This window comes from Mesorhizobium waitakense, from assembly GCF_056431085.1.
In genome coordinates this window covers 57,672-140,080 of the sequence record NZ_JBWKME010000053.1, presented here as the reverse complement: position 1 = coordinate 140,080, position 82,409 = coordinate 57,672, and the positions used below count along the sequence as shown (strand labels likewise).

Below are 82,409 nucleotides of genomic sequence, written 5' to 3'. Positions count from 1 at the left end.
GCTCATCCGACCGAGCTTCGCTCGGCCACCTTCTCCCACAAGGGGAGAAGGCAAGAGGCCCCCTCAATGCCCCTCGAATCCGATCAGCGTCCTCACCGGCACGCCGAGCGCTTCGAGCTTGGCGCGGCCGCCGAGATCCGGCAGGTCGATGACGAAGCAGGCGGCAAGAATGTCGGCGCCGATCTGCCGCAGCAGCTTGACCGCCGCTTCCGCGGTGCCGCCGGTGGCGATCAGATCGTCGACCAGGATCACCTTCTCGCCCGGAGAAACGCCGTCCTTGTGCATCTCCATCTCGTCGAGCCCGTATTCAAGGCTGTAGGCAACGCGCACGGTCTCGAAAGGCAGCTTGCCCTTCTTGCGGATCGGCACGAAACCGGCCGAGAGCTGATGGGCGACTGCGCCGCCAAGGATGAAACCCCGCGCCTCGATGCCGGCGATCTTGTCGATCTTCTGGCCGGCATAGGGATGCACCAGCTCGTCAATGGCGCGGCGAAAGGCGCGCGCATTGCCAAGCAGCGTGGTGATGTCGCGAAACAGGATGCCGGGCTTGGGATAATCCGGAATGGTACGGATCGCGGCAAGCAGTGAGTCTTCGAGGGAGGATTTCATGGGTCGAGATTACCTGAAACGGAGATTCTTGCGCGACAATTGTTCGATCGAACTGCAGCCCATCAGCTTCATGCCGCGCTCGATCTCGACCCGCATCTGTTCGAGCGCCCGTTCGACGCCCGGCTGGCCGGCCGCCGCGAGCGGGAACAGATAGTAGCGGCCGACGCCGACCGCCTTGGCGCCGAGCGCCAGCGCCTTCAGCACATGCGTGCCGCGCTGCACGCCGCCATCCATGATGACGTCGATCTTGTCGCCAACCGCATCGACGATCTCGGCAAGCTGGTCGAACGCCGCCCGCGAACCATCCAGTTGCCGGCCGCCATGGTTCGACAGCACGATGCCGCTGCAGCCGGACTCGACGGCGCGTTTGGCGTCCTCCACCGACATGATGCCCTTGAGGCAGAACGGACCCGACCACAGCCTGACCATCTCGGCGACATCGTCCCACGTCATCGACGGGTCGAGCATTTCAGTGAAGTAGCGGCTGATCGACATGGTGCCGCCGCCCATGTCGACATGCTCGTCCAGCTGCGGCAGCTTGAACCCCTCATGGGTGAAATAATTGATTGCCCAGGCCGGCTTGATCGCGAACTGCAGCATCCCGGCCAGGCTGAGCTTGAAGGGGATGGCAAAGCCGGTGCGTTTGTCGCGCTCGCGGTTTCCCCCGGTGATGCTGTCGACGGTCAGCATCATCACTTCGACGCCAACCTCCTTTGCCCGCTGCATCATCGCCCGGTTGAGGCCGCGATCCCGGTGGAAATAGAACTGGTAGACCTGCGGGCCGCTGCTGATCCCGCGCGCCTCCTCGAGGCTGACGGTGCCAAGCGAGGAGACGCCGAACATCGTGCCGTATTTGGCGGCGGCCTTGGCGACCGCACGCTCGCCCTGATGGTGGAACAACCGCTGCAAGGCGGTCGGCGAGCAATAGACCGGCATCGCCAGCTTCTGGCCCATCACGGTCACCGACATGTCGATCTCGCTGACGCCACGCAGGACGTTGGGAACCAGGTCGCAGGTCTCGAAGCTTTCGGTGTTGCGGCGATAGGTGACCTCGTCGTCCGCCGCGCCGTCGATGTAGTCGAATATCGGCCCCGGCAGCCGCCGTTGCGCCATGCGGCGGAAATCGGAAAAATTGTGACAGTCGCTGAGCCGCATTGTTGATTTCCAGACGTCATATCGGGGCAATCGCTTCGCCACCGTTTGGTGCGTCGAATATCAACCTGTTGTCTCCGTGCCAACGGCCTAATTGCCCAGCGGTCCCACGAGCTACAACCGCGCGCACAAAAAGGGGCGCCCGAAGCGCCCCCTTTCGTCGAAAACCGGCTGCTGACGAAAGATTACATGCCGAGATCGGAACGAAGCTCGGCCTTGGCTACGTCGTATTCGGCCTTGAAGTCGTCCCGGTTGAGCAGGACGGCGGCGATGACGCTGCCGGAAATCTTGCCCATTTCAACATCGGACGCGTAGTGGATACCGCCGACCTCGCGATTGTGTGCGTACTCAGCCGCACGCGCCATGATCTCGGCGCGCTTTTCCGGAACCATGTCGGACAGGATGATGCCCATCATGGTGCCGACGGTGGCGTGGCCGGAAGGCCACGAACCGGAGCTGGACAGCTTGACGGCGGGCTTGACGAGGTCGCTGAGCTGGTGCGGACGCGGGCGCTTCCAGATATCCTTGGCCGGATCGACAACGGCGCCTTCGGTGGCCACCACGCGATCGAAGAAAGCACTGAATTTCGGCAGCGTTTCCTTGTTGAACTTCGGCCCCATTACATTAGCGAAGCGCCAGACATTCTCCTCGGCGTCGGCAACAGCGCTGGCCACCATTTCGGGCGTGCGCGTCACCTGCAGCGTCAGCACCTCGCCAAGTTCGGCCTTGGTCTGCGCCGAATCGTTCTCGGGCGGTGGCGGCAGGATCATCGTCAGGTCGACATCCTTGTTGGTGATGAAGGGCTGGGCGTCTTCCGCTTGCGCGGCCGAGCCGACGATGAACAGCAAGAGGCCTGCCGCGAGCGATGCGTATCTTTTCATGGGTGCGATCCTTCGATGAGAGCGGCACAGGATGGCCAGATGCGGTGACGGCCATGTGACACCACATGCCTCCCCAAATAAAAAAGGGCGCCTTTCGGCGCCCTTTTTTGATCGTATGGCTGTGCGCGGTTTAGTGCGCCACGCCTTCCCACACCTTACGCTTGGTGAGATAGACCAGCGCGCCGAACAAAAGCAGGAACACCAGCACGCGGAAGCCGGTCTTCTTGCGGTCTTCCATATGCGGCTCGGCCGCCCACATCAGGAAGGCAGAGACGTCACGGGAATACTGGTCGATGGTCTGCGGCGCGCCGTCGTCATAGGTCACCTGGCCGTCGGACAGCGGCTTGGGCATCTTCAGTGACACGCCTGACATGAAGTACGGATTGTAGTGGGTGCCCTCCGGGATGACCATTCCGGCCGGCGGCGTCTGGTCGTAGCCCGTCAGCAGCGAATGGATGTAGTCGGGGCCGCCCTGGGCATACTGCGTGAAGATATCGAAGACGAAGCGCGGGAAGCCACGCTCGACGCCGCGCGCCTTGGCCAGCAGCGACATGTCGGGCGGGGCAGCGCCACCATTCGAGGCGGCGGCGGCTTCCTCATTGGCGAATGGCGCCGGGAAGTGGTCGGACGGCTTGCCGGGGCGGTCGAACATATCGCCGGCGTCGTTGGGGCCGTCATGGATGGTGTACTCCGCCGCCAGCGTCTTGATCTGCGCGTCCGAATAGCCGAGGTCCGACAGCGTGCGGAACGCCACCAAATTCATCGAATGGCAGGCCGAACAGACTTCCTTGTAGACCTTCAGGCCGCGCTGCAACTGAGCCTTGTCGTAGGTACCGAACGGACCGGCGAAGCTCCAGTCCATCTCCTTCGGCTCGTTGATCGGAAAATGCGTCGGTGCGGCCGCGTTGTGTGCCTCCTCGGCGGCGATCGCCCCGGTGCCAACAACCACGAGGCCAAGCAACGCCAGCGAGGTGAGAATCTTCTTCATGCCAAATCCCCTTAGATTCTCTACCCGCTCAGCCCTTGGTTTCCGGCGCGGCCGTAGCCCCCGCAGGATGATGACCGCCACCCTTGTTCTTCTCGAGCACCGCCTCGGTAATCGAATTCGGCAGCCGCCGCGGCGTCTCGATCAGGCCGAGCACCGGCAGCGCGACCAGGAAGAAGGCGAAGTAGAACAGTGTCGCCATCTGCGCCATGAACACATAGCTGCCTTCCGCCGGCTGCGAGCCCAGCCAGCCGAGCAGGATGGCATCGGCCACGAACAGCCAGAAGAACAGCTTGTACCAGGGCCGGTACACCGCCGACCGCACCTTCGAGGTGTCAAGCCACGGCACCAGGAACAGCATGACGATGGCGCCGAACATGCAGATCACGCCGCCGAGCTTGGAATTGATCGGCCCGATGTTGAAAGTAATGGCGCGCAGGATCGCGTAGAACGGCAGGAAGTACCATTCAGGCACGATATGCGCCGGTGTCTTCAGCGGATTGGCCACGATGTAATTGTCGGGCGCCATAAGGAAATTCGGAATGTAGAAGACGAAATAGGCGAAGAAGAACAGGAACACGATCATGCCGAACGCGTCCTTGATTGTCGCGTAAGGGGTGAAGGCGACGGTGTCGGTCTTCGACTTGACCTCGATGCCGGTCGGATTCGACTGGCCGACGACATGCAGCGCCCAGACATGCAGCACGACGACGCCGGCGATCATGAACGGCAAGAGGTAGTGCAGCGCAAAGAAGCGGTTCAGTGTCGGGTTGTCGACGGCGAAGCCGCCGAGCAGCAGTTGCTGGATCCATTCGCCGACCAGCGGGATTGCGCTGAAGAAGCCGGTGATGACGGTGGCGCCCCAGAAGCTCATCTGGCCCCACGGCAGCACATAGCCCATGAAGGCCGTCGCCATCATCAAGAGGTAGATGATACAGCCGAGGATCCACAGCAGCTCGCGCGGCGCCTTGTAGGAGCCGTAATAGAGGCCACGGAAGATGTGGACATAGACGGCGACGAAGAAGAACGAGGCGCCTGTGGCATGGAGATAGCGCAACAGCCAGCCCGAATTCACGTCGCGCATGATCTTCTCGACCGAATCGAAGGCGAGACTGGTGTCGGCCGCAAAGTGCATGGCCAGCACGATGCCGGTCAGGATCTGCGACACCAGCATGATCGCCAGGATACCGCCGAAGGTCCACGCATAGTTCAGGTTGCGCGGCACCGGATAGGCGATGAAACTGTCATAGACCATCCGCGGCAGCGGCATGCGGGCGTCGAACCAGCGTTCGATACCGGTCTTGGGCGTATAGGTCGAGTGTCCCTCGCTCATCGAAATATCCCCTGCCTCAACCGATAAGGATCTTGGTATCGGAAATGAACTTGAATACCGGCACTGCCATGTTCTCGGGCGCCGGGCCTTTGCGAATGCGGCCGGCAGTATCGTATTGCGAACCGTGGCACGGGCAGAACCAGCCGCCGAAATCGCCTTCCTGGCCGAGCGGAATGCAGCCCAGATGCGTGCAGACCTGGACCATCACCATCCAGGCTTCCTTGCCGGGCGTGGTGCGGTTGGCGTCAGTCGCCGGCGCGTCGGCCGGAAGGTTCGCGTTGCGAGCGATCGGATCCTTGAGGTCTGTCAGCTTGACCGCCTCGCCGTCCTTCATCTCCTGCTCGGTGCGGTTGCGCACCACGACAGGCTTGCCACGCCATTTGACGATCAGCGACATGCCCGGGGTCAGTGAAGCAACGTCGACCTCGACGGAAGCCAACGCCAGTGTCGAGGCGTCAGGGCGCATCTGGTCGATGAACGGCCATGCGAGGGCACCCGCACCGACCACCGCGGCCATGCCGGTGGCGACGTAGAGAAAATCACGACGGTTGGGATCCTGGGTGTCGGTTGCGCTCACGGGTGCCTGATCCTTTCGCCTATTCCGCGCCGGTGGCTGAGCCTTGTTCCCCGCTCAATTGCGCCAACCCGACAGCGCATGGCGAACAGGCTTGCGAATTCCTCCGGCATTTGGACTTCGGTTTATGCGTGAAGCCCGTTTTTGTCCAGACGGGTGAAGGCACAAGGGCAGATTGTCGCGGGGACAAAATCCGTCCCCGCTCAGCGCGACGCCGGATGGCCGCCGAAGATCGCTAAACAACAGGGAAACAACCGCAATTCCGGGGTTCGCCCCTACCTCGACACCGGACACTGGCCCGGTCTATCCTCGCCGCCATGGCACACGTCATAGACCGCGACACATGGGCTGTTCGCTCCGACGGCTGGAAGGGCGAGCTGCAATGCGGCGCCTACGGCTCCAAGTCCTGCCTGATCTTCAACTATCTGCCTGATGTCGGCGGCGGCCCCCGGCTCCACACGCATCCCTACGCAGAGATCTTCATCATCCGCCAGGGCACCTGCCTGTTCACCGTGGGCGACCAGGAGATCGAGGCCTTTGCCGGCCAGATCGTGATCGTTCCGCCCAACACGCCGCACAAATTCACCAATCTCGGCCCAGGCCCTCTGGAAACCACCGACATCCACGAGAACGGCACCTTCATCACCGAATGGCTGGAATGACCATGATCCCAAAAGCGGGAACCGGTTTTCGCTGGAGATCATGGTCGAACAAAAGAGCTACTTCGCGCCGAGCCTGACCAGAACCGCCTTCGGGATGTTGTATTCGCGGATGACGGCGTCATGCTTTCGCAATCCGCACAGTTCGCGCTGGATGAAATAGCCGTGCACTGCCTCGGCGGCCTCCTTGAGGAGCCGGGTACGCAGGTGCTCATCGCCGTTGTCGCGCAACCTCGCCAGCGTTTCCTCGACCCTCTGGCCGGCGCGGCCGAGCGCTGCCGCCTTCTCGGCGAGGATTTCATGCCCGAGCGCGTCGAAGGCGGCTTCGGCAGCAGACGCGCCGGCGAGATGAGATGGCGGACGCAGCGACATTTCAGCCTCCTTTCCCAAAAAACATGCGGTGTGTGACGAATTCTTCGCCAATCACCGGCTGGAAGCCAAGCCGCTCATAGAAAGCGAAGGCTTCTTGCGGCGCGCGGGTGTTCAGCGCGGCAAAATGCTGACGCGCCCTTTCGATGACGGTCTCGACCATCATGCGGCCAAGGCCGGTGCGGCGATGACGCGCGCTGACGAACAGGTGCCGGACCCGGCCCTGGTCCCTGCCCTCGAAATAAGGATCGATGTTCAGCCCGCACACGCCGGCGAGTTCCCGGCCATGCCATGTTCCATAGAGCGCCTCGCCCCGCTTCAGGAACTTGTTGCGGCCGCTTGCCCAGCCATCCGCCAGGCGCACCAGCATCCAGTAGCCCTCCAACCGGCTCGCCTCCTTCAGCGCGTCGAAGGCCGGCGTGGTTGGCCGGAGCCGCTTGAGCAGATAGCCGACCTCCCCCGATCCACCCATGCCTCACTCCGCCGCCCCCTTATTCCGCCGGTCGTGTCTCTTCGAGCACGCTTTCCTCGTGATAGAGGAAGCCGCCGGACTGCCGCGTCCACAGCCGCGCATAGAGCCCGTCGAGCGCCACCAGTTCGTCATGCGTGCCTTGTTCGACGATGCGGCCGCCGTCGAGCACCACCAGCCGGTCGAGCGCGGCGATGGTCGACAGCCGGTGGGCGATGGCGATGACCGTCTTGTCCTCCATCAGCAGCGCCAGATTCTCCTGGATCGCCGCCTCGATGTCCGAGTCCAGCGCCGACGTCGCCTCGTCGAGGATCAGGATCGGCGCGTCCTTGAGGAAGACGCGGGCTATTGCCACGCGCTGGCGCTGGCCGCCCGACAGTTTGACGCCGCGCTCGCCGACAAAGGCCTCGTAGCCGGCACGGTCCCGGTTGTCGCGAAGGCCCACGATGAATTCGTGCGCCTCGGCCTTCCTTGCCGCCGCGATCACTTCGGCATCGGTCGCGTCAGGCATGCCGAGCTTGATGTTGTCGCGCAGCGAACGGTGGAACAGTGCCGTGTCCTGGCTGACGACACCGATATTGGCGCGTAGCGAATTCTGCGTCACACCAGCGACGTCCTGGCCATCGATGGTGATGGACCCGCTTTCCAGATCGTAGAGCCGCAGGATCAGATTGGCGAGCGTCGTCTTACCGGCGCCGGACGGCCCGACCAGCCCGACCTTCTCACCCGGCCGCACGACTAGGTCGATGCCGTTGAGCACGCCGAACCCCTTGCCGTAGTGGAACTCGACATTCTTCACCTCGATGCGCCCACCGGCCACCACGAGTTCTTTTGCGCGGGGCGCATCGGTGAGGCCGAGCGGCTGCGAGACCAGCGCCTTGGAGTTTTCCAGCACACCGAGATTCCGCAATATGCCGTTGAGCTGCATCATCACCCGGCCGAGCAGCATGTTGAGCCGCAGCACCAGCGACAGCGTGAAGGCGACCGCACCGACGGTGATCGAGCCTTCGACCCAGAGATAGACGGCAAAGCAGCCGATCGTCGTGATCATGATGCCCGACAGTGTCGCCAGCGCCATGCGCACGCCGGTCAGCCGGCGGGTGAACGGGCGCAGCGCGTCGAGATAGATGTCGAAGCCGTTCTTGATGTAGCGGTCGTCGCCATCGGCCGAGAACAGTTTCAGCGTCTGCACGTTGGAATAGGAATCGACGATGCGGCCGGTGATCATCGAGCCGGCTTCGGCGGTTTCCTCGGCGTGCTTGCGGATTGCCGGCAGATAGAGCTTGGCCAGCCAGCCGAAGGCGGAAATCCAGATCACCACCAGCACCGCCAGCCTGAGGTCCAGCCCGGCGACCAGCGCCAGCGTCGTCACCGTATAGACGATCATGAACCAGATGACCTCGATGAAGCTTTCCATCAGGTCGCCGGTGGCTTGGCCCGCCTGCCAGACCTTGGTGGCGATGCGGCCGGCGAAATCGTTCTGGAAGAAGGCGTAGGACTGGCGCGACACGTACCGGTGCGCCTGCCAGCGCACCAGATTGTAAAAGCCGGGCGTGATTGTCTGTTCGTCGACCAGTGCCGACAGGCCTACGACGATGGTGCGGATGACCAGCACCACCGCGATCATGAACACCAGTTCGGGGCCGGCGGCATTCCACAGCGCGTGCCAGCTGCGCTCGCCGGGAAGCTGGTCGAGAATGTCGACCAGCCGCCCGACGAAGTAGAACAGGCCGGCTTCGACCAACGGTGCGATGCCGCCGATGAGCAGCATGGCGAAAAAGGCGAACTTCGCCTGGCCGACATAGTGCCAGAGAAAACCGCCGACGCTGGTCGGTGGCCGAAGATTCGCCGGCTCCCTGAACGGATAGACCCAGTTCTCGAACCAGCGATAGACGGCTGTCATCATGCGGCGGCCATCATTCTGCGGCTTGCCCCTTTGCAAGTGCGTCATTGGCGGCATCGGCCGGGCCGTCCTCGAGCAGGAACCCGCCCGACTGACGCTGCCAGAGCTGCGCGTAGAGCCCGCCCTGGGCGACGAGTTCCTCGTGCGAACCTTCTTCGATGACGTGGCCCTCGTCCATCACCACCAGCCTGTCCATCGCCGCGATGGTCGACAGCCGGTGCGCGATGGCGATGACGGTCTTGCCTTGCATGAGCTTGTAGAGATTCTCCTGGATGGCCGCTTCAGCCTCGGAATCGAGCGCGGATGTCGCCTCGTCAAGGATAAGTATAGGTGCGTCCTTCAACATAACGCGAGCAATGGCGATGCGTTGCCGCTGGCCGCCGGACAATTTGACGCCACGGTCGCCGACATGGGCGTCGAATCCCTTGCGGTCCTTGGCATCCGAAAGCCCGGAGATGAAGTCCAGCGCCTCGGCGCGCCGCGCCGCCTCGACGAGCAGCTCGTCGCTGGCGTCAGGCCGGCCGTAGAGGATGTTTTCACGCACCGAACGATGCAGCAGCGAGGTGTCCTGCGTGACCATGCCGATTTGGGCGCGCAGTGAATCCTGCGTCACGCCAGCGATTTCCTGGCCGTCGATCAGAATTCGGCCAGCTTCCAGGTCGTAGAAGCGCAGCAGGAGGTTGACCAGCGTCGACTTGCCGGCGCCCGAGCGGCCGACAATGCCGACCTTCTCCCCCGGCTTCACCGTCAGCGACAGGCCCTCGATGACACCTTTCTGCTTGCCATAGTGGAAACGGATGTCGTCGAAGCGGATCTCGCCCCTGGTGACGGCGATGTCCTTTGCCCCCGGCCGGTCCTCGACCAGGCGCGGCAACGAGATCGAGGCGATGCCGTCCTGCACCGTGCCGATGTTCTCGAACAGGCCAGACATCTCCCACATGATCCACTGCGACATGCCCCACATCCGGAGCACCAGCCCGATGACCACGGCGACCGCGCCGATCGTCACCGCCTGCCCCAGCCACAGCCATAGCGACAGCGCGGTGACGGAGAACAGCAGCAGCGCGTTCAGGATATAGAGGACGCCATACAGCACCGTCACCAGCCGCATCGACCGGTAGACCGTCTCGAGGAAGCCGGCCATGCCCTCCTTGGCGAAGGATGCTTCGCGGCGTGCATGGCTGAACAGCTTGACGGTCTGGATGTTGCTGTAGCTGTCGACGACGCGGCCGGTCATGGTCGATCGGGCATTGGCCTGTTCTTCGCCGACCTTGCCCAGCCGCGGAATGAAATAGCGCAGCAGCAGGACATAGCCGACGAGCCAGACGACAAGCGGCGTTGCCAGCCGCCAGTCGGCCGAGCCGACGATGAACAGCATGCCAAGGAAATAGACGATGACGTAGTTCAGCACATCGATCAGCTTGATGACGCATTCGCGCACGGCGAGCGCTGTCTGCATGAGCTTGGTGGCGATGCGGCCGGCGAACTCGTCCTGGTAGAAGCTCATCGATTGCTTGAGCAGGTAGCGGTGCACCTGCCAGCGGATGCGCATGGGGTAGTTACCCATCAGCGTCTGCTGGTTGAGCAGCGAATGGAGCCACACCGTGCCCGGCAGCGCGAACAGCACGATGAACGCCATGCCGGCGAGCTTCCAGGCTTCCGTCTGCAGGAAGGTTTCGCGATTCTGCCCCGACAGCCAGTCGACGATCCGGCCGAGGAAGCCGAACATCCACACTTCGGCGATGGCGATGGCCGTCACCAGCACCGCGTCAAGAAGGATGTAGGGCCAGGCGCCGCGTGTGTAGTGCACGCAGAAGGCGACCAGCGTCTTGGGCGGCTCGACCGGTTCCGCTGCCGGGAACGGATCGAGCCTTTTTTCAAACCAGCCGAACAACATAAGTCATGCTCACAAATCAGTTTTCCGCTCACGCGGCGTGGGAACCTACGAAGTCGCCAGACCGCTTGGCGTCAAGGACCGATGGCTCGGAATCGTCCGAGCCATCGGTCCTGCTTCGCGCTATATAGGGGCTAGCAGGCTTTTCGCCGACAGCCGTGCTTGTCGATCCTGACGGTGAGGTGTCGACAACCCGCAGCTTCGGCCCCGGCCGGATCAGCCGGATGATGCGGCGCACCAGCGACGGCCGGCTCGGGTCGGGAACCGCGTGCGAGAAATCGACATCCGGCAGCATGCCGCGATGCGGCCGGCGGCGGACTTCGGCATGAACGGCTGACGAATAGGTGTCGCCGATCAACAGCGCCCAGGTCGGCATCCGGTGGATATGCAGGCTCCTTGAGCCAGGTATTCTGTAGGGATCGAACATCGGTCCGTCCTCCGTGTGAAAATAGAGATAAAAAGGCGAATCCATATCGTCCGCCGGCATTCGGCCGCAGCCACGGATGGCGTCGGTCTGGACATGACGCCGAGCGTCAGTCTGGACACGACAAGCGTCGGTCTGGACACGTTCAGGCGGGGCGTTCAGCCCCTTTGACAGTTTGAAAAACATCGCAGGATTCCTTCGAGAGCCGAAAAAGTGTTTCGGCGGGAATCGGTGCGATCAAGTCTTAGAGAGTCAGGAGAATCGTCGCACCGAAACCGCCGTGGGGCGTGCAAGCCCACAAGAGGGGCGCTGGATGTGCATGGTCATCATGAATTACCCCTCCATCGGTTCGGGTTGACAATGGGCCAGACATACCCGACTTCGCAGAAAATGGCCATCCGCAGATCTAGGAATTTCCAAAACCGCGACCCCGCTGTGGCCGATCTGCCACTTATTAGAAGGATGCGGAAATGAACGACCGTCTCCGCATCGCGCTCTACCAGCCTGATATCGCCGGCAACACCGGCACAATCCTGCGCTTTGCCGCTTGCCTCGGACTTGGCGTCGATATCATCGAACCGGCCGGCTTTCCGCTCTCCGACCGGGCGCTGAAGCGAGCCGGCATGGATTACCTCGAAATGGCTGATCTGACCCGGCATGTCGATTGGCACGCCTTCGAGGACTGGCGCAGGGCCGGCGCCCGCCGGCTGGTGCTTCTGTCGACCAAGGCCGCGATTCCCTACACGAGCTTTGCCTTCGCCAGTGGCGACATCCTTTTGTTCGGCCGCGAATCCGCAGGCGTGCCGGATGCTGTCCATCAAGCGGCGGATGCGCGGCTGACCATCCCCATGCAGGGTGCCGCGCGCAGCATCAACGTTGCACTTTCCGTCGCCATGGTGGCCGGCGAAGCCGTCCGGCAACTCGGATGCGTCAAGACAAAGAGCTAGAGCGGTCCTCTGTTTCCGTGGAACAGTGAACCAGTCCAGCGGCTCGCCGCCGCCCGTCAATTTGACCCAGGCGCACATCGCCCTCTCCCCTCACTTGCACATCCTGGGTTTCTTGCTACAAGCTCAACTTAACTTGAGGTCAAGCGATAAAATCGAGGCGGGAGAGTAAGGATGGCACCGGTAACGGAATTGACGGTCGGCCAGGTGGCGATGCGCAGCGGGGTGGCGGTGTCAGCGCTGCATTTCTATGAGGCGCGCGGCCTGATCCGCAGCCACCGCACGTCGGGCAACCAGCGCCGCTACGGCCGCGACGTGCTGCGCCGCGTGGCAATCATCAAGGTCGCGCAGGAGGTCGGCATTTCACTGGCCGAAATCGGTGCCGCACTGGCATCGCTGCCCGAGGGCCGCACGCCGACCCGCGACGACTGGAACCTTTTGTCGACCGCCTGGCGCGACGGGCTCGATCACAAGATCGCCCAATTGAAGAAACTGCGCGACGGACTGACCGACTGTATCGGCTGCGGCTGCATGTCGATCGACAAATGCCCGTTGCGGAACAAGGGAGACCGCCTGGCGAAGGAAGGCACGGGGGCGAGAAGGTTGGTGGCTCCCCCTTCTCCCCGTTCACTGGGGTGAGAAGCGGTTCGCGTAACGAACGAAAAGCCAACTGCTTGGCTTTTCGAGCTTCGAACGCCCAGAGCCTGCGAAGGGCTGGGCATCCAGCGGCCCTCGCATTTACGCGAACCGACCGCTCACCCTCCGTGAACGGGGCGAGGAAATCCTAATCCGCCGCCGGCAGCCGCCTGATGGTGAACTCGATCAAATCTCCCGGTCGCTCGAACCAGCTTTCGATCTCGGTCCAGTAGGCCTGCTTGGGAAAGCGCTCGAACCATTCCTTGGCCTTGAGGCGCGCATCGGAGCGCGGCAGCACGAAGGTCTCGCGCAAGAAACCGTCGCGCGGCATGCGCGTGCGCCCAGCCCGGCTTTGGTCGAGCCTTTTCTTCAGGCCATCCAGCGGTGGTCTTGCCGGGGTGCGCACGAAACAACTCCTTGCACCTTAATGACGCTTGGACACTTGACCCTTGCCCCTAAGAGATTAGGGATCGCGCCGGCAAAAGACGAGTCATTTGTAGGGACTCGCCCCTCGCAACCGGAGACGGCACTTGGAACGACCTGAAATACCGGCAGGCCTGCCCGCCGACATCGAACAGAAGAAGATGAAGGCGCGCCTTTGGTTCGAGGCGTTGCGCGAACGCATCTGCGGCGCCTTCGAGCAGATCGAGCAGGATCTTGGCGGCCCGCTGGCCTCGTGGTCGCCAGGCCGTTTCGAAAAGACGCCATGGGAGCGCGACGAGGGCCGCGGCGGCGGCGGCACCATGTCGATGATGCACGGCCGCGTCTTCGAGAAGGTCGGCGTCCACACCTCGACGGTCTATGGCGAGTTCTCACCCGAATTCAGGAAGCAGATGCCCGGCGCCGAGGAAGACCCGCGCTTCTGGGCCAGCGGCATTTCGCTGATCGCGCACCCCTGGAACCCCAACGTTCCGGCCGTGCACATGAACACCCGCATGGTCGTCACGTCTAGCCAATGGTTCGGCGGCGGCGCCGATTTGACGCCGGTGCTCGACCGCCGGCGCACCCAGGACGATCCCGACACCATCGCCTTCCACCGGGCCATGCAGTTCGCTTGCGAGAAGAGCCCCGAGGTCGCCGATTATCCGAAATTCAAGGCCTGGTGCGACGAGTATTTCTATCTGCCGCATCGCAACGAGCCGCGCGGCACCGGCGGCATCTTCTTCGACTGGCTGCATTCGGGCGAGGACAAAGGCGGCTGGAATGCCGATTTCAACTTCGTCCAGGATGTCGGACGATCCTTTCTCGTCGTCTACAGCCACCTCGTGCGCGCCAACTTCAACGAGAACTGGACTGATGGCGACCGCGACGAACAGCTCATCCGCCGTGGCCGCTATGTCGAATTCAACCTGCTTCACGATCGCGGCACCATCTTCGGACTGAAGACCGGCGGCAATGTCGCCTCCATCCTCTCCAGCCTGCCGCCCGAGGTCCGCTGGCCGTAACAAAATGGTGAGCGCGATGTGAGCCGCATTGATGTCCCATTTGCTCGAAATGGGCATGGAATGTGGCACGCGCCGTCTTGAAAAATTTCTTTTTCGTCTAATAGGCGATTGAAAAGACTGGCCTATTTGTTGCGCCGGGTCGGGAAGCGCCGGCGATTCGCCTGAGCGCAATTCCAGGAAGACTGTGAAACGGTTTTCCGTCCGGAATTGCGTCGACAAAGCGAGCCGCGACCCGACGCGACCGGACGGCCCAGACGATGCGGGACATCTTCGTCAAAAGGATACCCGCCTTTCTCCAGGAGTACTTCGCAATGCGCAAGATCATTGTTTCGGCTGCCGCCGCTGCCCTTCTCGCTTCCGGTTCGGTGGCATTCGCCGCCGTTAAGCACACCACCGGAACGATCACGAGCTTCGACGCAACGGCCATGAGCCTGGTCCTCGACGACGGATCGTCTTTTACGCTTCCCAAGACCTTCAAGGATCCTGGCCTGACGGTCGGTGAAAAGGTCCGCGTTTCATGGGACATGAAGGGCAAGAACAAGATCGCCGAGGCCGTCAAGGTCGCAAAGTGACGGCTTGGCTGCCACAGCAGGACGAGACGATGTCCGGTCCTGTTTCGGGGTAGCGTAAGAGGGCGGAGCAGCGCTGCTCCGCCTTTTCGCCGTTGACTGCAACCAATGCCGCCCCATCTGTGTTATGCTGTTCCCCCGCTCGCGACCCCAAGTTCCCATCCTGGATTTGGACCATGAGCCAGAAAACTATCGGAGCCTCAGGCTCCGCGGAGGAAAAGGAGAAATCCCATGAAACAATTTCACTGCGGGTCGCTCGTGCCCGGCTGTGACTGGCACACGCGTGCCGACGAGGAGGCCGAGGTCATGCGCCGTGCCGTCGAGCACATGCGCGAGACCCATGGCGAAGCGGTCATCCGCGAGACGATGATCGAGGCGATCCGCTCGCGCATCGAGAAGACCCGCGACGCGGCCTGATGCCAGCAATTCCGGGAAAAGTGTTCAGCGGTTTTCCGTCCGGAATTGCGTAACAAAAGCTTGCGCAATGCCAGGAAAAGGTCCGTCCGGATTGCGCTGACAAATTCCTACCCGGCTTTCAAGGCTTCCGCGGCGCGTTCAAGCAGCGCGCCGCGCTCGGGCGAAAAACCCGCTTCGACCCATTCCGTCTCAAGGTTCTTGAGGATTTCGCCGAGCTTCGGTCCTGGAGTTGCGCCGAGCCGCGTCAGATCGGCACCCTTTAGCGGAAACAGCGGCTTTTCCCATTTCAGGGCGAAGGCAAGGAGGCGCGAAAAGCCGCCGGCTTCGAGCAACGCGTCATTGTCCTCGACTGCGCGCATCCGCGCGCCCGCAAGCGACAGCCGCAGGCGGTCGACGAACCCTTGCTGGTCGCCACGATAGAGCCGCTTTGCCAACTCGCCCTCCGTCGTTTTCGGCTCGGCGGCGGTGGCCAACGCCCAGTGGCGCAGGCGATCCGCTTCAGCGGTCGAAAATTTGAGCCGCTCGGCGAGCGTCTTCATACGCGCGGCATCTGGCGGCACGATCGCTTCCAGCCTGAGCAGCGGGTCAGGTGCCCAGTCCAGATCCTTCTCGGCCTTGGTCAGCGCATGGATCGCGTCGATGCCCCATTTCTCGCTTTCCGGCAGCGCGGCGGTCAACACGCTAGCCTGCCGCATCCAGAGTAACGCCCGCGAAGGATCGGGCGCTGACAGAAGCTTCTTCAGTTCCGACCAGATGCGCTCGGCCGAAAGCTGGGCAAGCCCTTCCTTCAGCCGGGCACAGGCTTTCAGCCCCTCGGCATCCGGCCGGCCATCGCCATACCAGGCGAAGAAGCGGAAGAAGCGCAGGATACGCAGATAATCTTCGCGGATGCGCGCTTCCGGATCGCCGATGAAGCGCAACCGGCGCGCCTCGATGTCGGCGATGCCGCCGACCAGATCGATGACTGTGCCATCGGCCTTGGCATAGAGCGCGTTGATGGTGAAGTCGCGGCGCTCGGCGTCAAGCTTCCAGTCGCTCCCGAACGACACCTTGGCGCGACGGCCATCGGTCTCGACATCGGCGCGCAAGGTGGTGATCTCATAGGGCTTGCCGCCGGCGACCACCGTGATCGTCCCATGCTCGATGCCGGTCGGCACCGCCTTGAAGCCTTCCGCCTCGGCGCGGCGGATGGTTTCCTGCGGCAGACACGTGGTGGCGATATCGATGTCGGCGACCGGCTGGCCCATCAGCGTGTTGCGTACCGCGCCACCGGCAACACGCGCCTCTTCACCGCCTTGCGCCAATGCGGCAAGCAGGCGCTGCAGATGCTTGTCGCCGAGCCACTCGGCCCGGCCCGCAATAGAGACATTCACGCATAGAGCCTTTCGTAAAGCGTACGGATGATGCCGGCGGTCACGCCCCAGATGCGCCGGTCGCCATAGGGCATGTCGTAGAAGAACCATTCGAGATCGTTCCACATACGGGTGTCGCGCTTGTGGTTGGCCGGGTCCATCAGGAAACGCAGCGGCACTTCGAAGGCGGCATCGACCTCGTCGGCATTCAAGCTGAGCCGGAAACCGGACCGCACGATGCCCAGCACCGGCGCGATGCGGTAGCCGCTGCCGGCGACATAATCGGGCATGCGGCCGATGATCTCGATGCGATCCTGGGCAAGGCCGATTTCCTCGAAGGTCTCGCGCACAGCCGCCGCTTCCGGACTGGCATCGGTCGGATCGATGGTGCCGCCGGGAAAGGCCACCTGCCCCGAATGGTTGCGCAGCCTTTCGGCCCGTTTGGTCAACAGAACCGTGGCTTCGCCCTCATGATCGACCACCGGGATCAGCACCGCGGCATTGCGCAGCGCCTTGCGATGGTTGAGGCGTGGATGGCCCGGATTGAAGCGATGGTCACCATAGTCGTCGCCGGCATGCGCATCCGGCTGTGCCGCAAAGCGCGCGCGAAAGTCAGCTGCGGAAAACGGCGCCGTTGACATCTGGTCCATCACGCGCTCAGCCGCTTCAACTGGTCCGCCGGCATGATCGCAAACACCGCGCCCTTGGAGCGCACGGCGAACATGGTCTTGCCGCCGATCTCGATCTCCTCGCCATGTCCGACCAGCTCATACATCACCGGCCGCGCCACCAGCGCTTCCAGCCGGCCGCGCACCAGCACATAGGGTTTCAGGCCACCGGTCTCGCTCTCGTCGACAAAGCGCAGCGGCCGTTCCGGTCCGGCTTCGACGACATCGCCGACATTGGTGCGGAAGGTGATGATCTGCGCGTCGCCGGTGCCCGAAACATCCATCTCGACGGCGATGAACGGCGCGTCGGCGACGCGGATGCCAACCCGTTCCACCGGTGTCACCAGATAGGTCCTGCCGTCCGCGTCCTTGCGCAGCACCGAGGAGAACAGCTGCACCAGCGGCATGCGTCCGATCGGCGTGCCGAGATAGAACCAGGTGCCGTCAGCCTTGATTTCCATGTCGAGATCGCCGCAGAAGTCGGGATTCCAGCGCTCGACCGGCGCCGCGCCCTTGCCGGCGCGGGCCGCGCGCGAGATCAGCGCCTCGAGACCGCGCGCCTCGGTGGCGGTCGTAAGGCTTTGCTGGCGATGTTCGGAGTGTTCCGTCATGGTCACGAAATAGTCACTGTTGTTCCGCTTGTCAGCCTAAGTCTGTGATTTAAGTTTTGACATAGGCGCCACGCGAAGCCGAATCGCGGCAACCTATGCTATGGTGCGTGCCGGTATTTCCAACCATGGTATCTCCAACCAAAGGGATCGAAGCTGCATGAGCGTGATGGTCAAGGAAAGCCCTATGAGCGAAACGGACATGATCGCCGAGGCCGAGAAGGCGCTTGCCGACATCTCCAGGATCCGCGACGGGGTCGGCCGGGTCATCTTCGGCCAGGAAAGCGTCGTCGAGCGCACGCTGGTGGCGCTGCTGGCCGGCGGCCATGCGCTGCTGGTCGGCGTGCCGGGCCTCGCCAAGACCAAGCTGGTCGAGACGCTGGGCGTCGTGCTCGGCCTCGATTCACGCCGCATCCAGTTCACGCCCGACCTGATGCCGTCCGATATCCTCGGCTCCGAGGTGATGGAGCAGGACGAGTTCGGCAAGCGTTCCTTCCGTTTCATCTCCGGGCCGATCTTCGCCCAGCTTTTGATGGCCGATGAGATCAACCGTGCCTCGCCGCGCACACAGTCGGCGCTGCTGCAAGCGATGCAGGAGTACCACGTCACCATTGCCGGCGCCCGCCACGACCTGCCGGCGCCCTTCCATGTGCTGGCAACACAGAACCCGCTGGAGCAGGAAGGCACCTATCCCTTGCCCGAGGCCCAGCTCGACCGCTTCCTGATGCAGGTCGACATCCTCTATCCCGAAATCGAGGCCGAGCGCCGCATCCTCTTGGAAACCACCGGCATCGAGGACGCCAGGGCGCAGAACGTGCTGCAGCCGGTGCGGCTGAAGGAGATCCAGACGCTGATCCGCCGCATGCCGGTGCCGGAAAGCGTCGTCGAGGCGATCCTGACGCTGGTCCGATCAGCGCGCCCCGGCCAGGGCAATGCCGAAACCGACAAGCATGTCGCCTGGGGCCCCGGCCCGCGCGCCAGCCAGGCGCTGATGCTGTGCACAAGGGCGCGCGCGCTCTACGATGGGCGGCTGGCGCCCTCCATCGATGATGTCCGTGCGCTGGCCGAGCCGGTGCTGCAGCATCGCATGGCGCTGACCTTCGCCGCCCGCGCCGAAGGCACCAGCGTGCGCGACGTGGTGGCGAAGCTGGTGAAAGGGATTTGATGGCGCGCATCGGCGAGGTCCAGGCTCCGGCAGCCACGCGCGACGCGCTCGCCCGTGGCCGGTTGCGGGCCTCGCTTGTGCCCGACCTGCTGGTCGAAGCGCGCCGCATCGTCAACACCGTGATCGCCGGCTGGCATGGCCGCCGCAAGCGCGGCATCGGCGAGAATTTCTGGCAGTTCCGGCCCTATGTCGAAGGCGATGCCTCGCGTATCGACTGGCGCCGCTCGGCCCGCGACGACCACACCTATGTGCGCGACCGCGAATGGGAAGCCGCCCATACGGTATGGCTTTGGGCCGACCCGTCGCCGTCGATGCTTTACAAGTCGACCGGCGCCAGCGTGTCCAAGCAATCGCGCGCGCTGGTGCTGGCGCTGGCCATGGCCGAGCTGCTGTCGCGCAGCGGCGAACGCATCGCCTGGCCCGGCCTCACCGATCCGTTCACCGCCCGCAACGGCGCCGAGCGCATTGCCGCCCAACTCGTGCACGCCGGCGAGTTGCCTGCAAAACCTGACCTCTCCGACATCCGCCGCTTCTGCGACATCGTCATCGCCGGCGACTTCCTCGATCCGGTCGAAGAGACGATGGCCTGGCTCGACGTGCTCGCCCGTCATGGCGTGCGCGCGCACCTGATCGAGGTCGCCGACCCGGCCGAGGAAACCTTCCCCTATGCCGGCCGCACCGAATTCACCGATCCCGAGACCGGCGACAAGCTGACCGCCGGCCGCGCCGAAATGCTCGGCGATGAATACCGCCTGCTCTACACCGCCCGCCGCCACGAACTGGCCGCCTGGTGCAGGCGGCTCGGCTGGAGCTTTACTGTCAACCACACCGATCGGCTGGCTTCCGACGCGCTGGTGCGCCTGCACATGGCGATGACCGCCGACGGCGGTTATGCCGGGCTGGCCGGTGGCGGTCGCGCCGGGCCGACCGCTGGTGGCGGTCGTGCCGGGAAGGCCGTCGCATGAGCTGGCTGCCGCTCTCCTTTGGCGCCCCCATGGTGCTATGGGGCCTGTTGGCGCTGCCGGTGATCTGGTGGCTGTTGCGGCTGACGCCGCCCAAGCCGCAGAGCGAGATCTTCCCGCCGCTGAAGATCCTGGCGCGTGTGTTGAAGCGCGAGGAAACGCCGCAGCAGAGCCCGTGGTGGCTGACGCTGCTCAGGCTGTTGATGGCGGCGCTCATCGTCGCCGCCCTTGCTGAGCCGGTGTTCAACCCGCGCGAAAAACTGCCGGCCGAGGGCGCGGCCCTGGCGCTGGTCATCGACAATGACTGGGCAAGTGCCGCCGACTGGAACAAGCGCGTCGCCACCGCCGAGCGGCTGATCAAAGACGCCGGCTCGAACGGCGTGCCGGTCATCGTCGCCTTCACCGCCGAAAAGCCCAATTCGGAAATCGGCCCGTTCGATGCCGCCGCTGCACTCGACCGGCTGCGTGCCGCCAAGCCACGGCCGATCCCGACCGACCGGCCCGCCGTCTATGCCCGCGTCGCCGGGGTGCTGGACACCTTGCCCGGCGCCAGCGTCGCCGTGCTTGCCGATGGCCTGGCGGCAAAGGGCGACGAGGCCGCCTTCAACACGCTGTTGTCGAAAAATGCCGCCCGTGTCGTGTGGGCCAGTTCAGACCGGCTGTCGCTGACCGGCCTGACCACCGCCGACAACCAGGTCGACGGCTTTGCGCTGACCGCCATCCGCGCGCCGGGCGACCCGGCACCGGCACAAGTCACCGCCGGCGCTTTCGACGACAAGGGCCGCCGCATCGCCGATGCGACGCTGACCTTTTCCCCTGGCGAAACCACCGCCACCGGCACCATGGCGGTGCCGTTCGAGCTGCGCAACGACTTCGCCTCGATCGCGCTCGACGGCGAGCGCCAGGCCGGTGCTGTGCGCGTCCTTGACGAAAGCTCCAAGCGCCGCCGCGTCGGGCTGCTGTGGCAGGCCGAGGCCGACCAGGCGCAGCCGCTTTTGTCGCCGCTCTACTACATCAGGCGCGCGCTGCAGCCCTTCGCCGATCTCGTCGAACCCTCCAGCGCCGACCTCGCCGACGCCATCCCGCAGATCCTCGACCAGAAGCCGGCGATGATCGTCATGGCCGACATCGGCACCATTCCCGCACAGGTTCGGCAAAGGCTGGTCGACTGGGTCGACAATGGCGGCACGCTGGTGCGTTTCGCCGGCTCGCGGCTGGCCGCCGCCGGCAATGACGACGACCTGCTGCCAGTCCGCCTGCGCACCGGCGAGCGTTCGCTCGGCGGCGCCCTGTCATGGACGTCACCGCAACCGGTCACCGAATTCCCCAAGGCCGGTCCGTTCGCCGATCTTGCGCCCCCGACCGAAGTCACCGTCACCAGGCAGGTGCTGGCCGAGCCGACCCCCGACATCGTCGAGCGCACCTGGGCCGCCCTCGCCGACGGCACGCCGCTGGTCACCGGACTGAAGAAAGGCAAGGGCACGCTGGTGCTGTTCCACGTCACGCCCGAGGCGACCTGGTCGAACCTGCCGATCTCCGGCAGCTTCGTCGAGATGCTGCGCCGCATCGTGCAGTTGTCGCGCAACCAGGGCGCGGCGATCGCCAATGCCGAAGCCGCGGCCACCTCGCTGGCGCCCTACCGCATGATATCAGCCGACGGCTCGCTGGTGCCGCCGACGCCGGATGCACGGCCGCTGGTGCCGGGTCCCGCGCTGGCGGTGACCTTCGAGAACCCGCCCGGCCTCTACGGCTCCGAGACCGGCGTCTTCGCCCACAACCTGCTCGATGCCGCAAGCAAGCTGGCGCCCCTGGCGCGCCCGCAAATCACCGTGCCGGTCACATCGATCCAGTATGCCTTTGACGAATCGCGCAACTTGAAGGGCGCGCTGGTCGCCGCCGCTCTGGTGCTGATGCTGCTCGACACGCTGGCGGTGTTCTGGATGGGCGGCCTGTTTGCCCGCCGGCCGCGCCGTGCCCGTGGCGTGGCCACCACCGCCGCGATCCTGATTGCGCTCGGCGCGCTGTTTGGCCATGCCGATCCTGCCCGCGCCGACGACGCCAAACCTGGCGACGAGGTCGCCATCGAGGCCATATCGAAGACCCGCATCGCCTATGTGCTGACCGGCGTGCCGGGCGACGATTCGATCAGCCGCGCCGGGCTCGAAGGCCTGACCCGCTTCCTGGTCGAAAAGACGGCGCTGGAACCCGGCGCGCCGGCCGGCGTCGACATCGCGAAGGACGAACTGTCGTTCTATCCCTTGATCTACTGGCCGATCGATCCGGCCGCACCGATGCCGAGCCAGGCCGCGATCGCCCGCATCGACGCCTATATGCAGCAAGGCGGCACGGTGCTGTTCGACACCCGCGACCAGTTCGCCAACGGCATCGGCGCCGATTCGACCAGCCCGGCGACGGAGCGGCTGCGCGACATCCTCGGCAACCTCAACGTGCCGCCGCTGGAGCCGGTGCCGTCCGACCACGTGCTGACCAAATCCTTCTTCATCCTGCCCGAATTTCCCGGCCGCTTCAGTGGCAGCCCGCTCTGGGTCGAGGCCTCGCTCGACGCCAGCAATGCCGAGAACCGGCCGGTGCGCACCGGCGACGGCGTCTCGCCGATCATGGTCACCGCCAATGATTTCGCCGGCGCCTGGGCGGTCGACGAGAATGGCGATCCGCTGCTGCCGACCGTGCCGGCGGACCCGATGCAGCGCATCTACGCGCTGCGCGCCGGCGTCAACATCATGATGTACATGCTGACCGGCAACTACAAATCCGACCAGGTGCATGTGCCCATACTGCTCGAACGGCTGGGGCAGTAGGATGACGTGCTTTGTTGCGTTCCCAACGCGGAATTGCCCTCCCCACAAGGGGGAGGCTAATTCATGAACTGGTCGATCTCCCTCGAGCCGCTGATCTCCTGGCCCCTGCTGGCTCTGGTGCTGGTGCCGCTGGCGCTGCTGGCGCTCATAGGCCTGTGGTTTCGCCAGCGCGGTGCCGTTTTCCGCTTCGTCGCCCTGCTGGCGCTCGCCGCCGCCCTGTTCAATCCGGTGTTCCTCAACGAGGAACGCGAGCCGCTGAAAAGCGTCGTCGCCCTCGTCGTCGACCGCAGCCAGAGCCAGGATATCGGCGACCGCACCAAGCAGACCGACGAGGCACTGGCCGGGCTGCAGCAGCGTCTTGGCCGCTTCAAGCAGTTCGACGTGCGCGTCGTCGAAGCCGGCAAATCGCAAGCCGCCGAGGAGCGCACCGAGACACGGCTGTTCGGCGCGCTCGAAGGCGCTTTCCGCGACGTGCCGCCGTCGCGCATTGGCGGCGCCATCATGATCACCGATGGCGAGGTGCATGACGCGCCCGCGGGCAGCCCCGATTTCAACGCGCCGCTGCATGCCCTGATCACCGGCAACGATCACGAGAAGGATCGCCGCATCCGCTTCGAGAACGCACCGCGCTTCGGCCTTGTTGGCAAGCCGCTCGACATGACCTACCGCGTCATCTCGACGGAAAACGAGACCGGCCCGGTCGAAGTGCGCGTCTCGGTCAATGGCGAGCAGGTCGCGGTCGAACATGCCACCGTCGGCCAGGCCATGCCGCTGCAGGTGACCATTCCGGGTGCTGGCCGCAACATCGTCGAACTCGCCATCGACCGCGAGCCGGGCGAACTGACAGACACCAACAACCGCGCCATCGCGCTCATCGATGGCATTCGCGAAAACCTGCGTGTGCTGCTCGTCTCCGGCGAGCCGCATGCCGGCGAGCGCACCTGGCGCAATCTCTTGAAATCCGACGCCTCGGTCGATCTCGTCCATTTCACCATTTTGCGGCCGCCGGAAAAGCAGGACGGCACGCCGATCAACGAATTGTCACTGATTGCCTTCCCGACCCGCGAATTGTTCGTCGAGAAGATCAAGGATTTCGATCTCATCATCTTCGACCGCTACCAGCACCGCGACGTGCTGCCGATCCTCTACTACGACTACATCTCCGAATATGTCGAAAAGGGTGGCGCGCTGCTGATCGCGGCCGGCCCCGAATATGCCGGCGAAAGCTCGATCGCGCGCACGCCGCTGATGTCGGCCTTGCCGGCGATGCCGACCGGCGAGGTGGTCGACAAGGCCTTCTATCCGCGCCTCACCGACCTCGGCCAGCGCCACCCGGTGACGCGCGGGCTCGACGGTTCGGCCACCGAGCCGCCGCACTGGAGCCGCTGGTTCCGCACCATCGGCGTGCAGAATCCCGAAGGCGAAGTGGTGATGAAGGGCGCCGACAACCGGCCCCTGCTCTTGCTCGACCGCAAGGGAGAGGGCCGCGTCGGCATGCTTCTGTCCGATCAGGGCTGGCTGTGGGCGCGCGGCTTCGAGGGTGGCGGCCCGCATGTCCAGCTCTACCGGCGCATCGCTCATTGGCTGATGAAGGAGCCTGATCTCGAGGAGGAACGGCTGACCGCCGACGGTCGCGGCATGGTGCTGGAAATCCGCCGCCAGACGATGGCCGATGATCCCGGCCCGGCGCAGATCATCACCCCTTCCGGCAAGACCTTGACCGTCAAGCTCGAGAAATCCGAACCCGGCGTCTTCCTCGGCAGTGTCGAGACCAGCGAGATCGGCCTCTACCAGATCGCCAATGGCGACCTCACCGCGCTCGCCCATGTCGGCCCGGTCAACGCACCGGAATTCGCCGATGTCATTTCCACCGAAAACCGGCTGAGGACGCCGGCGGAAGCCACCGGCGGCAGCGTGCGGCGACTGGCGTCATCCACGGCCCTTGGCAGTGACATTACGCTGCCGTCGATCGTGCCCGTCCGCTCGGCCGGCGATGCCAGCGGCAGCGACTGGATCGGCCTGCGCACGACGGACGACAGCGTGCTCAAGGCGGTCTCGCGCGTGCCGCTGTTCGGCGGCTTCCTCGGCCTCGGCCTGCTGCTTCTGGCGATGGGTTCGATGTGGTACCGCGAGGGGCGGTAGGGCTACTCTTCCGGCTCGGTCGTGAACAGCAGCGGATAGCCCTTGGCCTTGCCGGCATCGGTCGCCCGTGTCGCCTTGGTCTCGGCGACATCCTTGGTGAAGACGGCAACGACGCAGACGCCGCGCCGGTGCGCGGTGATCATGATCCTGTGCGCCTGGTCTTCGCTGAGCTTGAACTCGCCCTTCAGCACCGTCACCACGAATTCGCGCGGCGTGAAATCGTCATTGATGAGGATGACCTTGTAGAGCTTTGGCCGCTCGGTCTGCGGCTTGACCTGGGTACGCGGTTTTGTGGTGATTTCAGGCATCGGAACCGACAATTTTGCGCAAGCGACCTGGCCCGCATTCTGACACCAGCGAATTCAGCCGTCCATTTTGATTGACGCGCAAAGCCGGAGGGCGCCGCCATTCACGACTATGTGGGAGAGTCTCGGTTGCCGTTCAACGGTCCTGGCGGCCAAAGATGCGGCGGCCGGGAATCTGCCGCGCGGCTGTGACGGACGGCATATCGGACCGAAGGCGGTTTCCAACCGCATCCGCCCGGCGTTCCAGCCATGCCGCAATCGGCCACGCGACGACGCAGATCAGCGTTGTGCCGGTGAGCACGATCAGCACCCAGGTCTGTGCCGGCGTGATGTAGTCCCAGTTGGTGGAAATCTCCGGTGCGAACAGCGAAGGCTCGGTGCGTCCGCTGGCCGGATCGGGCACCGGGCTGGCGGTGAGCAGGATCAGCACCCTGGCGGCGCCAGTGGCGACCAGACCGCCAAGCACCAACGAACGCAGAGTGGACGAAAGCCGCTTCTTCATGCGGATTGTCCTACATGGCCGGCATTGCAAACGGGTTAAAGTCGGTCGGGGCGGAAGCTGCCGGCGCGAGGCTTCGGCCAAACATCGGTAGGCTAACCGTCCGCTTCATCGCCGATATAGACGCTTTTCAACGGGCTCGGACAGGAAGAAGGCCGCTCCAGCCGAAACCAACTGGAGCGGCCTTGTCACAAGGCAGGCATCGAATGCCGGACCTGGATCAAGCCTTCGGGGCGACCTTCTTGTCGGCCTTCATCGGAGCCTTCTTGTGCTTCTTGGTCTTCTTGACGACCTTCTTCGGAGCAGTCTTCATCGGAGCGGCGGTAGCCGGAGCGGTAGTCGTCGTCGAAGCAGCCGGAGCAGCGGTCGTGGTGGCAGCGGCGTTGCCGAGAGCCGGCATCGCGAAAGCGAGAGCGACGGCGAGACCGGTTGCGGAGAGGATGGACTTTTTCATGGCTTCATTTCCTTTTTTAGCGGGTCGAGTTTTCGAGCGTCACTGAACCGGGTCGTTCGGTGTCACTCCAAGCAGCTTCAAAGCGTTGGCGAGCATCCGGATACCCTGCGCCTGTTTCTTGGCGGCGCAGTACCGGTTACCCTTTCTCTGAAGTGCCTTTGCCGCGGTGACCTGCGTTGCCGCGGCATGGGTTTCGAGGGCTTCATCGAATTGGTGGCTGAGATTGGCGCACCGTTCACTCCGGGTGGTGGGCGTCACCTTTGCGTCCGATTGTTCGACAGCGGCAGTAACCAGGCAAATGCCCAGCAACGCACCCAACAAACTGATCGACAACCTTGGCATCGGTTTATCCGTGAACCCCGAGACTAGCGTCGCAGCCGATGACCTGACCGCCACGGGACCAGTTATGCCTTTGTATTTTTTCAGGAGTTTTTCTGAACTGTAGAATTTTGTTTCTGGATTGTGTCTGAGAAAGCCGGTGTGGGCGCATCATCACCACTGGCCAACATATGGCCTGAATTCTATCGTGTGGGTTGCGACAGAAGGGCTAGGCAATCAAACAATGACAGGGCTGCTGTGAAATCCGACGCACACATACTGATCGTCGACGACGACAAGGGCATCCGCGACCTGCTGCAGGAATTCTTCCAGAAGCGGGGCCTGCACACCTCGGTTGCCGCAGACGGCACCGAGATGGAGGCCATCCTGCGCCGCGCGCAGGTGGACCTTATCGTCCTCGACGTGATGCTGCCCGGCAAGAGCGGGCTGGAACTGTGCCGCGACCTTCGCGCCCAGTACTCGACACCGATCATCATGCTGACCGCCGTCACCGAGACCACCGACCGCGTGGTCGGCCTGGAGATGGGCGCCGATGACTATGTGCCCAAACCATTCGACCCGCGCGAGCTTCTGGCGCGCATCCGCGCCGTGCTGCGGCGCAACGGCGCCGCCGAGCCAAAGCGCGCCACCACCAAGCAGATCTACCGCTTCGCCGGCTGGACGATGGACTGTTCGCGACGCCGGCTGATCGCCCCCGACGATGTCAGGGTCGAGCTGACCATGGCGGAATTCAACCTGCTGCAGACCTTCGTCAAGAGCGCGCAGCGCGTGCTGACGCGCGACCAACTCATCGAACTGTCCGGCGGCGACAGCGACTATTCCTTCGACCGCAGCATCGACATCCTGGTCAGCCGGCTGCGGCGCAAGATGGAAGACGACCCGAAGACGCCCAAGCTGATCCTGACCGTGCGCAGCGGCGGCTACCAGTTCCTGCCCGAGACGACCTCCGAATGAGACGTTTCCTGCCGCAGACCCTGCCTGTGTGGGTGCTGCTGATCGTCATCGCCGGCTTGCTGATCAGCCAGGTCGCGACCCTCTACATCGTGTCGCGCGACCGCGCCGCTGCCAATAGTGTCGTCGACCTTTATCGCCTCAACGATCGCGCCTTCTCGCTGGTGCAGCTCATGCATGACGCCAGTCCGGAGCAACGCAAGGCGACGGCGACCGGCCTGTTCAATTCCACCTACGCGCTTACCGTCACCGACACGCCCGCGGTCAACTCGTCGATTGCCGGCGACGACGAACTGGCGGAGCTCGAAGACATCCTCGTCGGCCGGCTGTCGAAATTCGGCATCACCGATGCGCGGGTGCGGCGCGACCCGGCAACGCGCGAGGCCGACGATGCCACCGGCATGGCACCGGGACCGGATGTTGGCCAGGTCGAGCGCGACCTGCTGGTGCTGGCCGCCGACTTCGCCCAGAGCGACAAGTTGACGGCGTCGCTGCGCTTCGCCGACGGCCAGTGGCTGAACTTCACCGAGCCGATCACGCCCGTCGGCCCGATCCTGAGCTTCGACAGCCTGCCGCTCTATTCGCTGATCGCAGGCCTGGTGGTGATCATGTCGATCTGGTCGCTGCGCCGGCTGACGGCACCCTACCGGATGATGGAAACCGCCGTGAACCGGATCGGCAAGGATCTGAAGAGCCCGCCGATCGCCGAAAGCGGCAGCCGCGAGGTCCGCGCCGCCGCCAAGGCGATCAACGCCATGCAGGCCCGGTTGCGCGAATATGTCGAGGACCGCGAACACCTGGCGGCAGCGTTGGCGCATGATCTGCGCACGCCGATGACCAGGATGCGCCTGCGCCTGGAACTGCTGCGCAAATCGGCGGTTCGCGAGGCGTTGGCGCACGATCTCGCCGATGTCGAAAGCATCGCCAGTTCGGTGATCGACTTCGCCACCTTCGAGGTGACCGAGGAAAAGAACGAACGCATCGACTTCTGGTCGCTCGTGGAATCGATCGCCGACAGCTATGACGACGTCTCATTCGACGACGATACCCGATCGCGCGGCCTGATCTGCATGGCGCGGCCGGTCGCGCTCAGGCGTTGCGTCACCAATCTGATGCAGAACGCGATCACCTACGGCAAGAAGGCGCATCTTTCCCTGCGCCGCTCGGAAAACATGATCCTGCTCACTATCCGCGACGAAGGGCCGGGCATACCACAGGCGCAGATCGACGCCGTGTTCGGCTCTTTCGTGCGCCTCGAACAATCCCGCAACCGACAGACAGGCGGCCTCGGTCTCGGCCTGACCATTGCCCGCAATATCGCACGGGCCGCCGGTGGCGAGATCAGCCTGTCCAACAACCCGGGTGGTGGCCTGCTGACGCAACTGCGCCTGCCGCTGGCGGCTTGACGGAGCAATTCCAGGAAAAGTGTGAAGCGGTTTTCCGTCCGGAATTGCGTCAAACAAGAGACCGAGCGGTTCGGCGTTTCCGTGAAACAATGAACCGCTCGAGGTCAGCTGATGGCGATGATTTTCCAAGTCAGCAGGGAGATGACGACCGCCGTCGCCAACAGCGTTGCCCAGCGATGCAGTCCGAACGCATGCAAGGCGAGAACGACCAGCGCGGCGACGGATGCGGCAAGCGAGCCTTCGATGTAGAAGATTTGCTCCTTCGCCGGTGGCGCGGCCGACGCCCCGCCGATGCGAAAGAATTCCAGATTCGACCGGATCGCAATCACGATCAGCACGCCGAGCGCCGCTTGCGCGGCGTGCGGTGACGACAGCCAGTTCCAGATCCGTTTCAAGGCGCCTCTCGATGCGACCCGGACCGTTGCCGGCCTACCGCCGCAGCACCGCGCTCAACACATCGCGAACACCAATGGCGCCGACAAAGCGCGACTGGTCATCGAACAGCGCCACGGGTGCGGTCTGCGAACGGTGCATGGCCAGCATCACGGTTTTCAGCGAGGTGCCGGGATTGGCCCAGAACACTTGCGCCGCTTCCTCCGACTGGCCATCGATATCGGCGCAGGACACCCAGACCGCCGGCTTGCCGTCGCGTTCGGCCGCCGCCACCAGCCCGTGCTCGTCGATCTTGAAGCGCGTCGTCTTGCGCCGGTCGAGCCACACCCAGCCATTGTCGCCGTGCTCCAGGTCGCGACGGTCACGCATCACGTTCCAGGCGGTCAGCACCGACAGCGGGTTCACATTGGCGATGAAGTCGCGGACATAGTCGTTGGCCGGCCGCAGCACGATGTCTTCCGGCGCGCCGGTCTGCACGATGCGGCCGCCCTCCATGATGGTGATGTGGCTGCCGATCTTGAGTGCCTCCTCGAGGTCGTGGCTGACGAAGATGATGGTCTTCTTCAACTCGGCCTGCAGCTGCAGCAATTCATCCTGCAGCTTGGTGCGGATCAGCGGGTCGAGCGCCGAGAACGGCTCGTCCATCAACAGGATCGGTGCCTCGGTGGCGAAGGCGCGGGCAAGGCCGACGCGCTGCTGCATGCCGCCCGACAGCTCATGGGCGTATTTCTTCGACCATTGGTCGAGATGGACCAGTTGCAGCTGTTTCTGGACCCGTGCCTTGCGCTCGGCCTCCGGCACGCCGGCAAGCTCGAGGCCGAGGCCGACATTCTCCTCCACCGTGCGCCACGGCAACAGGCCGAACTGCTGGAACACCATCGCCACCTGCTTCTGGCGCAGACGCCGCAAGGTCGCTTGGTCACAAGTGACGACGTCGACGGTCTTGTCGCCGTCCTTGACCAGCACCTGGCCACGCGACACCACGTTCAGCCGGTTGACGGCGCGCAGCAACGTCGACTTGCCCGAGCCCGACAGGCCCATCAGAACGGAGATCTCGCCCTCGTTCACGGTCAGACTGGCGCCGGCGCAGCCCAGCACATTGCCGGTCTTTTCGAGGATCTCGGCGCGGGTGGCACCGGCATCGATCATTGCCAGCGATCCGACCTGGTCGGCGCCGAAGACGATATCGACGTTTCTGAAATCGACGGCGACGGTCATTTCTTGCCTCCAACGGCAATTCGGGTCATTCGGTCGAGCACGATGGCGAGCACGACGATAGCCAGGCCAGCCTCAAGCCCGAGGTCGATGCGGCGCGAGCCGAGCGCCCGGTTGATCTCGGTGCCGAGGCCGCCGGCGCCGATCAGCGCCGCGAACACCACCATCGACAGCGACAGCATGATCGACTGCGTCAGGCCGGCCATGATGGTGGGCAGCGCCGAGGGCAGCTCCACCTTCCACAAAAGTTGGCTCTTGGTGGCGCCGAACGCCTCGCCGGCCTCGATGATCGACTTCGGCACCGAGACGACGCCGAGATGGGTGAGCCTGACCGCGGTCGGGATGACGAAAATGATGGTGACGATGAGGCCGGGCGCGTTGCCGAGACCGAACAGCGTCAGCACCGGGATCAGGTAGACGAAGGTCGGCAGCGTCTGCATCAGGTCGAGCACCGGCAGCATGATGCGGTAGACCTTCGGCTTGTGCGCGGCCCAGATGCCGAGCGGCACGCCGACCGCCATCGCCATGGCGGCGGCCGCCACCACCAGCACCAGCGTCTGCACCGTCTGCTTCCACAGGTTCTGATTGATGATGAAGATCAGGCCGAGAAAGACGCCAATGGCGAGCGGCCGCGAGCGCTGCAGCAGCCAGGCGATGGCGGCGATGACCAGTGCCAGCAGCACCGGCGGCACCAGCAGCAGGATGTCGACCAGCCCGTCGAGCAGGAAGTTGAGGCCATTCGAAAATGCCCTGAACACAGTGTCGAAATTGTCGGTGAGGAAACCGAAGAACGCCTTTCCCCAGGCGCCGATCGGAATCTTGTGATCGACCATGAATTTCGAAATCGGATCCATATCGCCCCTCTCATGCAGGAGACCGCCCTGCCCTCGGCCTCTGATGTCGCAACGTCATCTTGTCACAGGATATGAAAAAGGGCAGCCTTTTCCAGAATGCTGCCCCTTATTTCGGTCATGCCGAAATCACAGTCGGCTCAGCTTCCGAGCGCGGTCTTGATCGCCGCCGCCGCGTCGCCGCCATCGAAGGTGGTGACGCCGGCGATCCAGGGCGCAACCGCGCCAGGATTCTTCTTCAGCCAGTCGCTCGCCACCGTGTTTGCATCGCCGCCCTTGAGGATCGCGTCCATCATCTGGCCTTCCATGTCCAGATTGAACTTCAGATTGGCGATGAACTTGCCTGCATTCGGGCACTCCGTGGTGTAGCCCTTGCGCACATTGGTGAACACGGTGGCAGCACCGAAGCCGCTGTCGCCCATGCCGTCGAGATAGGTGATCTTCATGGCGCCCATCACCGGATGCGGCGTCCAGCCGAGAAAGGCGATCCACTCATTGTTTTTCATCGACTGCTCGGCCTGGGTCAGCATGCCGGCTTCCGAGGATTCGACCAGCTCGAAGCCTTCGAGATTGTCCTTCGGGTTCTTGATCATGTCGAGGATGATGCGGTTACCGTCGTTGCCGGCCTCGATGCCGTAGATCTTGCCGTTGAACTTGTCCTTGAACTTGCCGATATCGGTCAGCGACTTGACGCCGGCATCCGCGACATAGGTCGGCACCACGATGCCGTAGCCGGCGCCGGTCAGGTTCGTGCTGATGGTCTCGACCGAACCGTCGGCGGTGTAATCCTTGATGTCGTTGGTCATCGACGGCATCCAGTTGCCGAGGAAGACGTCAAGATCCTTGTTCTTCAGCGACGCCATGGTCACCGGCACCGACAGCTGGATCGTCTGCGGCTCGTAGCCGAGCGCGGTCAGCAGAACGGAAGCGACACCGGTCGTCGCCTGGATATCGGTCCAGCCGACATCGGAAAGACGCACCGCCTTGCAGCTTGCCGGATCGCCGGCGAAGGCAGCGCTCGTAGACAACAGACCCGCCAGGCCAAGGCCGGCGACGAAGGAATTCATGCGCGACATAGATATTCTCCCATTGCGATTCTTAGGCGAAGCGAAGTTACGGTTTCTCTGCCCGCCTTGTTTCGTCAGCCAAACACCATTCTGGTGTGGTTTCAAGCATTAAGGCAATCACGATCAACGGCGCAGGCTGGCCAATCAGCGACACGCTTCCTGCTTTTGCACTGCGCGGCTGTCGTTTTTTGGGGGCGGGGGTCGTTTTTTGGGGGAATGCGGCGACGCCCCCTCCCCGCGCCGGGACAAGTCGGCTTAAAAGGGCGGCATGGCCAAGCTCTACTTCCACTATGCGACGATGAACGCCGGCAAGACGACGATGCTGTTGCAGGCGTCGTACAATTATCGCGAGCGCGGCATGCGTACGATGCTGTTCGTCGCCGGCCACTACCGAAAGGGCGACAGCGGCCTGATCTCGTCGCGCATCGGCCTGGAGACGGAAGCCGAGATGTTCCGTGACGGCGACGATCTGTTCGCCCGCGTCGCCGATCACCATGAGCATACGACCGTGCATTGCGTCTTCGTCGACGAGGCGCAGTTCCTCGAGGAGGAGCAGGTCTGGCAGCTCGCCCGCATCGCCGACCGGCTGAACATCCCGGTCATGTGCTACGGCCTGCGCACCGATTTCCAGGGCAAGCTGTTTTCCGGTTCGCGGGCGCTGCTGGCGATTGCCGACGATTTGCGCGAGGTGCGCACCATCTGCCGCTGCGGCCGCAAGGCGACGATGGTGGTGCGCCTCGGCCCCGACGGCAAGGTGGCACGCCAGGGCGAGCAGGTGGCGATCGGCAAGGACGTCTATGTCTCGCTCTGCCGCCGCCACTGGGAGGAAGAGATGGGCCGCGCCGCGCCCGACGATTTCATTGGCTTCACCCAGGCCTGAAAGGCCAGCGGCTCTATCGCTCAAAGTGCACAGCGGTTTTGGGATAACGACTCGCATAAAAACAAAGGCCTCGGCCCAGCGCGGCCGGATCCGGCATCCCCCCAATCTCGCGACGATGCAGCGTTTGTTAAGGCCCTCGGCCCTATAAGACCGCCAGCCAGAGCTCTCCGGGGTCAGCCATGTTTCGAGCCGCTTCGTCTGCCAGCATTCTTCTGCTTGCCACCGCTCTTGCCGCTCATGCCGGCGGCGACCCGGCACTGGGCAAGCATGTCTTCAACCGGTGCATCTCCTGCCACGAAGCGGCCACCGACCGCGACAAGGTCGGCCCGCATCTGCTGGGCGTCGTCGGCCGCACCGCCGGCAGCGCCGAGAGCTTCCTTGGTCACTACTCCGAGGCGATGAAGAGCGCCGGTGCCGGCGGCCTGGTCTGGGATGAAGCCAACCTCGCCGAATATCTCAAGGCGCCTCGGCTCAAGGTACCCGGCAACAAGATGATGTTCGCGGGCCTGAACAATGACGACGATATCGCCAATGTCATTGCCTATCTGAAGGCCGATCCCAAGCCCTGAGCAACCGCCGGCTGCGTCGCATGACGACGCCCGGGCCTCGCCGGATATGTTACGCCTGCAACTGGAATTCCCGAGCGTCTGTGCCGGCGGAGATTGACTGCTTTGCCGGCACGGAAGTTCAATGACAGTTGAACTACGCTTGACTGTAAGCTAATCACGCCATGACCACGCCTTCACTACCTTTCAAGACCGTGGCGAATTCTTTTGTTTTCGGCGCGGGTCTTGTCTTGCGTCTTTCAATCCCCGGATGCCCCACATATATTCGCCGCTGTTCGCGACCAGCGACGTGATGCCGAAGCGGGAGGCCCCAATGGCGACATTGCAGAATTTCGATGCCGAAATTGCCAAGACCAAGCAGGTCGTGCAGGACATGCGCACCAAGATCGAGCAGTCCGGCACCGTGCTTGATACGCTGGCCACCGCCGACAAGAAGATCGGCGACGCCAATTTCGACATCGAGAACGCCCGCATCGAGGACGTGCTGAAACAGCAGAAGGTGATGGAAGGCAACATCGCCGACCTGATCATCGGTCTGGAGGACGCCACCAACGTTTTCGGCGCCGAATTCGAAAGCATGAAGAACTACACCGGCTGGGAAAACTTCGTCGGCATGTTCTCCAGCCAGAGCAAGCAGCGCATGCGCACCGATCGCGTCCGCAACATGTCGCTGGCCGGCAACCTGCAGGAACTGTTGGCCAAGTCCGACACCATTGTCGGCATCCTGAAGGCGCAGAAGGAAGTGCTCGACCAGCGCTACAAGACCTCCGAGGCCAGCCTGTCGCAGGTCATCGAGCGCCGCAAGACCACCATGTCCAACCTCGAAGCCGTGCAGAAGCGCATCGAGGAGCTCAACCCGATGCTGCTCGACATCGAAAACAAGATCGCCGCGTCCACCAGCCAGAAGGACCGCACGCAGCTCGAGGGTGAACGCTCCAAACTGGCGACGGAATACAATGAAAAGCAGGCCAAGGAGCAGGAGTTGCTGGCTGAGAGCCAGACGTTGGAACGCTACACCTCGATGTTCCAGACCTTCGTCGATTCGCTCAACAACCAGATCGCCGCGCAGTCGACGCTGATCAACAAGCTGACCATCGATACCGAACAGCGTATCGTGCTCTACAAGGCGCTGGAGGATTCGCTGAAGACCGCCGCCCAGCAGGACGTCGCCCACAAGATCAACACTCTTGGCAGCCAGGTCGACAACACAGCCGAAGAAACCATGGCCGGCATCGGTGCCGCCTCGCAGAAACACATCGGCGACCTGCTTGAAATGCACGAGAAGAACATGGTCGCCAGCTCCGACATCCAGCGCCGCAAGAAGCTGGCCGACGATGCCTTTGCCCGCCGCTTCGACGAGGTGCTGAAGAAGCACAACGCGTCAAACTACGTGCAGTCCTAGGGGTGACTGGACTGCCCGCGAGCGCACAGGCATGACCCCCGAAAACGAAGCGGCCGCACGGTATTTCTCGGCCATTACGGCCGCACTGAGCGGCCTTGAAGTGTTCATGCGCGACGATCGCTCGCCGCTCTACCGGCATGGCATCGTCGCCAAGATCGTCGCCGAATACATCGCCCGACTCGACAAGTCCTTTGCCTGCTGGCGCAACCGGCTGGGCTTCATGGACACGTTCCGCATTTCGCGTGCCGAAAGCGGTTTTCCGGTCTTCCAGAACCTGCTCGAACTCGAAAACGACCGTCGCCAGGCCGACGCGCGGCTTGCCAACATTCCGCTGGCCGGAGAGTTGCGCGAGGAAATGGCCGACTTCATCCTGCGCCACAAGGAATTCCCCGAGGCGCTGCAGAAGTCGATGGCCGAACGGCTCTATCTCGAGGACGTGAAAAGCGAAAACACGTTCGGCCCGTTCACCTTGGCGCAGACGGCCAAGGTCTCGGTCAATCCAAAGACAGCGCGGCCGTATTACCTCGTCCACTGGGCAACGTTCGACGGCAGCGCCAACCTGCCGCTGGTCTACATGGTGACGGTGGAGGATTCTTCCGACGCGATGGTGCGTCAGCTCGTCGACAGCAACGGCAAGCTCAATGACAAGGTCGACATTCCGCTGCCGGTCGATGGCCTGCTCAACCCCGAGCTAGCCCACCGTTTCGACGATTTCACCGAGAAGAATTCCGCCTACACGCTGTCGCCAGCGACCATCGCGGTCAACCTCGACAAGGATTTCGAACCGCTGCACCCCAAGCAGTTGCGCCGCGTCGTGCTCGGCCCGTTCTATTCGGCGGGGATCACCGACAACAATTCGACGGTGACCGAGGTGCTGGCCAAGGTGCGCAAGCCGGAAAATGCCTGGCTGCTGACCTGGACCATCCAGGAGGTCTATTCCAAGAGCGAGAAACCTGGCCGCAAGGGGCTGTTCTCGAGCGAGAAGACGACGCAGGAATTCTTCATCAACACCGATGATCTGGAAGCCGCGCGCCAGGGCGTGTCCAGCTACGAAAACCATGCGCTGATCCCGCACGAGGCCTACCAGGCACTCTACGCCGCCGGCGAGGCGCAGAAGATCTTTGCCGGCTACAAGGTCCACATCCTGTCCAACGGACAGGTCATCTCAGACGTCTGACCGTCACACCACGGAGCACTCTTCATGGATACCGGCCTGACCACCATTCCGGAAGCTTCGATCGAAAAGCACCGCGCCATCGCGCAGAGCTTCATCACCCGCATCGTCGTGCTGGAGGACCCTTCACGCGAGTCCGGCACCGCGCTGGCCGGCACCAACCGCCGCTTCGTCTCGACCGTTTCGGTCGGCTCGGTGCGGCGCACGCGCGAGGTCGAGCTGTCGAAGACCGTCGGCGCCGTCCATCCCGACGACCAGCTGCTGACCATCCCGCAGCACACATTGTTGTTTCGCGCCCGGCGCGGTACGGCCATCGCGCTTGCCATATCGGACGTCTTTGCCGAAGGCTCGGACCTCGAAAGCCTGCAGGCCAGGAACACCCGCGCCCCGCTCGAAGGCGACGAGGCGTCCACCTTCAAGAAGCTTCTGTCGGCCTCGGCCTACATCTCCGCCTTCAGCCTCGCTTCCTATCTGTTCCAGCTGATCGACAGCGATGGCGAAGCGCCCAACGACATCCCCGAGCCAGACTTCCTGTTCGACACGCCGCAGGATGCGGTGAAGTCGATCCTGGCCGGCCTCGACAAGGCGATATCGGGCTCGTCCGACGATGCCGACCTGAAGACCAGGGCACGCGCCTTCGCCCGCGTCGCCATCGACGGGCTGTTGGCGCGCAAGGGTCGCTTCGACGGCATCGGCCCGTTCGAGAACGCGCATATCCGCATCGATGCCGACGACTTCACCCTCGACGGTTTCGACGTCGCGCCGGGCAAGCGCTCGAAGCCGCTGGTGATGACCTTCAAGACGCCCGAAGAGGTGGTCGGCAACCACATCGCCAAATACCAATCGGTCAAGCTCGCCAAGATGCTGATGGCCTACGACTTCGAGCGTGAGCTCAACCCCTTCGTCGAACTCGGCGGCTTCCTGTTCACCTTCATCGGCGACGGCGCGCCCGGCACCGGCAAGACGACGCTGATCCAGATGATCGCCGGCCTCGTCAACGGCTACTGCCAGGTCGCCGGCTATCCCTTCGCCTATGAGAATTTCGGCGTCGACCAGATTTCGTCCTACCAGGGCAAGTCGGGCCAGAACTGCCGCCAGTTCATCAACAATGTGCTCAATCCGCGCGTCATCGGCTTCGGCACCATCGACGACATCGACCAGGTGGCGGCGCGCCGCTCCGACGACCGCGCCTCGGCTGGCCAGCAGGAGATCACCGGCGTGCTGATGGATGCCTTCGCCGGTGCCGGCACAGTGGTGCGCGGCAACTGCTCGTTCGGCATGTTCTCCAACTATCCCGAAAATGTCGACGATGCGCTGCGCCAGCGCGCCGGCGCCCGCTGGCTGGTCGACGGTCCGCAGACGCGCGATGACTACATCGACATCTTCGTGCTGCTTGCCGGCAGGAACCACAAGATCCCGCTCGGCGACCACGATCTCTACGCCGCGCAGGAGATCCAGCGAGCCGTGACCGAGGCCTACGAGGAGCATGAGAAGCCGCAGGAGGACGGGCTCATGAAAGTCTACGAGCGCTACATGAAGGAGAACGGCGCGCCGAAATCGATGGCCGACATTGGCACCTATCTGCACCTGATCAAGGATGCCGAGCCGCGCTTCACCGGCCGCGCCATCAAGAACGTCACCGACGCCATCAAGATGCGCGCCATGGATATCGAGCTTCCCGACGACTGGTTCGAGAAGCCGGAAGCCTTCATGCACAAGGGCTACGACGAGAAGAAAGCGATGATCGAGGAACTGCGCGGGCCCTTCTCGATGGACATGGTCATGCAGGAGATCAACCGCTACGCCGACAGCGAGTTCCGCTATTCAGACAAGTCCGACGACGCCGCCGTCGAAAAACTGCTACGCGACGCACGCCTGCGCGAACGGGCCGCACGCGAGATGGAGGAAATGAAGAAAAAGGGTCTGTGGAATGCGTGAAGGTACGCAATGACCGCCAAGAAACCCGACCTGCTGCGCGACAATGAGCTGATCTATGGCCGGCTGCTGACGGTCGACGAGCCGCATTTGATCCAGCGCTACAACAAGGCGCTGTCGGCGTTCGGTCTGAAGCCGACGAAGTTGAAGAGCTTCCAGATCGACCGCACCGGATTCTCGCCCGAAGTGGCCGAGGAATGCGGCGACTATGATTATCTCGACCCCAACGAGGTCAATCGCCGCTTCATCATCCTGACGCCGTCGCAGATCGACCTGCCGGTGGTGCACACCGCCTTCTCCAACACCTCGCAGCTGATGTTCGAGTTCATGTCCAAGAACCAGCGCGCCATCGACGCGCTGACCATCAAGGACGTCATCTACGGCGAGATCGAGGATTCCGTTCCCAAGGTCAACGACATCGAGGACCTGCTGTCGATAAGCCAGGTCGAGTTCAAGGTGCTGTCGGCCGAGGACGTGCTGGGCAAGGCTGCCGAGCTCGGCAAGCTCGTCGACCGGCTGAAGCAGGAGCCCGACGCCTGGCGCGACAACGCCATGCTGACCCGCATGGTGGAATTGGCCAAGATCTGCGGCGACATCCGCGAGAACGCGCTGGTGCCGGACCAGTTGATCTTCCGCCACAATGCCTACTGGACCAGCCATTTCGGCGGTCTCTACGTGTTCGTCGACCCCGACATGACGACGGTGATCGGCGATCCGGCCGCACCTGGCTTCCGCCGCTCGCGGCCGTGGCAGGTCAGTTATCTCTCGATCAACGACGCCGACAAGGTGTTCAAGTTCCTCGCCACCACTGGCCGCATCGAGTTGCCTCGCGCCTCCTGGATCGAAGCCTCGGGCTATCTCGAGCATCGCGCCGAGATGGTGGTACGCGCGCTGATCCGCGACGCAGAGCCGGACCGCAACCTGACCGACGTCGACAAGGTCTGGCTGCAGACCTGGATCCAGAGCCATGCCGACGTGATTGCCAGGGACGGCAATTTTCCCTTCCTCAACGCCGCCAAGCGCGAGATCGCCCAACTCGGCTACCTCAAGATCGAGGATGTGTTCCCGCAGCAGCGCTTCCTGGTGATCCGCGCCAAACCGGACCATCCCGACGCCTGGCTGACCAACCGGCTGATCTCGGATTTCGTCCCGTCGGACTTCGTCTCGCGCTACATCTTCAACAAGCAGGGCCTCTACAGGGACTATGACGGCTTCAGCGACGCCTGGCGATCGCATGTTGTGGACGTTCTCAAAACCACATATTTGAAGGACAAGGTGGCGTTTCGCACACGCCTCTACGGCCTGACTGACTAGAACGAAATGAACCGTCATTTCGTTCTAACTTATTGTTTTGGCGCATGATGTTATCCAAAAGTCCGCAACTTTTTGGCATCATGCTTTGAGGGGGTGACATCGCCATGCTCGATCCGATCGTGAACTTCTTCACCTGGATTTTCCAGTGGATCGGCCGTGGCATCGGCCTCCTGATCGGCGTCATCCTGTGGCCGTTCATGTGGGCCGGGCGCTGGTACACGCAGCGCGGCTGGATCCTCAAGGCGGTGGTCGGCGTCGCCTTGCTGGTGCTGATCGGCCTCTATGCCAACTTCTTCTACGCCACCCAGTGGTGGAACAATTTCAACCCGAATTACCCCGACACCTACACTTTCGAGAAGCGCAACGTGTCCGCGGGCGAACAGGTTGCCGCCGGCTCCGGCACGGATACCGCCAAGACCTGCGGCAACTCCGGTATTGCCCAGATCGCCGCCGACCTGACCGACTTCAACGTCAACCAGAATGCCTGGATCTCGTCGATGATCCTCTACAAGCTCGGCCTGTTCGGCATCGACTGGGACCACACGCCGTGGATGGATAACAAGGCCTCGTTCCAGCGCGGCATCAACCAGGCGGTGCGGCGCACGGCGACCGAACTCGCCGACAATCTCGGCCGTGTCCGCACCACGTCGCAGATCGATGCCGATCTGCAGGACGCGCGCGGCAATCTGCAGTTCGACGAATACACTTGGTATTTCGGCGTGAGCCCGTTCGGCCCGAAGACGCCGACGCCGAGCTATTACCGCGACGCGGTGCGCAAGCTGCGCTCCTTCAACGCCCGGCTCGCCACCTGCCAGGCGACCTTCGATGCCCGCGCCGACAATCTGAAACAATATATTGATCGCATCGCTTCGGACATCGGTTCGACCTCGGCCATCCTCAAGGAACGTGCCGAAAACCACAACAATGGCTGGTTCGATTTCCGCGCCGACGACCGCTACTGGTTCGCCTATGGCCAACTCTACGCCTATTACGGCCTGATGAAGGGTGCCCAGGCCGACTTCGACGACGTCATCAAGGAAAAGCACCTGCAGAGCCTGTGGGACACGATGGACGCGCAGTTCGTCTCGGCGCTGCGCATCCAGCCCTTCATCATCGCCAATGGCCGCGAAGACGGCTGGCTGTTGCCGACGCATCTGACGACGATGGGCTTCTACGTGCTCAGGGTGCGCTCCAACATGGTCGAAATCAGCAACGTGCTGACGCAGTAAGGCTTGCCGGCCGCAGCCGAAGCGATGGCGAATTTGCGCCGTCGCTTCTGTCGCATTCGGTGCATTGTGCGGCTGTTTTGAGACGGCGGAACGACGCGTCCTCTGGCTTCTATACGGCGCGGCAACGGAGCCGGGAAGAACCGATGACAGGTCGGCCGGTCCGCAGATGAATTTTCTTCATAGGAAACATAGTTGCATGCAAGTTGACGCCGCGGCAGCGACAGGGTTAAAACATGCCCGCGCCCCGGTTCCGGCCTGCATGCGAGTGAGATCAAACCCCGTCCCCTCCACCGACCAATCCAGAGGAAAGCCGTCATGGCCGAAGTGAAGTCCGACATCGAGATCGCGCGCGGCGCCAAGAAGAAGCAGATCCAGGAGATCGGCGCCAAGATCGGCATTCCGACCGAACACCTTTTGCCCTATGGCCACGACAAGGCCAAGATTTCTGCCGAGTTCATTAAGTCGGTGAAGGGCAACAAGGACGGCAGGCTGATCCTCGTCACCGCCATCAACCCGACGCCGGCTGGCGAAGGCAAGACGACGACCACCGTCGGCCTCGGCGACGGCCTCAATCGCATCGGCAAGAAGGCGATCGTCTGCATCCGCGAGGCTTCGCTCGGCCCGAACTTCGGCGTCAAGGGCGGTGCGGCCGGCGGCGGCTATGCACAGGTCGTGCCGATGGAGGACATGAACCTCCATTTCACCGGCGACTTCCACGCCATCACCACGGCACACAACCTTTTGTCGGCGCTGATCGACAACCACATCTACTGGGGCAATGAACTCGGCATCGACACCCGCCGTGTCGTCTGGCGCCGCGTCATGGACATGAACGACCGCGCGCTGCGGGAGATGATCTGTTCGCTCGGCGGCGTCGCCAACGGCTTTCCGCGCGAGGGCGGCTTCGACATCACCGTCGCCTCGGAGGTCATGGCCATCCTGTGCCTGTCGACCGACCTCAAGGACCTTGAGAAGCGCCTCGGCGACATCATCGTCGCCTATCGCCGCGACAAGTCGCCGGTCTATGCCCGCGACCTCAAGGCCGACGGCGCCATGGCCGTGCTCTTGAAGGACGCCATGCAGCCGAACCTGGTGCAGACGCTGGAGAACAACCCGGCCTTCGTGCATGGCGGCCCGTTCGCCAACATCGCGCATGGCTGCAACTCGGTCGTCGCCACCACGACGGCGCTCAAGCTTGCCGACTATGTCGTCACCGAAGCCGGCTTCGGCGCCGATCTCGGCGCGGAAAAGTTCTTCGACATCAAGTGCCGCAAGGCTGGCCTGAAGCCGGCCGCTGCCGTCATCGTCGCCACCGTGCGCGCCATGAAGATGAATGGCGGCGTCAAGAAGGAAGACCTCGGCAAGGAAAACATCGAGGCGGTGAAGAAGGGCTGCGCCAACCTTGGCCGCCACATCGAGAACATCCGCCAGTTCGGCGTGCCGGCGGTGGTCGCCATCAACCACTTCTATTCCGACACCGACGCCGAAATCCAGGCGATGAAGGACTATGTCGCCTCGATGGGCGAAGAGGCGATCCTGTGCAAGCACTGGGCCAAGGGTTCGGCCGGCATCGAGGAACTCGCCAACAAGGTGGTGGCGCTGGCCGAATCCGGTGCCTCGCAGTTCGCGCCGCTCTACCCCGATGCCATGCCGCTGTTCGAGAAGATCAACACCATCGTCCAGCGCATCTATCGCGGCTCGGAAGCGATCGCCGACAAGTCGGTGCGCGACCAGCTGCACGCCTGGGAGCAGGCCGGCTACGGCCACCTGCCGGTCTGCATGGCCAAGACGCAGTATTCCTTCTCGACCGATCCAAACCTGCGCGGCGCGCCGACCGGCCACACCGTGCCGGTGCGCGAGGTCAGGCTGTCGGCCGGTGCCGGTTTCGTCGTCATCATCTGCGGTGAGGTCATGACCATGCCCGGCCTGCCCAAGGCGCCATCCTCGGAGAAGATCTTCCTCAACGAGGCAGGCCAGATCGAAGGCCTGTTCTAAGATATTGCTGTCTCAACAGCGAAAAGGGCGCCGCAGCGATGCGGCGCCCTTTTCTTTTGCGGTTACTGCTATGCGGCGTTGCGCGCCAGCGCCCGTTGGTTGGAGGCATAGATCGTATCGCGCTCGGGCAGCACGCCCGTGTTCAGGCATTCGATCCATTCGGTGGTCTTGAGCACCGCCGCGAAGCGCGACTGCAGGATGATCGTCACCACGCGGTGGATCTCTTCGGCCGAGGCATAACCGGCGCTGTTGGCGTAGGGCAGCGAGCCCGTCGCGTCGGACAGGAACTCGACGGCGAAGCCCATATGCACGGCATGGATGATGGTCGACAGATCGCAATTGTGCGTCATGTAGCCGACGACAGTAATCGTATCGATGGCGTTGGCGCGCAGCCAGTCTTCGAGATCGGTGCCTGTGAAGGCGGAGGGCAGGTTCTTTTCGACATAATGGTCGCGGCTGCGCTTGGCGACCTCGGGATGCAGTTCGGCGCCATGGCTACCCTTGGCGAAAACTGGCGATGTCTCGGGAGCCAGTTGCTTGATTACCACCACCTTGACGCCGGCCGCGGCGGCCGCGTCCATGGCGCGTGCCACATTGACGACGCTGTCGCGGAACGGAGGATGCTGGATGGCGAGATTGCCGCCATCATAATCGTTCTGGACGTCGACGACGACAAGCGCGCGACGTGGCGTGGCGTTGGCTGGGTCAGACATGGTGTTTTCCTTTCCGGCTTGAATGCGATGGATCGAAAATAGGCGACATGCCAAGCGATCGAAAGTGTCCCGATTGACATCATTCGAAAGAATTGGGACAATCCGCATCCACTCGCGGAAGCCCCATGACCGACCCCATCATCGCCGTCCTTGCCTTCGACGGCATCAGCCCGTTCCATCTCTCCGTGCCATGCCTGGTGTTTGGCGAGGACAGGACATCTCTTGGCCTGCCGCGCTTCGAGTTCCGCATTTGCGCGGTCAAGGCCGGCCCGATCCACACCGAAGCCGGACTGACGGTTGCAGCACCGCATGGGCTGGAAGGGCTCGACGGCGCCGACATCGTCATCATCCCAAGCTGGCATCATCTCGGCGAGGCGCCAGCGCCAGTGTTGATGGAGGCGCTACGCAGAGCACACGAGCATGGCGCATTGATTGTCGGCCTGTGTCTGGGGACCTTCGCCATCGCCGCGGCCGGACTGCTTTCAGGCCGCCGTGCCGCGACGCACTGGGCCTATTCCGAGCGGCTGCAAAAACTCCATCCCGACATCGCGGTCGATGCCACGGTGCTCTATGTCGACAATGGCGATGTCGTGACCTCGGCCGGCGTCGCGGCTGGCCTCGACTGCTGTCTCCACATCGTGCGCGCCCGCTATGGCGCGGAAGCCGCACTCCGGCTCGCCCGCCAGATTGTCCTTTCGCCGCATCGGCAAGGCGGGCAGGCACAATTCATCGAGCATCCGGTGGCAAAAAGCGCTGATGCCGACCGGTTCACCCAGACGCTTGACGCGGTTCGCTCCACGCTTGGCGAGACGCACAACCTCGACCGAGTCGCCGAAGCCGCCGGCCTGACCCGGCGCACCTTCACCCGCCGCTTTCAGAAATCGATCGGCACCAGTTTCGGCGAATGGCTGACCAGCCAGCGGATCGAACTGGCGCAACGGTTGCTGGAGGCAACGGAGAAATCGATGGACATGGTGGCCTTCGAGGTCGGCTTCGGCAGCGCCACGTCGCTGCGCCAGCATTTTTCGGCACGGCTCAAGACGTCACCGGCGCAATACCGGCGCGAGTTCTCGAGGCGGGCCGATCAGGACGAACCAATGGCACACGCCTGACTTTCCTGAAAAAGAGCGGCCAAAGGCGCCGCATCGCCGCGGCGCCTTTGGTATTCCCTGATCCAGGCAGTCAGGCGACGTCTCCCGGCGATGGCGCGCGTTTGCGGCCGGTGAGCATGGCGCGAACCAGGTTCTCACGATGGCGCAGGCTGGCCAGCAGCACGCCGCCGACATGAAGCCCGACGAGCACGAGAATTCCATTGCCCAGGATCTTGTGCGTGTCCTCCACCCAGGCCACGCCCCACCAGGCATCGGTGGTCTGCATCCAGCCGGTAAGCGCAATTCCCGCCACGCAGGTCAGAAGCGCCAGCACCATGGCGCCGCCGGCAGGGTTGTGGCCGAGATGACGCTTTTCGCGACCCTGCGCCACGTCGGCTATGTACAAGCTCACAGTGCGCGGCCCACGCACGAACTGACGGAAGCGTGTGTGACCCGATCCCGCCAGCCCTGCGATCAGCCGTGAAGCTATCAAGACCCCCGCACTGTAACCGGCCAGTTCATGCAGCTTCATGATTTCTCCCGAGGAAAGCCAGGCCACCGCAACGCACAGGACCAGCGACCAATGAAAGAGGCGGACGTAGGAGCTCCAGACCCTAATCGAGCTTTCTCGTGTCGACTCGACCGAGGTTTCTTGTGTCGACTCGACCGAGGTGTCTCGTGTCGAAACGGTGGCGTTCATGGCGATCAACCGTCGTCGGAATCGGCGCCGACCGACTCGAGCGTCTTGGGATTGAACACGGCTTCCAGCTTTTTGCCGTTGGCATCGAGTGCCTTGGCTTCGTAGCAGCCGTTCTCGGTCTTGATGCTGCGAACCTTCCAGCCTTCGCTTTCAAGCTTCTTTTGCAGCGCCTCGCGTGGTTGCCACTGGTCGGTCGGCACATCGCATTTGTCGGCAGCGAAAGCCGGTCCGGCAACAGCCATCACCAGCGCGGTTAGGATCAAGGTCTTCATCTTGTTTTCTCCATCGGCCAATTCCGATGTCGCGGACCCTGACCGTGAAACCTGACAGCAGCCTGAACGCGTATCGTATCGCTCAAAAGCCGCAGTTGGCTTTCGTTCAGGTTCCTGTCAGCCTTGTCCCGCATGGAGGTGGCGTGTGCTGAACACGGAGGCAAGGTGCGCGTTCTGCTGATCGAAGACGACCCCGTGCTGGGCGAGGCGGTGCGCGATCATATAGCCGCCGACGGTCATGCCGTGGACTGGAGCACGACGCTTGGCGATGCCGGCGATCACCTTCATGTCGTCTCCTATGAACTCGTCCTGCTCGATCTCCATCTGCCGGACGGCAGGGGGCTCGAATTCCTGAAGACGCTGCGCCGTGAAGGCACCGATACGCCGGTCATCATCCTGACCGCGCGCGACCAGCTCTCCGACCGGATAGAGGGGCTGAATTCCGGAGCAGACGACTATCTGGTCAAGCCCTTCGATCTCGGCGAGTTGTCCGCGCGCCTCGCCGCGGTCGCGCGGCGCTATGCGGGAAACCCGAATCCTCTGGTTCGGCTCGGGCCGGTCGAAATCGACCAGGCCGCCCGCCGCGTTGTCGTGGACGGCAGGGAGGCCATGCTGACGTCCCGCGAATGGGCGGTGCTGGAGCAGTTTTTGCGCCGGCCCGGCATGACCGTCGGCAAGAACCAGATCGAGGATGCGCTCTATGCCTTCGGGGCGGAGATCGAAAGCAACACGGTCGAAGTCTATGTTAGCCGCCTGCGCAAGAAGATCGGGCGCGAGGCCCTCACGACCGTAAGAGGGCTAGGCTACCGCCTGGCATTCCCATGAGGTTCTTCGACAGCCTTGCCGGTCGTCTCGTTGCCTCGCTGATCCTGGTCACGGTCGCCTTCGGCCTGGTCGCAGCGGGCACGGGAAGCATCACCCTGCATCGTGAAATCAACGAAGCCATGGACAATTCGATGCAGGAAGCGGCCCGCCGGCTGCTGCCGCTGGTCATCGACGATCTTTTCGGGCGCGAGGTTTCGCAATCGCCCCGCAGGCTGGCAGAGGCCGTCTCGGACGATATAGGCGGTCGCCTCATCTTCCAGGTGCGGGACGGCAGTGGCCGTGTTCTCCTGCACTCCTACAATGCTCCCGCGGAACCGCTCACGGCTGAACTCGCGCAGGGCTTTTCGGAGGCCGCCGGATGGCGCATCTACACTGAGCCCGCGGTTGGCGGCACGATCTTCATCCAGGTCGCCGAGCTCGATGCACGGCGCAATGAGGAAACCTTCGAAGCCGCCACCGGCTTCCTGATACCGATGGTCATCCTGATCCCGTTGAGCGCACTTGTCGCGTGGCTGACCCTGGCGCGTTTCCTGAGGCCGATTGCAACATTGCGCGGCGAGATCAGCGCCCGTCACGGCGACAACCTCGCTGCGATCCGCACCACCGAGCTGCCTTCCGAACTCGCCGCCATTGCCAAGTCGGTTAACAGCCTGATGCGGCGCCTGCACATGGCGCTTGAGGCGGAAAAAGAATTCACCGCGAATGCCGCGCATGAATTGCGCACGCCGATTGCCGGCGCACTGGCACAGACGGAGCGGCTGATCGCGGAAGCTCCGGACGACGCGGCAAGAAAACGTCCGCGCCAGATCAAGGCAGCGCTGTCCAATCTCGCCGGCCTGTCCGAAAAATTGATGCAGCTGGCGCGCGCCGACGCCGGAGTGGCCGCCGCCGGCAAGCCTGCCGACCTTGCCGCGGTCGCGGCATTGGTGGTCGAAGACTTCGAGCAGCACAGCGAAAACAAGGGCCGCCTTCGCCTCGAAACGCTGGTGAAAGGCAAGGCGCTGGCCGCGATCGACACGGATGCGCTGGCCATCGTCCTGCGCAACCTTATCGAGAATGCCTTGCGGCATGGCCCCGAAGGCGGAGAGGTTGTCGTGCGCATCGACGAAGACGCCCGACTTAGCGTGATCAACCAAGGTCCGGTGGTTCCAGCCCCAGGCAGCCTGATCAGACGGTTCGAGCGCGGCGCTACGCGCGCCGAGGGATCGGGCCTCGGATTGGCGATCGTCAGCCGGATCCTGCAACAGATCGATGCGACGCTGGTTCTGAACTCACCGGCATCCGGGCGGCAAGACGGGTTCGAAGCGACGATCCGGTTTCCCGCCGCCTAGAAGCCGAACTCGAAGAGATAGAGCATGATGTCGTCCGAAAACCGCTTCACACGTTTCGGCATCATGCCCTATCGTCAGCCGCCCTTGACCGCCCGCGCCGGATTGCCGACCACCGTGGTGTTCGCGGCGACGTCGCGGGTCACCACCGCGCCGGCGCCGACGATGGCGCCCTCGCCGATGCTGACTCCGCCAAGGATGATCGCGCTGCCGCCGATCCATGCATTGGCGCCGATCTCGACAAGCCTCGCGATTTCCAGCCCCGCTTGCCGCCCGGCGGCCTCCTTGTGGTGCTCGGCGCAATAGATCTGCACATTGGGGCCTAGCAGCGTTCCCTTGCCGATGCGCACGCTCGCCGTGTCGAGAATGGTGCAGCCGGCATTGAGAAAGACGCCGTCGCCTAGAAAGATGTTGAAGCCGTATGCGCAGTGGAACGGCGCCTCGATGCGGGCGCCCTCGCCCGCCCTGCCGAGCAATGCCTTCAAGCCCGGCCCGAGGTTTCCGCGCTGCCGGGGCGGCAGGCAATTGTGCTCGAACACCGCGTCGCGCGCCGTGACGCGCAGTGCCTCCAGTTCGTCATCGAGGCACGTGTACCATTCGCCGGCCGCCATCCTTGCGCGCTCGCTTCCAGCCATGACGGTGTCTCCATGTGACATCCTTGCAAAAGCACAATTGCCGTGAACGGAAAAGAGCCAGCGAACACTGGCGCAAAATCCATTCCGATTTTTCGAAGTCATGTGCTGGTCAAAGGTCCGGCCTATGCTAGCCTGCTCTTGCTAGGCTGTTCTGGCCCGGCGATGAGGGGATCGACCATGCTGTATATTCTCGCACTTCTGATCGGCGTCATTGCCGGCCTTCGCGCGATGACCGCGCCGGCCGCCGTCGCCTGGGGGGCTTACCTCGGCTGGCTGCCGGTCGCCGCCACCTGGGCCAGCTTCATGAGCCACTGGGCGGCTGTCGGCATCTTCACCATCCTGGCCATCGTCGAACTGGTGACTGACCAGTTGCCTTCGACGCCGAGCCGTAAAGTGCCGCAGCAATTCGGCGCCCGCATCATCATGGGCGCGTTTACCGGCGCTGTCATCGGCGCCACCGGCGGTTCCACCATCGGCGGCCTGATCGCCGGCGCCATCGGCGCTGTCATCGGCACGCTGGGCGGTGCCGAAGCGCGTGGCCGGCTGGCAGCCGCCTTCGGCAAGGACCCGCCCGCCGCCTTCATCGAGGACGCAGTGGCGATCATCGGCGGCCTGCTGATCGTGGCGGCGGTGGCATGACGGCAAAGACCTTCGACGCCATCATCATCGGCGCCGGACAGGCCGGCCCGTCGCTGGCCAGCCGGCTGAATGCCGCCGGCATGAGCGTGGCGCTGATCGAGCGCAAGCTGGTCGGCGGCACCTGCGTCAATACCGGCTGCATGCCGACCAAGACCATGGTCGCCAGCGCCTATGCCGCGCATCTGGCGCGGCGGGCCGCCGACTATGGCGTCACGCTCGGCGGCCCCGTCGGCGTCGATTACAAGGCGATCAAAGCGCGCAAGGACAAGGTGTCGAACGACGCCCGCATCGGGCTCGAAACCTGGATCGCCGGCATGGACAAATGCACGCTCTATCGCGGCCATGCGCGTTTCGAATCCGCCAACACCGTGCGCGTCGGCGACGACCTTTTGACCGCCGAAAAAATCTTCCTCAACACCGGCGGCCGCGCCTCGGTGCCCGACCTGCCCGGCATCCACGATATCGACTATCTGACCAACTCCTCGATGATGGATCTCGGCGTGCTGCCGCGCCATCTCGTCGTCGTCGGCGGCAGCTACATCTCGCTCGAATTCGCGCAGATGTTCCGCCGCTTCGGCAGCGACGTCACGGTGATCGAAAAGAGCCCGCGCCTGACCGGCCGCGAGGACGAGGACGTCTCGGCCGCCATCCTTTCCATCCTCGAAAACGAAGGCATTACGGTCCATCTCGGTGCCGACGACATCGCCTTCGCCAAACAAGGCAACGACACTGCCGTGACCTTCTCCGCCGGCAAACCTCCGACGGTCGGCTCGCATGTGCTGCTGGCTCTGGGACGCGTGCCCAACACCGACGATCTCGGCCTCGACAGAGGCGGCGTCGAGGTCGACAAGCGCGGCTTCGTCACCGTCGACGACCAGCTGCGCACCAGCGTGCCCGGCATCTGGGCGATGGGCGATTGCAACGGCAAGGGCGCCTTCACTCACACGTCCTACAACGACTACGAGATCGTCGCCGCCAACCTACTCGACAATGATCCGCGCAAAGTCAGCGACCGCATAGAGGCCTATGCGCTCTACATCGACCCGCCGCTCGGCCGCTGCGGCATGACCGAGGCCGCGGTGAAGAAATCCGGTCGCCGGGCGCTGATCGGCCAGCGGCCGATGACCCGCGTCGGACGCGCCGTCGAAAAGGGCGAGACGCAGGGCTTCATGAAGATTCTCGTCGATGCCGACACCAGGGAGATCCTCGGCTGTTCGGTGCTTGGTCCCGGCGGCGACGAGGCGGTGCATTGCGTGCTCGACCTGATGTACGCCAAGGCGCCCGTCGACACGCTGGCGCGCGCGGTGCACATCCACCCGAATGTCTCGGAACTGCTGCCCACCATCGCCCAGGAGCTGAAGCCGCTGGTGTGAGACACTCACGCTCACGCTCAGCTCTGGACTTTATGCATTGCTGCGTTGCAGCAATGCATATTGCGCGGAGCAAGGCTACGCGTTCAATCTGAATTTGAACCGATTCAGTCTGGACGCCCCATGCCCTTGCCGATCCTTGCGCTTGCCATTGCGTCCTTCTGCATCGGCACCACCGAATTCGTCATCATGGGCCTGCTGCCGGAGGTCGCCGCCGACCTCGGCGTGTCCATCCCTTCGGCTGGCCTGCTGGTCACCGGCTATGCGCTGGGCGTCGTCTTCGGCGCGCCAATCGTGGCGATGGCCACCGCGCATTTGCCGCGCAAGCCGGTGCTGGTGGGCCTCGCCGCGCTGTTCGTCGTCGGCAATCTGTTCTGCGCCATCGCGCCCAACTACTGGATGCTGATGGCCGCGCGCGTCTTCACCGCCTTCGGCCACGGCGCCTTCTTCGGCATCGGTTCGGTCGTTGCTGCGAGCCTTGTGCCGCGCAATAAGCGCGCCAGCGCCATAGCGCTGATGTTCGCCGGGCTGACGCTGGCCAACATCCTTGGCGTTCCCGCCGGCACCGCCCTGGGCGAAGCCTTCGGCTGGCGCGCCACCTTCCTCGCCGTGGTCGGCATCGGCCTGATCTCGGTCGCTTGCATCGCCTGGCTGGTGCCATCCGACGTCGCTGAACCGAGCGGTGGCGGCCTGCGCGGCGAATTGCGCGTGCTGGGCAAGCTACAGGTCTGGCTGGCGATGCTGATCGCCGCCCTGGCCTCGGCCAGCCTGTTTGCCGTCTTCACCTACATAAAACCCTATCTGACCGACGTGTCCGGCCTGTCCACCCCCGCGGTCACCTGGGTACTGCTGCTGTTCGGCGCCGGCATGACCATCGGCAACATCATCGGCGGCAGGCTCGCCGACTGGAAATTGATGCCGACGGTCATCGGCACGCTGCTGTTGCTGGCGCTGCTGTTTGTCGGCTTCATGCAGTTCGGCGCCATAGCCGGCATTGCCATCGGCATCGTTTTCCTGTGGGGCCTGCTCATCTTCGTCGTCGTGCCGCCGCTGCAGATCCGCGTCGTCGAGGCGGCCTCCGAAGGGCCGAACCTTGCCGCCACGCTGAACCAGGGCGCCTTCAATGTCGGCAATGCCAGCGGCGCCTGGATCGGCGGCGTGGCCCTTTCCGCAGGTGTTTCCTATGCCAACCTGCCGCTGGTCGGCGCGGCATTGGCGCTGCTGGCGGTCATCGTCGCGGTGCTGTCGCAGACACTGGATAGGCGTGCGCCTGCCGTCCCGCTTCAGGCTGCCGCGGAATAACCGCTTGCGCCCATAGCGCGGCAGGCTGGACCAATCGACATCGGCGCCTCCAAATGGGCATGTCTTGTCGCTCTTGATGGAGGAAAGTCATGCAGAAATCGATCGAGCGCATCGCCGGCGAAAGCGAAGGTGTTTCCTACGAATTTCCGCTGTTCCGGTTTGCTGGAACCGGCACGGCCGCTCCGTCAGCCTATCTGCAGGCGGCACTCCATGCCGGCGAGTTGCCGGGCGTCGTCGCCATCGACGCGCTGATGCCGATGCTGGCCAAGGCCGAGGCCGAAGGCCGCATCAAGGGCAACATCACTGTCGTGCCCTGGGCAAACCCGATCGGCCGCGCCCAATATCATTTCGGCGAGCATCAGGGCCGCTTCCATCTCGGCACCCGCACCAACTTCAATCGCGGCTTTCCGCTGCTTGCCGCGCCCGACGCAGCACTCTTGCCCGACACCAGCCTTGGCCCTGTCGACCAGCGGCTGAAGACCCGGCTGGTGCAGCTTTCCCTCGGCCACGACATCGTGCTCGACTTGCATTGCGACGACGAGGGCCTCGCCTATCTCTATGTCCATACCAGCCTGTGGCCGGCGATGGCCGACTGTGCCGCTGCCATGGGCGTCGATGCTGTGATGCTGTGGAGCGAAGACACCGACGGTACGTTCGAGGGCGCCTCGATCATGCCCTACCAGAACGTTCCCGATGACGTGGCCAAGCTAGACCGTCGCGTCGCCACCACGGTCGAATATCGCGGCATCCTCGACGTCGACGGCGCCTTGGCCGCCGCCGACGCCGAAGGTCTCTACCGGCTGCTGGTCGCACGCGGCGTGATATCAGACACCGCCCTGCCCGCACCCGGTCCTTTCACCGGTGTCGTCGCACCATTGGAAAACATCGAGATGATGCCGGCGCCCCGGGCGGGTGCCGTGCTTTACGACGTGAAGCCCGGCGACCGCGTCGCCAAGGGCGCTCGCCTCGCCACCGTCGTCCACGCACCGGGTGAAACCGATGGCCGCACCGAAGTCTTGGCACCGCAGGACGGCATCATCCTGACCCGCCGCTCGCGCCGCATCATCCGCGCCGGCGAGGATCTTTTGAAACTCGTCGGCGACAGCAAGAGCGCCGACGCCAGGTCGGGGACACTCGAGGACTGAATTAGCCGGAAATAGCCAGGCGCGCCTTCTCCTCCAGCCATTCGGCCATCTGCCGGTATGGCACCGGGCCGTGACTGATGCGGGCGACGCCGAGTTCCGCCAGCCGCTGGCGCGGCGGCACATGCGCCAGTGCGATGATGTTAACCGGCAACGCGATTGCCTTGCAAAGCGCCTCGATCAGGCGCTCATCGCCAAGGCCCGGCGCAAAGAAGCCGTTCGCTCCGGCCCTTTCAAAAGCGTGCGCTCGTTCGATCGCCTGGTCGAGCAGCGCCTTGTCATGCGTATCCGGTTTGGCCTTGAGGAAGATGTCGGTTCGGGCGTTGAGGAATGCCGGGATACCCGAGGCCTTGACCGCAGCGGCGGCGGCTTCGATCCGCTTCACCTGTAGCGCGATGTCGTGCAGTCCGGTGCCGCCGACGATCTGGTCCTCGAAATTGAAGCCGATGGCCCCGGCCTGCACGGCACGCGTCACGGTGCGGGCGACGGTTTCCGGTTCAATGCCGTAGCCGCCCTCGAGATCCATGGTCACCGGCAGGTCGACCGCCCCTACGATGCGCTTGATATTGTCGAGCGCCAGCTCCAGCGGGATCTTCTCGCCATCGGCGTATCCGAAGGCGGCCGCCACCGGCCAGCTTCCCGTGGCGATCGCCTTGGCCCCTGCTTTCTCGACAATCTTGGCCGAGCCCGGGTCCCAGGCATTGTAGAGAACGATCGGGTTTCCCCTGGCGTGGAGGGAATGGAACGTCCGTGCGCGGTCGATCTGCTCGGTCATTGGTGTTTTCCCATATTTCTGCCGTTGGACATCCAGCCTAAGCAAGACCACCGGCTCTGGCGATGTGCCATGAGCCGCAGAAGCGGCGGCCACCGAGCAGAATTTTCAAACCTGTTGCGCATCCGGTTTTTCGCAGCTATGGATTTCGCCATGAACATGCGTTCGACCAAGACCATTTGGTGGTGGGCCTGCTGACAGCGGCCTGTTCGAACGCGTGCGCGTGAAAATAGAGGGTGGCCGCAACGGAATGTCCGGGCGGCCATTTGTTTTTTCAAGCCATTCCCGGGTCCGTTGCCCCAAGAAGCTGATGGAGACGGCAATGACGATGAAGGTTCTGGAAAACGGGGCGGAAAGTTTCGTGACCGCGGGTGGCATCACCATCACCCGCGAGCGCCACGACCAGCCCTATGCGGGCGCCATCGACGCTTACGTCGATGGGCTGAATGCGCGCCGCGGCGCGGTGTTTTCCTCGAATTACGAATATCCCGGCCGCTACACGCGCTGGGACACCGCCATCATCGATCCCCCGCTTGTCATTTCGGCGCGCGGCCGCACTGTCCGCATCGAGGCGCTGAACGGTCGTGGCGAGGTGCTGTTGCCGGTCATCGGCAAGACGCTGGGCAGCCTGGCCGATGTCACCATCGCCGAGAACTCGAAGAAACTGATCCGCCTCGACGTCGCCAAACCCGGCCGTGTCTTCACCGAGGAGGAGCGCTGCCGCGTCCCCTCGGTGTTCACCGTACTGCGCGCCATCACCGCTCTGTTCAAGACCGAGGAAGACGCCAATCTCGGCCTCTACGGCGCCTTCGGCTACGACCTCGCCTTCCAGTTCGACCCGGTCGACTACAAGCTCGAGCGCAAGCAGAGCCAGCGCGACCTCGTCCTGTTCCTGCCCGACGAGATCCTGGTCGTCGACCATTACTCGGCCAAGGCCTGGACCGACCGCTACGACTATTCGGGCGACGGGTTTTCGACGGAAGGCCTGCCGCGCGATGAAATCGCCGAGCCGTTCAAGACCGCCGACCGCATCCCGCCACGCGGCGACCATGAGCCTGGCGAATACGCCAATCTGGTTCGCAAGGCCATGGATTCGTTCAAGCGCGGCGATCTGTTCGAGGTCGTGCCCGGCCAGATGTTCTATGAGCGCTGCGAGACGCAGCCGTCCGAGATTTCGCGCAAGCTAAAGTCGATCAACCCCTCGCCCTATTCCTTCTTCATCAATCTGGGCGAAGGCGAATATCTGATCGGCGCCTCGCCGGAAATGTTCGTGCGCGTCAACGGCCGCCGGGTCGAGACCTGCCCGATTTCCGGCACCATCAAGCGCGGCGACGACGCCATTTCGGACTCTGAGCAGATCCTGAAGCTGCTCAACTCCAAGAAGGACGAATCCGAGCTCACAATGTGCTCGGACGTCGACCGCAACGACAAGTCGCGGGTCTGCGAGCCGGGTTCGGTGCGCGTCATCGGCCGCCGCCAGATCGAGATGTATTCGCGCCTGATCCACACCGTGGATCACATCGAGGGGCGGCTGCGCGAAGGCATGGATGCCTTCGACGCCTTCCTGTCGCATGCCTGGGCGGTCACCGTCACCGGCGCGCCGAAACTGTGGGCCATGCGCTTCATCGAGCAGAACGAGAAGAGCCCGCGCGCCTGGTATGGCGGCGCGATCGGCATGGTCAATTTCAACGGCGACATGAACACCGGCCTCACCCTTCGCACCATCCGCATCAAGGACGGCATTGCCGAGGTCCGCGCCGGCGCCACTTTGCTCTTCGATAGCATTCCCGAAGAAGAAGAAGCCGAAACCGAACTGAAGGCATCCGCCATGCTCTCCGCCATCCGCGACGCCAAGACAGGCAATTCCGCCAGCACCGAACGCACCACCGCCCGCGTCGGCGACGGCGTCAACATCCTGCTCGTCGACCACGAGGACAGCTTCGTCCACACGCTGGCCAATTATTTCCGCCAGACCGGGGCCAACGTCTCGACCGTACGCACGCCGGTGCCGGAGGAAGTCTTCGACCGGCTGAAGCCCGACCTCGTCGTGCTGTCGCCCGGCCCCGGCACGCCGAAGGATTTTGATTGTGCCGCCACCATCAAGAAAGCTCGCGCCCGTGAGTTGCCGATTTTCGGCGTCTGCCTTGGCCTGCAGGCACTGGCGGAGGCCTATGGTGGCGAGCTCAGGCAACTGCATGTGCCGATGCACGGCAAGCCGTCGCGCATCCGTGTCTCGAAACCGGGCATCATCTTCTCCGGCCTGCCCAAGGAAGTCACCGTCGGCCGCTATCACTCGATCTTCGCCGATCCGGTGCGCCTGCCCGATGATTTCATCGTCACGGCCGAGACCGAGGACGGCGTCATCATGGCCTTCGAACATCGCAAGGAACCGATCGCCGCGGTGCAGTTCCACCCGGAATCGATCATGACACTCGGCCACAATGCCGGCATGCGGATCATCGAGAACATCGTTGCCCACCTGCCGCGCAAGGCCAAGGAAAAGGCCGCCTGACGACCATGGCCGAAACCGAGAACACGATGGCGATCGCGGCCAAGGCCGCGGCGAAGCGCAAGGTCGCCAACCTTGCGTTCTGGTCGATCATCATTGCCGCAATCGTGCTCGGCCTGAAGCTCGTCGCCTGGTACATCACCGGCTCGGTGGCGCTCTATTCGGACGCGCTGGAATCGATCGTCAACGTCATCGCCTCGATGGCCGCCTTCTGGGCGATCCAGGTCAGCTACAAGCCTGCCGACCAGGACCATCCCTTCGGCCACCACAAGGCCGAGTATTTCTCGGCTGTGCTCGAAGGCGTGCTGATCGTTCTCGCCGCGCTTTTGATCCTCAACGAGGTCTGGCGCGCCTGGCAGGCGCCGGCGCCCATGGAAAAGCCCTGGAACGGCCTAGCGGTCAATGGCATCGCGACGGTGATCAATGCCTTCTGGGCCTGGACGCTGATCCGCGCCGGCAGGGCCGAAAAATCGCCTGCGCTGGTTGCCGACGGCAATCACATCATGACCGATGTGGTGACCTCGATCGGCGTCTTCGGCGGCCTGGTCGGGGCGATCCTCACCGGCTGGCATATCCTCGACCCGGCACTGGCCGTCATCGTGGCGCTGAACATCCTGTGGCAGGGCTGGCACGTCATCGGCTCGTCGATGAACGGCCTGATGGACCGTGCCGTCGACACGCAGGCGCACATGCGCATCCGCGACGTCATCTCGGCCAACTGCAAGGGCGCGCTGGAGGTGCATGACCTCAAGACGCGCATCGCCGGCCGCGCCACCTTCATCGAGTTCCATCTCGTCGTCGACGCCGACATGTCGGTCGGCGCAAGCCATGTCATCTGCGACCGTATCGAGGACGCGCTGAAGGCCGAAATCCCCTCGGTGCGCGTTACCATCCATGTCGAGCCCGACGACGAAGCCAAGCTGCCGAAGGGCACGACTGCCGTGCCGTTCGCCTGAGGTCAGCTCACGGCGCGCAGGCGGATTGCGGCATCGGCTGCAGCCGGTAGACCTTGTCATCGGATTTCGTTTTGCCGTCGGCGGCCTTCGAACACAGATCGACGATCGCCAGGCTGCTGTTGGGATTGGCCAGCATCATCGTGCCGTTGGCGCCGCGCTTGAGGAAAATCTCCTTCTGCGCGATGTCGCAGGAAAAATCGCTCATCTTCGAACTTGCCGCGCACCGCCACTGGTCGGCCTCGCCCTGGCAGGAATAGGTCTGCGTTGCCTTGGCCGATTTCTGCCGCGTGGTGACGGTGACGGCAATGTCGGCGCCATCGGGCCAGTTGGCTGCGTCGCCTCCCGAAGCAAAAGACGCCAGCTCCACCGAGCTACGGAAAACCCGGATCGACTGCGTCAACTGATCGGGGTGCGAGGCCAGGTGCGACGCGTCATAGTCGCGCCCATAGCAGAAGGCCTGGTCCGGCTTCAGCCGTTCGCGCAGCGGCGGCCCGAGCGCCGGGTCGATCGGATCGATGCGCGCGAACTCCGCCTTGCAGGTCGCGGCCGGCATCGGGTCGAGGCGGAAATTGTCATCCTCCTTGCCCAGCGCCTGCCTGTCGTATTCCGCTGCACCCAATTCCTCTTCCGACCCGGCATCGAGATAGATATCGGACTGCACGTCGGTGAGGATCAGGCTTCCTTTGTCATCGACTTTCAGCGAGGCCAGGGTGCGGTCGCAATCCATGCCGCAATGGATCGGGCCTGATTTGCCGTCCTCGGACTCGTGATTGCACCAGCCGCCGGCCCATTCCGGCGCCTTGGCGCCGCGAACTGTGGTGGTGACGAAGGCGTTGTAGGACGAATCGGAATTCGCGGCCGGCTCCTCGTTCGGCCGGCTGACCGGATCATGGCCGTAGTAGAAGAAGATCCGCGCCACCTTCTGCTTCGGATGCGCCTTGAGGTGTGCTGCGTCATAGACGCGGCCGAAACAGGCGTCGGCACCGTTGGGGCTGAGTTCGGTGAGCTTGAGTGCGTCATCGGCCAATGCAGAGCCGGCAAGCGCGGCAAGCAGCGCGGCGCCAAACCCGGCGCCGGCAATTGTCTTCCATTCCCCAAACGCCCATTTCCAAGATGCCATGTGACCTCTCCTCGCATCGACAGGACGTAACGTCAATTTATGCTAGTATTGCGGCCGCAGCCATGCATTTTGCGGTGAGCCGTCAAGCGGAGGAGAATGCGATGCGCCGGCGCGATATGTTCCGCGCGGTTCTTGCCGGAACCGGGACGTTTCTTGGCCTGCGGGTGGTGCGGGCAGCCGCCACGGAGCCCGCCAGGCAGAAGGTCGTCTATCATCTCAGCGATCTCGACAAGGTCAGTTTCGTTCTGGGCAACATCAAGAACCACTATGACGGCACCGGCGGCAATGTCGACATCGTGCTGGTCGTGCATGGTCCAGCCGTTGCCGCCTTCAAGTCCAAAGGAATATCGGCCGCGATTTCCGGCCGCTTCGCCAGCCTGGTGCAGCAGGGGCTCAATCCGCATGCCTGCGCCAACACCATGCAAGGCATGGATATTTCTTTGACCGACCTGCTCGACGGTTTCCACGCCGCCGACAAGGGTGGCGTCGTCAAACTCGCGGAACTGCAGGGCCAGGGGTACGCCTATCTGCGCCCGTGAGGCTTGAACATCCGGGCACCAAAGGCCTACGAAGGACCGGCAGAAATCCCGGAGGACACGCGTGCCAGCCACCACCACACTCAGCATTCCCGATCTCGCCGGCAAGACGGTACTGGTCACCGGTGCATCGACCGGCATAGGCGCAGCCCTGGCGTCGGCCTACGCCGCGCAGAAATGCCGCGTAGCGCTGCATTACAATTCGAGCCGCGACGCCGCCGAGGCTCTGGCCAAGACCATTGCCGACAGGGGCGGCGAGGTGGTCCTCGTCCAGGGCGATTTCTCGGTTCCCGCCGATGTCGAGCGCGTCGTCGAGGACAGCGCGCAGCATTTCGGCCGCCTCGACGGGCTGGTCAACAATGCCGGCGGCATGCTCGGCCGCGTGCCCTATGCCGAGCAGACCGAGGCGCACTACGACGCGGTGATGGACCTCAATGCGCGTTCCGTGCTGACCGCCTCGCGCAAGGCGATCCCGTGGCTGAAGAAACAGGGCGGCTTCATCGTCAACACCTCGTCGATCGCCGCGCGCAACGGCGCCGGCGGCGGCGCCGGCCTCTACGGTTCGGCCAAGGCCTTCGTCTCCAACGTGACGCGCGGCATGGCCAAGGAACTGATCGGCTTCGGCGTCCGCGTCAACGCGGTGGCGCCCGGCACAATTCTCACGCCGTTCCACGAGCGCTATTCGACCGACGAGCAGATAAAGGGCATGGTCGCCACCATTCCACAGGGGCGTGCCGGCACCGCGCAAGACTGCGTCGGCGCCTACCTGTTCCTCTCTTCCGACCTTCTGAGCGGCTACATCACCGGCCAGGTGATCGAGGTGAATGGCGGCCAGTTGATGCCTTGACCGGCTATCTGCATACTGACGATCTGCATATCTTGTCGAAAACCTCGAAGGGAGACAAAGGAATGTATGGACTGATCGGCAAGATGCGGGCATCGCGCGGCCAGCGTGACGCGGTCATGGAGGTCCTGCGCGCCAGCACCAGCACCGGCGCCCTGCCGGGTTGCCTGAGCTACATCATTGCCCGCGACCCCGCGGATGCCGATGCGATCTGGGTCACCGAAGTGTGGACCGACGCCGAAAGCCACAAAGCCTCGCTGCAGCTTCCCGAAGTCCAGGCGGCGATCGCCAAGGCGCGGCCGTTCATCGCCGGCTTTGAATTCCAGGTCGAAACCCACCCTGTCGGCGGCTTCGGCCTGGGCGACGGCAAAAAAGCCTAAGCTCACGCGAGGCATCCTTTTTCGGCGTAGCGGGGTTCGCATCGCCCCGCTTCGAGTCTAAGACCAAGACATGGATTCCCCAGACCAGCCCGTTGTCGAGCGCATGGCGCGAATGCGCAAGGCTTGGCAATGGCTGGCGATCCTGACCGTCTCCGCCCTGTTTGCCGGCGCGCTGGAGCTCGCCGCCCTGCCGGCCGCCCTGCTGATCGGACCGATGCTGGCGGCCATTGTCGCCGGCACCAATGGCGCCACGGTGCGCGTGCCGCGTCTTATGTTCGGCGCCGCCCAGGCGATTGTCGGCTGCCTCGTCGCCAGCTCTATCTCGGCCGACATCTTTCCGGTCTTCTATCAGGAATGGCCGCTGTTTCTCGGCGTCGTGGTGGCTACCGTCACGGCCTCCAGCCTGCTCGGCTGGCTGATCAGCCGCTGGCGCATCCTGCCCGGCACCACCGCCGTCTGGGGCTCCTCGCCGGGCGCCGCCACCGCCATGGTGCTGATGGCCGGTGCCTTCGGCGCCGACCAGCGGCTCGTCGCGTTCATGCAATATCTGCGCGTCATCTTCGTCTCGATGACGGCGGCCCTCGTTGCAAAGATGTGGGTCGACACGTCGGGGGTCGAAATCCCGCCCATCATCTGGTTTCCGCCGATCGATCCGCAAGCCTTCGCTGCCACCATCGGCATCGCGCTTGTCGGCGGCCTGGCGGGAAAGCTTTGCCGGCTGCCTTCGCCCTTCTTTCTCGGCACCTTCATCTTTGGCACCGTGATCCATCTCGGCCTTGGCGTGGAGATGCAATTGCCGCAATGGCTGCTGGCGGTCAGCTATGCGATGGTCGGCTGGTCGATCGGCCTGAACTTCACCCGGCCGATCCTGCGCCATGCGACGCGTGCCTTGCCGCAGATCATCGCCTCGATCATGGCGTTGATCGCCTTTTGCGGCGGCCTTGCCTTCATGATCAGCCATCTCTTGGGCATCGACCCTTTGACCGCCTACCTGGCGACCAGCCCCGGCGGCATGGACAGTATCGCCATCATTGCCGCCGCCGCACAGAACGTCGACATCTCCTTCGTCATGGCGCTGCAATCGGCGCGCTTCCTGATCGTGCTGCTGGTCGGCCCGAGCGTGGCGCGGCTGGTGGCGAGAAGCGTCAGGTAATAGCGCAATTCCAGGAAAGCGTGAAACGGTTTTCGCAGGGAAAGCGCCTAGCGCTTTGCCTTGAGGAATTACGTTAAAACAAAGAGATAGAGCGGTTCTATATTCCCGTGAAGCGATGATCCGCTCCAGGCAAAGCGGCCTCTCCTGAATTGACAAGATGGTCGCGCGCCGGAAGCGCAGAAGACGATCGTTTCCAGGCCGGCATCACCTGAATCTCCATGCACCTTAATCGAGCCTGTGCATCAGGTCCTCGTCCAGCCAGCGGCCGAAGAAATAGACCAGTTGCTTGTGCCACCACGGCCAGTCATGGCTGACGTCGCCGCCCCAATAGTCGACCCAGGCGGGAATGGACCTGTCGCGCAGGATCTGTTCCAGCTTGCGCGTCTCGACCAACATCCGTTCCTCCCAGGCGCCCTGTCCGCAGCAGAAGATCAGCCTGAGCGCCTTCAGGCGGGCAAGCAGTTTGGGATCGACAATGCCGGGCAGAAAGTCGAGCGGCGAGTTGTAGAAGATGTCGCCTTCAAGCGCCTTGCCGAAGAAGTCGCGGGCCGAATAGACGCCCGAGAGCGAGATGACGCCGCTGGCGAGTTCGGGAAAGCGGAACACGAAGTTTGACGAGTGGTAGCCGCCCATCGAACAGCCTGTGAACAGCGGCTTCAGCTTGCGCCCGCCATTGGCCTGCGCGGCCGTGGACAGGAATTCCGGCAGCGCCTCCTCGCGCACATAGCGGAAATAGGCCTCGTGCCGGCCGATGCGATGTGCGGCGTCGGCATGCTTGTCGAAGAAGGATTCCGAATCGATGCCGTCGACCGTGAACAGCTGGATGCGGCCGGTGTCGATAAACTCGGCCAGTGCCCCCACCCCGCCGGAATCCTCGAACTGGTAGAACCGCCCTTGCGAGGTCGGGAACACCACCACCGGCCGGCCGGCATGGCCGTAGCGCTTGTATTCCATGTCGCGGCCGAGATTGCGGGCGAAAGTCTTGTGATAGGAAACGTCCATCGCCTCACGCCTTTTCCGCGTGGATGTAGGCGACCGCTTCGCGCAGCGCCGCTTCGTCCTTCGAGCGCATCTGGTAGGCGTAATTTCCCATGGCGCGGCTGAAAACCTCTTCGATGGCCTGATGGTGGACGATCTTGTCGCGATGGGCGGCTAGCACGTCCTCATGGCTGTGCAAATAGCTGAGGCGCCGCTTGCGGCTGGCATAGGCGGTGAAATACTTGCCCTCATAGGGGCCGCCGGCGGCATCTTTGACCACCATGTCGGCCCAGGCAGCATAGACATCGATGTCGAACGTGTAGTTGATCGCATCGGTCATCCAGGCGCCAGGGGGACGCATGTTGACCTCCAGCGCGATGACGCGGTCATCCTTGGTCTCGAACAGCTCGATGTGGAAGAAGCGCTCGCGCACGTCGAACGCCTTCAGGATCATGCGGCCGGCCTCCTCGACCGCAGAGCTGATCCGGGGAAAACAGGTGTAGCTCATGTGGCGATCCTTGTTGACCACTTCCATGACGCTCTGGTCGTAGCGGTGGCTGGCGGCCAGCACCACCTCGCCATCGCGGTTGACCAGCCCGTCGAAAGTCACCACCAGCCCCTCGATGAACTGCTCCATGACGAAGGTCACATCCTCGGGCTTGTCCCTGAAGAACTGGTCGAGCTCGCCAGTGTTGGAAATCTTGAAGGTGTTCGAGGCGCCAGAGCCGCTGTCGGGCTTGACCACCACCGGATAGCCGACGCGGCGGATGAAGGTCATGGCGCCGGCCCGGTCGGAGCATTTGCGTTGCGCGATGGTGTCGACGCCGCTCTTGCGGAAGAAGGCGCGCATGCGGCTCTTGCGCTTCAAATTCTTCACGAAATCGAGCTTGGTGCCGTAGATGTTGAAGTCGGTGCGGATGTTGGCTTCCAGCTCCAGCCAGTGTTCGTTGAGTGATTCAAAACGGTCGATACGGCCCCATTTGTGGATGAAATGCCCCATAGCCCGGAACACCGGATCGTAATCCTCCATGTCGGCAACACGGTAATATTCGCTGAGCGCCGCCTTCAGCTTGCCGTCGAGTGCCTCATAAGATGCGTCGCCGATACCCAGCACCCTGGCCCCGGCCTTCTTCAACCGGTCGCAGAAATCCGCGCCATTGACGGGAAAATGCGGCGAGAAAAACACGAAATTCATAAATGACCCCCTGCCGAAAAGTAGCCCCGGCAAGGCCAAGTCTGGCGCATTTGCGGCGCCTGGGGAAGAGCACTCATGTTGGGATGGTATCCACCAGAACCCGCACACCCTGCGGCCCCACTTGCCTCCCACAAGCCGCTCCTGTATGAGAACCGCCATGAACACGCGCGCCACCAACGCTTCCCGTCCGACCGGTTTTTCCGGCGAGACCGTGCGCGCGCTGGCTTCGACCCTGCTTCTTCTCGGCCTTATCGGCGATCGCCGGGTTCGCTGAAGGAGCGCCCGGCGGTCGAACCGCCGCGCAAGCGCACGCTCCTTGGCCAGTCACAAAATTGGCACGTCATATCAAGCGAACGAAATTCTGGTAAAGGCGCCGCTCGCCATCCATCTGAGGGTGGATCCGTGAGCCGCCGGGAGAAACGACGATGAACGCACGAGAAGAAATCCGCCCCGATGCCGCGGTAGCCGGCAAGGATGCGGCAAAGGGCACGCCCGAGGCAGCCCGGGGCATGCCGGACGCGGCGCGCAAATATCAACCCTACCCCACAGTAGGCCTCACCGACCGCACCTGGCCCTCGAAAGTCATCGACAAGGCGCCGATCTGGTGCTCGGTCGACCTGCGCGACGGCAACCAGGCGCTGATCGATCCGATGGGCCATGAGCGCAAGGCGCGCATGTTCGGCCTGCTCCTTGACATGGGCTTCAAGGAGATCGAGATCGGCTTCCCGTCGGCCTCGCAGACCGATTTCGACTTCGCCCGCTGGTGCATCGAGGAAGGCAACGTACCCGCCGATGTCTCGCTGCAGGTGCTGGTGCAGTGCCGGCCCGAACTGATCACCCGCACCTTCGAGGCGCTCAAGGGCGCCACCAACCCGATCGTCCATTTCTACAACTCGACCAGCGAGTTGCAGCGCCGCGTCGTCTTCGAAAAGGACGTCGGCGGCATCAAGCGCATCGCCACCGACGCCGCCAAGATGATCACCGACATGGCGGCCAAGGCCGGCGGCGGCTACCGCTTCGAATATTCGCCGGAGAGCTTTACCGGCACCGAACTCGAAGTGGCGCTGGAGATCTGCAACGCCGTCACCGAGATCGTCAGGCCGACACCCGACAACAAGCTGATCATCAACCTGCCGTCGACGGTCGAAATGTCGACTCCCAACATCTACGCCGACCGCATCGAATGGATGTGCCGCAACCTCGACAACCGCGAGAACCTGCTGGTCTCGCTGCATCCGCACAATGACCGCGGCACCGGCATCGCCACCACCGAGCTCGGCCTGATGGCCGGCGCCGACCGCGTCGAAGGCACGCTGTTCGGCAATGGCGAGCGCACCGGCAATGTCGACATCGTCACGCTGGCGCTCAACATGTACACGCAAGGTGTCGATCCGGGGATCGACTGCTCCGACATCAACCGGATGAAGGATGTCTATGAGTATTCGAACCAGTTGAAGATTCCCGAGCGCCATCCCTATGTCGGCGAGCTCGTCTACACTGCCTTTTCCGGCTCGCACCAGGATGCCATCAACAAGGGCATGAAGGCGCTGAAGAAGGCCAACACGAGCCTGTGGGAAGTGCCCTATCTGCCGATCGATCCGGCCGATGTCGGCCGCAGCTACGAAGCAATCATCCGCATCAACTCGCAGTCGGGCAAAGGCGGCATCGCCTATGTGCTGCAGGCCGACTACGGCCTCAACCTGCCGCGCAATCTGCAAATCGAGTTCAGCCAGGAAATCCAGGCGATCACCGATGCCGAGGGCAAGGAAGTGCCGGTCACGCGCATCTACGAGCGCTTTCTCGAGACCTATGTCGACCAGCCGGGCGCGCGCCTGAAATTCCTCGACCACCACACCTATCCCAGCACCGAGACCAAGGGCCGTCGCGTCGTCGAGGCGGTCATCGTCGACAACGGCAAGGAGGTGACGATTACTGGCACCGGAACCGGTCCAATCGACGGCTTCGTCGATGCACTGTCGCGTCATCTCGGCATCGAGATGTCGGTGCTCGATTATTCCGAGCACTCGATGCAACGCGGCTCGAACGCCTCAGCCATCTCCTATGTCGAGATGGAACATCCTGATGGCAAGCTGTTCGGCGCCGGCATCAACACCAACATCGTCGCCGCGTCGCTGGAAGCGGTGATGTCGGCGGCGAACCGCATCGTCGTCAAAAAGGCCGGTTGACGCGCGACCAGAACGAAGGTCGGAACCCTCCCCATTCGGTGATCGGTTCCGACCCTTCGCATCATTAACCACCCAAGAATTATCCGGTGAGGTACGTGATCGCATAATGGGTGCATACTTGTGTGGCGGTGCGGGAACTATATGATCGCGCCTCAACCTGTGCCGACTTCGAGAGGATCGACACTTGCAGCATGCCACGCCTGCCGCCCCCGCAGTGCGCGAAACACTGGAGCGACTTCTTGCCAGCCAGACGTTCGGGCGATCTGAACGCGCGCGCAAGTTGCTCCGTTACCTTGTCGAACGCGAACAAGCCGGCGAAGCCGACAGGCTCAAGGGCTTCTCCATCGCCATGGATGTTTTCGGCAAGGACGGCGATTTCGATCCGTCCACCGACGCCGTGGTGCGGGTTCAGGCGGGCAGGCTGCGCGAGCTTCTGCAGCATTATTTTGCCAATGAGGGCGTTGCCGAGCCGGTCCGCATCGCCATTCCGCGAGGCGGCTATGTCCCTGCCTATGAACTGAATGCGATCCGGCTGCCGGCTGTGGCTGTCCCCGAACTCAGGCTGGATAGCGCCACGTCCGCCGATCGGGCCAACGACGCCAGCACGGGTATGCCGGATGCGGTGTCGCCGGCTTTCGCGAAGCCCACCCCCTCGGTGGTGCGCCAACTCCGCTTCTTCTGGATGGCGATCGCCCTGGTCATCGCCATGCTGGGCCTGCTGATCCTTCGTCAGGGCAGCAGCGCCTTGCTGACCGGTGGCGGTGACATGTCGGCGACCCTCGAGACCGCCGGCGCAACCAGCAGCATCGCGCCGTCGGCAACGACCGACGCCCTGCCGCTGGTCTATATCGACCTCAAGGCCGAAGGCGCCGATGCCAGCCGCGTCGCCGCCTCGCTGCGCGCCGGTCTGAGCGGCTTCGATACGATCGATTTCATCGGCCGCGACACAGCCTCCGATCCGGCCGACGATGCCACCAGCTTCATATTCGACATCCTGCCTGGACCGAACGCAGGCGATATCACGATCGAACTGCAAAGCGTGGCGTCCGGACGGGTGCTTCTTTCGCGCAATCTGACCCCTGCCGACAGCGCACCGACCGTGGTCGAAGACCGTATCGCCGACATGCTGAGTTCGGCGCTTCCCGCCTCGGGCACGATCTACAACTATATCGAGCAGACCGGCGCACCAAACGGCCTGACGCAATGCCTGCTGCTCAACGACAAATATTATCTCGACCAGAACGCCAGAACCCATGAAGCTGCCTATCGCTGCCTCGAAAAATTGGCCAATGGCGGAACAAAGTCCTCGCTGGTCTATTCGGAACTGGCGTCTCTGCAACTCGAGGCGGTCTCCGATCACTACGCCTATCCGCCCAATGCAACGATTGAAAAGGCCGTGGAGTTTGCCCATCGCGGCGTCCAGATGGGGCCGACCAGCCCTTATGCGCATCGCTCCTACGGCTATGTCAGTTCGCGTCTCGGCAATACGGACGAAGCGATCCGCTGGATGCGCAAGGCCTATGAACTCAATCCCTACGATCTCGGCATGGCTGCTGCCTACGGCTACGGGCTGATCTTCGCCGGTCGATACGCGGAGGGAACGCCGATCCTGGCCCATGCGGCGGAGACCTTCAGCGGCCACTCGACATGGTGGGACTACGGGCTGTTCGTCGGCGAATTCATGCTCGGCAACACGAACAAGGCGGTCGCGGCCAGCATGGCACTGAGAACGACGGCAACGAAATCGCACTATCTTGCGGCGCGGTTGATCGGTGCGAAGGCTGCCGGACAGGACCATCTGGTCAGCACGCTGCTGGGCGAACTGAACACCCAGTTCCCTAAATTTGCCGCCGATCCGCGCGCGACCTTCGTCGAGCGGAAATATCCGGCCGACCTGACCGACCGGCTGGTCCAGGCTCTGCGCGCCGCAGGGCTCGGTAACGCAAGCTGACACAATCGACATCCACAGATTAGGCGCGCCGGGACTGTCCGCAACCGGGCAAATCGCGAAGATTTTACTGGTCATCACGCTAGACTGGGAGCAATTCAGCCACAGTTGGTGTCGCGCATCCTGCAATAACAAAAAAAATCAGCTTTCATGACCGCATCGCTTTTTGTCGCCCAACAGGGTGTTGGCTCGAAGGCCATCGTCCTGCTGCATGGTTTCGGCGGCTGCCACGATGTCTGGCGCGAGGTGATTTCTTCCCTGGCGTCTGCCACGCGCACGCTGGCCTATGATCTGCCGGGGCATGGGCTGTCGCTCGATTTTCCCGGAGCCGGTCCGGCCAAGGTCGCGGCTAGGGCCGTGCTCGCCGATCTCTCGGAACGCAGGCTGAAGCGTGTTCATCTCGTGGGCCACTCGATGGGCGGTGCGGTGGCAATACTGATGGCGCTGGCCGAGCCTGGAAAAGTCGCCTCGCTGACGCTTCTGGCGCCGGGCGGCCTTGGCCCCGAGATCAATGGACCGTTGTTGCGCCGCTATGGCGGCGCTGCGGACCGGTCCGAGATCCGCGCCTGCCTTGCCGCCATGTCCGGCCCCCACAGCCCGCCCCAGAAGCGTATCATGGACTTGCTTTGCCGAATGCGCGGACGTCCAGGCCAAGTGCCGAAGCTGGTCGAGATCGCCACCGCCATGACCATGGACGATCGGCAGGGCGTCATCCCGCACGATCGTCTCGACGGATTGAACATGCCGGTGATGGTGGCGTGGGGAACCGACGACGCAGTGTTGCCCTTTACCCAGGCGGATGATCTGCCTGCGCATTTTCATGTCCACCATGTGCTGGAGGTCGGCCATATGCTGGCCGAGGAAGCACCCGACCTCGTCGCCGAGATCATTCGCCGCAACACCAACCGGCGCGCTAGGCCGCAGCGCCAGAGATTCGCCGCTGCTGCCAGTTGACCTTTTTTCGCGCACAGCCACCTGATGAACGCGCCTCGATCCCGTTGCTCTCGCCAGTGCATTTTACCGGCGGCTGTGTTAACCCCGTGTTAACCAAACCCGCGAGGCGAACGCCGATGAAGGACGCAGGCGAGAAGACCATCGATCAGTCAAGGAAACTCTCGGATGCCGTCCGTGATGTGAAGAATGCCTTCGCCGACCGCGACGACGTCGTCGTCGACATGCGAGAAGCCCATCGCATGCGCCTCGATCTGCTTGCTGCCGAACTGGCGCCGGTTTTTGCCGATGTTCCCGCCGACATGGACAATTTCGACTTTGTCGTCTCGTCCGGCTTGCAGCCACGCCTGTGGATCGATGCCGTCAGCCATGTCGCCATGGGGCGCGATCGCCGCACCTATCGCTTTCTCAGGGACACCCGCATCGGCCGGGTGGTGCTTGCCGAATCGACCGACATGAAGCCCGTTGCTGATCAGGTGACGCGCTATGTTGCCGAGCGGATCGTCGAGCGCCAGAAGATGATGGAAGGCGGGGTCGAGCCGGCCTTCGCCGGCTTGACACGCGCCGATGTGTCGGAAGCCGAACCGCCACTGCGCTCGAAGACGCGCAGCAAGGCCTGGTCGGCGTTTCTGTCCGGCCTTGGCCTGGTCGCCGCCGGCGCTCTGGTCGGACTTGTGGTGTCGGTCATCCTGTTGTGGGACCGCATCGTGGCCATGGTTCTCAACGTGCGGCCATAGCCGCACCGGCCTCCGCGCCAAGCTCCAGCGTCTGCAGATCGGATGGCGGTATGGACGGCCCGGTCAGGCCGCGCCGTGTCAGCCGAATCCGCCAATTGCCCTTTTCGCCATCAATGTCGAACAGGTTGTACTGCGCCGCCGGGTGCTTGCCGCCCGGCGCCTGGCCGGCGGCGGCGACGCCGACCACCGGAACCTTGGCGCCCCGGTTGCCGATGAAGAACAGCGACGGCAGATGCGAATGGCCGTGCAGGACAAGTTCGGCGCCATGGCGGCGAATGATCTTGTGGAAGCGGGCAATGCCGAACAGCCGCTTGTGCTGCGAGACGGCGCCGCGCACCGGCGGATGATGGATCATGATCGCACGAAACAGCCCTTGCCCGGCCGTGGCGTCGAGCAGCTTGCCAAGCCGTTTCGCCTGACCCTCCATGAAGAAGCCATTGGCCATGAACGGCGCCGTGGCACGCGCTGTCGAGATGCCGATCAGCGCGACATCGCCGCGCACGCGCAGATAGGGGAATGCGTTGCGGTCGACCGGCGTGTTGACACCGTCGCCACTCATCCAGGTCGCCCAGGACCGGCAGACCTTGTCGAAGGCGCCGGGCACATAGGCATCGTGGTTTCCAGGAACGACCGAGACATCCTGCGGCAATCCCAGCGTCTCCAGCCAGTGCCTGGCCATCTCGATCTCGCCGTCGAGCGCCAGATTGACCAGGTCACCGGTGACGGCGAGGTGGTCAGGCGTGTTCGCCTTGATGTCGGCGACGATCGCGTCGATGACGGCATCATGCATATGGCGGCGGCGGTTGCGCTGCCAGTTGACGTAGCCGAGCACGCGCTTGGAGGCGAGATCGCGATAGGATACATCGGGGAGCGGCCCCAGATGGACATCGGAAATATGCGCGAGCCTGAACATACTTCCTTCATATGCGACGCGCCCCCCGCTTTCCACCACGGTTTCGCACCTGATGGAGACTGATCCGGAGAAGACCTTCCGTCAGACCGGTTGGGCGGGCCTCCGGGCCCGCTTGTTCCATCTCTATTTCGTGTTGCGGCGGCCGATGACGCTCGGCGTGCGCGGTCTGGTCCACGACACGGCATCCAATTCCGTCTTCCTCATTCGCCACACCTATGTGCCGGGCTGGCAGCTTCCTGGCGGCGGCGTCGAAGTTGGCGAGACGCTTGGTGAGGCACTGGCGCGCGAACTGGCCGAGGAAGGCAACATCACACTGACGTCATCGCCGGCGCTGAGGTCGATGCATTTCAACCGTCGCGCCAGCCGGCGCGATCATGTCGGTTTCTATCTGATCGAGCATTTCAGCCAGACGGCGCCGAAGCTGCCGGACCACGAGATCGCCGAGTCCGGCTTCTTTCCCCTGGACCGTTTGCCGGAAGGCACGACACCAGCCACGCTACGGCGGATCGCCGAGGTTTTTGGCGGCGAGCAACCATCGCCCTACTGGTAGATCACGCCGCCTTCTTAAACCGTCCCCGGTCATGCCGCGCGTCATAGTCCAGTTCCGGCCCTACCGGCACGATCCGCGTCGGGTTGATCGTCTCGTGGCTGCCGTAATAATGCGCCTTGATGTGATTGAGGTTCACGGTCCCGGCGACGCCCGTCACCTGATAGAGGTCGCGCAGATAGTTGGACAGGTTCGGGTAGTCGGCGATGCGGCGCAGATTGCATTTGAAATGGCCGACATAGACCGGGTCGAAGCGCACCAGCGTGGTGAACAGCCGCCAGTCGGCTTCGGTGATGCGATCGCCCACCAGATAACGTTGCCTTGAGAGGCGGTCTTCCAACGTGTCGAGTGCCGCGAACAGCTCGCCGAACGCTTCCTCATAGGCGCCTTGCGTGGTGGCGAAGCCGGCGCGATAGACGCCGTTGTTGACGGCCGGATAGACCAGCGCGTTGATCGCATCGATCTCGCCGCGCAGCGCCTTGGGGTAGAAATCGAGGCTGGCATCGCCCCATTCGTCAAACGCCGAATTCAGCATCCGGATGATCTCGGAGGATTCGTTGGAGACAATGGTCTGCTCCTTCTTGTCCCATAGCACCGGCACCGTCACGCGGCCGGAATAGGCAGGATCGGCCTTGGTGTAGATCTGGTGCAGGAAATCGAGGCCGTAGAGCGTGTCGCCGGTCGCACCATCCTGCTCCACGAACGTCCAGCCATCGGCGCCCATGAAATGATGCACCACAGACACCGAAATGATGCCTTCCAGCTTCTTCAGCGCGCGAAAGATCAGCGTCCGGTGCGCCCATGGGCAAGCGAGCGAGACATGGAGATGATAGCGGCCGGGCTCCGCCTTGAAACCGCGGCTGCGGCCCGCAGGCGGCGTCCCATCGCGAGTGATCCAGTCGCGCCACTGCGATTGCGTCCGCACGAACTTGCCTCCGCTGTCCTTGGTGTCATACCAGCGGTCCTGCCATTTGCCTTCGACCAGCAATCCCATCGCATGTCCTTTCCTGCTTGCTTCCCATGTAGGGCACGAAGCCACGCCGTGGAATCACCTGGTGCTGAACAGACCGTCAAGCGGTCGGGTGGACCATCAAGCCGCCGATTGCAGCGGCAGGGAATTGATGCTAGCGGACAATCCGCATGTTCGACTTTGCTTTGATCCGGTTTGACCGACGACGAAAGGGCGCCCGCGCTTGATGAAGCGCTGACTGGCGAATGCTGCCGTTTGCAGCAAACCTTTCCTCCCTATCGGAACGCAAAGACCATGAGCCTTGCCGACGTGAAATACCTGCTGGAAACCCCGGCGCATGACCTCCAGATCGAAGCCATCAACGACGAAGCCTTCGGACCCGGCCGCTTCGTGCTGGCCGCCTACAAGATCCGCGAGGCTGGCGGGCACGAACGCTCGCTGTCGTTCGTCGCCGTCGACGGCGACCTCGTCGTCGCCTCGGTGCGCATGACCCGCATCGCCGCCGGTGCCGGCCGCGCATTGATGCTTGGGCCGCTTGCGGTGCGGCCAGCCTTCAAGAACCTCGGCATCGGCCGTCGGCTGGTTGCGATCGCGCTGGAGGCGGCCGCCAAGGCCGGCGCGCCCGCCGTGATGCTGGTTGGTGACGAGCCCTACTACGGACCGCTCGGTTTCAAGCGCATTCCGCGCGGCCAGATATCGATGCCGCGCCCCGTCGATCTTGACCGGCTGCTGTCGCATGAGATCGCGCCGGGCGCGGTCGCCAGGCTTTCGGGCGAGGTCTGCCACGCCGATCAGGCCAGGGTTGGCGACCATATAGCAGCGATGGCTTGACCTTCCCCGCCGATCTGGCGCCTGATCCGTCCCACTGTCCCTGAGATTAAAAGGATGTCGGCATGAACCCGAATGGCCAGATCGCGATCATTACCGGCGGCGGCTCCGGTCTTGGCGAGGCAACGGCGCGCGCGTTGGCCGCCAAGGGCGCGCGCGTCGCCATCTTCGATGTCGGTATCGATCGCGCGGCGAAGGTCGCGGCCGAGATCGGCGGTATTGCCGTCCAGTGCGACGTCAGCAACGCCGATAGTGGGACTGCCGCTCTTGCCGAGGTCGCGGCCAAGCTTGGCGAGCCGCGTATCCTGGTCAATTGCGCCGGCATCGCCATCGGCGTGAAGACGATCGGCAAGGATGGCCCGCATCCGCTCGATCAATACCGCAAGGTGATCGAGGTCAATCTGATCGGCACGTTCAACATGATCCGCCTCGTCGCCGACCGTGCCGCGAAGCTCGATCCGCTGCAAGGCGGCGAGCGTGGCGTCATCGTCAACACCGCCTCGGTCGCCGCCTATGACGGCCAGATCGGCCAGGCCGCCTATGCAGCCTCCAAGGGCGGCGTCGTCGGCATGACATTGCCGGTGGCGCGCGATCTCGCCCGTTCCGGCATCCGCGTCTGCACCATCGCGCCCGGCATCTTCAAGACGCCGATGATGGCCGGCATGCCGCAGGACGTGCAGGATTCGCTGGGCGCCGCCGTGCCCTTCCCGTCCCGTTTGGGCGAGCCATCCGAATATGCGGCGCTTGCCCTGCACATCATCGAGAACCAGATGTTGAATGGCGAGACCATTCGTCTCGACGGCGCCATTCGCATGGCGCCGAAATAGCCGGTCATGAGCGCCGGTCTGTCAGCCGGGAAGACCGGTCCGCTCGCCGGACTGAAGGTGATCGAGATGGCCGGGCTTGGTCCCGTGCCGCTGGCCGGCCTGATGCTGTCGGAGATGGGCGCCGAAGTTCTGCGCGTCGAACGGGCGGGGGCGAGCCGGCCTCTCCCGTCGATGTCGGATGAATACAACATCGACCGTCACGGCCGCGCCATCCTGCGCCTCGACCTGAAACGCCGGGAAGGCACCGATCTGATGCTGCGCCTTGCCGAAAAGGTGGACATGTTGCTCGAAGGGTTTCGCCCCGGTGTCATGGAGCGGCTGGCGCTCGGCCCGGAAGCGGTGCTGGCGCGCAATCCGGCGCTGATCTACGGCCGCATGAGCGGCTTCGGCCAGGACGGGCCGCTCGCAGGCCGCGCCGGCCACGACATCACCTACCTTGCCTATTCGGGCCTGCTGCACGCAGTTGGCCACGCCGGCGGCCGTCCCGTCCCGCCGCTGAACCTGATCGCCGACTATGCTGGCGGCGCCATGATGCTGGTCGCCGGCGTGCTGGCCGCCCTTTTCCAACGTTCGCGCACGGGCAAGGGCGAGGTCATCGACGCCGCGATGGTCGAAGGCGCCTCGATGCTGGCGGTACCCCTGCATGCGCTCATGGCGGCCGGCTTGTGGAGCGACAGGCGCGGCGCGAACCTGCTCGATTCCGGCGCCCCTTTCTACGACACCTATGAGACATCAGACGGACGCCATGTCGCCATCGGCTGCCTTGAGCCGCAATTCTTCGCCGAATTCGCCAGTCTGCTGCCGCTCGACGAGCGCTTTGTACGCGGCCAGTACGACAAGGCACTGTGGCCGCCGATGCGCGCGGCCATTGCCGAGCGGGTCCGGCAGAAATCGCGTGACGACTGGGACCGGCTGTTTGCCGAAACCGATGCCTGCGTTGCCCCCGTCCTGTCGCTGCAGGAGGCGAAGCATCACCCACACAATCGGGCGCGCAATGCCTTTGTAGCGGCGGGTGGATTTGAGCGCCCGGCCCCGGCGCCGCGTTTCTCCGGCTCGCGGCCGACAGTTGCGACCAAGCCCGCCGACAACGATCTCGTCCCGTCGACGGCGCTTGCACGTTTCGGATTCTCGAAAAACGAGATTGACGACCTTGTCAAATCCGGTTTTTTTGACAGATAAGCGGAGAAGGAAGATCAACTTATTGTGGTGATGCCTTTGGACGAACCGAAGAAGGACGTGATCCGCGAGACGGATGCCGAGGCGATCCGAATGGCCAAGACACTTCTGCGCAGCGCCCGCTTTGGTGCGCTGGCGGTCATCGAACCTGAGACAGGTTCGCCCCTGGCCAGCAGGGTCGGCGTGGCCACCGACATCGACGGCGCGCCGCTGATCCTGGTCTCGATGCTCTCGGCGCACACCGGCGCGTTGCTTGCCGATGCGCGCTGTTCCCTGTTGCTTGGCGAACCCGGCAAGGGCGACCCGCTGGCGCACCCGCGCCTGTCACTGGTCTGCCAGGCGAAACGGCTTGAGCGCGGATCGAGCGAGCACGCCCGTTGCGAGCGCCGTTATCTCAACCGCAATCCCAAGGCGAAACTCTACGCCGGTCTCGGCGACTTTTCGATCTTCCGCCTCGAGCCGCAACGCGCCAGCCTCAACGGCGGCTTCGGCAAGGCCTATCAGCTCGGTCGACCGGATCTGCTCACCAGTGGACCGATCGTCGAGGAGCTTACGGCGACCGAACAATCCGCCATCGGCCATATGAACGCCGACCATCTCGACGCGATTGCGGTTTATGCACAGCATTTCGCGAAAGTGTCCGGCAACGGCTGGATTATTGCCGGATTCGATGCCGATGGCATGGATCTGGTGTCGGGTGACGATGTTTGCCGTGTTTTCTTCCCGCAAACTTTGCAGGCGGCACGCGAATTGCGGCCTGTTCTGGTCGAAATGGCCAGAAACGGACGGACCGCGACCGACGCGGAGACTGGGCTTAATTACATTAGATAAAAAGCAACACTTGAGATTTGAAGGAAATGCTCTACCTTTTGTCAGTGACGCTGAATCGCAGCGGCCATACGCAACTGAGTTTATGGAATCAGATGCCATTGCCCCCATGGCGTCAGGATGAACAAAAAGCATGGGGGATCGATGGTCTCGTCTAAGCTAATCGCAAATGCCGGATCGGCAGCCGAATTTCTCATGCTGATGGGCAATGAGAAACGGCTGTTGATCATGAGCCATCTGATCGACGGTGAAATGTCGGTCGGCTCCATCGCCGAGAAGGTGATGCTCAGTCAATCCGCCCTGTCGCAGCATCTGGCCAAGTTGCGGGCGCTGGACCTCGTCGACACCCGTCGCGACCGGCAGATGATCTACTATTCCTGCAAATCCGATGCCGTGCGCGAACTGCTCGGCATGTTGGACGGCATTTTCGGCAGCGGCAAGGAGGACCTCTCCCAGATGGCGCACCGTTTGCGCCGCGCCGGAACCTGACCGTCCTGTAGCCTCTTACCTCGCAACGCTTTCAGGCATTGTGCGTCCATGCGGGCGCACAGAGGTGGTAGCTGATCGTCCTGAATTGTCGCATCGTGGTTCCCAGCCAACGGTGAGCGCCGGCAATCCGTGCGGATTTTCGGGCTGCTGCGGTGACCACGAGGAACGCATGGATCCCATTCGCATCGACGACCCGCAAGACCCGCGCGTTGCCGCCTACCTCGATATCCGCGAGCGTGACCTCGCTGGCCGGCAAGGCCGCTTCGTCGCCGAAGGCAAGGTGGTGCTCGACCTGCTGCTCTCGTCTGGGCGTTTTGGCCCCGAATCGGTGCTGGTCCTGGAAAACCGGCTGGCCGGCCTCGAAGGCATCCTGAGCAAGGCGCCGGCGGACCTGCCGGTCTATGTCGCCACCGGTGCGGTGATGGATGCAATCGCCGGGTTTCATATGCATCGCGGCATCCTGGCCATCGGTCGCAAAGGAACGCCGCAGTCCGCCGAGGCCTTGCTCGATGCCTTGCCGGCCCAAGCGCTGGTCGTGGTGCTTGTCGGCATCGCCAACCACGACAATATGGGTTCGATCCTTCGCAACGCCGCCGCCTTTGGCGCCGATGCGGTACTCATGGATGCGACATGCTGCGATCCGCTCTACCGCAAGGCGATCCGGGTTTCCGTCGGTGCGGCGCTCAAAATTCCCTTCGCGTCGTTCACCGACGCCGCCGGCTTCACGGCAACGCTTGACCGCCGCGGCTATGGCCAGTTTGCGCTGTCGCCGAGCGGGCACACCGACATTCGCGATGCGCCGCGGAGCGAGCGCCTTGCGCTCTATCTCGGCACCGAGGGTGAAGGCCTCCCCGCAAGCCTGATCGCGCGCTTGCAGACGGTACGGATCACCATGTCGGAGGGCTTCGACAGCCTGAACGTCGCCGCGGCGTCAGCCATCGCGCTGCATCATTTCTCGGCAAACAGGAACTGATTTCAGCTTGCTGCGTCCGTCTCCTGCAGCGCCCGCACGCGATCTGCAAGGCTGCGCTCACCGTTGCCGGAGCGTGCATCCGACGGTACCGCCAATGCCTTGGCGATCGGCGAATCAGGTCCCTCGAGCTTGGCCGTCAGATGGACGACCTCCGCTGCCAGTTCGTTCATCTGCTCGCGCAAGGCGGAGCTGCCATCCGCGGGATTGGACACGACCAGCGCGGTCAAATCCGCCTTCAGCTGCTTGTTCTCGCGCGCCAGCACCGTCAGCCTCGCCTCGAGCCGCTCACGGTCGCTGTCGAGCTTGGCGATAGCCTTGTCGACGTCATCGCTCTTGGCGACATCGCCGCCCCTGCCGACCAGGCGCAGAGCCGGCGTGCTATCCTCGGCTTTCGACTTTTCTCGCAGCCGCGCCAGTTCCTTTTCGCGGCGGTCTAGCTTGTCCTCGCGATCGGCAAGAGTGGCCAGCAGCCGTTCGACCTTCTTGTCGAGGTCGGCGGTCTTTTTCTTCTCGGCTTTCACGGCATCGCGTGCAGCCTTGCTTTCGGCCGCGATCTCCTGGCCGCGCCTGTCCGCCTCCTTGCGCTGGCCGCGCAGCAACGCAATGTCGCTCGCAAGTTTCTGCATCTCGGATTCGCGCGCCACGAGTTCGATCTGTCGGCTGCTGGAGGAGAAGCTGGCGTCGTCATACATGCTCTCCAGCTTTTCAAGCTCGAGCGCGCGCTTCTCCAGCTTGCGTTCAGTTTCCTTGAGCCGGTCCGACAGACGGTGCAACTCGTCCTCGCGCTGCCGCAGCATTTCGCTCGTGGCCCCCAGTTCGCTCAGTACCTGGTTCTTCTCCATGCGCTCGATCGCCACGCCCTTCATCGCCTCGTGGCCGCGACTGATCTCGACGAGCTGTTCGGCCACCTTCTCGCGCAACGCCTTGACGCTGATTTCGAGGCGGCGCGTCGACATGGCGTACTCGGCGCGAACGCGATCCTTGTCGGCTAGGATCTCGGTTTGCGTCAGAGGTATCGAGGCTTCGATGCGCTTGCGCGTCAGGGCGACGGCGCGGCGCCATATGGCCGGAGCAATCATAAGCGCCAGGAAGCCGGCGCAGAGAAAGCCGAGGACGAAGAACAGGACCGATTGGACCAAGTGACTACCCGTTGTGGACGGCAACCGCTAATGCTGGACTGTGCCACGTTGACATGGCGGAAATCCAGCGTTGCGGCAAGGCTTTGCCGCAACGGAACGGGATTAGCTCAGAACGGATTCCACGTGGCGCGTTCGGTGAGCTTCAGATAGCCGAGATTGACGCCGAGCCGGGCACCGACGCCGGTGCGGATCGGCACCAAAAGCACATTGTTGTTCTTCAGCACGTTGAAGCCAACGCCGGCCACCACATAGGCCGAACCGGCGACGCCGCCATAGCGGTTGTAGAGGTTGCTCACATCGTCGAGATTGTAGACCAGCATCATCACCCGCGACCCCTCGCCGCCGAAATCCCAGCCGAGCGACGGGCCTTGCCAGAACACTTTGTGATCGCCGGCATTCTTGGTGTAGAGCGTGCCTTCGCCATAGGTCAGGCCGCCGATCAGCGCGCCCGAGCCCTCTTCGCCCAGCAGATAGCCGTTGGGCAGTCCGTAGGAAGCAAAAATCTTCTCGATAACCGTGGCCAGCCCGCCCGATGTCGCGCCGAAGAACTTGTGCCCGGAATCGACAATCTCCTGAGCGGTGTATTCCTGGGCCCGCAGGGCCGAAGTCGAGAAGACGAGAACGCCCATGAGCGCTATCGCCATTGAGATGACACGGAGAAAGCTCCGGTCTTGGACGACACGGACAAAAGTCCGGTCCGGGATGACACGGAAAAAAGTCCGGTCGCAGAATCGGGAAAACATGCTTCCAATCTCCGTCAGGGAGCACTTTCGCCGACGCCTCACACCCCGTACGGCTCTTTTAGCCGGCCGTTAAGGGTAACTGTTACGGGCAAACTATGCCGTAATCCTTTTTCAACCATTAAGCTCCCACATGAACATGGCGGTTCAAAGGCTGTTTGGGACGCTCAGGTGGGTCGGCAGCCTGTGTGAACACGCCATTTGCCACCACAATTTCGGATTTGTTGCCGCACGCACGGGCGCTGTGTATTCAGGATGCCCGAGGAGAGTGCGTGATTCGTGTGGGCAGGCGACGAATCGATCGCTCGGCCATAAGTTATGAAATTTTGCAGGGATTTTCGCCGATGGCCGATCTGTTTGCCCTTTCCGCACCCGATCTGGCGGCACTTTTGTGCAGCCGGGTGTGCCACGACATCATCTCGCCGGTCGGCGCGATCAACAACGGGCTCGAACTGCTCGACGAAGGCGGCGCCGACGAGGACGCCATGAAGCTGATCCGCCAGAGCGCCCGCAACGCTTCTGCCCGCCTGCAGTTCGCCCGCATCGCTTTCGGCGCCGCCGGGTCGGCCGGCATGCTGATCGATACCGGCGATGCCGAAGCCGTCGCCATCGCCTTCCTCAAGAACGAGAAGCCGGAACTGAGCTGGAACGGGACCCGCGCGCTGCTGCCCAAGAACAAGGTCAAGCTGCTGCTCAACTTGCTCCTCGTCGCCAACGCCGCCATTCCGCGCGGCGGCAAGCTTTCCGTGACGCTGGAAAACCTCGAAACCGAGCCGCGTTTCGCGCTTGCGGCGAGCGGCCCGATGCTGCGCGTGCCGCCGAAATTCCTCGAGCTGCATTCCGGCCACAAGCCGGAGGAACCGATCGACGCGCATTCCGTGCAGCCCTATTACACGCTGCTCCTGGCGCGCGAAGCCAACATGACGATCTCGATCCACGCGACGCCGGAAGAAATCGTGCTTTCAGCCGCCTGAATCCACGTCATTTCCCTAGAGAAGCGAAGTATTCCGATCCGCAATACCTGCGGTGGCGCTTCGATCGAAGTGAGATGAGCTTCACCTGGCTGGTCGGGCCGAAGCATTGCGAAGAACAGCCCGCAAACGGCATCTTTGCAAAAATTTTACCTAAACGCTTTTCGGCTTCTTTACCAGATTGGCCTATGGTGCCTTTCGGATGCCCCGACACTACCGGATTGCCAACAGGCAAAAGGACCCGGAAATGAAACGCTGCATGTTCGTCGACGATTCAAGTGTCATCAGGAAAGTTGCAAAACGCATCCTTGGCGGCTCCGACATGGTTGTCATCGAGGCAGCCAGCGGACTTGACGCGCTGGAGATGTGCGCTGCCGACATGCCCGACATCATCGTCGTCGACGGCGCCTTGCCGGACGTGGCGGCGGTCGATCTCATCCGCCGCGTGCGCGCCATGGAGAGCCCTGTACGGCCGCAGATCCTGATTTCACTGGTCGAGCTCGATATCGCTTCGATCATGCGGGCCAAGCGCGCCGGCGCCCAGGGCTATCTCCTGAAGCCGTTCAACCGTCCGCAATTGCTCGAGCGTTTTCGCACCCTGAAGATCGCCGCCTGATTCGGGCGGCCTGGCGCAATCTTCCAGGAAAAATGTGTGACGGTTTTCCGTCCAAAATTGCGTCAAAACAAATAGTTATCAGCCCATCACGAAAAAACCCGGCCGGAGCCGGGTTTTTTTGTCGAAGAAAAGTTCGGACGCTGCTCGCCGCTCAGGCGCTGACGCGGATGTCTTCCGGTTCGCGCAGCACATAGCCACGACCCCAGACCGTCTCGATGTAGTTCTGACCGCCGGATGCCGCGTCGAGCTTCTTGCGCAGCTTGCAGATGAAGACGTCAATGATCTTCAGCTCGGGCTCGTCCATGCCGCCATAGAGATGGTTGAGGAACATTTCCTTGGTCAGTGTGGTGCCCTTGCGCAGCGAGAGCAGCTCCAGCATCTGATATTCCTTGCCGGTGAGGTGCACGCGCTGGCCGCCGACTTCAACGGTCTTGGCGTCGAGGTTGACCACCAGGTCGCCCGTGGTGATGACCGACTGGGCATGGCCCTTGGAGCGCCGCACGATGGCATGAATGCGGGCGACCAGCTCATCCTTGTGGAACGGCTTGGTCATGTAGTCGTCGGCGCCGAAGCCGAGGCCGCGTACCTTGTCCTCGATGCCGGCCATGCCGGAGAGGATGAGGATCGGCGTTTTCACCTTGGACAGGCGAAGCGTTCTCAAGACTTCATAGCCAGACATGTCAGGCAGGTTGAGATCGAGAAGGATGATGTCGTAGTCGTAGAGCTTGCCTAGATCGACACCCTCTTCACCGAGATCGGTCGTGTAGACATTGAAACTTTCCGATTTCAGCATCAGTTCGATGCTTTGTGCGGTTGCACTGTCATCTTCTATCAGCAGAACACGCATTTCATTCCCCTTTTCTGCTGCCGGACCATTTCACGACCCGTCCGGACCCGGAGCAGTGGTTGCCTTGTGCAGAGGCTGCCATTAAATGGTTAACAAAACCTAATTTCCCGTCCACTACGGTACCAGATTTTTTAACCTCTTTCTACACCCTCTTGAATCTAATAACGAATCCCAGAACCCAATTCCTAATGCAACACATTAACAACCTGGACTAAGCGACTCCAGAGACTCATTGACGCGGCTCCCGCATCGGCGGCCGGAATTTTTACCCGGCCTTAAGTCCTGAGCCGTATGATTAACAATGCCCGTAAACGAATGGTTACCGCCGGCAAAAAACTTTAGGGTTTTGTTTCCTATAGTTCGGGGAAAGCCGGTGGACACGGGCAAGGCCTGGGCCTTTCCAGGCGGTTTGGACGATATGTGCAGGTGTGCGTTTCCGGGAGTACCGAATCATGAAGTCACGTGAAAACCTCGTTCGGCTGAAACAGTTTCAGGTGAATGAGAAGCGGCGGCAGCTGCTGCAGCTCGACATGATGATCGCCGAGTTCGAACGCATGGCCGTCGAACTGGAGCTTCAGATCACCGCCGAAGAAAAGAAAGCCGGCATCACCGACATCAACCATTTTGCCTATCCGACCTTTGCCAAGGCGGCGCGTTTGCGTCGCGACAACCTTAGAAATTCGCAAAGCGACCTCGCCCACCAGCGAAGCACTGCCGAATCATTACTCGGCGAAGCTGAAGCGGAGCTTTCCAAGGCTGAGATGCTCGAATCACGCGACAACAAGATTCGCGAGGCCGAGGTCGGCGGCCGCAGCGCCATGATCGGCTAAAGTCCGGCCTGTCCGCGTCGGCGCTTGCCGGCGAGCACAAAATTCCGCTTCCGGCCTTTGCCGGACGGCTACGAAAGGCTCGATTGAAGCTGGGCGGCCCAGTCGCCCTCATTTTCAGCAGTCGCCCGCGCCCTGGCCTCCTTGATGTCCGGCGCATGCTGTTCCGACCAGGACCTGATCTGGTTGAGCAGTCCCGCCAGGTTCTGGCCAAGCTCGGTCAATTCATATTCGACGCGCGGCGGAATGACCGGGAAGATCTCGCGCCGTACCAGACCGTCGCGCTCGAGCACGCGCAATGTCTGCGTCAGCATCTTCGGCGTGATGCCTTCGAGCTTGCGGGCAAGCTCGCCATTGCGCAACCGGCCTTTGCGCAGCGCGCAAACCACCAGATAGACCCATTTGCTGGCCAGCATCTCGAGCACGGTGTGCGAAGCACACGTCCGCCGGTATGCATCATAGCCTAAAGGAGACTTGTCATC

84 protein-coding genes (1 of these 84 only partly in view) are annotated in these 82,409 nt (G+C 63.2%); 47 read left to right on the top strand and 37 right to left on the bottom strand.

Annotation, left to right across the window (positions count from 1 at the left end):
- Positions 1-63 precede the first annotated feature (63 nt).
- The 6 genes from AC07FD_RS13675 to petA form a co-directional block, all read right to left on the bottom strand.
- Positions 64-609 carry an adenine phosphoribosyltransferase gene (locus AC07FD_RS13675; protein ID WP_095090850.1) on the bottom strand — a complete coding sequence of 182 codons (546 nt, stop codon included), beginning with the start codon at positions 607-609 and terminating at the stop codon, positions 64-66.
- 9 nt (positions 610-618) lie between these two features.
- A complete protein-coding gene (locus AC07FD_RS13670) occupies positions 619-1,764 on the bottom strand; it encodes an alpha-hydroxy acid oxidase (RefSeq protein WP_478350304.1) in 1,146 nt (381 codons plus the stop codon).
- A gap of 182 nt (positions 1,765-1,946) precedes the next feature.
- On the bottom strand, positions 1,947-2,642 hold the full coding sequence (locus AC07FD_RS13665) for an acid phosphatase (protein WP_478350303.1): 696 nt from the start codon (positions 2,640-2,642) through the stop codon (positions 1,947-1,949).
- Between the two features lie 130 nt (positions 2,643-2,772).
- Entirely contained in the window at positions 2,773-3,630 is an 858-nt protein-coding gene (locus AC07FD_RS13660) for a cytochrome c1 (RefSeq protein ID WP_478350302.1), read from the bottom strand.
- Positions 3,631-3,658: 28 nt separating this feature from the next.
- Positions 3,659-4,960 carry a cytochrome b gene (locus tag AC07FD_RS13655; RefSeq protein WP_478350301.1) on the bottom strand — a complete coding sequence of 434 codons (1,302 nt, stop codon included), beginning with the start codon at positions 4,958-4,960 and terminating at the stop codon, positions 3,659-3,661.
- A gap of 16 nt (positions 4,961-4,976) precedes the next feature.
- Positions 4,977-5,537, bottom strand: a complete 561-nt coding sequence (gene petA / locus AC07FD_RS13650) for a ubiquinol-cytochrome c reductase iron-sulfur subunit (protein ID WP_478350300.1) — start codon at positions 5,535-5,537, stop codon at positions 4,977-4,979.
- 314 nt (positions 5,538-5,851) lie between these two features.
- Between petA and AC07FD_RS13645 the strand changes: the two genes are divergently transcribed.
- Positions 5,852-6,196, top strand: coding sequence for a cupin domain-containing protein (locus AC07FD_RS13645; RefSeq protein ID WP_477396789.1), 345 nt, complete (start codon positions 5,852-5,854; stop codon positions 6,194-6,196).
- 57 nt (positions 6,197-6,253) lie between these two features.
- On the opposite strand, the gene AC07FD_RS13640 is transcribed toward AC07FD_RS13645, so the two are convergent.
- Genes AC07FD_RS13640 through AC07FD_RS13620 form a run of 5 tightly spaced genes read right to left on the bottom strand, consistent with a single transcriptional unit; the run spans position 6,254 to position 11,300 of the window.
- Positions 6,254-6,565, bottom strand: a complete 312-nt coding sequence (locus AC07FD_RS13640) for a DUF6665 family protein (protein WP_478350299.1) — start codon at positions 6,563-6,565, stop codon at positions 6,254-6,256.
- A 1-nt stretch (position 6,566) separates the two neighbouring features.
- The gene (locus AC07FD_RS13635) at positions 6,567-7,034 is read right to left on the bottom strand and encodes a GNAT family N-acetyltransferase (protein ID WP_478350298.1); all 468 of its coding nucleotides are present in this window, start codon (positions 7,032-7,034) and stop codon (positions 6,567-6,569) included.
- A gap of 19 nt (positions 7,035-7,053) precedes the next feature.
- On the bottom strand, positions 7,054-8,937 hold the full coding sequence (locus AC07FD_RS13630; RefSeq protein ID WP_478350307.1) for an ABC transporter ATP-binding protein: 1,884 nt from the start codon (positions 8,935-8,937) through the stop codon (positions 7,054-7,056).
- Positions 8,938-8,947: 10 nt separating this feature from the next.
- Positions 8,948-10,831, bottom strand: coding sequence for an ABC transporter ATP-binding protein (locus AC07FD_RS13625; RefSeq protein WP_478350297.1), 1,884 nt, complete (start codon positions 10,829-10,831; stop codon positions 8,948-8,950).
- Between the two features lie 28 nt (positions 10,832-10,859).
- A complete protein-coding gene (locus tag AC07FD_RS13620) occupies positions 10,860-11,300 on the bottom strand; it encodes a hypothetical protein (protein ID WP_478350296.1) in 441 nt (146 codons plus the stop codon).
- 422 nt (positions 11,301-11,722) lie between these two features.
- On the opposite strand from AC07FD_RS13620, the gene AC07FD_RS13615 reads away from it, so the two are divergent.
- On the top strand, positions 11,723-12,199 hold the full coding sequence (locus AC07FD_RS13615) for a tRNA (cytidine(34)-2'-O)-methyltransferase (RefSeq protein ID WP_478350295.1): 477 nt from the start codon (positions 11,723-11,725) through the stop codon (positions 12,197-12,199).
- A 171-nt stretch (positions 12,200-12,370) separates the two neighbouring features.
- Positions 12,371-12,835, top strand: coding sequence for a redox-sensitive transcriptional activator SoxR (gene soxR, locus AC07FD_RS13610; RefSeq protein WP_478350294.1), 465 nt, complete (start codon positions 12,371-12,373; stop codon positions 12,833-12,835).
- A gap of 145 nt (positions 12,836-12,980) precedes the next feature.
- Here the strand turns inward: soxR and AC07FD_RS13605 are convergent, their stop codons facing one another.
- Positions 12,981-13,238: a hypothetical protein gene (locus AC07FD_RS13605; RefSeq protein ID WP_478350293.1), complete on the bottom strand. Its 258-nt coding sequence runs from the start codon at positions 13,236-13,238 to the stop codon at positions 12,981-12,983.
- A 124-nt stretch (positions 13,239-13,362) separates the two neighbouring features.
- On the opposite strand from AC07FD_RS13605, the gene hemF reads away from it, so the two are divergent.
- From hemF to AC07FD_RS13590, 3 genes are all read left to right on the top strand, one after another.
- Positions 13,363-14,277: an oxygen-dependent coproporphyrinogen oxidase gene (gene hemF / locus AC07FD_RS13600; protein WP_478350292.1), complete on the top strand. Its 915-nt coding sequence runs from the start codon at positions 13,363-13,365 to the stop codon at positions 14,275-14,277.
- A gap of 311 nt (positions 14,278-14,588) precedes the next feature.
- Positions 14,589-14,849, top strand: coding sequence for a DUF1344 domain-containing protein (locus tag AC07FD_RS13595; protein WP_478350291.1), 261 nt, complete (start codon positions 14,589-14,591; stop codon positions 14,847-14,849).
- A gap of 228 nt (positions 14,850-15,077) precedes the next feature.
- Positions 15,078-15,263 (top strand): DUF1059 domain-containing protein, encoded by a 186-nt coding sequence (locus tag AC07FD_RS13590; RefSeq protein ID WP_095090837.1) that lies wholly within the window; start codon positions 15,078-15,080, stop codon positions 15,261-15,263.
- A 107-nt stretch (positions 15,264-15,370) separates the two neighbouring features.
- Here AC07FD_RS13590 and AC07FD_RS13585 read toward each other — a convergent pair whose 3' ends face one another.
- Genes AC07FD_RS13585 through AC07FD_RS13575 form a run of 3 tightly spaced genes read right to left on the bottom strand, consistent with a single transcriptional unit; the run spans position 15,371 to position 17,894 of the window.
- On the bottom strand, positions 15,371-16,636 hold the full coding sequence (locus AC07FD_RS13585) for a CCA tRNA nucleotidyltransferase (protein WP_478350290.1): 1,266 nt from the start codon (positions 16,634-16,636) through the stop codon (positions 15,371-15,373).
- Complete coding sequence (locus AC07FD_RS13580; protein WP_478350289.1) at positions 16,633-17,265, bottom strand: CoA pyrophosphatase; 633 nt, start codon at positions 17,263-17,265, stop codon at positions 16,633-16,635. The genes AC07FD_RS13585 and AC07FD_RS13580 overlap by 4 nt, the downstream gene beginning before the upstream one ends.
- Positions 17,265-17,894 (bottom strand): DUF1285 domain-containing protein, encoded by a 630-nt coding sequence (locus AC07FD_RS13575; protein WP_477396889.1) that lies wholly within the window; start codon positions 17,892-17,894, stop codon positions 17,265-17,267. Before AC07FD_RS13575 ends, AC07FD_RS13580 begins: the two co-directional genes overlap by 1 nt.
- 157 nt (positions 17,895-18,051) lie before the next feature.
- Here AC07FD_RS13575 and AC07FD_RS13570 point away from each other — a divergent pair, with 157 nt between their 5' ends.
- The 4 genes from AC07FD_RS13570 to AC07FD_RS13555 all read left to right on the top strand — a co-directional run bounded on the left by AC07FD_RS13570 (position 18,052) and on the right by AC07FD_RS13555 (position 24,979).
- Positions 18,052-19,056 (top strand): AAA family ATPase, encoded by a 1,005-nt coding sequence (locus AC07FD_RS13570; protein ID WP_478350288.1) that lies wholly within the window; start codon positions 18,052-18,054, stop codon positions 19,054-19,056.
- On the top strand, positions 19,056-20,021 hold the full coding sequence (locus tag AC07FD_RS13565) for a DUF58 domain-containing protein (RefSeq protein ID WP_478350287.1): 966 nt from the start codon (positions 19,056-19,058) through the stop codon (positions 20,019-20,021). The genes AC07FD_RS13570 and AC07FD_RS13565 overlap by 1 nt, the downstream gene beginning before the upstream one ends.
- Positions 20,018-22,837, top strand: a complete 2,820-nt coding sequence (locus AC07FD_RS13560; RefSeq protein WP_478350286.1) for a DUF4159 domain-containing protein — start codon at positions 20,018-20,020, stop codon at positions 22,835-22,837. Before AC07FD_RS13565 ends, AC07FD_RS13560 begins: the two co-directional genes overlap by 4 nt.
- Before the next feature lie 63 nt (positions 22,838-22,900).
- On the top strand, positions 22,901-24,979 hold the full coding sequence (locus AC07FD_RS13555; protein WP_478350285.1) for a hypothetical protein: 2,079 nt from the start codon (positions 22,901-22,903) through the stop codon (positions 24,977-24,979).
- A 2-nt stretch (positions 24,980-24,981) separates the two neighbouring features.
- Here the strand turns inward: AC07FD_RS13555 and clpS are convergent, their stop codons facing one another.
- The 4 genes from clpS to AC07FD_RS13535 all read right to left on the bottom strand — a co-directional run bounded on the left by clpS (position 24,982) and on the right by AC07FD_RS13535 (position 26,579).
- A complete protein-coding gene (clpS, locus tag AC07FD_RS13550; protein ID WP_477300305.1) occupies positions 24,982-25,287 on the bottom strand; it encodes an ATP-dependent Clp protease adapter ClpS in 306 nt (101 codons plus the stop codon).
- Positions 25,288-25,420: 133 nt separating this feature from the next.
- The gene (locus AC07FD_RS13545; protein WP_478350284.1) at positions 25,421-25,786 is read right to left on the bottom strand and encodes a hypothetical protein; all 366 of its coding nucleotides are present in this window, start codon (positions 25,784-25,786) and stop codon (positions 25,421-25,423) included.
- Positions 25,787-26,003: 217 nt separating this feature from the next.
- Complete coding sequence (locus AC07FD_RS13540) at positions 26,004-26,237, bottom strand: hypothetical protein (protein WP_478350283.1); 234 nt, start codon at positions 26,235-26,237, stop codon at positions 26,004-26,006.
- A gap of 39 nt (positions 26,238-26,276) precedes the next feature.
- The gene (locus AC07FD_RS13535; RefSeq protein WP_457151218.1) at positions 26,277-26,579 is read right to left on the bottom strand and encodes a hypothetical protein; all 303 of its coding nucleotides are present in this window, start codon (positions 26,577-26,579) and stop codon (positions 26,277-26,279) included.
- Positions 26,580-26,813: 234 nt separating this feature from the next.
- Here AC07FD_RS13535 and AC07FD_RS13530 point away from each other — a divergent pair, with 234 nt between their 5' ends.
- Both AC07FD_RS13530 and AC07FD_RS13525 read left to right on the top strand, forming a co-directional pair.
- Positions 26,814-27,530 carry a response regulator gene (locus tag AC07FD_RS13530; protein ID WP_095090825.1) on the top strand — a complete coding sequence of 239 codons (717 nt, stop codon included), beginning with the start codon at positions 26,814-26,816 and terminating at the stop codon, positions 27,528-27,530.
- Positions 27,527-28,933 (top strand): ATP-binding protein, encoded by a 1,407-nt coding sequence (locus AC07FD_RS13525; RefSeq protein ID WP_478350282.1) that lies wholly within the window; start codon positions 27,527-27,529, stop codon positions 28,931-28,933. The genes AC07FD_RS13530 and AC07FD_RS13525 overlap by 4 nt, the downstream gene beginning before the upstream one ends.
- A 104-nt stretch (positions 28,934-29,037) precedes the next feature.
- Here the strand turns inward: AC07FD_RS13525 and AC07FD_RS13520 are convergent, their stop codons facing one another.
- The 4 genes from AC07FD_RS13520 to AC07FD_RS13505 all read right to left on the bottom strand — a co-directional run bounded on the left by AC07FD_RS13520 (position 29,038) and on the right by AC07FD_RS13505 (position 32,468).
- Entirely contained in the window at positions 29,038-29,328 is a 291-nt protein-coding gene (locus AC07FD_RS13520) for a hypothetical protein (protein ID WP_478350281.1), read from the bottom strand.
- 34 nt (positions 29,329-29,362) lie between these two features.
- The gene (choV, locus tag AC07FD_RS13515) at positions 29,363-30,544 is read right to left on the bottom strand and encodes a choline ABC transporter ATP-binding protein (protein WP_478350280.1); all 1,182 of its coding nucleotides are present in this window, start codon (positions 30,542-30,544) and stop codon (positions 29,363-29,365) included.
- Positions 30,541-31,395, bottom strand: coding sequence for a choline ABC transporter permease subunit (choW, locus tag AC07FD_RS13510; RefSeq protein ID WP_478350279.1), 855 nt, complete (start codon positions 31,393-31,395; stop codon positions 30,541-30,543). Before choW ends, choV begins: the two co-directional genes overlap by 4 nt.
- Positions 31,396-31,532: 137 nt before the next feature.
- Positions 31,533-32,468 carry a choline ABC transporter substrate-binding protein gene (locus tag AC07FD_RS13505; protein WP_478350278.1) on the bottom strand — a complete coding sequence of 312 codons (936 nt, stop codon included), beginning with the start codon at positions 32,466-32,468 and terminating at the stop codon, positions 31,533-31,535.
- A 259-nt stretch (positions 32,469-32,727) separates the two neighbouring features.
- Between AC07FD_RS13505 and AC07FD_RS13500 the strand changes: the two genes are divergently transcribed.
- From AC07FD_RS13500 to AC07FD_RS13465, 8 genes are all read left to right on the top strand, one after another.
- Positions 32,728-33,339 (top strand): thymidine kinase, encoded by a 612-nt coding sequence (locus AC07FD_RS13500; RefSeq protein ID WP_477396816.1) that lies wholly within the window; start codon positions 32,728-32,730, stop codon positions 33,337-33,339.
- Positions 33,340-33,518: 179 nt separating this feature from the next.
- Entirely contained in the window at positions 33,519-33,908 is a 390-nt protein-coding gene (locus AC07FD_RS13495; protein WP_478350277.1) for a c-type cytochrome, read from the top strand.
- A gap of 310 nt (positions 33,909-34,218) precedes the next feature.
- The gene (locus AC07FD_RS13490) at positions 34,219-35,307 is read left to right on the top strand and encodes a hypothetical protein (RefSeq protein WP_095091695.1); all 1,089 of its coding nucleotides are present in this window, start codon (positions 34,219-34,221) and stop codon (positions 35,305-35,307) included.
- 31 nt (positions 35,308-35,338) lie between these two features.
- Positions 35,339-36,484 (top strand): hypothetical protein, encoded by a 1,146-nt coding sequence (locus tag AC07FD_RS13485; protein WP_095090818.1) that lies wholly within the window; start codon positions 35,339-35,341, stop codon positions 36,482-36,484.
- A gap of 24 nt (positions 36,485-36,508) precedes the next feature.
- The gene (locus tag AC07FD_RS13480; RefSeq protein WP_478350276.1) at positions 36,509-38,419 is read left to right on the top strand and encodes an AAA family ATPase; all 1,911 of its coding nucleotides are present in this window, start codon (positions 36,509-36,511) and stop codon (positions 38,417-38,419) included.
- Between the two features lie 9 nt (positions 38,420-38,428).
- Positions 38,429-39,730, top strand: a complete 1,302-nt coding sequence (locus AC07FD_RS13475; RefSeq protein WP_478350275.1) for a DUF6638 family protein — start codon at positions 38,429-38,431, stop codon at positions 39,728-39,730.
- 104 nt (positions 39,731-39,834) lie between these two features.
- On the top strand, positions 39,835-40,959 hold the full coding sequence (locus tag AC07FD_RS13470) for a DUF2333 family protein (protein WP_478350274.1): 1,125 nt from the start codon (positions 39,835-39,837) through the stop codon (positions 40,957-40,959).
- A 315-nt stretch (positions 40,960-41,274) separates the two neighbouring features.
- Complete coding sequence (locus AC07FD_RS13465; protein ID WP_095090813.1) at positions 41,275-42,954, top strand: formate--tetrahydrofolate ligase; 1,680 nt, start codon at positions 41,275-41,277, stop codon at positions 42,952-42,954.
- 68 nt (positions 42,955-43,022) lie between these two features.
- Here AC07FD_RS13465 and AC07FD_RS13460 read toward each other — a convergent pair whose 3' ends face one another.
- Positions 43,023-43,667, bottom strand: a complete 645-nt coding sequence (locus AC07FD_RS13460) for a cysteine hydrolase family protein (RefSeq protein ID WP_478350273.1) — start codon at positions 43,665-43,667, stop codon at positions 43,023-43,025.
- A gap of 125 nt (positions 43,668-43,792) precedes the next feature.
- On the opposite strand from AC07FD_RS13460, the gene AC07FD_RS13455 reads away from it, so the two are divergent.
- Positions 43,793-44,779, top strand: coding sequence for a GlxA family transcriptional regulator (locus AC07FD_RS13455; protein ID WP_478350272.1), 987 nt, complete (start codon positions 43,793-43,795; stop codon positions 44,777-44,779).
- A gap of 70 nt (positions 44,780-44,849) precedes the next feature.
- On the opposite strand, the gene AC07FD_RS13450 is transcribed toward AC07FD_RS13455, so the two are convergent.
- Positions 44,850-45,458, bottom strand: a complete 609-nt coding sequence (locus AC07FD_RS13450; RefSeq protein ID WP_478350271.1) for a cytochrome b/b6 domain-containing protein — start codon at positions 45,456-45,458, stop codon at positions 44,850-44,852.
- Positions 45,459-45,463: 5 nt separating this feature from the next.
- Positions 45,464-45,730: a PepSY domain-containing protein gene (locus AC07FD_RS13445; RefSeq protein ID WP_095091693.1), complete on the bottom strand. Its 267-nt coding sequence runs from the start codon at positions 45,728-45,730 to the stop codon at positions 45,464-45,466.
- 165 nt (positions 45,731-45,895) lie between these two features.
- Between AC07FD_RS13445 and AC07FD_RS13440 the strand changes: the two genes are divergently transcribed.
- Entirely contained in the window at positions 45,896-46,555 is a 660-nt protein-coding gene (locus AC07FD_RS13440) for a response regulator (RefSeq protein WP_477228244.1), read from the top strand.
- Positions 46,552-47,886: an ATP-binding protein gene (locus AC07FD_RS13435; RefSeq protein WP_478350270.1), complete on the top strand. Its 1,335-nt coding sequence runs from the start codon at positions 46,552-46,554 to the stop codon at positions 47,884-47,886. Before AC07FD_RS13440 ends, AC07FD_RS13435 begins: the two co-directional genes overlap by 4 nt.
- 74 nt (positions 47,887-47,960) lie before the next feature.
- Here the strand turns inward: AC07FD_RS13435 and AC07FD_RS13430 are convergent, their stop codons facing one another.
- On the bottom strand, positions 47,961-48,518 hold the full coding sequence (locus AC07FD_RS13430; protein ID WP_478350269.1) for a sugar O-acetyltransferase: 558 nt from the start codon (positions 48,516-48,518) through the stop codon (positions 47,961-47,963).
- Between the two features lie 177 nt (positions 48,519-48,695).
- Here AC07FD_RS13430 and AC07FD_RS13425 point away from each other — a divergent pair, with 177 nt between their 5' ends.
- The 4 genes from AC07FD_RS13425 (at position 48,696) to AC07FD_RS13410 (ending at position 52,974) form a co-directional block, all read left to right on the top strand.
- Entirely contained in the window at positions 48,696-49,157 is a 462-nt protein-coding gene (locus tag AC07FD_RS13425; RefSeq protein WP_095090807.1) for a DUF4126 domain-containing protein, read from the top strand.
- Entirely contained in the window at positions 49,154-50,530 is a 1,377-nt protein-coding gene (locus AC07FD_RS13420) for an FAD-containing oxidoreductase (RefSeq protein ID WP_478350268.1), read from the top strand. Before AC07FD_RS13425 ends, AC07FD_RS13420 begins: the two co-directional genes overlap by 4 nt.
- A gap of 120 nt (positions 50,531-50,650) precedes the next feature.
- Positions 50,651-51,829 carry an MFS transporter gene (locus AC07FD_RS13415; protein WP_478350267.1) on the top strand — a complete coding sequence of 393 codons (1,179 nt, stop codon included), beginning with the start codon at positions 50,651-50,653 and terminating at the stop codon, positions 51,827-51,829.
- 89 nt (positions 51,830-51,918) lie between these two features.
- Positions 51,919-52,974 (top strand): peptidase M14, encoded by a 1,056-nt coding sequence (locus tag AC07FD_RS13410; RefSeq protein ID WP_478350266.1) that lies wholly within the window; start codon positions 51,919-51,921, stop codon positions 52,972-52,974.
- Between the two features lies 1 nt (position 52,975).
- Here AC07FD_RS13410 and AC07FD_RS13405 read toward each other — a convergent pair whose 3' ends face one another.
- Positions 52,976-53,746 (bottom strand): isocitrate lyase/PEP mutase family protein, encoded by a 771-nt coding sequence (locus tag AC07FD_RS13405; RefSeq protein ID WP_478350265.1) that lies wholly within the window; start codon positions 53,744-53,746, stop codon positions 52,976-52,978.
- 319 nt (positions 53,747-54,065) lie between these two features.
- On the opposite strand from AC07FD_RS13405, the gene AC07FD_RS13400 reads away from it, so the two are divergent.
- Both AC07FD_RS13400 and AC07FD_RS13395 read left to right on the top strand, forming a co-directional pair.
- Complete coding sequence (locus AC07FD_RS13400; protein ID WP_478350264.1) at positions 54,066-56,255, top strand: anthranilate synthase; 2,190 nt, start codon at positions 54,066-54,068, stop codon at positions 56,253-56,255.
- A 5-nt stretch (positions 56,256-56,260) separates the two neighbouring features.
- Complete coding sequence (locus AC07FD_RS13395; protein WP_478350263.1) at positions 56,261-57,208, top strand: cation diffusion facilitator family transporter; 948 nt, start codon at positions 56,261-56,263, stop codon at positions 57,206-57,208.
- 7 nt (positions 57,209-57,215) lie between these two features.
- Here AC07FD_RS13395 and AC07FD_RS13390 read toward each other — a convergent pair whose 3' ends face one another.
- Complete coding sequence (locus tag AC07FD_RS13390; protein WP_478350262.1) at positions 57,216-58,328, bottom strand: hypothetical protein; 1,113 nt, start codon at positions 58,326-58,328, stop codon at positions 57,216-57,218.
- 101 nt (positions 58,329-58,429) lie between these two features.
- Between AC07FD_RS13390 and AC07FD_RS13385 the strand changes: the two genes are divergently transcribed.
- The 4 genes from AC07FD_RS13385 to AC07FD_RS13370 all read left to right on the top strand — a co-directional run bounded on the left by AC07FD_RS13385 (position 58,430) and on the right by AC07FD_RS13370 (position 61,241).
- Positions 58,430-58,867 carry a DsrE family protein gene (locus AC07FD_RS13385; RefSeq protein ID WP_478350261.1) on the top strand — a complete coding sequence of 146 codons (438 nt, stop codon included), beginning with the start codon at positions 58,430-58,432 and terminating at the stop codon, positions 58,865-58,867.
- Positions 58,868-58,928: 61 nt separating this feature from the next.
- Complete coding sequence (locus tag AC07FD_RS13380) at positions 58,929-59,711, top strand: SDR family NAD(P)-dependent oxidoreductase (RefSeq protein WP_478350260.1); 783 nt, start codon at positions 58,929-58,931, stop codon at positions 59,709-59,711.
- Between the two features lie 62 nt (positions 59,712-59,773).
- Complete coding sequence (locus AC07FD_RS13375; RefSeq protein ID WP_478350259.1) at positions 59,774-60,088, top strand: putative quinol monooxygenase; 315 nt, start codon at positions 59,774-59,776, stop codon at positions 60,086-60,088.
- Positions 60,089-60,158: 70 nt separating this feature from the next.
- The gene (locus AC07FD_RS13370) at positions 60,159-61,241 is read left to right on the top strand and encodes an AbrB family transcriptional regulator (RefSeq protein ID WP_478350258.1); all 1,083 of its coding nucleotides are present in this window, start codon (positions 60,159-60,161) and stop codon (positions 61,239-61,241) included.
- 225 nt (positions 61,242-61,466) lie between these two features.
- Here the strand turns inward: AC07FD_RS13370 and AC07FD_RS13365 are convergent, their stop codons facing one another.
- Together AC07FD_RS13365 and AC07FD_RS13360 are read right to left on the bottom strand one after the other, a co-directional pair.
- Positions 61,467-62,243 (bottom strand): esterase family protein, encoded by a 777-nt coding sequence (locus AC07FD_RS13365; protein WP_478350257.1) that lies wholly within the window; start codon positions 62,241-62,243, stop codon positions 61,467-61,469.
- A 4-nt stretch (positions 62,244-62,247) separates the two neighbouring features.
- Positions 62,248-63,414 carry an ATP-grasp domain-containing protein gene (locus tag AC07FD_RS13360; protein WP_478350256.1) on the bottom strand — a complete coding sequence of 389 codons (1,167 nt, stop codon included), beginning with the start codon at positions 63,412-63,414 and terminating at the stop codon, positions 62,248-62,250.
- A gap of 425 nt (positions 63,415-63,839) precedes the next feature.
- Between AC07FD_RS13360 and leuA the strand changes: the two genes are divergently transcribed.
- From leuA to AC07FD_RS13340, 4 genes are all read left to right on the top strand, one after another.
- Complete coding sequence (gene leuA, locus AC07FD_RS13355) at positions 63,840-65,600, top strand: 2-isopropylmalate synthase (protein ID WP_478350255.1); 1,761 nt, start codon at positions 63,840-63,842, stop codon at positions 65,598-65,600.
- A gap of 184 nt (positions 65,601-65,784) precedes the next feature.
- Positions 65,785-67,551 carry a tetratricopeptide repeat protein gene (locus tag AC07FD_RS13350; RefSeq protein ID WP_478350254.1) on the top strand — a complete coding sequence of 589 codons (1,767 nt, stop codon included), beginning with the start codon at positions 65,785-65,787 and terminating at the stop codon, positions 67,549-67,551.
- 147 nt (positions 67,552-67,698) lie between these two features.
- Positions 67,699-68,502, top strand: coding sequence for an alpha/beta fold hydrolase (locus AC07FD_RS13345; protein WP_478350253.1), 804 nt, complete (start codon positions 67,699-67,701; stop codon positions 68,500-68,502).
- Positions 68,503-68,618: 116 nt separating this feature from the next.
- Entirely contained in the window at positions 68,619-69,236 is a 618-nt protein-coding gene (locus AC07FD_RS13340; protein WP_478350252.1) for a hypothetical protein, read from the top strand.
- Here AC07FD_RS13340 and AC07FD_RS13335 read toward each other — a convergent pair.
- Positions 69,220-70,149 carry a metallophosphoesterase family protein gene (locus tag AC07FD_RS13335; protein ID WP_478350251.1) on the bottom strand — a complete coding sequence of 310 codons (930 nt, stop codon included), beginning with the start codon at positions 70,147-70,149 and terminating at the stop codon, positions 69,220-69,222. The genes AC07FD_RS13340 and AC07FD_RS13335 overlap by 17 nt on opposite strands.
- A 52-nt stretch (positions 70,150-70,201) precedes the next feature.
- On the opposite strand from AC07FD_RS13335, the gene AC07FD_RS13330 reads away from it, so the two are divergent.
- Positions 70,202-70,699 (top strand): NUDIX domain-containing protein, encoded by a 498-nt coding sequence (locus tag AC07FD_RS13330; RefSeq protein ID WP_478350250.1) that lies wholly within the window; start codon positions 70,202-70,204, stop codon positions 70,697-70,699.
- A gap of 1 nt (position 70,700) precedes the next feature.
- Here AC07FD_RS13330 and AC07FD_RS13325 read toward each other — a convergent pair whose 3' ends face one another.
- Positions 70,701-71,690 carry a glutathione S-transferase family protein gene (locus AC07FD_RS13325; protein WP_478350249.1) on the bottom strand — a complete coding sequence of 330 codons (990 nt, stop codon included), beginning with the start codon at positions 71,688-71,690 and terminating at the stop codon, positions 70,701-70,703.
- 270 nt (positions 71,691-71,960) lie between these two features.
- Here AC07FD_RS13325 and AC07FD_RS13320 point away from each other — a divergent pair, with 270 nt between their 5' ends.
- From AC07FD_RS13320 to AC07FD_RS13295, 6 genes are all read left to right on the top strand, one after another.
- Positions 71,961-72,497, top strand: coding sequence for a GNAT family N-acetyltransferase (locus tag AC07FD_RS13320; RefSeq protein ID WP_478350248.1), 537 nt, complete (start codon positions 71,961-71,963; stop codon positions 72,495-72,497).
- Positions 72,498-72,559: 62 nt separating this feature from the next.
- Positions 72,560-73,321, top strand: coding sequence for a 3-hydroxyacyl-CoA dehydrogenase (locus AC07FD_RS13315; RefSeq protein ID WP_095090789.1), 762 nt, complete (start codon positions 72,560-72,562; stop codon positions 73,319-73,321).
- A 6-nt stretch (positions 73,322-73,327) separates the two neighbouring features.
- On the top strand, positions 73,328-74,500 hold the full coding sequence (locus AC07FD_RS13310) for a CaiB/BaiF CoA transferase family protein (RefSeq protein ID WP_478350247.1): 1,173 nt from the start codon (positions 73,328-73,330) through the stop codon (positions 74,498-74,500).
- Positions 74,501-74,530: 30 nt separating this feature from the next.
- Positions 74,531-75,328, top strand: coding sequence for a HugZ family pyridoxamine 5'-phosphate oxidase (locus AC07FD_RS13305; protein ID WP_478350306.1), 798 nt, complete (start codon positions 74,531-74,533; stop codon positions 75,326-75,328).
- A gap of 141 nt (positions 75,329-75,469) precedes the next feature.
- Complete coding sequence (locus tag AC07FD_RS13300) at positions 75,470-75,814, top strand: ArsR/SmtB family transcription factor (protein WP_095091687.1); 345 nt, start codon at positions 75,470-75,472, stop codon at positions 75,812-75,814.
- Between the two features lie 169 nt (positions 75,815-75,983).
- Complete coding sequence (locus AC07FD_RS13295; protein WP_478350246.1) at positions 75,984-76,787, top strand: TrmH family RNA methyltransferase; 804 nt, start codon at positions 75,984-75,986, stop codon at positions 76,785-76,787.
- A gap of 2 nt (positions 76,788-76,789) precedes the next feature.
- Here AC07FD_RS13295 and AC07FD_RS13290 read toward each other — a convergent pair whose 3' ends face one another.
- Entirely contained in the window at positions 76,790-77,926 is a 1,137-nt protein-coding gene (locus tag AC07FD_RS13290) for a coiled-coil domain-containing protein (protein ID WP_478350245.1), read from the bottom strand.
- A 107-nt stretch (positions 77,927-78,033) separates the two neighbouring features.
- Positions 78,034-78,570, bottom strand: coding sequence for a DUF1134 domain-containing protein (locus tag AC07FD_RS13285; RefSeq protein ID WP_246461785.1), 537 nt, complete (start codon positions 78,568-78,570; stop codon positions 78,034-78,036).
- A 440-nt stretch (positions 78,571-79,010) separates the two neighbouring features.
- On the opposite strand from AC07FD_RS13285, the gene chpT reads away from it, so the two are divergent.
- Both chpT and AC07FD_RS13275 read left to right on the top strand, forming a co-directional pair.
- Positions 79,011-79,640 (top strand): histidine phosphotransferase ChpT, encoded by a 630-nt coding sequence (chpT, locus tag AC07FD_RS13280; protein ID WP_095091686.1) that lies wholly within the window; start codon positions 79,011-79,013, stop codon positions 79,638-79,640.
- Positions 79,641-79,884: 244 nt separating this feature from the next.
- Entirely contained in the window at positions 79,885-80,253 is a 369-nt protein-coding gene (locus tag AC07FD_RS13275; RefSeq protein WP_184874745.1) for a response regulator, read from the top strand.
- A 151-nt stretch (positions 80,254-80,404) separates the two neighbouring features.
- Here the strand turns inward: AC07FD_RS13275 and ctrA are convergent, their stop codons facing one another.
- Positions 80,405-81,100: a response regulator transcription factor CtrA gene (gene ctrA / locus AC07FD_RS13270; protein ID WP_006203583.1), complete on the bottom strand. Its 696-nt coding sequence runs from the start codon at positions 81,098-81,100 to the stop codon at positions 80,405-80,407.
- Between the two features lie 452 nt (positions 81,101-81,552).
- Here ctrA and AC07FD_RS13265 point away from each other — a divergent pair, with 452 nt between their 5' ends.
- On the top strand, positions 81,553-81,930 hold the full coding sequence (locus AC07FD_RS13265; protein ID WP_478350244.1) for a flagellar export protein FliJ: 378 nt from the start codon (positions 81,553-81,555) through the stop codon (positions 81,928-81,930).
- Between the two features lie 68 nt (positions 81,931-81,998).
- On the opposite strand, the gene AC07FD_RS13260 is transcribed toward AC07FD_RS13265, so the two are convergent.
- On the bottom strand, positions 81,999-82,409 hold the 3' portion of the coding sequence (locus AC07FD_RS13260) for a winged helix-turn-helix transcriptional regulator (protein WP_478350243.1). It continues 9 nt past the right edge of the window; the window shows 411 of its 420 coding nt (coding positions 10-420); the start codon falls outside the window, past its right edge — the gene reads right to left on this strand; its stop codon occupies positions 81,999-82,001.

Excerpts from the sequence above, each read along its gene's own strand:
- AC07FD_RS13540 (WP_478350283.1), bottom strand. The coding sequence starts at position 26,237 with ATGAAAAAGTCCATCCTCTCCGCAACCGGTCTCGCCGTCGCTCTCGCT.
- AC07FD_RS13300 (WP_095091687.1), top strand. The coding sequence starts at position 75,470 with ATGGTCTCGTCTAAGCTAATCGCAAATGCCGGATCGGCAGCCGAATTT.
- AC07FD_RS13420 (WP_478350268.1), top strand. The coding sequence starts at position 49,154 with ATGACGGCAAAGACCTTCGACGCCATCATCATCGGCGCCGGACAGGCC.
- AC07FD_RS13630 (WP_478350307.1), bottom strand. The coding sequence starts at position 8,937 with ATGATGACAGCCGTCTATCGCTGGTTCGAGAACTGGGTCTATCCGTTC.
- AC07FD_RS13665 (WP_478350303.1), bottom strand. The coding sequence starts at position 2,642 with ATGAAAAGATACGCATCGCTCGCGGCAGGCCTCTTGCTGTTCATCGTC.
- AC07FD_RS13490 (WP_095091695.1), top strand. The coding sequence starts at position 34,219 with ATGGCGACATTGCAGAATTTCGATGCCGAAATTGCCAAGACCAAGCAG.
- AC07FD_RS13345 (WP_478350253.1), top strand. The coding sequence starts at position 67,699 with ATGACCGCATCGCTTTTTGTCGCCCAACAGGGTGTTGGCTCGAAGGCC.
- AC07FD_RS13560 (WP_478350286.1), top strand. The coding sequence starts at position 20,018 with ATGAGCTGGCTGCCGCTCTCCTTTGGCGCCCCCATGGTGCTATGGGGC.
- AC07FD_RS13570 (WP_478350288.1), top strand. The coding sequence starts at position 18,052 with ATGAGCGTGATGGTCAAGGAAAGCCCTATGAGCGAAACGGACATGATC.
- AC07FD_RS13645 (WP_477396789.1), top strand. The coding sequence starts at position 5,852 with ATGGCACACGTCATAGACCGCGACACATGGGCTGTTCGCTCCGACGGC.
- AC07FD_RS13675 (WP_095090850.1), bottom strand. The coding sequence starts at position 609 with ATGAAATCCTCCCTCGAAGACTCACTGCTTGCCGCGATCCGTACCATT.
- AC07FD_RS13635 (WP_478350298.1), bottom strand. The coding sequence starts at position 7,034 with ATGGGTGGATCGGGGGAGGTCGGCTATCTGCTCAAGCGGCTCCGGCCA.
- choW (WP_478350279.1), bottom strand. The coding sequence starts at position 31,395 with ATGGATCCGATTTCGAAATTCATGGTCGATCACAAGATTCCGATCGGC.
- soxR (WP_478350294.1), top strand. The coding sequence starts at position 12,371 with ATGGCACCGGTAACGGAATTGACGGTCGGCCAGGTGGCGATGCGCAGC.
- AC07FD_RS13405 (WP_478350265.1), bottom strand. The coding sequence starts at position 53,746 with ATGACCGAGCAGATCGACCGCGCACGGACGTTCCATTCCCTCCACGCC.
- AC07FD_RS13430 (WP_478350269.1), bottom strand. The coding sequence starts at position 48,518 with ATGGCTGGAAGCGAGCGCGCAAGGATGGCGGCCGGCGAATGGTACACG.
- AC07FD_RS13580 (WP_478350289.1), bottom strand. The coding sequence starts at position 17,265 with ATGGACCAGATGTCAACGGCGCCGTTTTCCGCAGCTGACTTTCGCGCG.
- choV (WP_478350280.1), bottom strand. The coding sequence starts at position 30,544 with ATGACCGTCGCCGTCGATTTCAGAAACGTCGATATCGTCTTCGGCGCC.
- ctrA (WP_006203583.1), bottom strand. The coding sequence starts at position 81,100 with ATGCGTGTTCTGCTGATAGAAGATGACAGTGCAACCGCACAAAGCATC.
- AC07FD_RS13590 (WP_095090837.1), top strand. The coding sequence starts at position 15,078 with ATGAAACAATTTCACTGCGGGTCGCTCGTGCCCGGCTGTGACTGGCAC.
- AC07FD_RS13435 (WP_478350270.1), top strand. The coding sequence starts at position 46,552 with ATGAGGTTCTTCGACAGCCTTGCCGGTCGTCTCGTTGCCTCGCTGATC.
- AC07FD_RS13655 (WP_478350301.1), bottom strand. The coding sequence starts at position 4,960 with ATGAGCGAGGGACACTCGACCTATACGCCCAAGACCGGTATCGAACGC.
- AC07FD_RS13460 (WP_478350273.1), bottom strand. The coding sequence starts at position 43,667 with ATGTCTGACCCAGCCAACGCCACGCCACGTCGCGCGCTTGTCGTCGTC.
- AC07FD_RS13325 (WP_478350249.1), bottom strand. The coding sequence starts at position 71,690 with ATGGGATTGCTGGTCGAAGGCAAATGGCAGGACCGCTGGTATGACACC.
- AC07FD_RS13595 (WP_478350291.1), top strand. The coding sequence starts at position 14,589 with ATGCGCAAGATCATTGTTTCGGCTGCCGCCGCTGCCCTTCTCGCTTCC.
- AC07FD_RS13670 (WP_478350304.1), bottom strand. The coding sequence starts at position 1,764 with ATGCGGCTCAGCGACTGTCACAATTTTTCCGATTTCCGCCGCATGGCG.
- AC07FD_RS13445 (WP_095091693.1), bottom strand. The coding sequence starts at position 45,730 with ATGAAGACCTTGATCCTAACCGCGCTGGTGATGGCTGTTGCCGGACCG.
- AC07FD_RS13450 (WP_478350271.1), bottom strand. The coding sequence starts at position 45,458 with ATGAACGCCACCGTTTCGACACGAGACACCTCGGTCGAGTCGACACAA.
- AC07FD_RS13400 (WP_478350264.1), top strand. The coding sequence starts at position 54,066 with ATGACGATGAAGGTTCTGGAAAACGGGGCGGAAAGTTTCGTGACCGCG.
- chpT (WP_095091686.1), top strand. The coding sequence starts at position 79,011 with ATGGCCGATCTGTTTGCCCTTTCCGCACCCGATCTGGCGGCACTTTTG.
- leuA (WP_478350255.1), top strand. The coding sequence starts at position 63,840 with ATGAACGCACGAGAAGAAATCCGCCCCGATGCCGCGGTAGCCGGCAAG.
- AC07FD_RS13370 (WP_478350258.1), top strand. The coding sequence starts at position 60,159 with ATGGATTCCCCAGACCAGCCCGTTGTCGAGCGCATGGCGCGAATGCGC.
- AC07FD_RS13315 (WP_095090789.1), top strand. The coding sequence starts at position 72,560 with ATGAACCCGAATGGCCAGATCGCGATCATTACCGGCGGCGGCTCCGGT.
- AC07FD_RS13575 (WP_477396889.1), bottom strand. The coding sequence starts at position 17,894 with ATGACGGAACACTCCGAACATCGCCAGCAAAGCCTTACGACCGCCACC.
- AC07FD_RS13330 (WP_478350250.1), top strand. The coding sequence starts at position 70,202 with ATGGAGACTGATCCGGAGAAGACCTTCCGTCAGACCGGTTGGGCGGGC.
- AC07FD_RS13335 (WP_478350251.1), bottom strand. The coding sequence starts at position 70,149 with ATGTTCAGGCTCGCGCATATTTCCGATGTCCATCTGGGGCCGCTCCCC.
- AC07FD_RS13500 (WP_477396816.1), top strand. The coding sequence starts at position 32,728 with ATGGCCAAGCTCTACTTCCACTATGCGACGATGAACGCCGGCAAGACG.
- AC07FD_RS13625 (WP_478350297.1), bottom strand. The coding sequence starts at position 10,831 with ATGTTGTTCGGCTGGTTTGAAAAAAGGCTCGATCCGTTCCCGGCAGCG.
- AC07FD_RS13365 (WP_478350257.1), bottom strand. The coding sequence starts at position 62,243 with ATGGACGTTTCCTATCACAAGACTTTCGCCCGCAATCTCGGCCGCGAC.
- AC07FD_RS13395 (WP_478350263.1), top strand. The coding sequence starts at position 56,261 with ATGGCCGAAACCGAGAACACGATGGCGATCGCGGCCAAGGCCGCGGCG.
- AC07FD_RS13285 (WP_246461785.1), bottom strand. The coding sequence starts at position 78,570 with ATGGCGATAGCGCTCATGGGCGTTCTCGTCTTCTCGACTTCGGCCCTG.
- AC07FD_RS13620 (WP_478350296.1), bottom strand. The coding sequence starts at position 11,300 with ATGGATTCGCCTTTTTATCTCTATTTTCACACGGAGGACGGACCGATG.
- AC07FD_RS13385 (WP_478350261.1), top strand. The coding sequence starts at position 58,430 with ATGCGCCGGCGCGATATGTTCCGCGCGGTTCTTGCCGGAACCGGGACG.
- AC07FD_RS13415 (WP_478350267.1), top strand. The coding sequence starts at position 50,651 with ATGCCCTTGCCGATCCTTGCGCTTGCCATTGCGTCCTTCTGCATCGGC.
- AC07FD_RS13410 (WP_478350266.1), top strand. The coding sequence starts at position 51,919 with ATGCAGAAATCGATCGAGCGCATCGCCGGCGAAAGCGAAGGTGTTTCC.
- AC07FD_RS13470 (WP_478350274.1), top strand. The coding sequence starts at position 39,835 with ATGCTCGATCCGATCGTGAACTTCTTCACCTGGATTTTCCAGTGGATC.
- AC07FD_RS13615 (WP_478350295.1), top strand. The coding sequence starts at position 11,723 with ATGAACGACCGTCTCCGCATCGCGCTCTACCAGCCTGATATCGCCGGC.
- clpS (WP_477300305.1), bottom strand. The coding sequence starts at position 25,287 with ATGCCTGAAATCACCACAAAACCGCGTACCCAGGTCAAGCCGCAGACC.
- AC07FD_RS13545 (WP_478350284.1), bottom strand. The coding sequence starts at position 25,786 with ATGAAGAAGCGGCTTTCGTCCACTCTGCGTTCGTTGGTGCTTGGCGGT.
- AC07FD_RS13495 (WP_478350277.1), top strand. The coding sequence starts at position 33,519 with ATGTTTCGAGCCGCTTCGTCTGCCAGCATTCTTCTGCTTGCCACCGCT.
- AC07FD_RS13485 (WP_095090818.1), top strand. The coding sequence starts at position 35,339 with ATGACCCCCGAAAACGAAGCGGCCGCACGGTATTTCTCGGCCATTACG.
- AC07FD_RS13475 (WP_478350275.1), top strand. The coding sequence starts at position 38,429 with ATGACCGCCAAGAAACCCGACCTGCTGCGCGACAATGAGCTGATCTAT.
- AC07FD_RS13265 (WP_478350244.1), top strand. The coding sequence starts at position 81,553 with ATGAAGTCACGTGAAAACCTCGTTCGGCTGAAACAGTTTCAGGTGAAT.
- AC07FD_RS13565 (WP_478350287.1), top strand. The coding sequence starts at position 19,056 with ATGGCGCGCATCGGCGAGGTCCAGGCTCCGGCAGCCACGCGCGACGCG.
- AC07FD_RS13425 (WP_095090807.1), top strand. The coding sequence starts at position 48,696 with ATGCTGTATATTCTCGCACTTCTGATCGGCGTCATTGCCGGCCTTCGC.
- AC07FD_RS13555 (WP_478350285.1), top strand. The coding sequence starts at position 22,901 with ATGAACTGGTCGATCTCCCTCGAGCCGCTGATCTCCTGGCCCCTGCTG.
- AC07FD_RS13310 (WP_478350247.1), top strand. The coding sequence starts at position 73,328 with ATGAGCGCCGGTCTGTCAGCCGGGAAGACCGGTCCGCTCGCCGGACTG.
- AC07FD_RS13275 (WP_184874745.1), top strand. The coding sequence starts at position 79,885 with ATGAAACGCTGCATGTTCGTCGACGATTCAAGTGTCATCAGGAAAGTT.
- AC07FD_RS13305 (WP_478350306.1), top strand. The coding sequence starts at position 74,531 with ATGCCTTTGGACGAACCGAAGAAGGACGTGATCCGCGAGACGGATGCC.
- AC07FD_RS13360 (WP_478350256.1), bottom strand. The coding sequence starts at position 63,414 with ATGAATTTCGTGTTTTTCTCGCCGCATTTTCCCGTCAATGGCGCGGAT.
- AC07FD_RS13295 (WP_478350246.1), top strand. The coding sequence starts at position 75,984 with ATGGATCCCATTCGCATCGACGACCCGCAAGACCCGCGCGTTGCCGCC.
- AC07FD_RS13505 (WP_478350278.1), bottom strand. The coding sequence starts at position 32,468 with ATGTCGCGCATGAATTCCTTCGTCGCCGGCCTTGGCCTGGCGGGTCTG.
- AC07FD_RS13480 (WP_478350276.1), top strand. The coding sequence starts at position 36,509 with ATGGATACCGGCCTGACCACCATTCCGGAAGCTTCGATCGAAAAGCAC.
- AC07FD_RS13535 (WP_457151218.1), bottom strand. The coding sequence starts at position 26,579 with ATGCCAAGGTTGTCGATCAGTTTGTTGGGTGCGTTGCTGGGCATTTGC.
- AC07FD_RS13455 (WP_478350272.1), top strand. The coding sequence starts at position 43,793 with ATGACCGACCCCATCATCGCCGTCCTTGCCTTCGACGGCATCAGCCCG.
- AC07FD_RS13465 (WP_095090813.1), top strand. The coding sequence starts at position 41,275 with ATGGCCGAAGTGAAGTCCGACATCGAGATCGCGCGCGGCGCCAAGAAG.
- AC07FD_RS13660 (WP_478350302.1), bottom strand. The coding sequence starts at position 3,630 with ATGAAGAAGATTCTCACCTCGCTGGCGTTGCTTGGCCTCGTGGTTGTT.
- AC07FD_RS13390 (WP_478350262.1), bottom strand. The coding sequence starts at position 58,328 with ATGGCATCTTGGAAATGGGCGTTTGGGGAATGGAAGACAATTGCCGGC.
- AC07FD_RS13375 (WP_478350259.1), top strand. The coding sequence starts at position 59,774 with ATGTATGGACTGATCGGCAAGATGCGGGCATCGCGCGGCCAGCGTGAC.
- AC07FD_RS13640 (WP_478350299.1), bottom strand. The coding sequence starts at position 6,565 with ATGTCGCTGCGTCCGCCATCTCATCTCGCCGGCGCGTCTGCTGCCGAA.
- AC07FD_RS13340 (WP_478350252.1), top strand. The coding sequence starts at position 68,619 with ATGAAGGACGCAGGCGAGAAGACCATCGATCAGTCAAGGAAACTCTCG.
- AC07FD_RS13320 (WP_478350248.1), top strand. The coding sequence starts at position 71,961 with ATGAGCCTTGCCGACGTGAAATACCTGCTGGAAACCCCGGCGCATGAC.
- AC07FD_RS13525 (WP_478350282.1), top strand. The coding sequence starts at position 27,527 with ATGAGACGTTTCCTGCCGCAGACCCTGCCTGTGTGGGTGCTGCTGATC.